General features: G+C 57.9%; 74 protein-coding genes, 2 tRNA genes, 1 other RNA gene and 1 pseudogene (1 of these 78 cut by a window edge). 4 read left to right on the top strand and 74 right to left on the bottom strand.

The genetic code is table 11. The annotated features are described in order from the left end of the window. Positions 1-135: 135 nt before the first annotated feature. From NTX17_07510 to purN, 5 genes are all read right to left on the bottom strand, one after another. Positions 136-3,105, bottom strand: a complete 2,970-nt coding sequence (locus NTX17_07510; GenBank protein ID MCX5801214.1) for a M6 family metalloprotease domain-containing protein — start codon at positions 3,103-3,105, stop codon at positions 136-138. Between the two features lie 8 nt (positions 3,106-3,113). After that, complete coding sequence (gene guaA, locus NTX17_07505; protein ID MCX5801213.1) at positions 3,114-4,661, bottom strand: glutamine-hydrolyzing GMP synthase; 1,548 nt, start codon at positions 4,659-4,661, stop codon at positions 3,114-3,116. Positions 4,662-4,738: 77 nt separating this feature from the next. Then, positions 4,739-6,472, bottom strand: a complete 1,734-nt coding sequence (gene purH / locus NTX17_07500) for a bifunctional phosphoribosylaminoimidazolecarboxamide formyltransferase/IMP cyclohydrolase (protein MCX5801212.1) — start codon at positions 6,470-6,472, stop codon at positions 4,739-4,741. A gap of 32 nt (positions 6,473-6,504) precedes the next feature. After that, positions 6,505-7,398 (bottom strand): phosphoribosylaminoimidazolesuccinocarboxamide synthase, encoded by an 894-nt coding sequence (locus NTX17_07495; GenBank protein MCX5801211.1) that lies wholly within the window; start codon positions 7,396-7,398, stop codon positions 6,505-6,507. A 1-nt stretch (position 7,399) separates the two neighbouring features. Continuing rightward, positions 7,400-8,065, bottom strand: a complete 666-nt coding sequence (gene purN / locus NTX17_07490; protein ID MCX5801210.1) for a phosphoribosylglycinamide formyltransferase — start codon at positions 8,063-8,065, stop codon at positions 7,400-7,402. Positions 8,066-8,354: 289 nt separating this feature from the next. Here purN and fbp point away from each other — a divergent pair, with 289 nt between their 5' ends. Then, positions 8,355-9,461: a fructose-1,6-bisphosphate aldolase/phosphatase gene (gene fbp / locus NTX17_07485; protein ID MCX5801209.1), complete on the top strand. Its 1,107-nt coding sequence runs from the start codon at positions 8,355-8,357 to the stop codon at positions 9,459-9,461. Positions 9,462-9,728: 267 nt separating this feature from the next. Here the strand turns inward: fbp and NTX17_07480 are convergent. Next, positions 9,729-12,026 (bottom strand): annotated as a pseudogene (locus NTX17_07480) (ComEC/Rec2 family competence protein). A gap of 165 nt (positions 12,027-12,191) precedes the next feature. Continuing rightward, positions 12,192-14,087 carry a PEGA domain-containing protein gene (locus NTX17_07475; GenBank protein ID MCX5801208.1) on the bottom strand — a complete coding sequence of 632 codons (1,896 nt, stop codon included), beginning with the start codon at positions 14,085-14,087 and terminating at the stop codon, positions 12,192-12,194. A 540-nt stretch (positions 14,088-14,627) separates the two neighbouring features. On the opposite strand from NTX17_07475, the gene NTX17_07470 reads away from it, so the two are divergent. Continuing rightward, on the top strand, positions 14,628-16,199 hold the full coding sequence (locus tag NTX17_07470; protein ID MCX5801207.1) for a LysM peptidoglycan-binding domain-containing protein: 1,572 nt from the start codon (positions 14,628-14,630) through the stop codon (positions 16,197-16,199). Positions 16,200-16,310: 111 nt separating this feature from the next. On the opposite strand, the gene NTX17_07465 is transcribed toward NTX17_07470, so the two are convergent. The 55 genes from NTX17_07465 to rnpB form a co-directional block, all read right to left on the bottom strand. Next, entirely contained in the window at positions 16,311-17,354 is a 1,044-nt protein-coding gene (locus tag NTX17_07465) for a PorV/PorQ family protein (GenBank protein MCX5801206.1), read from the bottom strand. Between the two features lie 50 nt (positions 17,355-17,404). After that, entirely contained in the window at positions 17,405-17,812 is a 408-nt protein-coding gene (locus tag NTX17_07460; protein MCX5801205.1) for a PilZ domain-containing protein, read from the bottom strand. A 36-nt stretch (positions 17,813-17,848) separates the two neighbouring features. Continuing rightward, positions 17,849-19,771: a VacB/RNase II family 3'-5' exoribonuclease gene (locus tag NTX17_07455; GenBank protein ID MCX5801204.1), complete on the bottom strand. Its 1,923-nt coding sequence runs from the start codon at positions 19,769-19,771 to the stop codon at positions 17,849-17,851. 305 nt (positions 19,772-20,076) lie between these two features. Next, positions 20,077-20,355 carry an HU family DNA-binding protein gene (locus tag NTX17_07450; GenBank protein MCX5801203.1) on the bottom strand — a complete coding sequence of 93 codons (279 nt, stop codon included), beginning with the start codon at positions 20,353-20,355 and terminating at the stop codon, positions 20,077-20,079. 28 nt (positions 20,356-20,383) lie between these two features. After that, entirely contained in the window at positions 20,384-20,608 is a 225-nt protein-coding gene (locus NTX17_07445) for a zinc ribbon domain-containing protein (protein ID MCX5801202.1), read from the bottom strand. Between the two features lie 44 nt (positions 20,609-20,652). After that, complete coding sequence (locus tag NTX17_07440) at positions 20,653-20,925, bottom strand: EutN/CcmL family microcompartment protein (protein MCX5801201.1); 273 nt, start codon at positions 20,923-20,925, stop codon at positions 20,653-20,655. A 19-nt stretch (positions 20,926-20,944) separates the two neighbouring features. Further along, positions 20,945-21,595, bottom strand: a complete 651-nt coding sequence (locus tag NTX17_07435; GenBank protein MCX5801200.1) for a BMC domain-containing protein — start codon at positions 21,593-21,595, stop codon at positions 20,945-20,947. Positions 21,596-21,626: 31 nt separating this feature from the next. Beyond that, complete coding sequence (locus NTX17_07430; GenBank protein MCX5801199.1) at positions 21,627-22,946, bottom strand: SLBB domain-containing protein; 1,320 nt, start codon at positions 22,944-22,946, stop codon at positions 21,627-21,629. 54 nt (positions 22,947-23,000) lie between these two features. After that, positions 23,001-24,479, bottom strand: coding sequence for an aldehyde dehydrogenase EutE (locus tag NTX17_07425; GenBank protein ID MCX5801198.1), 1,479 nt, complete (start codon positions 24,477-24,479; stop codon positions 23,001-23,003). 140 nt (positions 24,480-24,619) lie between these two features. After that, the gene (locus NTX17_07420; protein ID MCX5801197.1) at positions 24,620-24,925 is read right to left on the bottom strand and encodes a EutN/CcmL family microcompartment protein; all 306 of its coding nucleotides are present in this window, start codon (positions 24,923-24,925) and stop codon (positions 24,620-24,622) included. A 23-nt stretch (positions 24,926-24,948) separates the two neighbouring features. Then, on the bottom strand, positions 24,949-25,242 hold the full coding sequence (gene eutM, locus NTX17_07415; GenBank protein ID MCX5801196.1) for an ethanolamine utilization microcompartment protein EutM: 294 nt from the start codon (positions 25,240-25,242) through the stop codon (positions 24,949-24,951). Between the two features lie 31 nt (positions 25,243-25,273). Beyond that, a complete protein-coding gene (locus NTX17_07410; GenBank protein MCX5801195.1) occupies positions 25,274-25,546 on the bottom strand; it encodes a BMC domain-containing protein in 273 nt (90 codons plus the stop codon). A gap of 85 nt (positions 25,547-25,631) precedes the next feature. Further along, a complete protein-coding gene (pduL, locus tag NTX17_07405; protein MCX5801194.1) occupies positions 25,632-26,369 on the bottom strand; it encodes a phosphate propanoyltransferase in 738 nt (245 codons plus the stop codon). A gap of 674 nt (positions 26,370-27,043) precedes the next feature. Then, positions 27,044-28,018, bottom strand: a complete 975-nt coding sequence (locus NTX17_07400) for a PDZ domain-containing protein (protein ID MCX5801193.1) — start codon at positions 28,016-28,018, stop codon at positions 27,044-27,046. Positions 28,019-28,192: 174 nt separating this feature from the next. After that, a complete protein-coding gene (locus NTX17_07395; protein MCX5801192.1) occupies positions 28,193-29,467 on the bottom strand; it encodes a right-handed parallel beta-helix repeat-containing protein in 1,275 nt (424 codons plus the stop codon). A gap of 167 nt (positions 29,468-29,634) precedes the next feature. Next, on the bottom strand, positions 29,635-30,648 hold the full coding sequence (locus NTX17_07390) for a hypothetical protein (GenBank protein MCX5801191.1): 1,014 nt from the start codon (positions 30,646-30,648) through the stop codon (positions 29,635-29,637). Continuing rightward, positions 30,645-31,226, bottom strand: coding sequence for a GNAT family N-acetyltransferase (locus tag NTX17_07385; protein MCX5801190.1), 582 nt, complete (start codon positions 31,224-31,226; stop codon positions 30,645-30,647). The genes NTX17_07390 and NTX17_07385 overlap by 4 nt, the downstream gene beginning before the upstream one ends. 31 nt (positions 31,227-31,257) lie before the next feature. After that, the gene (locus NTX17_07380) at positions 31,258-32,949 is read right to left on the bottom strand and encodes an AMP-binding protein (protein MCX5801189.1); all 1,692 of its coding nucleotides are present in this window, start codon (positions 32,947-32,949) and stop codon (positions 31,258-31,260) included. Positions 32,950-32,981: 32 nt separating this feature from the next. Beyond that, positions 32,982-33,527, bottom strand: coding sequence for an HDIG domain-containing protein (locus NTX17_07375; protein MCX5801188.1), 546 nt, complete (start codon positions 33,525-33,527; stop codon positions 32,982-32,984). 86 nt (positions 33,528-33,613) lie between these two features. Beyond that, positions 33,614-33,970 carry a hypothetical protein gene (locus NTX17_07370; protein ID MCX5801187.1) on the bottom strand — a complete coding sequence of 119 codons (357 nt, stop codon included), beginning with the start codon at positions 33,968-33,970 and terminating at the stop codon, positions 33,614-33,616. After that, positions 33,963-34,514 (bottom strand): PTS sugar transporter subunit IIA, encoded by a 552-nt coding sequence (locus NTX17_07365; protein MCX5801186.1) that lies wholly within the window; start codon positions 34,512-34,514, stop codon positions 33,963-33,965. Before NTX17_07365 ends, NTX17_07370 begins: the two co-directional genes overlap by 8 nt. Positions 34,515-34,635: 121 nt before the next feature. Then, positions 34,636-37,080 (bottom strand): hypothetical protein, encoded by a 2,445-nt coding sequence (locus tag NTX17_07360; protein ID MCX5801185.1) that lies wholly within the window; start codon positions 37,078-37,080, stop codon positions 34,636-34,638. A 205-nt stretch (positions 37,081-37,285) separates the two neighbouring features. Beyond that, positions 37,286-37,756: a hypothetical protein gene (locus tag NTX17_07355; protein ID MCX5801184.1), complete on the bottom strand. Its 471-nt coding sequence runs from the start codon at positions 37,754-37,756 to the stop codon at positions 37,286-37,288. A gap of 330 nt (positions 37,757-38,086) precedes the next feature. Continuing rightward, a complete protein-coding gene (rpiB, locus tag NTX17_07350; protein MCX5801183.1) occupies positions 38,087-39,847 on the bottom strand; it encodes a ribose 5-phosphate isomerase B in 1,761 nt (586 codons plus the stop codon). Then, the gene (locus NTX17_07345; protein MCX5801182.1) at positions 39,844-40,332 is read right to left on the bottom strand and encodes a low molecular weight protein arginine phosphatase; all 489 of its coding nucleotides are present in this window, start codon (positions 40,330-40,332) and stop codon (positions 39,844-39,846) included. The genes rpiB and NTX17_07345 overlap by 4 nt, the downstream gene beginning before the upstream one ends. A gap of 25 nt (positions 40,333-40,357) precedes the next feature. Beyond that, entirely contained in the window at positions 40,358-40,987 is a 630-nt protein-coding gene (locus tag NTX17_07340) for an L-threonylcarbamoyladenylate synthase (GenBank protein MCX5801181.1), read from the bottom strand. Continuing rightward, the gene (gene purE, locus NTX17_07335) at positions 40,984-41,460 is read right to left on the bottom strand and encodes a 5-(carboxyamino)imidazole ribonucleotide mutase (GenBank protein ID MCX5801180.1); all 477 of its coding nucleotides are present in this window, start codon (positions 41,458-41,460) and stop codon (positions 40,984-40,986) included. The genes NTX17_07340 and purE overlap by 4 nt, the downstream gene beginning before the upstream one ends. 2 nt (positions 41,461-41,462) lie before the next feature. Then, positions 41,463-42,743, bottom strand: a complete 1,281-nt coding sequence (gene purD, locus NTX17_07330) for a phosphoribosylamine--glycine ligase (protein MCX5801179.1) — start codon at positions 42,741-42,743, stop codon at positions 41,463-41,465. A 55-nt stretch (positions 42,744-42,798) separates the two neighbouring features. Then, positions 42,799-44,103, bottom strand: coding sequence for a nickel-dependent lactate racemase (larA, locus tag NTX17_07325; GenBank protein MCX5801178.1), 1,305 nt, complete (start codon positions 44,101-44,103; stop codon positions 42,799-42,801). Next, positions 44,100-46,256: a UvrD-helicase domain-containing protein gene (locus tag NTX17_07320; protein MCX5801177.1), complete on the bottom strand. Its 2,157-nt coding sequence runs from the start codon at positions 46,254-46,256 to the stop codon at positions 44,100-44,102. Before NTX17_07320 ends, larA begins: the two co-directional genes overlap by 4 nt. A 3-nt stretch (positions 46,257-46,259) precedes the next feature. Next, positions 46,260-49,418, bottom strand: coding sequence for a hypothetical protein (locus NTX17_07315; GenBank protein ID MCX5801176.1), 3,159 nt, complete (start codon positions 49,416-49,418; stop codon positions 46,260-46,262). Between the two features lie 57 nt (positions 49,419-49,475). Continuing rightward, the gene (locus NTX17_07310) at positions 49,476-53,402 is read right to left on the bottom strand and encodes a translocation/assembly module TamB domain-containing protein (GenBank protein ID MCX5801175.1); all 3,927 of its coding nucleotides are present in this window, start codon (positions 53,400-53,402) and stop codon (positions 49,476-49,478) included. 41 nt (positions 53,403-53,443) lie between these two features. After that, on the bottom strand, positions 53,444-55,348 hold the full coding sequence (bamA, locus tag NTX17_07305; protein MCX5801174.1) for an outer membrane protein assembly factor BamA: 1,905 nt from the start codon (positions 55,346-55,348) through the stop codon (positions 53,444-53,446). After that, positions 55,311-56,717, bottom strand: a complete 1,407-nt coding sequence (rseP, locus tag NTX17_07300) for an RIP metalloprotease RseP (protein MCX5801173.1) — start codon at positions 56,715-56,717, stop codon at positions 55,311-55,313. Before rseP ends, bamA begins: the two co-directional genes overlap by 38 nt. A 129-nt stretch (positions 56,718-56,846) precedes the next feature. Further along, positions 56,847-57,932 carry a glycosyltransferase family 4 protein gene (locus NTX17_07295; GenBank protein MCX5801172.1) on the bottom strand — a complete coding sequence of 362 codons (1,086 nt, stop codon included), beginning with the start codon at positions 57,930-57,932 and terminating at the stop codon, positions 56,847-56,849. Next, positions 57,932-58,687: a glycosyltransferase family 2 protein gene (locus NTX17_07290; GenBank protein ID MCX5801171.1), complete on the bottom strand. Its 756-nt coding sequence runs from the start codon at positions 58,685-58,687 to the stop codon at positions 57,932-57,934. The genes NTX17_07295 and NTX17_07290 overlap by 1 nt, the downstream gene beginning before the upstream one ends. After that, a complete protein-coding gene (locus NTX17_07285) occupies positions 58,684-59,835 on the bottom strand; it encodes a glycosyltransferase family 9 protein (GenBank protein MCX5801170.1) in 1,152 nt (383 codons plus the stop codon). The genes NTX17_07290 and NTX17_07285 overlap by 4 nt, the downstream gene beginning before the upstream one ends. Beyond that, entirely contained in the window at positions 59,832-60,851 is a 1,020-nt protein-coding gene (locus tag NTX17_07280) for a glycosyltransferase family 9 protein (protein ID MCX5801169.1), read from the bottom strand. Before NTX17_07280 ends, NTX17_07285 begins: the two co-directional genes overlap by 4 nt. Beyond that, positions 60,848-61,339, bottom strand: a complete 492-nt coding sequence (locus tag NTX17_07275) for an adenylyltransferase/cytidyltransferase family protein (protein ID MCX5801168.1) — start codon at positions 61,337-61,339, stop codon at positions 60,848-60,850. The genes NTX17_07280 and NTX17_07275 overlap by 4 nt, the downstream gene beginning before the upstream one ends. Beyond that, positions 61,336-62,370: a PfkB family carbohydrate kinase gene (locus NTX17_07270; protein MCX5801167.1), complete on the bottom strand. Its 1,035-nt coding sequence runs from the start codon at positions 62,368-62,370 to the stop codon at positions 61,336-61,338. Before NTX17_07270 ends, NTX17_07275 begins: the two co-directional genes overlap by 4 nt. Positions 62,371-62,424: 54 nt before the next feature. Further along, positions 62,425-63,588 (bottom strand): 1-deoxy-D-xylulose-5-phosphate reductoisomerase, encoded by a 1,164-nt coding sequence (gene dxr, locus NTX17_07265; GenBank protein ID MCX5801166.1) that lies wholly within the window; start codon positions 63,586-63,588, stop codon positions 62,425-62,427. Positions 63,589-63,609: 21 nt separating this feature from the next. Further along, on the bottom strand, positions 63,610-64,473 hold the full coding sequence (locus tag NTX17_07260; GenBank protein MCX5801165.1) for a phosphatidate cytidylyltransferase: 864 nt from the start codon (positions 64,471-64,473) through the stop codon (positions 63,610-63,612). Then, positions 64,470-65,219, bottom strand: a complete 750-nt coding sequence (locus NTX17_07255) for an isoprenyl transferase (protein MCX5801164.1) — start codon at positions 65,217-65,219, stop codon at positions 64,470-64,472. Before NTX17_07255 ends, NTX17_07260 begins: the two co-directional genes overlap by 4 nt. 12 nt (positions 65,220-65,231) lie before the next feature. Continuing rightward, complete coding sequence (gene frr / locus NTX17_07250) at positions 65,232-65,789, bottom strand: ribosome recycling factor (protein MCX5801163.1); 558 nt, start codon at positions 65,787-65,789, stop codon at positions 65,232-65,234. A gap of 1 nt (position 65,790) precedes the next feature. Further along, complete coding sequence (pyrH, locus tag NTX17_07245; protein ID MCX5801162.1) at positions 65,791-66,510, bottom strand: UMP kinase; 720 nt, start codon at positions 66,508-66,510, stop codon at positions 65,791-65,793. A 12-nt stretch (positions 66,511-66,522) separates the two neighbouring features. Next, on the bottom strand, positions 66,523-67,122 hold the full coding sequence (tsf, locus tag NTX17_07240) for a translation elongation factor Ts (protein ID MCX5801161.1): 600 nt from the start codon (positions 67,120-67,122) through the stop codon (positions 66,523-66,525). Then, entirely contained in the window at positions 67,112-68,014 is a 903-nt protein-coding gene (gene rpsB, locus NTX17_07235; GenBank protein ID MCX5801160.1) for a 30S ribosomal protein S2, read from the bottom strand. Before rpsB ends, tsf begins: the two co-directional genes overlap by 11 nt. Positions 68,015-68,113: 99 nt before the next feature. Continuing rightward, a complete protein-coding gene (rpsI, locus tag NTX17_07230; protein MCX5801159.1) occupies positions 68,114-68,506 on the bottom strand; it encodes a 30S ribosomal protein S9 in 393 nt (130 codons plus the stop codon). Positions 68,507-68,523: 17 nt separating this feature from the next. Continuing rightward, on the bottom strand, positions 68,524-68,964 hold the full coding sequence (gene rplM / locus NTX17_07225) for a 50S ribosomal protein L13 (GenBank protein ID MCX5801158.1): 441 nt from the start codon (positions 68,962-68,964) through the stop codon (positions 68,524-68,526). Between the two features lie 115 nt (positions 68,965-69,079). Further along, positions 69,080-70,138: an S-methyl-5-thioribose-1-phosphate isomerase gene (gene mtnA, locus NTX17_07220; GenBank protein MCX5801157.1), complete on the bottom strand. Its 1,059-nt coding sequence runs from the start codon at positions 70,136-70,138 to the stop codon at positions 69,080-69,082. 15 nt (positions 70,139-70,153) lie between these two features. After that, complete coding sequence (locus NTX17_07215) at positions 70,154-70,750, bottom strand: Maf family protein (protein MCX5801156.1); 597 nt, start codon at positions 70,748-70,750, stop codon at positions 70,154-70,156. Beyond that, complete coding sequence (gene dtd / locus NTX17_07210; protein MCX5801155.1) at positions 70,750-71,199, bottom strand: D-aminoacyl-tRNA deacylase; 450 nt, start codon at positions 71,197-71,199, stop codon at positions 70,750-70,752. The genes NTX17_07215 and dtd overlap by 1 nt, the downstream gene beginning before the upstream one ends. After that, the gene (locus tag NTX17_07205; GenBank protein ID MCX5801154.1) at positions 71,196-73,478 is read right to left on the bottom strand and encodes a bifunctional (p)ppGpp synthetase/guanosine-3',5'-bis(diphosphate) 3'-pyrophosphohydrolase; all 2,283 of its coding nucleotides are present in this window, start codon (positions 73,476-73,478) and stop codon (positions 71,196-71,198) included. Before NTX17_07205 ends, dtd begins: the two co-directional genes overlap by 4 nt. Next, on the bottom strand, positions 73,478-75,139 hold the full coding sequence (gene recJ / locus NTX17_07200) for a single-stranded-DNA-specific exonuclease RecJ (protein MCX5801153.1): 1,662 nt from the start codon (positions 75,137-75,139) through the stop codon (positions 73,478-73,480). The genes NTX17_07205 and recJ overlap by 1 nt, the downstream gene beginning before the upstream one ends. Before the next feature lie 299 nt (positions 75,140-75,438). Next, positions 75,439-75,866, bottom strand: an RNA gene (gene rnpB / locus NTX17_07195) — RNase P RNA component class A. Between the two features lie 326 nt (positions 75,867-76,192). Here rnpB and NTX17_07190 point away from each other — a divergent pair. Next, positions 76,193-76,537: a type II toxin-antitoxin system RelE/ParE family toxin gene (locus NTX17_07190; protein MCX5801152.1), complete on the top strand. Its 345-nt coding sequence runs from the start codon at positions 76,193-76,195 to the stop codon at positions 76,535-76,537. Positions 76,538-76,543: 6 nt separating this feature from the next. Then, the gene (locus NTX17_07185; protein ID MCX5801151.1) at positions 76,544-76,837 is read left to right on the top strand and encodes a helix-turn-helix transcriptional regulator; all 294 of its coding nucleotides are present in this window, start codon (positions 76,544-76,546) and stop codon (positions 76,835-76,837) included. A gap of 121 nt (positions 76,838-76,958) precedes the next feature. Here NTX17_07185 and NTX17_07180 read toward each other — a convergent pair whose 3' ends face one another. From NTX17_07180 to NTX17_07125, 12 genes are all read right to left on the bottom strand, one after another. Then, on the bottom strand, positions 76,959-77,786 hold the full coding sequence (locus NTX17_07180) for an arylamine N-acetyltransferase (protein ID MCX5801150.1): 828 nt from the start codon (positions 77,784-77,786) through the stop codon (positions 76,959-76,961). Positions 77,787-77,863: 77 nt separating this feature from the next. Beyond that, entirely contained in the window at positions 77,864-78,337 is a 474-nt protein-coding gene (locus NTX17_07175) for a hypothetical protein (GenBank protein ID MCX5801149.1), read from the bottom strand. Between the two features lie 932 nt (positions 78,338-79,269). Beyond that, on the bottom strand, positions 79,270-79,794 hold the full coding sequence (locus tag NTX17_07170; protein MCX5801148.1) for a ribonuclease HI family protein: 525 nt from the start codon (positions 79,792-79,794) through the stop codon (positions 79,270-79,272). Positions 79,795-79,852: 58 nt separating this feature from the next. Then, positions 79,853-80,569 (bottom strand): C4-type zinc ribbon domain-containing protein, encoded by a 717-nt coding sequence (locus tag NTX17_07165; GenBank protein ID MCX5801147.1) that lies wholly within the window; start codon positions 80,567-80,569, stop codon positions 79,853-79,855. 217 nt (positions 80,570-80,786) lie between these two features. After that, positions 80,787-80,862, bottom strand: a tRNA-Val gene (locus tag NTX17_07160). A 7-nt stretch (positions 80,863-80,869) separates the two neighbouring features. Then, a tRNA-Ile gene (locus NTX17_07155) sits at positions 80,870-80,943 on the bottom strand. Positions 80,944-80,997: 54 nt separating this feature from the next. Then, complete coding sequence (gene rpoD, locus NTX17_07150) at positions 80,998-82,749, bottom strand: RNA polymerase sigma factor RpoD (GenBank protein MCX5801146.1); 1,752 nt, start codon at positions 82,747-82,749, stop codon at positions 80,998-81,000. Further along, on the bottom strand, positions 82,746-84,548 hold the full coding sequence (dnaG, locus tag NTX17_07145; GenBank protein ID MCX5801145.1) for a DNA primase: 1,803 nt from the start codon (positions 84,546-84,548) through the stop codon (positions 82,746-82,748). The genes rpoD and dnaG overlap by 4 nt, the downstream gene beginning before the upstream one ends. 67 nt (positions 84,549-84,615) lie before the next feature. Beyond that, the gene (locus NTX17_07140) at positions 84,616-86,967 is read right to left on the bottom strand and encodes an endonuclease MutS2 (protein MCX5801144.1); all 2,352 of its coding nucleotides are present in this window, start codon (positions 86,965-86,967) and stop codon (positions 84,616-84,618) included. Positions 86,968-87,207: 240 nt separating this feature from the next. Continuing rightward, positions 87,208-87,399: a 30S ribosomal protein S21 gene (rpsU, locus tag NTX17_07135; protein ID MCX5801143.1), complete on the bottom strand. Its 192-nt coding sequence runs from the start codon at positions 87,397-87,399 to the stop codon at positions 87,208-87,210. A gap of 214 nt (positions 87,400-87,613) precedes the next feature. Continuing rightward, positions 87,614-88,393, bottom strand: coding sequence for a 16S rRNA (uracil(1498)-N(3))-methyltransferase (locus tag NTX17_07130; protein ID MCX5801142.1), 780 nt, complete (start codon positions 88,391-88,393; stop codon positions 87,614-87,616). Between the two features lie 21 nt (positions 88,394-88,414). Next, positions 88,415-90,800 carry the 3' portion of a tetratricopeptide repeat protein gene (locus NTX17_07125; GenBank protein ID MCX5801141.1) on the bottom strand. 1,160 nt of this gene lie beyond the right edge of the window, so 2,386 of the gene's 3,546 nt are visible here — the last part of the coding sequence; the start codon falls outside the window, past its right edge; it ends in the stop codon at positions 88,415-88,417.

Genomic DNA, 90,800 nt, shown 5'->3' with positions numbered 1-90,800 from the left:
GCGTGCTCAGACAGAGGCAGCTCCGGACGAACTGAAGAAGATGTGGTAACCAACACACGAATACTAGCCTGATGATCGTCGGTAAATCGCTCTCCTCTCACACAAAAAACATACTTGACTCCAGCCAGATCCATACTACCGAAGCAACACTATCTTCCTTGAGAGACGCGTGTCCCCGGCCTCGAGAGAGATTACGTAGATTCCGCCTGCCACAGCGATTCCGTTGGAATCTTTGCCGTCCCAGGAAGCGGAGTGATTGCCCGACAGCGCGCGACCATCAAAAAGCACGGCAATCATCCTTCCCGCGACGTCAAATACGGCGACTCTCACCTTCTTGGCGACCGGCGCCTCTGTGCCTCCAGGAATGTCAAAAGCGACGTCCAGCGTTCCCTGGTTTGGTACGTACGGGTTGGGCGAGCAAGGGGCGAGGGCCACAGAGTGGGTGGCGTAGGGTACGTAGACGCGAGGTCCTGAAATCCAGTTGACCGCCCCGGAAGCGGTGACATCGGCGATAAGGTAGGAATAGTATTCGCCCGAGACGACGCTCGTGTCGACAAAAGAGTGCAAACCAATCGCCCTCGAAGGATCTTGATAAACCAGAGTGTAAAGGTTGCCGTTGACCCGCATTTGGCGTCGAGCGCCACGTGGGTCGCCAAAAGAGACCTCACTAGACGGACTCTCCAGCTCCGATTCCCCGCCCGCCCTGAAGAGCGACATCCCCTGACCGTTGTAGATGCTCAGTCGGGGATCCACCCGCCAACTGATCTCGGCTCGCCCTGGCGAAGTTGTGACGTTCACGAAGGAGATGGTGTATGGTTCGTCTCCCGTGGTGACGCGGACGTCATCGACGTACCAGCCCTCTCCCGAGACTGCCCCGTCGGTTATGATCCTGAATCTCACCCACAGAGCGCCGCTGTACCGCCCGAGGTCGAACTCGACGTTCTCCCACTGCTTACTTCTGCCGGAGAAGCACCCTCGCCCCGCCCCTTCCGTGTTCGCGATCCAGTCGATCGTACGCGAGTATCCCCCCACCGGCTCTACGGGTTCCCAGGTAACGTTGTCAATTGAGACCTCGACCACACACCCGTCCCAGGCCAATCGAGAGTTTTCATTCTCGACGTCCAACCATTGATAGAAAGTGAGACGACTGCCGGTCCCCGATATGAGAAAGGGCGTCCTGAGGAAAGAATCCTGATAGTTCGCGTAAGTCAAACTATCCTCGGCGCCGCAGTGCCAACTAGACGTTCCAGAGAACGCGCGGCGCGTCGACAAATGCCACTCATCAATGTCCAGGACGCCGTCGTGCGTCCAATCCCCCTGGCCCGATTCGAAGTCGTCCGCGATACCGAGGCTGTCGCCCACTCCCACAACCACACTCTTCCTCCGGTCGAAGAACGCGCCGTCGTTCATGTCAATCACAAAATAGACACGAAACGGATCCTTGGTCAGCGACGTGTCCACTCGGAAGAGAAAACCCTCGTCCGGTAGGCGAGTCTCGTCCGCCGCCAGGAAATCGTACTTCACCGTGTCAGACAAGAGGTGAACGTAGGTGTTCGCGCACGAGGCCACGGCCGTGAGCTTGCCCGAAGCCAGGCCTATGTTCGTCACTTCAAGATAAAGCGTCGCAGTCTCGCCCGCGTCAGGATTACCGTCGCCGTCTCCCGTGCCGGTGTCGTCCGTCAAAACTCGCGTGATGACGGGCTCCGGCCCGGTCTCGACCGTTCCGTCAAAGCTCACGTTCAGTCCGTTGAGAGAGATGTTGGTGACGCGCACCTCGACATCTTCTCCGTCGTTACTCAGGCTGTTAGGAGTGGTAAGCGCTCCGAAAGTCCTGTTGTTGCTCCAGCCGGGAAACGGGTCGCCTGCGTCGGCGCCGTACTGCTTGCCGGCCAGTCTCTTCTCCAGATCGAAGTCGCCGTCGGCCTGGTCGAGTGCCACCATGTATCTCAGCTCGTTGTCGTTGTCCTTGACAGTTTCATCCACGTGATAGATCAGGAGTCCGTTCCCCGGAAGTGGAAAATCGAATCCCGTCTTCTCTCTGTTCTCCAGCAGGAAGTATTCCTTGCCCTCGGTTCCGTTCTTCCACAGCTTGTACACGGCCGGAGACGCTTCGACCGGTGGGAGCGTCACGTCCTCCACGTTGTGGTCCAACACCACCGGTTCTACAAAGCCCAGTCTCACTTTCGACCAGGCGTCGAGGTGCGAGGGACTGTTCCCGTCGTCAAGCCAGGCTCCGGCACCCATGAGCGACCACAGGTCCAGCCCGTAGGAGGTGTAGTCCCTGTCGTACAGATCGGGAAGACCGAGGACGTGGCCGAGCTCGTGGCAGAAGGTGCCGACCGGTGAGCTCTCGGCCTCCATCGAATACACGTAGGCGCTCACGCCGCCTACGGAGAAAGGCACGGCCAGCATCCACTGATGGGAGACGATATCGTCCGGACTTCCCGTGTCTTCGTACCCCGGGCCCGAGTGAACGACGTAGAGGGCATCGATGTAGCCGTCGTCGTCACCGGAAGATGGAATGCCGTCGGGTCCGTCGTTGTCGTAGAGGGAGAAATCCACGTCGGCGCTCGCCAATATGAGAGCGTCCTCCACGAGGCCCCTTGCGTTCCTCGGAAAACAGGACGAGCAGAGTCCGTAGCTCGCGTTCCCATAGTAAGCCCGTGTGTTGGGAAGCGTGTACCAGCCGTAGACGTCACCCGCCACGTCCAGTTTTCCGTACGAATTCTCCAGGAAGAAAGCGCGCTGACTTCTCGTTGCGCCCAGTCCCTCACCGAACAAGAGGTGCTCGTAGTGTGACACGCCGTGCGCAGCCTTCTCGGCGGGGGCGTCGGAGAATTCGACCAAAATTACCAGGGCCTTGATCTGGACTTGCCCCTCCCGCCCTGCGCCGTGGGGTCTCAACAGATTTTGACTGATTTTCTCGAAGGGAACGTCGACTCCGAGTGTCTTCAGTTGCTTTCCCGATGGAAACGCGACCCCGTCTCGCTTCAACTTCTCGAGAACGTCGGGCCTGAGCGGCACCGCGTGCGACGAGGCCGGCCACGTGAGAACGACGGACGTGAGAAGCAAGATGAAAATGTTCTTCGCTGTCTTCGCTCCCATTCCTGTCTCTACTCCCATTCTATTGTAGCGGGTGGCTTCGAGCTAATGTCGTACACCACTCTGTTGACACCTTTCACTTCGTTGACGATTCTACTCGAGACCTTCTTCAACACGGAAGGCGGAATGCGAGCCCAATCCGCGGTCATTCCGTCTCTGCTGGTCACCGCTCGCAGAGCAATAATGTTGTGATACGTTCGTTTGTCACCCATGACACCGACGGATTTCGCGGTAAGTAACACGGCAAACGCCTGCCATATTTCGTCGTAAAGGCCGGCTGACCTCAGCTCCTCCGCGAATATTCTGTCGGCCTCTCGCAACCTCTTGAGTCTTTCAGAGCTGACGCTCCCCAGTATCCTTACGGCGAGACCGGGTCCTGGAAAAGGGTGGCGACCGAGAACACTGCGCGGTACGCCGAGTATCCTTCCCACTTCCCTCACTTCGTCTTTGAAAAGCTCACGCAGAGGTTCGACGACCTCGAGTTTCATGAAAGCCGGGAGCCCTCCCACGTTGTGGTGCGTCTTGATGGATGACGAAGGACCCTTCCTGGAAACGCTCTCTATCACGTCGGGGTAGAGCGTGCCCTGGACAAGAAACCTGGCGTTACCAAGCTTCAAGCTTTCCTCTTCGAACACTCTCACGAATTCCTCGCCGATCAGCTTTCTCTTCTTTTCGGGATCAAGAACTCCCTTGAGCCTTCTCAGGAAGCGCTCCCGTGCGTCAATCCTTGCTACCCTCAAGCCGAACTTTTTCTCCAGAATTCTTGTCGCTTCTTCGGCTTCGTCCGCCCTACCCAATCCGTGGTCGACAAAGACACAGGTGAGCCTCGAGCCCATTGCGCGTTCCGCAAGGACGCACGCCACCGAGGAATCCACTCCTCCACTCAAGGCAGCGATCGCCCGTCCGTTCCCCACCTTGCCTCTTATCTTCCGGCGCGCCTCCGAAACGAACTCCTCGAGCGACCACGTCCCCCGGCACCCGCAGATGTCACGCAGAAAATTGTCGAAGATTCTCTTTCCGAACTCAGTGTGAACCACCTCGGGATGAAATTGCAACAGGTGGATTCCCCTCTTCCGGTCATACGCGGCTCCACGCTTTGCGTTTGAAGACCCGCCCGACAGAACGAAGTCCGCGGGCAACGAGACGACCTCATCTCGATGGCTCATCCATACCGCGAACCTGTCAGGCACTCCTCGCAACAGGGGGTCGCTCCCCACCTTCCGAAAGGCCGTCCTCCCGTACTCCCCCCGCCGCCCCAGCCCGACCTCGCCTCCGAGAACGTGACTTGTCGCCTGCATACCGTAGCAGATGCCGAGAATTGGGATTCCGAGTTTGAAGATTCCCGCCGCCGGCAAGGGCGCTCCTTGCCGGTAGACGCTCCCGGGACCACCGGAGAAGATGAGCCCCACGGGAGCCCTCTTTCTGATTTCCGGCGGCGCTATGTCGAAGCTCACAATCTCAGAGAATACCCTGCCTTCGCGGACCCGTCTCGCTATGAGCTGGGTGTACTGAGAACCGAAGTCCAGGATCAGTATGGTTTCTCTTGTTCTCTTTCCCACGTCTCTCTCACTGTCACTTCGAAGTGCCGCGCGTAACGCCGAACCTTCGCCCGAGTAGGCCCCGGTAGTGACTCCCCTCAATGCTTGAAACAACGCCGGCCGGTGAAGTACATGGCGACGCCGTGTTCATCGGCGGCCGCGATGCACTCCTCGTCTCGTATCGAGCCTCCGGGTTCAACTATCGCGCGAATGCCCGCCCTTGCGGCGACATCGATTGAATCTCGGAAAGGAAAGAATCCGTCTGACGCAAGCCAGGCACCCTTCACGTCGTGTCCTGCACGTGCGGCCTTCATCAACGCGACCTCCACCGCATCCACCCTGCTTGTCTGACCCGCCCCTATTCCGAGCGTCCTCTCGCCGTTCCCTATAACTATTGCGTTGGACACGACGTGTCTCGCCACTTTCCACAGAAAGAGCAGCCCCTCACGGTCCGCGTCATTCAGTGCCCTCTTGGACACCAACCTCCAATCTGCGGAACTCTCTGCCTGGGAGTCCTCTTTCTGAAGAAGCACGCCGCCCGCGGCGGAGCGCATGAGCACCCGGGACGATCCGCCATCGGCCAGAGTGCTTGACGAAAACTCCAGGAGCCGAAGATTCTTCTTTCTCGAGAAGGCTTCGACTGCGCCCGGTTCAAATGACGGCGCCGCGACGAGCTCCAGGAATAGCCTGGACATCTCTATCGCAAGCGCGTCTGTGAGAGGCCGGTTCACGGCAAGGACTCCGCCAAACGCCGAGAGCGGATCGCAGTCCCTCGCACGCCTATACGCGTTCAGGAGATCCGGACTCTGCGAAACCCCGCACGGGCTTCTGTGTTTAACGATGACGCAGGCTGGAGCTTCGAACTCCCTCACCGCGCAAGTGGCCGCATCGAGGTCGAGAAGATTGTTGAAAGAAAGCTCCTTTCCCTGGAGCTGGCGTCCCCAAAGGTTCTCGTCTGCCCCAAGGACCGCGCGAGTCTCCTCTCCGGCCCCTGAACCCACGTAGAAACCTGCCGCCTGGTGAGGATTTTCTCCGTAACGGAGCTCCTGGACTTTCCGTAGCCTCAGACAGATGTCCTCGGGAAAGGAGGGCGAAGTCCCCGTCATATCTGCTGGGCGAGCGGCAACGCGCTCAGAATGTTCGACTGCGGCCTCTGAGGGCCGAGCGAGTCGCCCCTCCTGCGGGGCAAGGCGCTTCGCCTGCCGGAGGAGATAGTTTTCGATCAATCGTTCGTAACGAGCAGTGGTTGCAAACGTTAATGCCGCCAATTGAAGTGACAGTTGAAGGCTCACGGAGCCGCCGTCCGTCGCCACGCCGGGCTCGTCTTTCAGCATCTCCTCCGTCACCCGGTCATAAGAAGCCGGCTCGGGCACAGGCACCACCCACCGGAAGTTCTTCGCGGCTGCTCTCAAGGCGGCGGGGCCGCCTATGTCTATCATCTTCGTGGCCTCAGAGAGGGACGTTTCGTCGGCCACCTCGTGGAAGGGATAGAAGTTTACGACGACCATGTCCACCGGCAATAGACCCTCTTTTTCTATCTGCCTTCTTTCCTCGCTGCTTGCGCGGGAGAACAGTATCGCTGCGTGGAGTCTCGGGCTCAAGCTCTTCACCTTGCCCGAAAGTACCTCAGCGAATCCCGTGAGCTCGTGGGCAGGTCTTACGGCGATCGACGCTTCCCGCAGGTAGCTCGCCGTTCCCTCCGTTGCGTAGAGCTCGATGCCCTTGCCCGCGAGAAGGGCTGCAAAGCGCACCAGCCCGTCCTTGTTGTGGACGCTGATGAACGCCCTTCGTACTCTTACTCTTTCACCGGTCAACACGTTTTTCGTTTCCACGAGCGAATCTCGCCAATTGAATGTCAATTCCTCTAGAGCGCACCCTTGCCGCAGATTCTCTCCAGGGCTTCAAAGTATCTCTCGTGAGTTTGCTTGACCACGTCCGGGGGCAAAGGGGGCGCCGGAGGTGCTCCGTCCCACCCCGTGGATCGAAGATAGTCTCGCACCGATTGCTTGTCGAAGCTCTCCTGCGGCCGTCCCGGTTCGTACGACTCCGATGACCAGAAACGTGAGGAGTCAGGAGAGAAAAGCTCGTCTATGAGTATCAGGTTCCCGTCAAGGAGACCGAACTCGAATTTCGAGTCCGCGAGTATCAGGCCCCTTTTCTCACAGTATTCCGAGGCAAACGCAAATAGCTTCTGGCTCACGTTTTTGAGCTCCCTCCCGCGCGCAACTCCCGTCTCTCCCTCAAGCACTGCGAAGCTGACGTTCTCATCGTGGCCGGACGCCGCCTTTCTGGCCGGTGTGAACAAGGGAATGTCGAATCTGCTTGCTTCCTTCAGGCCGGGTCGAAGAGGCTCCCCGCCGACCGTGCCCCTCTCTCTGTATTCCCGCCACGCCGAACCGGCGAGGTAGCCCCGGACAACACACTCGAATTCAATCGGGTCTGCCTTCCAGACCAGCATCGACCTTCCCGCCAGAACCGAGGCGTAAGACGAAAAATCTCCCGGGAATCGGTGTGGGTCGCAGGTTATGAAGTGAGTCCTCACGATGTGTGACACTCTCTCGAACCAGAACGCGGAAAGGTTGGTCAGGATTACGCCCTTTTGAGGAATGCCCGAAGGGAGAATGCAATCGTAGGCGGAAATCCTGTCCGTCGCCACGATGACCAGCCGCCCGTCCTGCGCGTCGTATACGTCCCGCACCTTTCCCTTCCGAATAGGCCTGAGATCGTCAAGAGAGATCTCCGTCAAGCTACCCACCATGCTAGTTCGCTCCTTCGGCGCGCCCGCACCCACAAGCTCCCCACCGAGGCGTATCGAGGATGCGGACTTTTCTCCCGTCGATCTTCAGTTTCCCTTCGCAGAAAAGTCTCACCGCCTCGCAATAAGTCTTGTGTTCTTCCTTCAGGATCCTTTCGGAGAGGGTCGCGACGCTGTCGTTTTCGCGGACGGGGACCACGGCCTGAAGAATGATCGGACCGCCGTCGACGCTCTCGTCAACGAAATGGACCGTGCAGCCGGTGAATCTCACCCCGCGTTCCAGGGCCTGCCTCTGCGCGTCCAGGCCGGGGAAAGCGGGGAGCAGCGCGGGATGGACGTTCATTGTCCTACCCGAGAATTGCGAGAGAAATCCTGCGTGCAGAATCCTCATGAAGCCCGCAAGCAGAACTAGGTCGACACAGTGCTCCTTCAGACAGCGGGCATACGCCGCTTCTGTGCCGGGATCGAGCTTTGTCTTGAACTTTCCGGGGGGAAGATAGACGGCGGGAATGGCGGCCCTACGTGCCCTATCGAGGGCGAGGGCATTCTCAACGTCGCTGACGACGACTCTCACCTCTGCGGGTATGCGGCCCTCCGCGCAAGCATCAATGATTGCCTGAAGATTGGTTCCCCTGCCGGATGCAAGCACGCCAAGACCTAGCTTCTTCAAGTCCTTCTCCTGCGCCTCCTGTGCCCTTGGAAGCACCGTTTTCCTTCGGTGTCTGCCGGAGCGTCTCTCGTGACGTATTTGCATGCCTCTGCATCAAACGTATACCATGCTCGGACTGCGCTGGCAAGTAGATTACTGGAGGCAAGCGCGGTCGCCAGCTTTCAGTTGACACGGTGGCGCGGATTTCTTACGATACTAAGTACGCTTTCTCACTGCACGGAGCCAACTCAGCAAACCCGCTGACCTGGGCGCCGTGTCGAGCACCCGACACGTGCCAAAAGGAGGACAAATGGCAGGGAAGAAAATAACGTTGAGTGTGATAAAGGCTGACGTCGGTGGATACGTGGGACATTCAAGCATGCATCCGGACCTTGTCGCCAAGGCCAACGAGATGCTCGAAGCCGCGACTGAAAAAGGGAGTCTCATAGACTTCCACGTGACTTCTTGCGGGGACGACCTGGAGCTCATAATGACGCACCAGAAGGGTGTGGAGTCTTCAGAGGTTCACAAGATCGCCTGGGACATTTTTCTCGCGTGCACGGAAGTTGCCAAGAAGCTTGCGCTCTATGGGGCCGGCCAGGACATACTGAAGGACGCTTTCAGCGGGAACGTGAAGGGAATGGGGCCGGGTGTGGCTGAGATGGAGTTCGTCGAGAGAAAGAGCGATCCGGTCATCGTTTTCATGGCGGACAAGACGTCTCCCGGCGCGTGGAACTTGCCCGTCTACAAAATGTTCGCGGATCCATTCAACACCGCGGGACTTATCATAGACCCCAGCATGCACGACGGTTTCAACTTCCTGGTCTTGGACGTGAAAGAATCCAGGGAAATAATGCTCTCTACGCCGAATGAACTCTACGACCTCCTTGCCCTCATCGGTTCGACCGGACGCTACATGATCAAGGCGGTGTATAGAAGAGCCGACGGCGAGATAGGCGCGTCTGCTTCCACACAGAAGTTGAGCCTGATTGCCGGAAAGTACGTCGGTAAGGACGACCCCGTTCTCATCGTGCGCTGCCAGAGCGGACTCCCCGCCGTCGGAGAAATGCTCGAAGCATTTGCATTTCCGCACATCGTCGAGGGATGGATGAGAGGTTCTCACAACGGTCCACTCATGCCCGTGAGCTTTGAGGACGCCACGCCGACGCGCTTCGACGGACCACCCAGAGTGATCGCCGCGGGCTTCCAGCTTTGCGATGGAACGCTGGTGGGACCCGTCGACATGTTCGACGATCCCGGCTTCGACCTCACGAGGCAAAAAGCCAACGAGATCGCCGAATACATGAGAAGGCACGGACCGTTCGAGCCCCATAGACTTCCCGCCGAGGTCATGGAGTATACGACGCTGCCGAGTCTGCAGGAGAAGTTGAAGAACAGGTTCAAGCCTGTGAAGTAGCCGAGGTCGTGACAATTCGCTCACGCCCGCTGCGCCGGAGAAGAGAGCGAAGAGGATTGCTCTTCGTTCTCCTCTCTGGCGTTTTGCTTTTTGGGCGAAGGGCAAACCCGATGCCGGCTGAGCCGTTCTCACGTCAAGCGAATCCCCGACGACCCGGAAGCTGACGCAGCCATCGGCGTCCGTTCGGAATATCTTCGCTCCGCCCTGTTCGTAGGCTTGCACAATCTCTTTCGCAGGATGTCCGAACCTGTTGTTGTGTCCCACGCTGAACACGGCGTAACGGGGTCGAATTCTCTCCAGAAAGCGAACGCCCAGGGTCCCCTTGCCGCCGTGGTGTGGAGCCTTCAACACGGTCAGCTTTCCGGGCTCGACCGAATCCACCACCCCGTCCATCGTCTGCGGTCCGGCATCGCCTGTAAGTACGAACTGCACCGTCTTGGCACGGAGGACGAGCACCATGGAAGAGTCGTTCAGCGATGCAAATGATGTGTCGGCCGAAGCCGAGCCCGAGGGATGGAGTACGACCAACTCGACTCCATGTGAACTCACGATTTTCTCATGCGCACGCGCGAACGTTACCTCCGTGCCTCGCCGCAGTGCCTCGAGACGTGTGAGACGCGACAGAGCAGTCGTGGTGTCGGCCCCGCCAACTATGAGTCTCCCCACCCTGCCCTCTTCGAGCAGTTTCATGACCCCGCCGACGTGATCGGAATGGAAATGTGTTACGACGACCACGTCGAACGCCTTCTTTCTCGCCTCCCTGAGGAACGGAACCAACACCCTCTTCGCCGAATCCCACTCTTCTTGGGACTCGCCACCGTCTATCAGAATGAGCCTTCCGTCCGGCAGCCGCACGGCGGTGGCGTCACCCTGCCCCACGTCCAGGAAGTGAACCTCCGTTGACCTGTCTCCGCGCTTCGCCCCCGGAATCCCGCCGCCTGCCAAGAGAATGCCGCACACAACCATGCCCAGGCCGCTCACGCCAAGTAACCACTTGTCGCCGCGTCCCGCCCGGATCTTGACGCCCTCTGAGCGTTGCCGGGGGCTGCGCCCAAAGTCCGTCTTTCGCAGAAAGACAAACAAGCAGACCACGAACATGACGGCCTCGACGCCCGTGGGTTTCACCAGTTCGATGGACGCTCCCGGGACGGAGGACGCGAACCTAGCGATCAGATTGCAGAGCCGCAGGAGAAACCACGTCAGTGAGAAAGAGGCCGAGGCCAGAGGTGGCGCTATTGCCAGGAATCCCAGTGAGCAGAACGAGCTCACCAGTGCGCCCGACGCAACCGGAATGGCAAGCAGATTCGCCGGTATGGAGACGGCCGAGACCGAACCAAACTGACACGCGAGTATGGGTAGAACACCCAGTTGAGCGACGATCGTCGTCAGAATCGTGGAAAACACATATTTCGAAACCCATTCGGGGGCAGAGAGCCGCCGTCTGACGGCTTTGCTCAACGTTGCGCCGGCCATCATCGACCCGGTCGCCGCGTAGGACAACTGAAAGCCGACGTCCCTCATGTATCCGGGATTGACGAGGAGCAGAATCGCGCAACTGGCGCACAGAGGGCTGACGAGCCCGGCGCCCCTGCCGAGCAGACGTGAGCCTGCGACGCAAGTCACCATGACGGAGCACCTCAACGTTGGTGGCGAGCATCCGGAAATGCCGCAGTAGAACCACACGATCAGGACCGAGCCGACGAGCGAGGTCTTGACGGGTGCCCTGACTCCCCTGAGAAAGAGAAAGGCAATCATGCCGACAAGTCCGGTGTGCAGGCCCGAAACGGAAATGAGATGAATGATTCCCGACCGCCTGAAAGCGTCCTTCATTTCATCCGTAAGCTCTCCTCTCTCTCCCAACACAAGAGCCAGCAGGAAGGCTCTTTCTTCTCCGCCCACGTTGCGATTGATGGCCTTCTCTATCCATCTGTGCAGCGGCGCCATGTAGGTCGCAACAAAACCCCTGGGAGGATCGGCTCTTGTAACCACGGGTTTCAGGAAGGCCGGAACCGTCAGGACGGCCGCGGTCTTGCTCAGAGATAGGTAAGTCGCTTCGCTGAACCCGCCCGGGTTTCGCGCCCCAAGTGGACTTCGCAGGAGACCCGCGACGGCCATAGTGTCGCCGGCAGACACCGTGAAGGCCGTCCTCCCCGTGAGTCTGACCAGCACTCTCGTTCCCCTCGGCAAGGGTGCGCACAGCGAGTCAGGATGGAGGGTCGAAAGAGTCACGCTTGTTCCCGATTCAGAGGGCTGCGCAAAGCCGCTCACAGTCCCTCTGACGCAGGCAACTCTCTCCGTAATAATGTGAGACTCCCCGGCGTACCCCTCCATTCTCAAGGACGCAAGCAGCGCTACTCCAGACATGAAGAACAAGATGAGAACGGCGTCCTTGAGATCCACCAGGCCGCCGATTGCTCGCCGAGGTCCGGAACAAGCGGCCAATACGACGAGGCACGTTCCGGCCAGGGCCGAAATGGCCAGCCAGCAGTCCGGAGAGACCCCGGTACAAACAGCGGTACCTATGACAACGATGAGCGCGACTCTGGCGCTTCCGCAGTTCCACACTTTTCGTCACCGGGCGCCAGAGCGGGCAACGTCCGTGCCAACGGAGCATTCCGGAATCTTGCCGCAGTGCGGAGGCAACGCGCACAGGCAAACGGGAGATATCTTGACGGGTTCATGGTGCGGAGTGAGTGGGCGCAGAATGTAGACGTCGTTGATAGTTTGCGACTAGCGGGTAGTCAACGTGGCCACGTCGGAAAAGTACTCGAGGCCCTCCGCTGTTGTGACCTTCGCGAAATACCTGATCTGATCGCCCCCCGAGGCAAATCCCAGGGGCACGGCAGCGGCGTAGACCGAGCGCGAACCCGACAGGAGCGTCATTGGTTCCCAACCGGCGCGGCTTGAGTCCAGCTTCTCCAAGTAGAGCTCCACTCTTGAGATGTCTGTTCCGGTGTTGCCTGCCAGCGAGGCACACAGCACCACTTGGCCACCGGACGGCATGCGGGTCTGCAGACATTCCACCAGAATCGGCTGGACGCCTGCGAACTCCGCCTTGATGAAGTGCTTTCCACCGGGTCTGACCTGAATAACGGTCACCGACGGAGCGTCGCCTTTTGTTCCTGCCACCCTTATGCTATGGAACCCGGGTTTCACGTTTATCTTGAGGGGGGTGGCACCAGCTTGCCTTCCGTCAATGAAAACGGCGCGGCCGTTCGACTCCGCATAACCTTCCTCGGAGACTTGTGCCGCGGTAACCCGGACGACTCCTGTCGCGGGTAACTTGCCCGGGCTGACCTGGACTTCGGCAGTGCCGCCCTGGGCAACAAGCACCTCTTCTTCCCAGGAGCTGAAACCCTTACCCTCGACCTTAACGATATGGAGACCCGCAGGCACGCTTTCTAGCAAGCAAGGAGTGAATCCCCTAGGTTCGCCGTCAAGAAGCACCGACAAGCCTTCCTGTGGTTTTGAGTTCACGGCGATCTGTCCCACGAACGCAACTTCCACGTTCGCCGTGTCACCCGTTCTAACGTTGACGCTTCCGCTCCACTCTCCGAGATCACCCAATCTCATTGTTAGTCGATGCAGACCCGGAGAAACATTAGCACTGGAGACGGGGGTACGAGATGAGATCACGCTGTCGTCAAGCATCACCTCTGCGCCCGGCGGAATCGAACTTACGCTCAATGTGCCACCGCGGGTCGCCCCCGCAAGCCCCTGATGACCGGCAGTGCGGCCTCCCCTCAGGATCCCCCCGGCCCATCTCCCGCCTTCGTTAGTCCCAAGCATGTAAATGGCAACCCCCAGGGCCACCGCAAGCACTATGAAAGGAGCCCTCTTCCACGCCACGGAGGTGAGGGTCTTCACCGTCCCCGCTGGCGTCGCGGCTTCTTCCGCGTCGGAGATCGGTGTCGCGACTTCATCCGCACCCGGCGTCTCCTCAGCCACAGTCTCGTCCGAGACCCTTCCACTTTCCAACGTTGCGAAGGCACCTCCCTCCGCGCCGAAAAGTAACCCGGCAGCCGAGCCGGCATCTACCGCCACCACCTTCAAGGCTTGACCGACGTTGTTATCCCAGCCAGCCGAGAGGTCCACTCGTCTCGAGGTGAGGAGATACCCTACGCCGGGAGCAAGACGTCGTCTGACCATCTCGACGCTCACTTTGAGAGAAACCCCCAGATAGCAGCCTTCTCCTCCGTTGGCATCCGACGGGATGACCTTATCCACCCCCGATGCCGCGGTTCTGTAAGCAGCACAGGTTCCGATGGCCGCAATCTCAATCGTGTGTCCCTCCACGTGCGCGGCCACGAGTGACACTTGAGCCAGGCCCTCGGGCCGTCGCGTTCCTTCCTTGAAGAGGTCGGCGTGGCTCGACTGGAGAAAAGCCACGAGGCCCCCTCCATGTCCTGAACCATCTGCCTGCGCAAAAGCGCTCCGGAACCTCTCCCCGAGGAAACTCTTGAGCCATACCAGTGCGTCTCTGCCCGGCTCACCGGCGACGCAGACCAGGCACGCGCTTGGACCTGAGTCCTCCAGCAGCCCGAAGCTCCTCGCATCATCGGAAGAGTAAAAGGAACACTTGAGCCTTTCGCTCTCGTCTCGCTCGTCCACGCTTTTCTTGCTCATCCTCTGAGCTGCTCCCCCCAGTGCGGTCTCACTAATGCCAGTAGCCTAGATCTTCTGCCGACAAGCAGTTCCCTCGACCGTGTACAGGGGTGCAACATACTACAGCCCCGTGGGGATGTCAATCTGTATCCGGAGAGCCGCATCTACATCCCAGAGCGACTGATACGCGTGTAGGGGCCAGGGGTCTGAGACGATTAGGGCTTAAGAACCTCCAGCTTCTTGCCGATTATCTATGTATACGGGTGAGCGGCACCCAACACTGCCCCGGGTGGAGCGACAGGAGTGCCTCGAAGAAAACTCTTGCGCTCTGGGGGGCATTTCTATATCATGCCCTCAGTACCAGCGAGCCTGTCAGATTAGGAGGTCTTTCCCCTGAAAACGAACACCCGGATGCGCATAGCCATATTCACTCTTGCAGCAGCTTTGCTTCTACCATCTGTGGGGCTTGCTGTGTCTCCCCCCCAACATATGGGCCAGGCTCGGCAGACGACCCGCGCCATCGAGAGGGCTAATTCCTTCTACGATGCAGGGTTACGGTCCTTGGCCACGGGCGAATATGAAAAGGCTTCGGACGATTTTAGCCGCGCCTCGCTGGCTGCAAAGGAACTTCTGGAGAAGGGTGGACTCAGCGAGCAAGAGGTTGCAGAGATGCGCACGCTGTCCGCGAAGGCAGAACACCTGGCCTCGCAGGCGGCCGAAAGGATCAGCCTTCTCTCCTACGCCACGCCGAGAGCTACGGTTCAGACGCCGGACCTTTCCTCCTACATGGGTTATGATTCCACGCACTCTCCCGCGGGCCCAACGGCCGGCGATGCCAGGTTGCCTGGCGTCATGCCCGAAATGAACCAGAAAGTGAAGAAATGGATAGAGTTTTATGCGCGGGACGGCGGCAGACTGTTCGTAAGATGGCTAAAGACTTCGGCGCAGTACATGAACCTCGTGCAGAGCATACTCGAGCGTGAAGGCGTACCCGGTGACCTGGCCTATCTCGTCATGATAGAGAGCGGCTTCAACCTGCAGGCCCGCAGTTGGGCACATGCGGTGGGACCATGGCAATTCATCCTCGGCACGGCTCGTCTCTTTGACCTCCAAGTTGATCCCTGGGTCGACGAAAGATACGACCCGGAGACTTCGACCGTAGCCGCGGCGCGCTACCTCAAGCACCTCTATTCCCTGTTCGGTTCCTGGCCCCTTGCAATCGCCGCATACAATGGCGGAGAAGGCCTCGTGGGCAGGGCGTTACAGAGACAGAACACGCGGGATTTCTGGTCACTCAGACTCCCTCGCCAAACGGAGGAGTACGTCCCGCAGTTCATGGCCGCCCTTCACATAGCAAAGGAGCCCGAGAAGTATTGTGTCGGCCTCGAGGTCCCCGTCGCGATGCCGTTTGAGGAAGTCGTCGTTTACGGGCCCCTCGACCTCCAGAAAATCTCCCAGGTCTGCAATATCTCGCCCGACTCAGTCAAGCTCCTCAACCCTTCTTTCAAGCGCTCGAAGACTCCCGCGAGAAAAGGTGGAATGAAGGTAAGAGTGCCTGCCGGAACATCCGAGGAGTATCTTTCCGCTTTATCGGCGCAAGGCATACGGGGCGAGTGCTTCGGTCCCGGGGATCAAGAGGTTTATCGGCCCACGAGGGCGGCGGCAACTCAGCGTCAGGATGGATCCCCTGACGTCGTCCGAGCTTCCGAGTCGTCAGCCTATTCCTCCCCTGCTCCAGAAGAGGAATTATATCTCACATATCGAGTCCGGAAAGGTGACAGTCTCTACAGGATTTCCAGGAATTTCGGCGTGAGCATCGGACAGATCCAGGAGTTCAATGAAGTGGCCCGCGGCAACGTCATAAGACCCGGCCAGAAGCTTCTCATCCCCAGAGACGGCGTCAGGCTGGCTGAGCACCCGTCAGACAAGCACGTTAGGAAATCCGCAAAGCTTATGCACGTCGTGCGGCGTGGCGAAACGTTGTACGAGATTTCAAGAAGCTACGGCGTCTCAGTCAGTGACATCGCAGAATGGAATGACCTGACGTCACGCAGGCCCATCCGAGCCGGGCAAAGGCTCGTCATACTGCCCGACGAGAACCCCAAGACGACCGATCGGACCGACACACAGTAATCCTCGATCTTGAATCCACCAGCCCGTTTTGATGTGCCCTCGAGTTAGTCTCGCGGAGCGAACGCACGTTTCGAACGTTCTCCACAGACACTGCGGTGGGATCCGGCCGTCCTAGAAACGAAACGACGCCGAGACCCGGTGGGAATTGTCGAGATCCTTGTGGCTCAGGAAGGCGTAGTCGAAACCAAATCTGGAGAATCTGGCACCCGTTCCCGCTGTAAATCTCCCCGCGTCGAGCCCCACACGGATCGCAACCGCACGTTTGAGCCAGTACTCAACACCTGCACTGACATCGGCCGTGAATGGCCCGGCCCAAAACTGGCTCGCCAGTCTCCTTTTCTCAAATCCAATCTCCATGTCCAGGGCGGCAGTGCCGATGCCGTCAAGAGGGCCGATCTTTCTCGTGTATTGTCCGCCCATTCTCACTGTCGGCGCTACAAACTCGTGATGCCCCGTGTCCCAGACAAGCTGAGTAGTAGTAGCATCGGAAACGACGAGACCGAAGGACGTCGACTTGTTCAAGGTATAAATGGCGCCGATGTCCACCCCGGCTCCGAGGCTGCTGTTGTCTATGATCTCCTGCCTGACCAGCTTGAACGTGCCACCGACGGAGATCTTTTCCGTGAGCTCCGAGGCGTACGAAAGGAGCAGCGCCATGTCGGCGTTGCTCTTCCAGATCATCTTTCCCTCGTCCAGTACTATCCTCTCTCCCGGATCCCACGTACCGTTCCCTTCGCCGTAATCTCCCGTCCCCGGGGTCTGGTCGATGCCGTAATCCTCCCATTCCAGATTCTTAGTGTAGGGAATGTCGTCCACGGCGAGCCGGATGATGGCGGCTCCGATAGAGGCCTTCCTCGCGGCGTCCCCGGAAATCGGAAACGCAACGGCCACGAAATCGTAGTTTATGAGACTTCCGAATTGCTCCGCGTGCATTGCCTCAATCTCAGTCTTACGCACCGACGCGATCCCCGCCGGATTCCAGTAAATGGCGCTCGCGTCATCGGCCAGCGCGACGAATGCGCCACCCATGCCCAAGGCCCTCGCACCGGCCCCCACCTTGAGAAACTCCGCCGCGTACTTGTCGGCAAGAGCACAAGCGCTGATGGAAGCGAGCAGCAGGGCAACACAAAACGCCACAACAAACACTCGCGTCACGGATTTCCTCCTGTGTCCAAGAAACACACTTCCCTCGCGGTGCGCCGCGTTCACCCTTGCCCCTGCAAACCACGCAGAAGATGCCAGATGATGTAGTCCCTCACTACCTCCCTCTGCTCGTCCGAAATGGTAGTGAAGGCGCAGGCGATTCTATATTTTATTACCTTTCTCCCCGTCTTGACAGGGATATTTCTGACCACGACCGCTTCCGCCTTGATTTGCTGGGCCTTAGAGTGCTTCTCACCGAAGGCGGGCAGCAACAGCGTGAGTGACACTCTCGTAAGAGGCGGCAGATACTTCTCTACCTCACAATACACCCCACCTTCGCTTAAGTTCGCACTCTCTGCGGGAATAATATCTCCGCCGACCTCTTGTTCCCTCTCCTCCAACTGGAGGGGTACTCTGGCCTCAACGCGATGGCTTTTCCGTCTCTCGATGAACGACTTGTTCCTTTCCACGCTTTCATCTCCTTCGATTGGAATCGGCAGTCAGTTCTATTCCCTGACCGGCAGTAGGTCCATCATGCGAGCCAGCGGTTCGACTCTCACAATCTGAACCCTGAGAGACTGCCCGAGCGAGTATCTTGTCCCTCTCCTCTTGCCTACCAAGGCAAAATGCTCCTGGTCGAAATAGTAAGAGTCATCTCGCAACAAGTCTTTAGGTACCATACCCTCAACCCAGTGTCCACAAATCTCCACGAAGAAACCTGAATTTATCACACCCACTATGGTTCCCTCAAGCACATCTCCGAGGAAGCGCTCCATGAATCTGAGCGCCTTCACCCTCACGGCAGTCCTCTCTGCTTCGTCTGCTCTCACTTCCCTCTCCGAACAGAGTTCCGCGGCGACCGAGAGTTTCGCCTCGATTTCTCGCCCGACCCGCTTCGCCCTTCTAATCAGGCAGGCTCTGACTATTCTGTGATCCACGAGATCTGCGTATCTGCGAATAGGCGACGTGAAGTGGCAATAGCTCTCGGTCCCGAGACCGTAGTGCCCGACGTCGGAGACGTCATAGCGAGCCTTCTCCATAGAACGTACGAAGAATGAATCCAGAAGCCTCTTCCTCGATCCATCGAGCCCCGCCTCGAACGGGTCTTTCAGCCTCCTGAAATCGCCCCTGGGCCGTACGGTCACTTTCGGTGAGATTACGTGCGCCGCCCGAAAGAACTCCTCCATTTTCTCTTTCTTCGCCCTGGGATGAACCCGAAAAATGAAGGGCACGCCCAAGGCCTTGATGCTTGAACCAACGACGGTGTTTGCCAGCACCATCAGCTCCTCGATAAGAGAATGTGCGGGGCTGTGTTCGGCAAGATAAAGCCCCTGAGGCACACCTTGCTCCGAAAGCTGAACCTTCATCTCGGGTATCTCGAGGTCGACGGCATTCCCCTCGCGCCGCCTCTCCTTCAGCGCCTGCGCCAGAGAATGCAGAAGGCTCAGGTCCCGCTGAAGTTCTCGGGGACATTCGAGCTTTCCTTCCAGGATTGCCTGAACCTCGTCGTACGTAAATCTCCTCACGCTCGTGACGTTGGTCTCAAGAATTCTCGATCGAACTAGGCTGCCGTCTCTCGTGAGCTCCATCATGATGCTCATGCAGCGTTTGGGCTTTTCCGGTTCAAGGCTGCAGAGCTCGTTAGAGATCCTGCCGGGAAGCATCGGAAAAACGACGTCCGGAAGATAGACGCTGTTGCCTCGATCCATGGCCTCGATGTCCAGTACCCCTCCGTTCTCTACGACGGAGGAGACGTCCGCTATGTGAACGCCGACTTCCAGACTCCCGGAAGGAAGCTCCTTCACCGATACGGCGTCATCGAAATCCTTCGCCTCCGCGGGGTCGATCGTGAAGACCCTGTGATCCGAGAGCTCCGCCCGGTTTCCCGTGCCCTCGTCCGCGAGACGTTCCGCCTCCTCCTGCGCTCTCGCTCCGAATGCAGTAGGAATACCGAATTCCCTCGCAACAATCATGCTGTCGAGCCTCGCGTCCTTCGAGTCGCCCAGGACCTCCGTGATCCTGCACCTATTGACGTCCCCTCTGTCACGCGGCTCAAGCGTGGCCACCACACGATCGCCCTCCGCACAAACTTCTTTCTTGCTTTTCGCGATTCCGAGAGGACTCGGGAACTTGGGGTCGTCGGGTATGAACACGCGCCCTCCTCCAGTCTCCCTTACTCTGCCCGTCAATTCTCTCGGGAGGCGGCGGGTGATTCTGACTATTCTCCCTTCCAATAGGCCCGAGCTCCGATTCCTCCTCACCTCGACTTCCACTTCGTCACCGTCGAGGGCCCCCGACAGATGACGCGAAGGCACATACACGTCGCCGTCCGCTCCCTCGGTTGTCACAAAACCGAAGCGCGCCGAGCTTCTCCGCAGCCGTCCCGTCACCCTCCACGCCCTGGGCGTGGGTCTCATCTTTCTTCGCAAGGCGTTGCTTCCTCCAGAGTGCGAGTTCGTCTCGGGACACCCGGCTCCTGCCCCGGCCGAAGCCCCGCGAGGCGGTCAATTCTCACACAAAGCAACGCCGGAGTGCGGCCCACGAGCGTAGAGCCCGAGCCCTCCGGCGTCCCTTCTCTAGACAAAATCAGTCACCAGTCTAACGTATTCTCTTCTTGTGACGGTCCCTGCGCAGTCTCTTCTTTCTCTTGTGTGTCGCGATCTTCTTTTTCTTTCTCTTCTTTCCACAACCCATTGATGCGCCTCCGTACTCGTTGCAGAGCGGTGAGGAACGGTCAGCCTTCCGATACGATCGATCTCAGCGCCGGAGCCGGCCTGAAAACAGGCATCAGCCTCGCGGGAACAATGATGTCCTGTCCGGTTCTGGGATTCTTTCCCATGCTGAGGGCCTTCTCAACGACAGAGAAGGTCCCGAAACCTCGAAGCTTCACCTCGGTTCCCTCGCTCAGCGCTCTGGAAATCGAGGAGAGAACCTCTTCCACCACGGTCGCCGTCTCATTGTGGCCTTGCCTTGTTCGCCTCGACACTTCTTTGACGATCTCAGCTTTTGTCATGCTGCCACCCCCGACTTCAATCGATTTCTCATCGGCAAGTCGAGCAGCTCCCGCCGCCACAACTACCGCACGATGACTTGGAATGGGAACCAGCTCCGGACTTCAACGAAGACCCCACGCCAAATAGCGAGAAGAGTCGCTCCGATTTGCGACTCCCGCACTTGGGACACCCGATCCCGGTGTCCTTGCCAATTGCGCAGAGCTTCTCGAATTTCTTGCCGCACGAACGGCACTTGAATTCATATATCGGCATCTGAAAAACACCCAGGGCGAAGCTATCACAGCCGCGGCCTCATGTCAAACCTGTTCGTCCGTTACCTCGTCCGGAATCACGACTATCGTAGCGTCGACGGGGTTGAACTTGTCAGCAAGTGCCGACGCAGCTTCTCTGCCCCTCACGAAAAAGACCAGTTGGCCCGGCGCGGCGCTCACGGTGTCCACCGCAACGACGGGCGGACCGGTCACGACCCCCTTCTCGTCCAGGGGTTGCACGACAAGTAGTCTGTATCCCTTGAGGGACGTTACCTTGGCGGTCGAAACCACCGTGCCTATCACTCGCGCCAGGTGCATTGCGCCATCGTCCTCGTCACTACAGTAGCTTTTCGAACAGAGCCTCATCCGGCCTGGCGATCACTATGCTTCTCACGAGAAGCCCCTTCCCCCTCGGATGCTTGCTCCCTGCTTCAACTGCGGCCTCGACCTCGCTCACATCACCGGTGAGGGTCACGAACGCCCGGCCTCCCAGGCCCTTCGCCAAACGAATGTCGATCATCTTCACTCTTGCTGCCTTCCCCGCTGCGTCGGCTGCAACAATCGTCGACGCCACAGAGAAGGTTTCTATGACTCCCAGCGCCTCGATCTTCTCAATCTCAGACGTTCCAGTGATCGCGGCGAAAATGCCGGGATGCGGGTTCGGAAGGAAAAGCGTGTCGACGACGCACTCTTCACCGACGGAGGTCCCCTTCGCAACGCTCGCGTCCACGCTCGCCACATCACCCTTTACTATCACCACGTATTTCCCCGAGCACACGGGCGTGGCCTCGACAAGTCTCACCGGGGCCGCTTTCAGCATTTCGTCAGCCACCAGGATGCCTATCGCCACGGTGTTCAACTCGACCAGACCGAGCGCCGGCTCGTCGAGAGGTCCGCCGTCAGTCCGTGGCCCGGTTCCTTCGGGATCTGCTCCACCCACCTCTAAGCCGCGTCTCTTCTTGTCGGGGGCCGGTTGCTTAACTTGCATCGTCCATCACCCGTTCATCCTTATCACGCTTTCATGCAGCAATACAAATAGATTCCTCAGTGATCTTCTCTATTTTTCCGTCTATGCTGGCGTGTGCCCTGGCTCCCGGCCCGGGGCCCAGAGGTTCCGCCACGACCGTCCCCGTCTTTACCGACTCCCCGACGCGTACCGTCGGCCTGAGTCGTCCCCACTTCTCGCCCAACGGAATCCTGACCTCCCCCACGTCAAGCAACCTCTCCTTCAAAGGAGCCCCGACTTCATATTTGCCGAGTCCAAGTCTTGCCACCAGACGCTCCAGCGGAACGTGTCTGCCGTGTCTCTCGGGCAGCGGCCGCACTGCTTCCCGCCCCACCCTCGGCCTCACGCCCCTCGCCGCAAGATCCTGCTTTATGCGTTGATAAACGGTGACGGGCGAAAGGTCCATGGGACAAACGAAGATGCCGCAGAGACCGCACTCAGAGCAAAGAGTTGCGCACACCAAATCATCCGGAGAGCCCTCTATCCAGAAGGCCACGGAGCGCATCGTCTTGTGCGGGAAGAGCTGATGCCCGAGCAAGTGCCTCGGACAAAGCAGCGTGCAATCGTAGCATTGCATGCACGAAGCCATGGCTCTGCGCACGGCCACAGAAACACTCACCCGCCTCTTTCTCACGAGAGGGTTATTTGGGGGAAGGACCACGACCGCGCTTGTGCTTTTCCTCACCGGCACGGCGGTATCCTCCACGATTTCCCCCATCATCGGGCCGCCGAGAATGAACACGCAGCCCTCTGCCGTTACCCCGCCGCACGCCTCCAAAACTCGAGAAACCGGCGTTCCTATCGGAACCAGGAGCGTGGAGGGATTCTTCACCTCACCGGCTACGCTCACGTATCTTTCCGTAAATGCTTTCCCGTCGGCGGCGAGTGCAACGCGCCACAACGTGGTCACGTTGCTCACAACGACCGACACCTGAGGAGGAATGCCTCCCTGGGGCACGACCCTGCCCGTCACTTCCTCGACGAGCAAATGCTCATCGCCCGCAGGATAGACGTCCTCCAGGAGATGGAGAGAAAAGCCTCCTTGTGTTCTGGCAATCCTCTCGATGATCTCAAGTTGCTCCTTTCTCTTGGCCTTCGCAGCAACGACGGCCTCCCGGGCGCCTGTCGCCTCCTGCATAAGTCTTAGACCTCTCATCACGAGTTCGGGCTCAGCGGTCATGACGGCAGTGTCAGATGCAACGAGAGGCTCACACTCGGCGTAGTTTGCGATGATCGTGTCCGCCCTCGCAGCCGCCTTCACGTGAGTCGGGAAGCCCGCTCCTCCCGCACCCACCACGCCTGCCTCTTCAATCGCCCGCACAAGTTCAGTCACCAAGAACCGTTTCTCCCTTTTCGAGTCGGGATTCCTCGAACACTCAACGAAAAGCTAGACAATCCTAAAATAGTCCACGAGCACGCACCGGCGCATTCTCGAGAAATGCCTCGCGGACGTCAGTCCTTCCCCAGTGGGACTCGCAATGGTGAAGCTCGTGTAGCCCTCTCCCCCAAGACCCAATCCTGCAAAGGAAGGCCCGTTCTTGACAAAAATGGACACGTCCATCAGTCGCGCCATGTAGCTCAGCCGCTCGATGTTCTTCGAGTGAATTGCGGCCGTGTGACCGAGATTCTGTTCCACTTTCTTCGCAAGCTCGATCGCCTCCTGGGCGTTTCTCGTCCTCACCAATGGAATTATGGGCATCAGCATCTCGGTCCACACAAACGGATGATCCCACGCGACTTCGATGAAGGCCAGCCGCGTCTCCTCCGGCACTCTCACCCCCACCTCGGTAAGAATCGTGGCCACCGATTTCCCCACAAAAGTCCTCTCGGTCACTGAAGGACGCGCCGGCCCGCGATTCTCTTTGATCAGAAGCCGAACGAGCTTTGAATCCAAACCGCTCTCGAGCTCTACCGCTCCGGCCCTCTCGAGGGCGCGTTTGAGCTCGGTAGAAACCGCGTCTACTGCGATTATTTCCTTCTCAGAGATACAAACTATGTTGTTGTCGAGAGAGGCGCCGTCAAAAATGTCCTTTCCCGCCTTCTCGATGTCCGCCGTTTCATCCACGACGACCGGCGGGTTGCCGGGGCCCCCGGCGATGACTTTTTTCCCGCAGTTCATGGCCGCCCTCACAACAGCCGGACCGCCGGTGACAACGAGCAAGTCAATTCCCTTGTGCTTCATCAAATCCTGGGCCAGCTCTATTGAGGGCTCCTCAAACGAAACAAGAAGATTGTCTATGCCCGAAACCGACGCGATTGCGTCGTTAAGAAGCTCGACCGTAGCGAGCGTGGTCTCTTTTGCAGAAGGATGCGGGCAGAATACCACCGAGTTACCGGCGGCCACCATGCCGATGGCATTGTTGATGACCGTTTCCGAGGGATTTGTGGAAGGAGTCACAGAGGCGATGACTCCGTACGGCGCCCACTCCGTTAACGTGAGTCCTCTGTCACCCGACCAACACGTCGGGTTCAAGTCCTCGACGCCGGGAGTCTTCTGCGCAACGAGGAGGTTCTTTTTTACCTTGTCCTCGACCCTGCCGAGGCCGGTCTCCTTGACGGCCATTCTGGAGAGAAGAAGTGCGTTGCGGACGGAGACCTCCCTCATGGCCTCGATCATCTTCTTGCGCAGCTCTAACGTGGATGAAACGAGGGCTTCCTGAGCTCGCAGAGCCGCCTGCGCCGCTGAATCCGCGTCCCTAAAAACAGAGGTTTGTCCTCCTGCTCTCGGGCGCGTCTCGCCCAAAGACTGACCTCGCAACACTTCTCGGCTCGACCTGGTTTCAGTCCTTTCTGCCGGCGCCTCAGTCTTGAGCTCTCGCAGCACTGCGTCTATCAGAGCAGAGATTCTCTTGTCGTCAGACACCATTCAACAGTCTCCAGGGTCTCCAGGTGCGATCCCGATCGACAGTGTTCTCCGCCGGCACTGAACTGCCATCGCTTCCCACCGCCCGTATCGGTTGGGACTCCTTGCCGCTCTCCGCGGCGCTCTCCAGTCGCGTGTGACGCCTAGCCTCGCCCAGCCACGCTCTTCTGGTAGATCTCTTTTCCCCCGATCTCGAGCGTGTCCACGATGCCCATTATCACGGCATCGACAGGCTTGTCCCGCGTAACGTCGGTAAGCCTTGCGGAACTTCCAGTCGCGTAGAGCACGACTTCCCCGACTCCTGCTCCGACCGCGTCTGCGGCAACCAAAAGGTTGCTCTTGAGCTTGAGCTCGGTGTCGAGCTCCCTGACAACAAGTAGCTTGATGCCAGTCAGCGCTTCTTCCTTGCGCGTGGAAACGACGGTTCCCACGATTTTTCCAAGAATCACGACTGCCTCCGCTGAGTTGTCTCTTACTTCTTTGACTCGGAGGCCTTCCCTATCGGGAGTGCGTCCTCTAGACTGGCATGAGGTCTCGGGATCACATGCACGGAGATCACTTCGCCGACCTTGCTCGCTGCGCTCCCGCCTGCCTCCGTAGCGGCACGTACCGCCGCCACGTCGCCCCGGACGACGGCCGTGACGTAGCCGCCGCCGATCTTCTCGTAACCCACGAGCCTCACCCTGGCGGCCTTCACCATCGCGTCGGAGGCCTCAACCATGGCGACAAAACCTCGTGTCTCAATGAGACCAAGAGCTTCTTCCATCTTTTCCCCTCCGTTTGGGAACGCCTGCCGACTACCTCAGCAACGGCTCCTCAAGTTGACTGTGAGGACTGGGAATAACGTGGGTCGACACCAATTCTCCCACTTTCTCCGCAGCAGCCGCACCTGCTTGCACAGCCGCCTTGACCGCTCCCACGTCTCCTCTTACAAGCGCCGTGACGTAGCCTCCACCCACCTTCTCGTATTTCACGAGTGTGACCTTGGCAGCCTTCACCATCGCGTCGGAAGCCTCAACCATCCCAACAAACCCTCTCGTCTCGATCATACCGAGCGCTTCGCCTTGCAAGTTAATCACCTCCTAGCAACTTCAACTTCGCAGGATCTCAATCGAGCGTGACTTCCGCAAGTCACGATTTTCGTTCTGCGTCTCTCTAGCCGTCCAGAATTTCGAGCAACGTGTCGCAACAGACGTCTGCCGCGTTGGCGTCGTCAGTGTCGAGGTGCATTTCCAACACAAACGACGAGTCCGTTCTCACAATCACGTTCTCGAACACGAGCCCCTTCTCGCCAGCGACGCGGACGCTAACGGTCTGGCCGTCTCTCAGATTGAGTACGGCGGCCTCGTTCTCGCTCGCGTGCATGTGCCTCGTGGGTCTTATTGCGCCCTCCTTCAAGCTCAAGGCACCTCTAGGCCCGACAAGGACTATGGGCGAACTCCCTGAGAGCTTTCCCGAATCCCTGACCGGCAACTCGAGACCGAGCGTTACGCCGTCGGTCCTGGCAAGCTCAACCTGCGTGTAGCTTCGAACCGGCCCCAGTATACGCACCCCTTCTATCGTGCGCATCCTCGTCCCGACCACCGTCAGAGTTTCCTTGGCAGCGTATTGGCCGTGCTGACTCAGGTCCCGCAGTTTCGAAAGCTCGTAGCCCGTTCCGTAGACCGCCTCCAGCGCCTCCTTGGTGAGATGCACGTGCCTCGCTGAGACTGCCACGGGAACAAGACGAGCCGGCACGCCGGAGAGCCTGGCCCTGACCCTAGCGAGAACGGCCTGCGCGACGTCCCTGAGCTCCTTTTCCTCAAGCCCCGGGGACTCGGCAAGCCTTGTCGTCGCGCGAGGGATGTTATCACAATAACCACATTCGTGACAGGAGGGGCGCCGGCGCTCCAATCTGACCTCTCTGGGTTGCGGTAACACCTCACTCTGGAAGGCCTCTTCTCTCGAGCGGCCTCTGTGCATCTCTTTAGGCGTCTGAAAGTTAGCAGATGGAGGCGAACCATGTCAACGTCTTTTAGCGCAGTGCGGCGACTGCGGGCACGAGGCAAGAGGCTGCTATCGCGGAGAAGCACGGGGAACTTCGCGTGCGAAAGACCCCTTCCCTGCGACGACGGAGGAAATCGCAGGGCGAGTTTCTCGCTGAGGCAGAAGTCGGAAGGATTATTGAAGAACGGAGTCTTACGTCACGTTCAGCTCCCCGGCCTCTAAGATCACATGCAACGATCAACGCGCACACGGGGACTATAACAACTTCCGTGCCAGATTCCACGTACCGTAGCGCAACGAGTCCGTCCGCTTGACGTGCAAGGGCTTACGGTCGAGACCTTCGTTCACCTGGCCTGCCTTCGATCTATCCTTCGCGGTAACGAAGTGAACACGGCAGGCGACGCAATCTCTTACTCGGTGCAGTTGCGGCGGTTAGAGGTGGCACCTCCGTTCACGGACGTGTGAACGGAGGTGCCGGAAAGCAGCGGCCCCATCCCAGTTCGTATCCGGCAGTGCGCTTGAGCTACGGTTACAGTCTATGGATGGGGCCGTTCTCTTTGGACTCCAATCCCCGGAGGAGGCTAATCCCTCTGGGTCTTCAAGTCCTCGTTCAGCTCGTCAAGTTTCTTCCGCAATTCCTCCATCTGGCGTGAAAGATCGTCCAGGCGACGACGAAGCTCAACGTTCCCCTTGAACTTCTCCACCCTTGGCGTGATGTATCGTTCTGGAATGGAACTCCCCTTCTTTCGAACTCCCCGAACCCAGGCCATGAACGACCCTTCCTCAAGGGTTGCGCCGAGCTTCGTCTCTCTACCCTTTCTCAACACCACAAGCTCAACCTTGTCGCCCACTTCTCGCTTGCCGAGGATGCGTAGAAGTCCTTCTCTACTCTCCACGCGCTTTCCGTCTGCGCTGATTATGATGTCGCCCGCCTTGATGCCGGCGTCTTCAGCGGCTGTTCCCTCCAACACCTCCGTCACCAGGACGCCTTTCGCGGCGCCAAAATACCCACCCAGATCCGGGTTGAGGTCCACCACGTTCACCCCCAGCCGTCCCCTGTTAAGCTCGAACTTTAGATGTTCCACCGACGGCAGGGACTCCAGATGCTCACTGCCCAGGGTCACCTTCACGGTTTTCTTTCGACCGTCTCTAAGCAGGACGACCGTGACCGTTTCCCCAGGCTTCCTCTTGCTCACCATGGCCACCAGCTTGGGCGTCCCATCAACCACCTTAGCGTCGAGACTCATTATCACGTCACCCTTGCCGATCCCCGCTTTCTCCGCAGGACCCCCCTCGCTCACTCCCGCGACGAGAACGCCCTCGGTCTCTTCGTCAAGCTCCAAAACCTCGCGAAGCTCCGGCGTTAGGTCCTGGATCTCAACTCCCAGCCAACCCTTCGGGGTTGAATCAACTTTCTCCACCGACTTCGCTACACAGGGTGTCGCAAAAGAACACCGGGTGACCGGCCGAGCCATCACGCTCGACCCCGCTGCGATTACCAGCGCCACGACGGCAACCAGAACCAGCACAGTCAGCGCCCTGGAGTGCAGAACCATTTGCAAACCTCCTTCTCGATCTTCTCGCGCGCACTCGGAATCCCGGACCGATGCGTTCCGAGACACCCTGATGTCCGGCGCTTTGCGCCGGACATTGTCTCCGAAACCTTCAACACCCGAGTCAGCCACAAAGTTCCGTTTTCGACGATAGGAGGCCCGGCTTGAGGCCGGGTCTCATCTGGCTCGCTTCACGGCACCACAACCCTGGCCCTTGGCCCCAATGTTGCCGCAATCCTTGCTCAGAGCGGGCGAGCCCTCGCGAACAGAGAAATCATCCTTCTCCGGTGCGCAGAACAGCGGGTCCTCGCGCACCTCCGCCGTCTCTGACACGACACCCGAATAGTCACCAGTCGCGTTATCCCACATGATGTTGCAGGACAGGACCGGCGTCGCTCCCGACAGGCAATAGACGGCGTAGCCCGGGGAATTGTGAGCGATGATGTTGTTCGCAACGTTCATGTACGTCGTCAAGAAGTAGATACCCGCGCACAGAGAATCTGGCGCCGAGTTGCGCACTATGGTGTTGCCGCGGACGTCGGGACCGATCGTGTCCACAAAAGCGAGCGCGGCGCCCCTCGAGCCTACGTTGTCACAGAAAACGTTGTCCTTGATGAGCCCTCCGGCTTGGCGCGCACACACTCCACCACCCTGTTCCGCCTTGTTGGCCTTGAAGACGTTCCCCTCCAGAAGAGGCGCGGCCCTGTTCAAGAACGCACCTCCGCCAGTCTCGGCTCGATTTCCGACTATGGTATTCCCCCTCACCTTGGCCTCGGAAGACTTCGCAAAGTACAGGCCGCCGGCTAGCTTCGCCCTGTTGTTCTCCACGAGGTTCGAGTCTATGGTCGGTGAAATGAACATGGTGTAGATGGCGCCGCCATACTCGGCCGCGTTCCCTACGAACTTGTTGTTCTTGATCACTGAATTGGACCACAGCGCACAGAGGGCACCTCCATACTTGGCGGAATCCGCAGTGAAAACGTTCCCTATGACCCTCGGAAAAGAGCTACTGAGAAACAGTCCACCGCCGTGCAGACCCACACCGTTTTTGAAAGTAAACCCCTGAATCGTGGCAGTGCTATCCACCTGATCGCAAGTGAGCGCTACTCCCCGCCGTCCGGCATCGATTATGGTCTTCGAGGCACCCGCCACACCGATCAGAGAAGCCGCCTTCCTGAGAAGCAAATTCTCTTTGTAGACACCTGGGCCCACCAGCAAGGTGTCCCCGACTTCGGCCAGATCGATGGCCTTCTGGATCGTCTTGTATTCTGACGGGACACGGCGTAGGCGCGCGCAGGCAGAATCCAGCGGAAGAAAGATACCGGCAGCAACCACGGTGACAACAAAGAGGCTCACGAGAAACGGCGTCCCGCCGCGGGCCAGGCACCGAACAAATGACGCTGCGGCCTGACTGACGCGAAGGAAAACGAGGGATTCGGTGACCTTCTTCACCTTGGACTCCTTTCAAACGGACCTAAGATCAAGACCCGGATTCTATGCGTTCTCTCGGGCCAGGTGCGCGTTCCAATGAGTATAGATTCTCGCGTGGGCATACGTCAACGAGGACTACAAACCACGGCCCACGAAGTTCCAGGCGGGGCGGCACGCGGCGGCTCCACTCATTCGCTCTTGAGAATGCCAAACCTGTTCTGTTGGAGATCGAGAACGACGGTGAAGTCGTGATAAAACAGAGCATTCCCGAGCAGGCCGTCCGTCTTGAAAGGCCAGTTCGAGAAATCTATGGATCCTGTCGAATCGAAGTAAGCCATGGGATGTTCCACCTGCAGCTCACCGAATCTCAGCATTCCTTTCGCCGGAGCGCCTATGAGCACGACTTCCTGTCCCCACGAGGACACCCTGACTCGCACATTGCTGCTCTCAGTTCCCTTTCGACCAGTCAGCTTCTGCCACATCTGCTTTGAGGTTGTGATCGGGAAGAGGCTTGCGCCCGTATCGAAGAAGAAATCCTTGGAAGCTACTTCACCAATCTGCACAGGAACGAAGAGCTTGTTGTTCCGTCTCTCCAAATCCACGAAACTCGCGCGAGAAAGCAACCTTCTTAGCGCGCCGTCCGTCGAATCGGCCAAGTAGAATCTAGCCTTCACAAAGTCGAGAAGGAGCACTTTCTCAACCAGAAAATCCTGGCCGATCGTCCCGATGACAGGGCGCGTCTCTTTCTCGCTCAGCGAATCACCGAAATCCTCTCGCATGAAGAAGCGGAGCGAATCGAATGGACAACTCCCCAGAGTGCCGCTCAGTCCGACGAAGCCCTCCTGACCTTCAACGGGTCGCACCGGGCACTCTAGTTGCATGAGCGGTATTCCATATGCGACGCTGACGTCGCTTCCGGTGTCCAACTGCATCCAGAAGGTCTTCGGGTTGCCTTTCAACCTTACTGGAACCAGGACCGCACCCCGCTCGAATGTTCTCCCTCCGATCGTGGCGTCACGCCATTCAAAGTCTGACCATTCTATGTCTCCTGAAGAATCGCTCGTCGCGAACCCAACGGACTGTGAAGAGGCTGCGGGTACAGAGTTCACACCTTGCGAACGGGCTATGGACCCGGGATCAATCCCTGCCGAACAGCCCAGGGTCACGACTGCAAGGAGAATGCTCAATGATGTGCCTCTCACATAGTCCTCCGATTACTCGACGACATGTAGTATCGCATCACTACTTTGCACTTGGACGGACGGGCGCATTCGACAAACCCGGCTCGTAAGAACACGGACGGCGTCCCCATGTAACTGGACACGGGTGCCAAACAACGTCCCCTCGGCTCCGTCGGATAGGCCTCGACTATCTTCCCGCCCTTCGTCCTGGCGTATCCCACGGCAGCTCGAACAAGATCTTGGGCCAGTCCCTTGCCTCTGTAGCCCTTGGCGATGTAGAAACACACGATCGACCAGACCGGCAGTTCGTCCAGTGGCTTGAGCACGGGGGACCTATTCAAAGACGGAAAGTCCCCTCGGGGACCCACCGAGCACCATCCGACGGGCTCCCCGCCGGCGTAGGCCAGAATGCCCGGAACCTGCCCGGAGTCCACGATCTTCTTCATGGCCTTCCGATTCCCTTCGCCCGGCCTCGCCGCGAACTCCCCGCGCGTCTCCCTCCAGTACATGCACCAGCAGCCGCAGTAGGCTCCGCGAGCACCAAAGAGCTTCTCGAAATCAGGCCATCGTTTCTTTGTCAGCGGGTGAAAGCTGGTCATAGAACGCAACTCCCTCTTGGCGAAACGACAGTCAAGGTTCTGGGGCACTCGCGCTCTCCAAAACCGCCTGCCTTCTTATCTTCTTGGTAGAGGTCTTGGGGAATTCCTCGTTACGAATGGTGAAGTTCTTGACCCTCTTGTAGTCGGAAAGGCGAACGCAGAGTCTCCTTATTTCAGAACGAACGAGCTCTTTGATTTGCTCCTCGTCCAGGCGTATGTCGTTTTCCTCTGCGTAGATCCGGAGTTGCTCAAAGTCGGGATAGATGAGTGCGTGTACCTCTTCCCTTCCGGAAATCGGATTCTTTGCCCCGACGACCATCACCTCTGACACAAATGGGCTACCTGCCAGCAATGTCTCAACTTCTTCTGGGAATATCTTCTTGCCTGCCCGAGTGACTATTACGTTCTTTGACCGACCACAAATGCGGAGGTAGCCGTCTTCGTCCAGTTTGCCGAGATCGCCGGTACGGAGCCAACCTCTCGATAACACTCTTGCAGTTGCCTCGGGCGACTCGAGATATCCTTTCATTACGTTATCGCCTTTGACCATGATTTCGCCGATACCCTGTGCATCTGGCTTGTCGATCCTTACCTCAACACCCGGTATAGGTCGTCCTACTGAGCCCGGTCTCAACTTGTCCAGTTCATTGACGCTGACCACAGGGGAAGCCTCTGTTAGTCCATAGCCCTCCAGAATCGGGACGCCCAAAACTCCAAAGAACTTCTGCACCTCTGCGGGCAAAGGTGCGGCGCCAGAAACGGCGATTCTCACGCAGTCTAGACCTGCCCTCTTCCGCAGCGACCTGAGAAGGAATGATCCTGCGTCCAATCCAAGTTTCTCTTTCGCGGACGTACTGAACCTCAGCAGGAGCTTCGCAACTAGTCTCCTGTGCGCCGGGGACTGCGCAATCGCACGTTCTATCCCCGCTCCTATCTTTTCATACATGAGAGGAACTGAGATGAAAACGGTGGCCCTGCAAGCACAGAGATCAGCCAAGATCTCCTTCGAACGCAAGCTTCTCGCATATGTAATCGAGGCCCCACGGCTGAGTGGTGCGAGAAAACCTGCGGTGCTCTCAAGAGTATGATGAAGAGGAAGGACTGACAGAAGTCTATCAGTTTCCCTGAGAGGGATAGACTCGAGAACCGCTGCCACGTCGAAACAGATGTTGCGATGCGAAAGAACAACTCCTTTCGCGGTTCCGGTGGTTCCAGACGTAAAAATGAGAACCGCTTCCTCGTCCTCCGGTCCACGTCGTTCAGAGGGACCGCCTTCCTTCAAGGCATTCTCTCCACCTGCCAGCCAGTCAGCGAATGATTCTGCCTTGTCAAAGCATACGATCACGGGCTTGATTTCTTCCGAATCCTCCAACTGCCCCAGATCCTTTACGAACTTCCCCGAGCTCAATACCATCCTGGCTTGCGAGCGCCGCACCAGGTAACGGATATCCTCCGGCTTGGAGAGAGAATCGAGAGGAACCACCGTGCAGCCGGCCCGAAGAGTTCCCAGGTAGCTGATAACCCACTCTGGTCTGTTCTCAGAAATGATGCAGACTCTCTGGCGAGGCTCTATGCCCTGGCGGATGACCGCGGCGGCAAAGAAATCAACAAACCTGTCAACTTCCTCGTAAGTCAGGGTGGAGAAACGGCTATCGGAGCGGATGCGCACGCAAGGCCTGTGTGCGTGTCTTCGCGCGGATTCCCTCAGAATGTCAGCGATCAACCCGTCTTCCCCCTCCCAGCAAATGCTCGGATCTAGAGCCCCAGCTCCGTGTCAATCCCCGTCATCGCTTCCAGCCCGATCGCGACGAATTCCTCAAGCTCCAGACCTATTGAACTACAGGTTTTCATCTGCTCGCGGTTGGCACCACGCGCGAACCCCTTCTCCTTGAACCTATTGAGCACGAACGTCGCGTCAACGCCCCTCAACTTCTTTGTGGGATGCATGAGCGTTGCCGCCACGATCAGTCCCGTGAGCGGATCCGCAGCCACAATCGCCCTGTCCATGTTCGAGACTGGCTCGCAATGGCTTGCGTGGCACTTGATAGAATAGAGAATCTCCGCCGGCAGATCCTTAGACGCGAGCATCTCGGCAGTCAGATGCCCGTGCCTCGCCGGATCCTTCGCGGTGAAATCGTAGTCCAAGTCATGAAGCAGGCCGGCCAGCCTCCAGGTTTCCTCGTTCTCGCCCAGACGTTTCGCGAGTACTCCCATGACCGCTTCGACTGCAAACATGTGCTTGATGAGATTCGCGTTTGTGACGTTTGTCTTCACCAGTTCGAGAGCTTCTTGGCGCGTCATCATGCCGAGGTTCCCTCCCGTGTCTGGAGATTTCGCTTGCGGAACCATGAGCTCGAGGGTAGACCTCGAGCCCCAGGCCGGTTGTCTCACAGCCAGTACAGAATCCTGCCGCAGTTCTCGCACACCGTGATTTCGGGGTCTTCGAGGTTCTTGTGAGCGATGGAAGTCGGAAGCGTCACGAAGCAGCCGAGACAGATTCTCTCTTGCACCGGCACCACCGCCCTGCCATATCGCCTTGCGACCCGCTCATAAACGCCTAGCCACCTGGGGCCTATCTGCTCTGCGAGTTTTGTCCTGGCTGTTTGAAGCGTCTCGACGTTCTTGAGCTCAAAACCCATGTCTTCCTCTTCGCCCTTGCTTGCGGGGTCGTGCGACTCACGAATCATCAAGTCCAGATCTTGGAGCGTGACCAACAGTCTCAGGGTCTTCCTCGTACTAACCATCGGCTAGAAACACCTTCCTCAGCTCCTCGAAGCTCGCGACCTTCATGAGCTTCTGACGTATGCGAGATTCTTTCACCTTCTCCACAATTCGGCCGAGAACCGGCAGGTAGATGTTGGAACGATCATGCGGCGGAGCGACGATCACGAAGAATAGGTGAATGGGTTTACTGTCGAGGGCGTCGAAGTCTATGCCGTCGGCCGAACGCGCGAAGAGTATGCTCAATTCCGGCGCGGCGAGCGTTCTGCCGTGAGGGATCGCTATGCCCTTGCCTATGCCCGTGCTACCAAGGATCTCCCTGCGACGAAGCATCTCGAGCACGAGCGACCTGTCCTTGACTCGCCCGTTCTCGTAAAGGCAATCCACCATCTCCTCGAGGGCCTGCAGCCTATCGGCGGCGCGGAGATTGGGAATGAAAAGAGCTGACTCAAAACAAGCAGCGAGCTTGGTCTCTTTTGTCATACTTGAAGTCAACATTCCGAACACGGTCGCAGCAGAACTTAAGATGGCGGTTGTTATTACGTGCAGAATCTCAAGTTCGCCCATCTACAACCACATTCGTTCCGCAGTATATCCAAAGCTTCGTCGAACGTCAATATGTATTTTCCCGCCCTCCTCGCCTGGGATCACTCCGCGGCAGAGCCCTCTCTCCGTGCCCTCGCACGTGCTATTTCTTCCCCTTCTTGAGCAAGTCTTCGAGGAGTTTGGCCCCTTTCCTGGCCGTCTCCACCTTCAGACTGTCGGTCTTGTTCTCGAGTTCGGTTTTCACTTCCTGCTTGAGTGCTTCGCCCTTTTTTGTCTGCGCCTCGATCTGGCCACGCACTTTCCCAGTCAGCAGGTCCTGGCCGCGCTGCTGCATTCGGGTGCTGTCCCACTTGAACGCCGGCTTCTTCACGGTTCCGCCCACAATCAGGTCGACCACGACTCGACCCTCGTCGTCCTTCAATAGTTGCTCCAGCCCTCTGAGGGAGCCTGTGCGCTTCGAGTATTCTTGCGAGAGGGTGACGTTCACCTTGTAGTCAAGCGACCCATCGAACCCAGTGGAACCGGCAAAATTCCACGTCGAGTTCTTTTCCTCCAGACTGCACTGCGGCAGAATCACTCTTCCCTCCTGGACGAAAAAGGAGGTCGAGAAATCCTTGATGGCATATTGATCGGTCTTCTCAAGACCCACCCACGACGCGATCGCGGACACGAGAGGCGACGCAATCGCCCTGGCTTGGGTCGTGGCTACCTGGCCCTTCGCAGCCACACTCTTGAGCGGAGATGCATCCTCGGGAAGCGTGCCCTCAACGGAGATCTCGAAGGAGCTGAGACCGCTCATGAACTCCTTGACGGGCGTGAGCGAGTTGAGGAGCTCTCTCATTTGGAGGTTGTCCGCGACAAAGGAGGCTTTGTAACCTCGCGCACCTTCCCTGGGCACGACGAGTCGGCTCTTGCCGCTGCATCTGCCTCCCAGCGTATTCATCGTCATGTCCGTGACCACGACGCTGTCTCCGCCAAAGACGACCTTCGCGTTCAAATCCTTCGCATCGAAGTTTCCGAATTTGAGCTTGTCCACTTTCAGTTTCGCTGTGCCGTTCGCCGGAATTCCTTGCTTGAGGACGGCACTCTTCGTCGCTTCACTCTTGGAGACCTTCTGTTGCTTCGCAACAGGCAGGAGAAGCTCACCGAGGTCGAGCATCGGAGAGCTCACGTCAAGTTCAACGGAGCGCTCTTTCCAGTCGCGTACGCGGCCCGTCGCGTTGAACGTGGAGCTCCCCACGCGGGCCGTGGCTCCGGTTATCTCCACGCTTCGACCGGCCACGGTAACTTCTGCCCTGTCCAACAGCACACGCGGAGACGGCCGAGGAAGCTCCACGACGACAGAGCTGATCGTCGCGTGCCCTTCAGCCTGGAGCGAGAGCGGGTTCGCCTTGAGTTCTTTGATGAGACCCCCGCCCTTGATGCGGAAGGACGCGGTTCCTGACGTGACTCTCGGCCCATTGCCCGCAGGGAGAACACCGGCAAGCTCATCGAGCCTGAGATTCCCGTTGGACTCGAAGTTGACGCTGCGCGGCTCCTGGGTCTTCAACACAGCCTTGCAGCTCACGTTCGAGTGCCCGACTGAGACTTCGAATCTGTCGACATCCACTTCGGGCGAAGGCATCTTTCCCCGAATTCTGGCGACGGCCTCAATCTGTCCGTCGATCTTCACGGCCTTGGCCTTCTCCGGAAGCACCTTCGAAGCAAGGGCAAGCAACCTCCCTGCACCGATCTTCTCAATCTTGACCGTCACGTCCAGGTTGGGCTTCTCGCCTGCCAGACTCACCCTGCCGGCGGCCTCAATCGGAAACTCCGCGACTCTCACCGAGACTCTCTCCAGCTCCAGCAGTTTGTCCCTGAGTCCAACACGAGCTTTCCACGACGTCTTGACGTTCAACGGAGGTATGTCGATGGGCAACTTTTGGGCCAAGCGCACCGAGACTTCCTTCACGGATGATTTCCCTTCGAACGACAAGCTCTCTGTGCTCTTGTCTGCACCGATGCTTGAGCTTGCGTCAAGATCCCTGAACTCTACGACGCTCCCGCTACGCACGTCTCGCAGCTCGATATCCGCGCCGCTGACGACCGCCCTCGAGAGCGAAAATGACATGGGGATCGCGGTCTGGGCGGCAGGCTTGCCCGGCGGGCGACGGAGAATCGGCTCACCCCCCAGTTGCAGAGTTATCCGGGGTTTCTCCACGTAGAGCTCGTTCACGACAATCTCTCTCCTGAGCAGAGGTAGTATCGAAACCACTATTCCGAGTTGAGGGATTGTGGCGAGTCGAGAGATCTGAGATCCCTGCTGCCCTGCACCTGCGGCTACTTCAAGCCCAGAGACCTTGACCCCGATTCGCCAGTGCACGAGCGAGATCTCTGCGTCCTCTACCGAGATCGACAGACCGGTCGTTTCCTCGAGTCTCGCGATCGCGATTTCTCGCAGTTTTTCCGAGGGAAAGATAGAGCGCATGATAAGGAAGGCGACGAGGACAAGCGCCAGAACGCAGACTGCGGGAATGAGTACTCCCCACAGAAGGCGCGTCCTCCGCTTCGACAAGTGATTCTTCGGATTGAGCGAGTGAGCTTTCAAGGCGGCCACCTCCTCAACAATATCCGCGACGCTCCACGCTGCAGCGGAAGGGATATTTCTCGAGCGTCGACAGTGGCCAACGTAGAATGCATGCGGGAGAAAGTCAAGGGGAAGCCACCCTCCTATAAGAAGAGGCCCTGCTGAACCCGGTGGAGGCACCAGCAGGGCCGGCGGCGGTCCCGCGAAATCTCTAAGGCTGTCCCGCTCATTCTCTCATTTGTTTCTCTCCCTCACCCGCACCGGCAAGAACGCCGAGCAGCTCGCAAGGCAGAGTCGACTCCAGCTCAGCCAGAATGGCTTCTTCTTCGATTCCCGCTACAGTCTCCACCGCGCCCGTACCGATCACGAATGCCTTCTCTTCCATCCAGTTGCGCAAAACCTCTCGTGCATCGCGTGGAGCGAACGGCGGTTCGGGAGATTCAATCTCCCCTAGCTTGCTCAATCGAAGCACTACCTCCTCTACTATCTTCTGCTTCTCGATAGGGCTTCGCTGTATCTGGTACTTCACCATCAGCTGGTGGACCCTGAGCCTTGCGAGCTTCTCTACGCTTTCCTCTTTTCTGTATCTCTCGGCAGCCTCCTCCAGGAGCTTCATCGCCTTCCCGTGGTAGCCCAGACAGGCCTGACTGAGCCCCTTGACGTAGACATGATCCCCACTTCTAATCTTCTCTATCAACCCTCGCCATAAACGCAACATCGCTTTCCTATTCCTCGTTGGGTGTAAAGTCACTCCGTTGTCTTTCCAGGCCCCTAAGAGAATCGGCCACAGTACACCACAGAGCAACTTCCGTACCACGATCGGCAAAAGAAATGAGGTATAATGCACTATAAGACAAGAGGTTAGCGGAGGCTCACGATTGGCCTTGGGTTTCGATTACTGCCGTCCTTGCAAACTAGAAGCCCACGCGCCCAATTTGCAATACGCCGGCGCAAGTCTCAACTTCGGGGTAAGACTCGGAGAGAAACGAGCAGAGGGGCTGGAAAAGAGGCCCAAAGGAGGAAAATCCTAACGATAGACCTTGAAACGGCCGCAGAGCTGTTTCACACCGGCTCTGACGCCGGCAATTTCGGCGCCGCTTGACCCCTTCTTGAGCCCGACGTCTATCAGGCCGGCAACCTCGGCCATGTCCGCTTCCTTCATCCCCCTGGATGTCAAGGACAGCGTGCCCATTCGGAGACCTCCGAACGCGTCAGTCTCCTCAAACGGAACCGCGCATTTGTTCACGAGTATACCCGCCTTCTCGAGCTCCTTCCAAGCGACGGAGCCGTCAATGCCCGACGCGGTTGTGTCCACGACGAAGAGGTGATTGTCGGTACCGTCGGACACGATTCTGTAACTCAGCTTCTTCATCTCCTCCGCAAGGGCCCTGGAGTTGCGCACCACCTGCAGTTGAAATTCTCTGAATTCTTTTTGGAGCGCAAGCCCAAAACAAATCGCTTTGGCCAGTATCACGTGCATCAGCGGACCACCCTGCATTATCGGAAACACCGCCCTGTCGATGGCCTCGGCCAGTTCTCTCCTGCAGAGTATGAGACCACCCCTGGGTCCCCGGAGCGTCTTGTGGGTCGTGCTCGTGACGACGTCCGCGAAAGGAATGGGGCTCGGGTGAATCCCCGCCGCCACGAGGCCGGCGAGATGAGCCATGTCCACCATCAGCATGGCGTCGCATGAGTCTGCAATGGCGCGAAACCTGGCGAAGTCTATCAATCTCGAGTAAGCGCTCCCGCCGGCGATTATGAGGCGCGGCTTCTCTTTCTTAGCCAGTTCTTCAACCTGTTCATAATCAATAAGTTCCGTGGTCTTCTTCACGCCATACCTGAAGGACCTGTAGAGCGCACCCGAAAAGCTGGACTTCCCTCCGTGCGTGGAGTGTCCTCCGTGATCGCTTCTCATACTGACGATCTTGTCCCCCGGCTTCAGGATTGCGAAGTAGGTCGCCATGTTTGATTGCGTCCCCGAGTACGGTTGCACGTTCACGTGGTCGGCTCCAAAGAGGAGTTTGGCTCTCTCGATGGCCAGCGTCTCCGCCTCGTCCATCACCTCGCAGCCCGGATACAGCCGGTCGCCCGGGTATCCTTCGGCGTATTTCAACGCAAAGATGCTGCCCATCGCCTCGAGGATGGCAGGATCGACAACGCTCTCAGAGGCGACCAGGTCCAAGGTTTCGCTGTGCCTCTTGGTTTCTCGCTGTAGGAGTCCGTAGACTTCCGCGTCAACGTGCTTGACCGTCTGTCCGTGATAGGACCAGAAGACCGGCCTGGGTCCGCCGTCCGGCGAAGACGGCCCGTCGATCTTCTCCTCGAAACGCGAGATCTTCTCCACGCGCCTGGCGTGACGTCCGCCTTCGAAAGGTGTGTCGAGCCAAATCCTCACGAGTTCCGCAGCCTCGCCAGGCTGCGTAAAACCTGCACCCAGAACAAGCACGTTGGAATCGTTGTGAAGTCGCGAAAGCTTTGCGGACTCGGCGTCCCTGCACAGAGCGGCCCTGACTCCCCTGACCTTGTTTGCGGCGATGGACATGCCTATCCCCGAATGACAAACGAGTATTCCCCTTTGAAATCGCCCGTCCGCTACGGCCGCTGCAACGCGCAACCCGTAGTCAGGATAGTCCACCGACTCCAAAGAGAACGTGCCGAAATCTTCCACGTCGCGACCCTCATTCCTGAGGGTCTTCACCAGATGGTTCTTCAGTTCGAAACCCGCATGGTCAGAGCCCAGAGCAATCTTCGTCGACGTTCGGCCCCCGACTTCCTTCTCACTCGTCACTGCGAACCCTCCTTGGACTTGACAAGCTCGAGCAGAAACTTCATGCCCTTCTCGAGACTCGTCTGTATCTGACTGAAGCACCGCTCATACACTTCCTCCGAACCCCCGCAGGGGTCGGCTATCTCCTTCGCATCCGCGCTCGGGTCTTTATGCAGCTCCGTGAGAAGCAATGTGTGCTCGGCCCGCGAGGGACAGATCTCTCGCACCTCGTCGAAGTGCATCTTCTGCATGACAAGAATGAGGTCGGCGGCCTCCACGATCTCTCGCGTCAGCCTTCTCGAAAAGTGACCCGAGACGTCGATTCCTCTCCTCTTACTGACCTCTATCGCGTTCCTTGACGCCGGACCCCCGTTCTGCGCGTCGACCCCTGCCGACTCTATCCTGACACTCTTCGCCAACGTTCTCGGGATAAGCCGTTCAAGTAGACCGGCGGCCATGGGACTTCGACAAGTGTTTCCCGTGCACACCAGAAGTATCGTGAACAATGTGCCTCGTCTCCTCTTCTAAGGTCTATTGATTCGCCTCGCCTTCCGAAAGCTGCCCATCGTCCACGTTCAACGTGCCCCGGCGCAGCACCGTTGGGCGCGCGAGTGTGACGTCGATGATCGTGGACGGCAGGGTCGTCGGAGCCCTCCCCGAATCTACCACAAAATCTACTTCTTCCAGAAACGCCTGGCAAGCTTCGCGTCCGGTGAGGCAGGCGTCCTCTCCTTGAAGATTCGCGCTGGATGACACGACCGGACTGCCGAGACCCTTCAAGAGTTGCCGGCACGGAAGGCAATTCGGATAGCGCACGGCAATCGTGCTGCGAGATCCCTTGAGCCAGGCTCCGACGTCTTTACCCGCCTCGAACACAATAGTGAGTGGTCCGGGCCAGTAACGGGCAATGAGTCGCTCGGCAGCCGCGGGTACTTCAGCCACAAGTAAGCGGAGCCAAGAAAGCTCTCCGATGAGGACCAAGAAAGGTCTCCTGCCCGCGCCCTTGATGCCAGCCAGTTTCCTTACGGCTTCCTCGTTGCCCGCAGCGCAGATGAGCCCATACACGGTGTCCGTCGCCATGCACACTATTCCGCCCCTCTTGAGACTCTCAACGAGGTCCAAGAGCTCACTTTCTGAGAATCCTTCGGTGGTCTTGATCACCCTACCCAAGCCGTTTTCCTCAGCTCTTTTCGATATCCGTCCAGCTTTGCAGTGAGCGAATCGTTTCTGATGGAGAGTATCTCTACGGCCAGAATGGCCGCGTTGACGGCACCTGCCTCGCCCACCGAAACCACGCCGACCGGCACGCCTCGAGGCATCTGGATTGTCGCAAAAAGAGAGTCCAGGGCTCCGAACGGCTCCGAATAAAGAGGTATCCCGATCACCGGGACGGTCGTGTACGAGGCGAGCACGCCGGCGAGATGGGCCGACATTCCAGCGCCGGCGATTATCACCTGCGTGCCGCTACGACGCGCGTTCTTTCCCAGCGATCTCACCTTCTCCGGATGCCTGTGCGCCGAGGCGACGACCAGGCGGCTTGTCACCCCGAACAGGTCCAGAGTTTTCACGGCCTCTTCCATGACCGGAACGTCCGACTTACTTCCTGCCACTATCAGAACGGAGTAACGCATCATGGTTACATCCTTTCCCCGCGAAGCGCCTTGGCTCCGATGTCCCCTCGATAGTGTATCCCCTCAAAATCTATCATTCGTACTGCCTCGTATGCCTTCGCCCTCGCCTCGGTCAAGGTCGGCGTCACTCCGACCACACCCAACACTCTGCCGCCGGCAGTGACCAAGCGATCTCCTCTCCTCTGAGTACCTGCCTGAAACACCAGGACGCCGTCGGTATCTCGCAGGCTGTCGAGGCCGACGATTTCCTTGCCTACCTCGTAGTCGCCGGGGTAGCCTCCAGAACACACCACGACGCACACACAGTGTGAGCCGGCTTCAAGCCTTTCTCTGCGACCGAGCCTTCCTTCAGATGCTTCCAAGAGCATTTGGGCGACCTCAAACTCGCCCGCGGGAAGAACGACCTGCGCCTCGGGATCCCCGAAGCGACAGTTGAACTCGAGAACCTTGGGTCCCCCGGACGTCAGCATGAGACCTGCGTACAGGACTCCCGCATAGACACTCCCCTCCTCCGCCAACCCTTCAACAACGCGACGCATGATTGTGGATTCAATGACGTCCAGCAAATCCTGCTCGATCCACGGCACCGGACAGAACGCCCCCATGCCCCCGGTGTTCGGCCCCCTATCGTTGTCAAAAACCTTCTTATGATCCTTCGAGCATGGAAGAAGAGCGACGTCCTCCCCGTCACAAATCGCCATCACTGAGACTTCCTCGCCTTCGAGAAATTCCTCTATGATGACTCTCTCCCCCGCCGTGCCGAATCTCCGCTCAACCATGATCTCCCGCAACGCCCTCTCGGCCTCACTCTCTCCGGTACAAATCATCACGCCCTTACCCCCGGCGAGGCCGTCTGCTTTCACGACCACGCGCCCATCGAGCCCACGAACGGACTCCCGCGCATCGGCGTAGGAGTCAAGAATCCGAAAACCCGCAGTGGGAATCTTGTGTCGCTCCATGAAGAGCTTGGCGAAAGCCTTGCTCCCTTCTAGGCGCGCGGCCCCGCGAGATGGTCCGAAAACGTTCACTCCGTTCCCCTTCAACCACTCTCCGACGCCTTTGACGAGAGGCTCCTCCGGACCAAAGACAACCAGGTCTATGGAACGTTCGTTGCATGCCGCGAGGAGGCCTGTCGCGTCATCCGGAGTAACCGGCAAACATGTCGCCAGCTCTGCGATGCCTGGATTTCCCGGACAGCACACAATGCTCTCCACTTCCCTGTCCCGTGAGAGTTTCCATGCAAGGGCGTGCTCTCTCCCTCCACTTCCGACGACCATCACTTTCATGGAGAACTCACCCTTCCGGAGCGCCCTCTCTCTTGCGCAGGTACTCGCAATTCCTCTAGCAAGAGGCCTTCAGCACGGGGAGCGTCTCTGAACCCTCAGGGAAGACAAACGTGCTCAACTCGCCACTCGTCTCACTCAAGATTTGCCTCAGAGCCTCTTCGGCGCTCCCGACGGGCACAAGGCCGGTCGAGGCGACGACGTCATTGTCCAGCGCGGAGACGAGGTATATTTTGAAGCGACTCAGCTTCTCCATCAGGGAAAGAGCCGTGTGGCCGTGAAGCACGTAGTTTGACACAAGTTTCCGCCTCACGTGGGCCAGGCTGTTTCCTTCGAACCAGCTCATGAAAGTCTCCGACCCGACTCCGTGCCGGCACTCCGCCAGCACGACCATCGAGCCGCCTTTCTTCAGAGCGGGGCTGACGTTCTCCATGGCCTTGTGGGCTTGGATGAGCGTCACGTCTCTGGGGTAACCACCGCAGCTTACGATCACGCAGTCGGCCCGTTCGTCCACCGACACCTCTGCACCCTTTCTGAACGAATCACAGCCCCTGAGATGCGCCTCGACAGGATCGCCGGCGAACACACTCACGATGCTCCCGGACGCGTCGGTGATCGTGTTGAGGAGGAACGAAGGAGGAATCATGGGGAGTGCTTCGAGCATGTCCTCGTGCACCGGATTCCCTTTCAGAGACCCGTTTCTGCAGAGTGGATGAAAACCCTCGCCCCCCGGTATTGTGAGGCGGTGGTTTGCGCAAATCGTCTCGAAGGACGCTACGCCGGGCAGGATGCTCTTTCTCCCGCCCCTGTACCCTGAAAAGTAGTGAAGACCGATCGAACCGGTCATGACGACAAGCTCGGCCTCGAAAACTCTCTTGTTAAGATAGACCTCCGTCCCGCGCTTCGTCTTGCCGGCGTAGGAGTGCGCGTCCCGGCGGTGACAATCGTGCTCACTGACACGGAATCTCCCGAGCACCTCGGCCGGCAGGAACTCTCCCAGCGCTCCGTCTCCCGCAGGCCCGTGCATCCCATTTGAAACGAGAATCTCTATCCCGGTTTCGCCAAGCCCGCACTGCATCAGGAAGTCCGTGAGAAGCGGCAGGTAGACCTTGACACCCGTGACCCTCGTCCTATCCGAGACGACCACGAGCACTCGTTCGACGCCGCTACAAAGACTCTCGAGCGAAGGACCCACTGAATTCGCGCCGGCCTTTCCACCATCGAGAACGGAGAGCAGTTCGCCGACGGGGTCACCGAGTGCGCCTGCGTGCCTGGGTGAAAGAATCCGGATCCTGGTGCGTTCGGGAGGCCGAAACTCCACCCTGTCTGTTCCGAAGGAAAGACTTATCGTTCCGTCCTTCATTCACCGCCCTCCAACTGCATGTATCTCGCCACGATCTTCTTCACCACGTTTCCACCGAAACGCACGGTCACCTTGGCGTTCTCACCGTGCCCGTCCTGACCGATGACCACACCTCTGCCAAACTCCTCATGAAAAACCTGCCGTCCCACGAGCGTGCTGTCCCGCCGCACCTCCCAGAGTTCCTTCGCGGCCACGAGGCTTTCCGGAATCTCGTGCACGAACCTCGAGAGAGCCGTCTCTCCCCGGCTGTCGAACCGCCTCCGCCTGGCTGCGGCAGTCAGGAACGCGCGCCGCTTCGCCCTCGTGAGTGCGACGTAAAAGAGCCTTCTTTCCTCCTCGATTTCCTCCCTGCTGTCCATCGAGGCCGAGTGAGGAAAGAGCCCTTCCTCTAATCCGGTGATAAAGACGCATCCGAACTCGAGACCCTTAGCATTGTGCGCGGTCATCAACGTGACCTTCTCTTCCTCCGGTCGCCAGGTGTCGATCTGTGAGACCAACGCGACGTCGTTCAGGAAACCGCCAAGCAGCGACCCTTCACGATCCTCCTGCGGCACGCCCTCACGCACCTCGCCACTCCCAGAAACGGACTCGCCGGCCGGGTTCTCCTCCGCAAACAGCTTCGCCGACGCGATCAGCTCTTCGACGTTCTCGAGTCTGTCCTCCACGTTCGTGCTCGCGCTCTGAAGATACTGCCTGTAACCTACTCTTTCGATGAGATTCCGGATCAACGTATCCATACTCTCGTTCTTGCGCGTCGCGAATTCGTCCATCACGGAAACAAACCCCTCGACCCCCTTGATCGCGGCCGGCGGCATGCCCTCGATTTCGCGGGCGATTCTGAGCGCATCGGACAGAGACATCCCGCGCCTCGAGGCAGCGTCGGTGAGCCTCGCAATCGCTCCCTGGCCTATTCGCCTCGGGGGAACGTTCAGGATCCGCCTCAAACTCACCTCGTCCCGCGGATTCACACACAATTTCAGGTAGGCCAGAATGTCCTTTATCTCCTTCCTCTCGTAGAAGGAGGTCGCTCCCACAAGCTGATAGCTTATCCCGGCGTGTCTCAGAGCGATTTCGAGCGTGCGCGATTGCGCGTTGGTCCTGTAAAGGACGGCCATCTCCGAGAGCGACGTTCCGTTCGTCATCCGCTCTGCCGATATCTCGTGGGCCACCGCCTCGGCCTCTTCCTCCTCGTTCTGGAAAAGAAGAAGCGAGATCTTTTCGCCGTATTCGTTGTCCGTTCTGAGTGTCTTGCCCTTACGCCCGACGTTACACTTGATGACGTTGTTGGCGGCCTCCAGAATGAGCCCGGTCGATCTGTAGTTCTGCTCCATCCTGATCACTCTTGCCTCTGGGAAGTTGTCCTCAAACTCCAGGATGTTTCGTATGTTCGCCCCTCTCCAGCCATAGATGGACTGGTCGTCGTCCCCGACCACGCACAGATTGTGGTTCTCGCGACGAAGCTCCGCAACGATCCTGTACTGGGCGAGATTCGTGTCCTGATATTCGTCAACGAGCACGTGCTTGAATCTCCGAGCGTAACCATCTCTCACCGAAGGAAACTCCGAGAAGAGCCTCACCGTGTTCACCAGGAGATCGTCGAAATCCATGGCGTTGTTGTCCACGAGGGCCTTCTGGTAGGCCTCGTAGATGCGCGCAATGATCTTGTCATAATGAGACATGCTGAGTCTCGACATCTCATCGGGACCGACGAGTTCCGACTTGAGCGAGCTTATCTTCTGGAGCACCCTGCCGGGAGGAAACTCGCGGTCTGACACTTCGAGCTCTTCGATGACCTCCTTGACGAGACTTCTCTGATCATCCTCGTCGTAGATTGAGAAATTCGCCCCGTATCCCAGTTTTGTCCCCTGCTCGCGCAAGACGCGGGCGCAGACGGAGTGAAACGTGCCTATCCACATCCCTACGACGCGCAAGCTCAACAGCGCCTCGATGCGCCGTCTCATCTCCGCGGCGGCCTTCCTCGTGAAAGTAATTGCAAGTATCTCGTCAGGCCGCACACCGCGCTGCTTGACCAGGTGGGCGATGCGATACGCGATGACGCGCGTCTTCCCGCTGCCTGCGCCTGCCAGAACAAGCAAGGGACCGCATTCGTAGGAGACGGCCTCTCGCTGTTCGGGGTTCAGCTCGGCCTCCATCTATCAGAAATCCCCGCCGATGGAGACGTGCGTTCGGTAGCCGGCGACCTCGTTCAAGTCACTTCGCCATGCAAAGTCCAATTTGAGTATGATGAAAGAGAGGTTGGTTCTTATGCCGGTGCCCAGGCAGGCACCCCCGTACGTTGGATCCATGTGGAATCCGTGGATCCGCGTGAACGGCTTGAAGCTTTCGTCGTCGCTCCACGCGGCTCCGACGTCGAAGAACAACACACCTTCGATGTTCCTCAGCCCGATCGGAAGGGGCCACACGAATCCGACTCTGTCAATGAACGGGAATCTAAACTCGCTGTTCAGGAAAACGAGTCTGGTCCCCCTGAATTGAAAATCGTCGTAGCCGCGCAATGTATACGGCCCGCCCGCGAAGAAACGTTGCGCGTCGCCACCATCGCTCGCGGCTCCGACGAGCCGGAAGGCGAAGGAATACCCTGGAGCCACTCTAAAGTACTTCCGAAGGTCCACCCAGGCGGTGTGGAAATCCATGCTTTCGTCAGACAGCTTGAGCGCGTGCGAATATGAGACGGCCCATCTCGATCCGGCCACGGGCCCGAACGCGCCCCACTGAACCGTGTCGCCGACGAAGGTGATGCCGGGCGAAAGAACGTGCTTGGTCTTCGTCCCCGCGGCGTAGAACGCTCCAGTGTATTCGTCATATTCGTAGAATTCTCTCTCAACAGTGAGTTGTGTCAAATCCACTTCCACCCTGTTGAATTTTCCGAACGGATAGCTTCCAAGAAACATGAACCCGTAGTTTCTTTCGGAAAAATACTTCTCCTCCGAGAACTCCTCACCGAGGGTGGTCGTATTGGAATAGTAGTAATTCTTGTAGTGAAACCCGCCCACGCCCAGGTCCAACCGCCTCGGCAAATAGTAGTAGATTGCCAGGATGTCAGTTTCCTCCACGGACGAGAAGAAGTCGGAGGCGACGTAGATTCTGTGATTACCGAGAAAGTCGCTGAGTGAAATCTGAGTGCTGCCTCCGAGGCCGTAGGCAGAGCTGTACTGGAAGCCACCCGTCACCCAATCCGGCGAAAACTTAACCCTGTACGGTCGGGCTTTTGCCACGCCAACGCTCCCCGGAACCACGGTTCCGGAGGAATCAGCGTTCGAGACGAGGGTGTCCACTCGCGCCAGCAGCGCGTTCGGGGGCGTGGCTACGCTGAGGGCAGTGGGTAGAAGCGCAAGTGACGTTTCCGGCAGGGTCGCAGTCACAGAAACCCCAGATGTGTCACGTTGAGCAGCGACAACGGAGACCGTCGACGTGTCCACTCCAGCCCCCGCAAAAGAGGCGGCAGACGTGTCTGCCTGAGTCGCAGCGACGAAGGCCTTGGATGTATCGGAACCGGCCACGATGCGCCGCGCCTTCCCTTCCTTGACAAGCTCATCCATGACGGCCTTCAGCGACAGAGGCTCCTTGGCGACATAAATGTCCCATCCCGCGTCGGAGAACAGGGAGAACGCAAGCCTGTCACTCTTGGACCAGTTGGGAGAGAATACCCCTCCCAGAACGTCGGTAAGCTGTACCAGGGATGAATCCTTGAAATCAAAAGCAAAGAGATTGCTGACTCCGTCAGGGCTTGAGGTAAAGATTATCTCGGATCCGTCGGGCGACCAGGCCGGACTCCTGTCGTTCCCTCCGGTGTCTATCGCGCTCCTTATTTGTCGCGTGACCGGGTCAATTGTGTAAATGGCATAAGTACCGATCCCGCCCTTCTCCGCGGCCGCGCCGAGGGCAAAAGGAAGGCGTCTGTCCGAGGCAAAGGCTATCAGCTTTCCGTCGCGCGACCAGTTGGCCTCGACGTCGTCGTAGAGGTCCTCCGTCAATCTCTCCAATTCGCCGGTTCGAACGTCCAGCAAATAGAGGTCGGCCTTCCCCTCCATCAGTCCCGTGAGGGCGATTTTGTCCCCCTCGGGCGACCAGCTCGGGTAAGCCGCCTCGTTCAGTTTCAGTTTAAACCGTTTTGAAATCCGCCCGGAGTTGACGTCCAGGAGATAGAGCACGTCCCCCTCACCGCTCTTTGCTATGAACGCAATCTTCTTCTCGTCAGGAGACCAGGCGAGTGAATTCCTGAAGGAAGGAATTACCTCGAAACGCATCGATTTCTCGCCCCGCGCGAGCCTGCGGATGATCTTCCCGTCTATCGCCGAGGCAAGCACAATGTCCATGGCGCCCGCCCGGTCGGAGAGAAAAACGAGTCTGTCTCCTTTCGGCGACACCGCCGGGCTGTGGTTGAGGAAGGAACCGTCGGCGCTGTGGTCCGTTATTCTTCTTCCGAATGTCTCGGGATTGTCTCGAAGCGCCACCTCCGGCCAGTATTGCTTGCGCAGCGACTCCATCCACGCTTCGCTGAACTTGCGCTCGCTCATCCCGAGACTCCTCTGGAACGCATTCTCCAAGTCTCTATTTGTCCTAAGACCTCCGACGATCTCCCGCAACTTCTCCTTCCCGTAGCGCCTGGCAAGAAAGCTCATGGCGGACTGACCCTGTTTGTAGACAAGATATCCCCCGCTCAGCATGTCAAGATGCACGGCGTAGCCTGAGACTGCCGCGTCCCTCATCACCATGTCCGCTTCTTCGTCCCACCCCAACGATTCATATTCAGCAAGACCTTCCGAAAACCACAGCGGTATCTGGTAGAGATACTGGGCGCTCAGAATCGAATCGAAGATTCCCGTGTACATCATGTCAAACATGAAGGCGTGGGTGAGCTCGTGTACGACCACGTGCCTCAAGTCCTCGTACGAACCCGTGAACGGGATCACCACTCGGTTCTTGAAAAGCTCCGTGAAGCCTCCGACGCCCTCCTCTATGAGTTCCGTTACCACATTTGTCTGCTCGAAGTCGTAGTGGGACTCGTAAATGATTATCGGTACTTTTTTGTGAAGACGATGGCCCATGTCATTCGAGAGTTTGCTCACGGCCTGCTCGGCGAGGTCCAGAACGATGGTGGCCAACGTGTCTTCGCCCGTGTAGAAGTAGACATCGAAGTTCTTGGAGGACGCCACTCGCCATTGAAACTGCGTGTACTGGACCTTGTTCTTCCCAAAGGTTTGCGCGCTTGCCTCGCCGGCCAGACAGTGAGCCGCGAGAATCACGATGCCCAGAATCGCCCACGTCAACTTGTACACTTTGCCAAAACTCATGCCCCACCTCGTTGCGCGCGCTCACGTACGGGCACGCAGTTCCACCCCGGCAAGCTCCTAGTACTCGTACTTGAGCCTCAGGTCTAGATTGTACTCGTCTCTCTCCCTGCCTGCAAATCTATCTCGGCTGCTGACTCCACCTCTCAGAAACAGAAGACTGCTCAGCCTGTACTCGACGGAGACGTCTCTCCCAGACATCTTGGTGAGCCCTTGTGAGTAGCGCAGGTATATCTCCGGCGTGATGTACTTGCCAAGCCCCCATCGCAGTTCGCTCATCGCGCTCGTTCCCTCGAGGTCGCCCCCGAGCTCGATGGAGTCGACCCACTTGAGTTCCCGCGCCAGTCTTCTTTCAACCTGCCTGAGGAAGTAGTTGCCCACGGAACCTGTCACGCCCGGCATCAGCCCAGTATCGCCGGTCTGCCCCGACTCCGTTGTGGCGTACTTCCCCACGGTGAGAAGACGCAGAATGTCGGTCTGTGATAGATTGGAATCGTCCGAAGCCAGCACAATGGTGGGTTCGCTCAGCTTCCCCGTCAGGGTAAGGTAAACGATCCTTCCCGAGGCACTGGTCTCGGCCTTGATGTTCATTTCAGGATCTATTCGCCCCACGTCCTTGAATTCCAGCGTGCCCGAGGTGATCGTAAACTCATTATCGAAAACGTAGTACTTTCCCCTCAAGATTGTGAGAGACCCGAGGAGAATGAGCCCGGACATGTCCTTTCTTGCCGTTACCGATCCGGCGAGTTCTATCTCGGTGTTGATGTTCTTGAGCCACAGATTGTTGACGACTTCCACCCGGACGTCGCAGAGCCACCGCTGCTCTTCCTGCGGACCCTGGACGCTCTGGAACTCCCTCGCGATGATCCCCTGCTTCACGTCAATCTTTCCGGTGATCTTCGGATACGTGCCCCGGTCCCGCACTTCGACGGCCGAAATCACGAGGTCACAATCAAACTTGAGAGCGATATCCTCCGGGTCGCCGAACGTGACTTTCTTCCCCTTGATCGCGAAGCTATACCCGGCCCCTTCGGTCTTGCCCAAGGGTATGCGGCCGCTTCCCTCCAACCTGCCCTCTTCTCCCTGAGTCGCGGTGAAGCTTACGAGTTCGATCGCCCTCTCGTTCAAGGAAACCTGAGCATTGACATTCTCGAGTACTTCCTCTCTCCCAACCAGCCTGAGAGTCGCATTCGTGATCTCGAAGCCGCCTTTGAGCGTGGGATTCCTCAACGTGCCGCTGATACGAGCCTCGCCCTTGGTCAGCCCCGACGCGGACGCAATCTGCTTCACGAAAAGCGAAATAACCGACAAATCGCTCTCCGACAGCTTGACGCTCACGTCAACGGCGCCATCCGGAAAGCTCAGGTGACCCGTGCCCAGGTTCAACGCTACGGGGAAGAAGCCCTGGGCCTCTCCCTTCGCATTCCCTTCCATCACGCCGAGGCGGGAGATGTTACACACGCCGTCCGCCAGTGTCGCTCTCAGTTCCAAGCCCGCAACCTGGTATTTTCTAATGCGGAAGTCCTTGGCGTCTGAACTGATGGTCATCCGCGGATTCTCTAGAAACCCATCTATCCTGATCCGCGCGTCCACGATGCCGCTCAGCGATGCCAGGGCAGGATGCCACTGAGAGAATTCGGAAAGACTCAATCCCGCCGTCACCACGTCAAGGTTTGCCTGAACACCCCTCGGAACCGAGCGCCTCGACCTCAAGGAGTCGATGAATTCTCCAAAGTGGATGGGTAAGTGAAGCTCTCCCGACGCCGTGATCTTCCCCTGCGCCTTAACGACCTCCACCTGTTTCAGGTGAATCTCGTTGTTGCTCACCGACGCCGAAAGGGACAGTCTGTCAAAGGTTCTTTCCCCGAAGCTGGCGTCCGACCAGTCAACCCGACCGTCCAAAGAGGACCCACTGTCCGTCTGCTCGAACGTCACGTCTGCGTCCATCTTGCCGGCCGCGGGCACAAACTTGCCGGCGACGCCCCGCACGTCCAGCGAGACCACGGTCAGCCTCCCTGCGGCCCTCTTCTTTGCGGGCTCGGTTGAACCTGCAAGCTCGATGCGACTCTCTCCCGAAAAGAGCACGAGGTCCGCCACTTCCATGGTCCCCCGGTGCCACCCGAGATGCACGGTTCCTTCATTCCGCCAGACCGATTGCCCCAGACTCGCCACAAGATTCTCGACCCTGACTTGGACTCCGCTCTCGCAGCAATCCAAAGTCGCCTCCGCCGTGATGACGGTGTCACCTCGTACGGCCCGGGCGTTTCCGCTAACGACCACCACCGGCGAGCACCATCCTTCACCGTTGTCCTTAGCGACCTCCGCACGGCGGCTCCCGTCTCGAGGCTTCTCAATCAGAGTTTCCACCGTCAGCGAATCAAACCCCGAACCTCTCACTTCCCCCGGACTCAGAACCGCCTTCGCACTCAGAGAAAGAAGCGGCCAGAGCTCCCCTTCCACCCGGCCGTCCCTGAGAACGCCAGACACAGTCGATGGCGACGTGCGAAGGAGCTCGCCGCTCAGATCTGTCTCAATCGTCAACCGCTCCCCGGTGCCGTGCAGCTTTCCTGAAACCGTCAGTTCGCTCTCGACGTCGAACTTGCCCCTCAGTGGAGCAAACTCACCCAGTTTCTCCACTGAAGCTCTGAACGCAGCATCAATCGTGGCCTTCGGCCCCACCGTCCCGAACGCGGTAACGTTGTAGCCGGCCCCGCGGAAATCGATGCTCGAGAAAACGAGACTTCCTTCGCCGTCGAAGCTGCCCTCCCCCTTCCCCTCAAGAAATGACAGCCCGGCGTAGCTCCCGCCGTCGAGTGCCACTTGAATCTCTCCCTTTCTCTGGGGAGAAACGAGCGAATTTCCCGAGAATCTGAAGGCCCCGTTGAGGGAACCCTCCGGGATCCTGGCTTCCGTGAAGATCTCGGGCCAGGCCCTCGGGTCAAAGCTCACGAAATCTACAGCACATTCCTGCAGAGTCCCGGGGCCCGCGTTGAACGTGCCTTCTATCACACTTCCCTGAGACTCCATCCGGAATTGGTTTTCCCATTTGCCGTTTTTCGCCGTGGTAACTGATTGCAGCGTGTCTATGACATGCGTCCCGTACGTTCCGGATAGGAGAGAGGTAATCCTCGTCGGTCCCCCTCCTTTTCTCGAGAAAGTCGCGCTTCCCGACACTTTCCCTTCGCCGGGAAGAAACGCGAGTGTCTTCATGCCTTTCAACTCGACAATCGAAAGCGTGTCTACGAGAACCTTAATCTCGACGTCCATCGGGTGCCCGAGACCGATGAAGCCGTCCACGTTGTAGCTCGACCCTGCGGTGCGCACGTCCAGACTCTGCAACCACATCCTGCCTTCGCGGAAGAGCAGGTCTCCACTGCAGCTTTCCACCGTGTACTTCCAGGTTGAAGCGGCAAAGCTGACCTCCAGCCCCTTCAGGGCGATCCCGTCGGGGCCGCTCGTCAGCGAGCTCCTCATCGAAATGTCGTCAAAGAGCCCCTTCTCTCCGCGCCTACCTATCCTGAATTCCCCGCGCTCTATTACCAAGCTGCCGATTACGAATTTCGTCCCCTTTCCCTTCCCACCCTTTCCAAAGCGCGGCCACAGATACGTTCCACGCGCTCCCTTGGTGAGCGAACAAACGGGCTCTTCAATCTCCACCTGATTCAGTACGAATCTTCTCCGTGCGAGTTCCCACAGGCTGTAGCCCAATTTGATCTTGCGTGCCGTCAACACGCTTCTCCAATCCTTGCCGTCCCTGACGAAGAGACTCACGTCGTGCAGGGTCACAGAGCCCACAGCATTCCCGGAGATGCTCGAGATTTCGATTCTCGTAGAATCGTTCGCTATCAGGAATTCCTGCGCGAGCTTCGCAAGCCTTGTGTTAATCGCGGCGCGATCCGTCTGCCAGAGCAGCACAACAGCAACTGCCACAACCGCAACCGCGGATACAAGAACCACTCCCGCTATCTTGAGACCTCTCAGCCGCATTGCCCTAGCGAACTCCTCCGTCCTCTCACCTCGACCCGCGCTCAGAAAGCCTGGCCGAGGCTGATGTGAAACTGCCCCCTGTCGTCGCCGTCACGAGACGAAAGTCTCAACTTTCTACCGTAGTCTACTCTTATCGGACCCACCGGCGTCCTAACTCTAATGCCGCCGCCGAAAGAGTACCTGTAGTCCGAATCCTCCGTCGACGTCCGTCCGGGATCAAAATTAGTTAGCTTGATGTCGGAAGGATTCCTCCAGACGTTACCTCCGTCAAGAAAAAGAGCGCCGGAGAGCCTCCAGAACAGTGGGAATCGTACCTCCACATTGGTCAACAGGAGGACCCTTCCTCCCACCACGTCCCCGGCGGAATCCCTGGGTCCAAGTTCGTCATCCTCCACGTATCCTCTTATCGAAGTGGAACCGCCGGTTCTGAATCTCTCTTCGAAAGGAATCCTATCCAACGGACTGGCACCTTGCCTCGCCCCGAAAGGCTCGGCGAAGCCGGCCTTGACCCGCACTGCCAGTATCTTGCCTCTCACCGGTGAGTACCGGCTCGCGGCGGCAGAAACCCTGTGGAAATTGTAGTTGCCTCCCAGGACTCCACCCGACACCTTCCATGACGCCTCTTCCAACGAGCCCGTACCCGGGTCGAACACGTCGTCCCTGCTGTCCCTCACGCCTGACAGATAAAGGCTTCGTGTAACGTATTCCCTCCTGATTGCAGTCGGATCAGTGGTGTGAACCCATCTGTTGTCGTAGCTGAGGAAGGCCTTCGTGACAGAAGAAATGTTCCTCTTCACCGTGAAGGTGAAACCAGTGAACTCCTGACTGAAGGAAACCTCTCTCTTGTACTCTCTGTAAAGCACGGCCTGTCCCGCGGTCCTGGTGTGGAAAAGCCACGGTTCCACAATACCAACGTCAAACCGCGATGCATCCAGAACGGCCTCTCCCTGTTCGAATAGTCTCCTTCCAAAAGCAAAGCTGGCGGACGTGAAGAGCCTCTTTCCACTGCCGAAGAGATTCCTGTGTCCCCAGTCACTAAAAACCTTCAGCTGGTCGCTGGACCCGTAACCGATACCACCTCCGACCCACCCAAGCTTGCGTTCCTTGACAAGAATCAGCAGATCCGCCACCGGCGGCATGGTGTCCACGTTGACGGTCGATATCTGCACGTCGGAATATAGCTCGGAGTCGTAGATGTACTGCTGCGTCTTGATCAGTTCCGAGCGCCTCAAGACGTCGCCCCTCTTGAGCGTCACCTCTCTTCTGACAAGCCGCTCCGCCGTGGCCTTGTTCCCCTCAACCACAATGTTGCCCGTTCTTACCTGGATTCCTTCCCTCACGATGTAGAATACGCTGGCCAGGTTTCCCTCGAACACCGTGTTGTCAAGTACGGTCGCATATATGTAGCCGGCCTCCGCGTATCTTTCGAGGATCTTGAGCTTATCGGTCTCGAGGGCCGTCGGATCGAACGGCACTCCCTTCTTGAGACGCAGTCCCTTGGTAAGTTTCTGTTCGCGCAGAGCTGACGCTCCCTCGATTCGCACGCCCGCGACCATCGTCCTCGGCCCTTCGGATATCCACAGAAGAATCGAGACGGCCCTGCCCTTCTTGATTCTCTCGACGCTTTGCGAATCGACCTTCGTCTTGAGATAACCGTGTCTGCTGTACAATCCGATTATTGACTCGATGTCGGTCTGGAGAAAGTCCTTTCTGAACGCATTCTCTCTGAAGGGCCTCAGAATCGAGCGCTCCCTTGTTTTCATGACTTTCTTCAGTTTCGAATCAGAGAAGACTCGATTGCCTTCGAATTCTATCTCTGACACGTAGACGGGTTTGAAGACGTCGGCACAAAAGGAGGCGGCCGGCGCGAGGAGAAGCATGCAGAGAACTACCAGGGAGGTGAGATTTCTATTCAGACGAAACCGCCCCTGCTGTGTCACGTTCACCAGGGCTTCCACCTTTCTGCTCAATCGGCGTTCCCAAGGTTGCCCTTCCCCTTTGAACGATTCTGGCGAAGTCTACCCAAAAGGCAAACACAATGAGCGTGCCTACGATCGCGATTCCGATCCTTTGAAACGCGATTTGCTTTGACATGCTCAGGGCCTTTCCCCTGATTCCTTCTATTACACAGAAGACTACGTGACCCCCGTCCATGATTGGAATTGGAAGCAGGTTTACGACGACAAGAGCAATGCTGACAAACGCTATGAAGTAGAGAAGGTTTCCAAGTCCTCTACGCGCCTGGTCACCGGACATCTGTATTATCGTCACGGGACCGGCGATGCTCTTGCCCAACTGTCGTGGCCTCAGCACAAGCTTGAAAAGACCCGAGTAGGTCTGAGCCAACATCTCGGCAGTGCCTCGAGCGGCCAACGCGACGACTCGAACACCGCCTGCCCTGACAATCCCGTAAGTCGTGCCGGTCGGCGAGATTCCTATCAAGCCTATCGCACCCTGGCCCTCTATCTGCTGGCTCGCAGGCGTCACGGTCCGCCGGAATTGTCTTCCTGCTCGTTCCACGACAAGCGAGACCTCCCTGTCGGGCCTTTCGTGAATGAGGACGGCCAATTGTTCCCAGCTCGTCACCTCTGTCCCGTCCACGGACACTATGCGATCGCCCACCTTGAGACCGCGTTCGTACGCCGGAAGACCGATGCTCACCGAGCCGATGATCGGAGGGCTCGATGGAGGACTCAGTTCGCTGAGGAGTTTGCCCCTGTCCTGCGGTTTCACCGGGATTTTCACTCGCACGTTCTGTCCCGGTTTGACTTCTCTCTGCACAACTATGGTGACGGCGGAACCGTCGTTCGCCTTCTGTACCTTCCCCAGGAAGTCGCTCCAGGTACGTACCCGCACACCGTTCACCTCGACCACTCTGTCGCCGTCCGCAAACCCGTATTGAGTGGCCACGGAACTCGGTTCCACGCGACCGACAACGCTGTCAAAGTCCAGGAATCTGATGCCCACGAGGTACATGGCGCCGCACGCAAGAAAGGCAAAGAAAAGGTTCATGGCCGGACCGGAAGCGGCGATTATCACGCGCGCCCACCACGGCTTCGAGTAAAACTCCCACGGCGCCCCACTCCTCTCGGGAGCCTCCGGACTCTCACCCGCCATCTTCACAAATCCCCCCACCGGTAGGGCGGCGATGACATAGCGCGTCCCTCGCAGAGAGAATCCGACGAGTTCGGGTCCGAAACCCAGCGAAAACTTCAGAACTCGCACGCCCAGCGCCTTGGCGCTTGCGAAATGACCGAACTCATGCACAAACATGAGAACACCCAATACAAGTGCGCCGGCGAAAATCGTCAACATCTGCTTCCCCTTCTGGATAACATAAGAACGCCCGCCTCCCTCATCGGTTACTTTAATCCCATTGTCCCCGTCAGTCAAGCATCGGAACCACGAGCGGCCGCCGATCGCGGCGCCGGAAGAGCTGTCGATCTAGCCCGCGAGCTCGTGATAGAGCTTCTCGTGCGATTCGCCGGAACGCGCAAACGAGTGATCCTTTGCCACGACGCGGGCCCTGGCGCTCATCGCGCCGGAAAGCTCCGGTTCTCCGGCCAACCGGACGACGGCTTCCGCCATGGAATCCACGTCGTCGGGCTCCGCAAGAAACCCGGTGGCACCGTCCTCGACTATTTCGACGATTCCGCCGGTACGAGATGCAACAACAGGGACACCCGCAGCCATGGCCTCCAGAACAGACGTGCCCAACCCCTCGGATACCGACGGAAAAAGAAACACGTCCGCAATTCTCATCAGCCTGGGGACGTCTTCTCTGAATCCCAGGAATCTCACCTGCTCCTCCACCCCAAGTTCTCTCGCGCGCCTTTCGAGTCGACCGCGGAGACGACCTTCACCCACGACGATGAACTTGGCCCTCGCTACCTTCTCGGAGGCAACTGCCGCCACCTCCAGAACAGTCTCCTGTCTCTTCTCCGCGGAGAGACGCCCCACGTTCAGTACGACGAAGTCCTCTTCGGATAGGCCGAGTTTCGAGCGCGTCTCAAGACGCGACTCCTCTCCTTCACTCGTCTCGATCCTCACGCTGCTTGGAATCACGCTTATTCTCTCCGGAGAGACGCCTGCGTCCTCGAGCGTCTTGGCGACGGAGGACGAGATCGCCACAAAACGTGTCACGAACCGCGAGTACTTCATCCTGTTAAGAAAAGTTCTCCTTATGGGACTGGCGACCCTTCTCGTCACCACCAGCGCGTTGACGTCGTGAATGAAGCTCGCCCCCAACGCCACCGCGTGCGAGTGACCCGTGTGCGCATGGACGACGGCAGGTTCGAACGCTCGAAGGATCCCAGCCAAGCGGAACCACGACTTCACGTCCAGGTCACTCCTTATGCGCGTGGCTTCACCGAGAAGGCCCCGTTCTCTCCACTTGAGCTGAAGGGGGCTCTTCCTCTGACACACGAGCAGGACTTCGTGGCCTCTCTTATGAAGCTCCGTTCCGAGGTTCAGGACCTGGTATTGCCCGCCTCGCCATGAACGTCCGCTGTCGACGAAGAGAACCCGCATCAATGACGTCCCCGCGTGAGTTTCCAGAGTTTCGCATACTTCATGAAGACACTGACGGCCGCCAGCGAGCAGAGCATGAAACCCTGGATGCCGTCCAAGAACCCGAGTCGAAATACGTACATTCTCACGAATCTGGCGGGAGGTCTCAATAGAAGCTTCTCCACCACTCGACCTCGCCCACCCTTTGCGGCGTCCTGGGCTCCCCAGTCGCTGTACCTGTCGAGCTTCGTGAGATAGGCCGAAAAATCTCTGTAACTGTCGTGAAGCAGGTGCGCTCCGAGAAAACCCGCCCGGCCCCGGAGTGCGATCTCCGCGTGGACGTGTTTTTCCTCATAGCGGCCCTTCGTTCTGTCGAAGAATCTCAGGACTTTGTCTCGCTCCCATCCGCAATGCCTGATTTCCCTTCCCATGAAGCAGTTTCGCCTTCTTATCCAGTACCCGTCGCATCCCGGTCCGCCCTCCAGCAATCCCAGAATCTCGTCGCGCAGGCGCTCCGTCACTCTCTCGTCGGCGTCAACAATCAGCACCCACGTGTGCGACACCTGGGGCAAAACCCAATTCTTCTGAGACGCGGAATTCACGTACTCGTGGTCGAATATCCTCACGCCGTAGTTCTTACAAATCTGCGCCGTGGAATCCGTGCTGAAAGAATCAACCACGATCACCTCGTCGGCCCAAAGAACAGAATCCAAACAAGCGGCAATATTGTGCGCCTCATTGAAGGTCGGGATTATCACGCTCAGCTTCTCCCTCACAGCGGTTCCCCCCTCCCGGATTCCGTCGCAGAGCACTTCCCGGGCTCACGCCCCGAGTCCGTGAAATTTCCCACCTGAATCCCGCGCAGCCCCCGGTCCAAGACCTCCTTGACCGTCGAGAATACAGCGCCGACGCTCAGTTCTTTCATACATCGCATGTCGTCGCAAACGTTCTTGTCACAAAAAAGACAATCTACCGCGGCGTAAACAACCCCGTGCGCAGGCTCGTCCGGGTTCCACGTCCTGGGATTGGTGGGACCAAAGATCGTCACGGTCGGCGTCCCCAGACCGACTGCGATGTGTTTCAAACCCGAATCGTTGGAGACGAAGAGCGCGGAGTTTCGGATTATCGCGCTCACCTCGTCGACCCCGGTCTCACAGGCGATGACGGCTTCGGCCTTCATGGCCCGCGCCATCTTCTCTGCGAGCGCCTTCTCCCCCGGTCCCCACAGGATTACAACCTCGCGGCCCAGTTCACTCACTATTCTGTCTCCCAGTCCGGCGAATTTCTCCACCTCCCAGGTTTTGGCCGGCCACGTGCCCGCGGGGCACACGCAGACGAGCTTGTTCTTCTCGATGGAATGAAGGCGCAAGAACTCGTCCATCTTGCTCCGTGCGGCCTCACTCACTTCGAGATCGAGCCCCGTATCCACGCTCTCGATTCCGACGCATCTTAGCATATCGAGGTTCACCTGGGCGGCATACTTGACTACCTTCTTCCCCTCTCTGTATTCGTCCCTCGCTTTACGATGATTGTACGCGATCTTCCTCATCCTGACGTCGTAGCCCAGCCTTTGCGGAGCGCCTGAGAGGAGCGCAATGATTGCCGTCCTGGGATTACAGAGAAAGTCAACGATCAGATCGAACCTCTTCCGTCTTACAAGTGGGATCACGCCCGCCTGCGAACGCAGCGAGGACTTGTCAAGCACAATGATCTCGTCGACGTTCGGGTTTCCTCTCAGGATCGCCTCTCCGGCGCGGGTCACAAGAACAGAGAGCGTCGCGTCAGGAAACCCCCGCCTCAGGGCCCTCAGCGCCGGGGTTGTAAGAAGTACGTCTCCCATCGCCCCTGGCCGCAGCACCAGAATGGAGCGCGGGGGAGCAGTTGCGAGTCTGAGGGCAAGCTTGCAGGTTGACTCGACCTTCATGCTTCCGTATTCCTCGTCGAGACGAGATCCATCAGCCTGGAAAACACTCTTCTCGCGTCTATTCTCTTGAGACAGCTCACATGCTCACAGAAATGAAGATGACAGGGCCTGCAATCCGCTTGTTCGTACACACAGGCCGCCCTGCCTCCAACTCCGTACGGGAACCATACGTCCGGTTCGCTCGGCCCAAAAACTCCCACCGTGACCCGTCCGAGCGCGGCGGATACGTGAGTGGGCCCTCCATCGTTCCCGACGTAACCGGCCGTCACCGACATCACCTTCATCAGCTCTCTCAGCGTCAGGCCGGCAACGACACGCGCACCGGGCACACTACGCGCACAATCTTCGACGAGACTCTCCTCTCCCGGTCCGGCCAGAAAACCCACGTCGAGGGCCTCACCTCGCACCAGTCGAGCCACTTCCACGAACCGCTCCGACGGCCACCTCTTCGCCTGCCACTTGGCACCAGGTTGAATCAAGACGGTTCTCCGCGGCTCGCGCGCCCCCAGTGCCCTCATGATGCGCTCGCCTTCCCGGGATTCGTCCTTCGTCACGAACAACTCGGGGAGAGAGAAACGAACGTTCAGGCCGATCTTCCTGAGATGCTCGAGGTGATGCTCCACGGCGCTCCGAATCTCGGGAGCTACGCGCACGTTCACGTTGTAGGCCCAGCTCCGCGACAGATGGTAAGTACCGACTCTTCTCGCCGCCAAAGTGGAGGCAGTCAAGATCGCGCTTCGTGGATTCGCAAACAGGTCGATGGCAAGCGAATAGCGGGTTCTCATCAGGTTCCACATTAGGGAGAGCGCCTCTCGGGCGCCGTAAGAAGCCCGGTCGATGGTTATCGTGCGCGCGAGGAGGGGATGCTCCATGAGGAGTTCACCGTATGGGGCCTGAGTGAGATAGACTATCTCGGCTTTCGGGAAGCTCTCTCTGAGTGCCCGAATGCACGACGTGGTGAGCACAACGTCGCCGATGTACCTGAGTCTTGTGAGCAGAATTCTTTCAACGTTCATCTATCTCTTGAGAACTTTCCAAGTATGATCTTTACCAGATCTCTGGTGGCGTGCGACTTCTCGTCTCCGACGATCTCGACTCTTCCGCCCACTTCCAGCACCGTGGAGCGCTCCGGAACATTCTCCCTCGTGTAGTCCGTGCCCTTCGCATGAACGTCCGGCTTAAGACGCAGGATACAAGAGTCCAGCGTCGGCTCGTCGAAGACGAAGCAGTAATCCACGCACCCGAACGCGCCGATTATCTCTGCCCTCTCCTCCGCATTCACTACCGGCCGACCTTTCCCCTTCAATTTCCTGGCGCTTCTGTCACTGTTGATCCCGACGATGAGACAATCACCGAGTGCTCTTGCCGCCCCGAGATATCGGACGTGTCCCACGTGAATGAGATCGAAGCAGCCGTTCGCGAGCACGACTCGCTTGCCTCCGCGCCTCAGTGCAGCGACTGTCTTCTCGAGTTCCCCCAACGTCCTCAGCTTCGCAGACTTCACAGGGTCTTCAGACCTCCGATTCTCCCCCTCGACATGGCCTCAACGATCTCGGCGGTGCTCGCGGTCGCCGTGCCCCTCTTCATCACAACCACGGAACCGGCGTACGTGGCAACGCACGAAGCCTCCACAATGGTCGCCCCGCACGAGAGAGAGAGCGACACCGCCGCCGCAACAGTATCCCCGGCTCCCGTCACGTCTGCAATCTCGTCCGAGCCGAATATCGGTATGTGTACGGGAAGCTTACCCTTCTCAAAAACCGTCATCCCTGAGCTCCCCTGAGTGATCAGCAGGTTCCTCAAGTCCAGTCGGTCCACGAGCCTTTTCCCCGCGGAGGCCAGGGTGTCGCGGTCCTTGATCAGAATGCCCGCTGCCTGCCCCGCCTCTGCCTCGTTCGGAGTCGCCACGGTGGCGCCCTTGAACTTCGGCAGGTGGAACCGAGAATCGACGCACACGGGCTTCCGCTTGGCCCTTGCCGATCTCATCACCTCGCCGCGCACTCTCTCGGACACCACGCCGTACCCGTAGTCTGAAAAAAGAACGGCGTCAACCCGGGCCACCAGGTCCAGCGCTCTTTCCAGCACAAGATTCTCGACGCGCCGCTCCAGCCCTACCCTTCTTCCTCTGTCAATCCTTATCACCTGCTGCTTGGCGCAATGAAAGCCGCCCGCAAGAATCCGCGTCTTCTCCACGGTCTCGAAACCATCGCACGACGCCACCGATTCGGTCGCAATTCCCGACTCTCCCAAGAGAGTGAGTAACCGCGCCCCGGGCGCGTCCCTTCCCACCACGCCCACCGGTATAGCCGTGGCTCCAAGAGAACTCACGTTCGCGCAGGCGTTGCCCGCGCCTCCCGGCATGAGCAGGCTTCCGGTGTAGGTCAGGATGAGGACCGGAGCCTCTCGAGAGATGCGGTCGGTGCTCCCATACACGTACTCGTCCAGCATGAGGTCCCCGATCACGAGCACCTTCTTCTCGGGGAAACTCCCCGCGATTTTCTCCAGCCTTCTCCTCTTGGGTTCGTCGATTTTCATGATCACCTCGGCAATCTAGTCGCGGCAACGTGTGAGTCCAGGTAAAGGACACGGTCACGAAGAAGCCGCTATTCCCGTCACAATTTCCCGAGCCACAATTCGCGCCTCACCGTCTGCGCGGAGCACGCCCTCGACGGACGTGGCCGGCGTCCCCGCCAGACGCTCGAGCGAACCCTCGAGGACTCGGATAATGTCGGTGAATCGTATTCTTCTCTCAAGAAAGGCCGCCACGGCCACCTCATCTGCGGCGTTCAAGAACGCAGGGACCGTCCCGCCTGCCCTCGCCGCACTGTATGCCAATCGCAGGCACGGAAACCGTTCGAGATCCGGTTCCGCAAACGTCAGAGGGCCGACGCATGGAAGATCGCTCGATTCAAAGCGTGTGTCGACTGTTTCAGGATAGCTCATTGCGTAGAGGATGGGTATTCTCATGTCCGCTCTGCTGACTTGAGCCAGCGCAGTTCCGTCAGCAAACTCGACCATCGCGTGAATCGCGCACTGAGGGTGTATCAGAACCCCAAGGCTCGAGAGCTCCACCCCGAAAAACCATCTCGCCTCCATGAGCTCAAAGCCCTTGTTGAGCAACGTGGCGCTGTCGACGCAGATTCGCCGCCCCATGTTCCAGACGGGGTGCTGCATCACTTCCTCCGGCGTCACGTCCCTCAGCTCGTCCGGCTCCCGATTGAGAAAGGGGCCGCCGGAGGCGGTCAGAACGATTCGTCTTATCCCGGCACTCCGGCCCACAAGGCACTGGTGAATTCCGCAGTGCTCACTGTCTATGGGGAGGACCGTCGAGCCGCGCGCTCTCGCCAGGCTCATCACAAGCTCACCGGCCAGTACCATCGACTCCTTGTTCGCCAGAGCAACATCCTTGCCGGCCTCGATGGCCTCGACAGTCGGGACCAGCCCTATTGCTCCCACCAGGCCGTTCACGATCATCTGGGATCGCTTCCACCTGGCAAGTTCCCTCAGGCCCTCGGTGCCGCTCAGAACCCTGAGCCCGGATGCAGCGTGGCGTTTGGAGAACTCTTCCGCCGCCGCTTCCTGTGCAATGGAAACGACTTCGGGCCTGAATTCTTCGACTTGCTCTGCAAGTGCATCAACGTTGGAACCCGTTGCCAGACCAACGATCCTGAAGGCCGAGCTAAACTCCCTCGCCACGGCGAGGCAATTCCGGCCGATTGAACCTGTGCTACCGAGGACGACGATTTCTTTCACTCTAGTTCCAGCCTGGTTGGGTTAGAACACAGCAATAGCGAGGTAGTAGTAGACGGCGGGAGCCGCAAATAGAAGGCTGTCGAATCTGTCAAGCAATCCACCGTGTCCAGGAATCACACTCGAGGCGTCCTTCACACTGGCCTCTCTCTTTATCATGGATTCCACGAGGTCTCCCAATTGAGAAGCCACGCCGCAGATGAGCCCAAGAGCGACGACATCGACCGTGGTGAGAAACGGTGCGAACGTCACCTTGGCGACCCAAGCCACGAACGGGGACGCGATGAGCGCGCCCGCGGAGCCTTCGAGCGACTTGTTCGGACTTATCCTGGGCATGAGCTTCGTCTTTCCAAAAAACCTGCCGGCCAAGTAGGCCGCGGTGTCGGAACTCCATGCGAGAAAGAAAGGCAGCAGGACGTATCTCGCGCCCTCGCTGTACGGTTGGCCAATCCTCAACGGCAGCTCTCTCAGAAAAACGAGATGCGTCCCCAACCAGCCGACGTAAAACACGCCGAAGATCGTGACGGCCATGTGCGTGACGGAAAAGTTTCCTCCCTCGCGAAACAGCTCCAGGATTGCGATAAGTATCAGGACCGCGGTCAGCAGAAAGTTGGAGTAAAACGCGCTCCCGAAGTACACGTACCACGTGAGGGCGAGCGTCGTGCCGGCCCCTATGGCTCTGTACGGCTGATAACCCGCCTTTCTCATCATGCGATAGAATTCGAGTATGCCCAAGAGCAGCACCAGATCCACGAGGCCCAGGAAGAAGAACTTCCCGACGTGCGCCAGGTAGACGAGCAGCGGCACGAATATCACGCCCATGAGGAATCTCAGGCGGAAAGATCTGTTCTCTTTCGAGCGAGAAATCGCCTCCATTACTCGGCTCAATCTATCCTCCCGAAGCGCCGCTCACGCTTCTGATAGTCCCGCACGGCCTCGAAGAGGTGTTTCTTCCGGAAGTCGGGCCAGAGTGTATCGGTGACCCACATCTCGGAGTAAGCGAGTTGCCACAGCAGGAAGTTGCTCAGCCGCATCTCTCCGCTTGTTCTGATGAGCAGATCGGGGTCCGGAAGTCCCGACGTATAGAGGCGGCTCTCGATGAGCTTCTCGTCAATCAGTTCCGGCCTCGTCCCGGCGACCGATGCCTCCGAGAGAATTCTCTTCACGGCGTCCACTATTTCGGCCCGCCCCCCGTAACTCAGCGCAAGATTCAGCAGGAGGCCCTTTCCTTCTTTCAAACAATCGATACTTTCGTTCAAGACCCTCTGCACGCTCTTGGGCAGGTCCGACACGCGCCCGATCACTCCCAATCTCACGCCGTTCTTCTTGAGCTCTTCCCTTTCTTCCTTCAGAGTCTGATGCAAAAAACGCATCAAGGCAGAAACCTCTCTCTCAGGTCTACTCCAGTTTTCCACAGAAAAAGTGTACAGAGTGAGGACCCCTATGCCGAGTTCGACGCAGCCTTCCACGGCCTCCCTCACCCCTTTTCTCCCCGCTCGATGTCCCTGGATTCGCGGAAGGCCTCTCTTCCTCGCCCACCTCCCGTTTCCATCCATTATGATTGCGATGTGCCCCGGAAGATTTCCCGCGGCCTTTATCTCGCCGGCTCTCTTGTTACCATCGGTGACGGGCAATCTCTCCTCCCCTCAGACCTCCATGATTTCAGCTTCCTTCTTGGAGAGAAGCTCTTCCATCAGCTGAATGTACTTGTCCGTAAGCTTCTGTACGTCGTTCTGTGATTTTCGGGCCGTATCTTCGGAGATCTTTGCGTCCTTCTCCAGTTTCTTGATCTCTTCATTCCCCTCGCGCCTCAGATTCCTTACGCCGACGCGTCCCTCCTCCACCATCTTCTTCACAATCTTCACCAGGTCCTTTCTTCTTTCCTCGGTGAGAGGAGGTATCGGAATTCGTATCACAGTTCCGTCGTTGGCGGGATTTAGGCCCAGGTCGGCCTTGAGAATCGCCTTTTCGATCGCGGGGACCATCGTCCTTTCCCACGGGTGCACGATCAGCAGTCTCGGTTCGGGCGCGCTAACACCCGCGACCTGATTTAGAGGAACGTTAGAGCCGTAATAATCCACCTTGACCGAGTCGAGCAGAGCGGTCGTGGCCTTGCCGGTTCTCACGGAGGCAAGCTCCTGTCTCAAGTGCTCGACCGCCTTCTTCATTTTTTGTTCGATCCTGGCGATAGTCTCCTTTTCCATCCTAACCCTCTCCGACTAATGTTCCGACCTTTTCTCCCGCGACTGCCTTCTTGATGTTGTCCTTCTTGTTTACGTCGAACACGATTATGGGCAGTCTGTTTTCCATGCAAAGGGAAATAGCAGTGGAATCCATTACCTTGAGACCCTTGTTGATGACCTCAAGATAGCTCACCTCTTCCAAAAACGTTGCATCGGGATTCGTGACAGGGTCAGAAGTGAAGACACCTCTGACCCTGGTGGCCTTGAGGAGAACGTCCGCGTGAATCTCGATTCCTCGCAAAACGGCGGCCGTGTCAGTGGTGAAGTAAGGGTTGCCCGTCCCGCCGGCCATTATGACGACACGTCCCTTCTCCAGGTGCCTGATGGCCCTGCGACGGACGTACGGCTCGGCTATCTCTGCCATGTTGATTGCCGACAAAACGCGGGTGTGTAGACCGAGCTTCTCCAGGTGATCTTGCAGGGCGAGAGCGTTAATGACCGTGGCCAGCATTCCCATGTAGTCGGCGCTCACCCTGTCCATCCCCGCACGCTCGGCCTCCGAACCCCTGAAGATGTTGCCGCCACCGACTACCATCCCGACCTGGACGCCCGCGGCCGCAACATCATGAATCTCCGAACACAACGCGGCAACACGGGTGTGGGAAATACCGTAGTCTTTCTCGCCGGTGAGAACCTGCCCGCTCAATTTGAGCAGGATTCTTTCGTAACGGATCTGAGGCATCTATGCTGCCTGCTAAGAGCACTGGCCCAGACGGAAACGCGAGAATCTCCTGACGACGACGTTCTCTCCAAACTTCGCCGTCGCCTCCTTGACTATGTCCTCCACGCATCTCTTTGGATCCTTTATGAAGGGCTGCTCAAGAAGGCAATTGTCCTTGTAGAACTTGTCGAGCTTGCCCTGGACGATCTTCTCGATGATTTGTGGAGGTTTTCCCGAGCCTGCAACTTGGGCAGCCAGAATCTCCTTCTCTTTCTCCAGAAGATCACCTGGGACTTCCTGACGCGAAACAGCGACCGGATCGCTCGCCACGACCTGCATCGCAATGTCTCGAACGAGCGTCCTGAATTCAGCGGTTCTTGCCACGAAGTCGGTTTCGCAATTGACCTCCACCAGAGCACCCATCCGACTTCCTGGATGAATGTAGGCTTCAACAAGTCCCTCCGAAGCGACCCGTGAAGCCTTCTTTGCAGCAGCAGCGATTCCCATCTTTCTGAGATGCTCTATCGCCTTCTCGAGATCGCAGGCGCACTCCGTCAACGCCTTCTTGCAGTCCACAACGCCTGCGCCTGTTCGTTCCCTCAACTGTCGTATCAGCTCGGTGCTAATCTCCATCGCTGCCCTCCGGCTTTCCTGCCTGCCCTGTTCTCGGATCCTCCTTGCCGCGGCCTCTTACTTCGTGTGTTCTGGAATCACGTGGACCCGCCTTGCGTGCCGGATCAGGAACTACTTCCTCTACCACTACCTCCTCGGGTTGAGGCAGCCCGACTTCCTTACCCTCCGGAACCTCACCCTCCTGCGCGCCCAGGTCCTCGCCTTCGCTCGCCTCGGCGAGCCCTTCGATAACGGCATCGCTTGCCATTCTGCAGAAGAGTTTTATCGCCCTTATGGCGTCGTCGTTTCCGGGGATGGGATGACTTATAAGGTCGGGATCGCAGTTCGTGTCGACGATTCCGACGATCGGAATCTTGAGTTTACTGGCCTCGGCGACCGCGATCTTTTCTTTCTTCGTGTCTATGATGAACACCAGCTTGGGTAGAGTGTCCAGTTCCTTGATTCCCTTGAAGATTTTCTCGAGTTTTTGCCTTTGTTTCTCGAGCTGCGCGACTTCCTTCTTCGAGAGCTTCTGGTAGGTGCCGTCCAGGCTCATTTGGTCCAGCTCTTTCAACTTCCGAATGTTGGAGCGGATGGTTCGGAAGTTGGTGAGCATTCCTCCAAGCCAGCGTTCACAGACGTAGAACATTTTGCATCTGGCCGCCTCTTCGGCGACAGTGTCTCTGGCCTGCTTCTTTGTGCCGACAAGAAGGATCTTGCCGCCGCCTCTCGCCACTTCCCTGATCTTTTCTCTAGCGACGTCGATACACTTCAGAGTCTGCTGAAGATCGATGATGTAGATTCCACTTCTCTCGATGAAGATGTAGTCCTTCATCTTCGGGTTCCACCTGCGGGTCTGATGCCCAAAGTGAACCCCTGCCTCGAGCAGCTCTTTCATTCCAATCTGAGACATCAATTCCTCCTCGTATCGCAGTTTTGGTCCGCCGTCTCTAGAAGGCTCCTGTACTCTTGGAACCACTGCGTACTTCGCAGAGACGTGTGTGTTGACAGCCTACCTCTTGGAGAACTGGAATCTCTTTCTCGCTCCGGGCTGCCCGTATTTCTTGCGTTCCTTCATCTTCGGATTTCGCGTGAGAAGTCCTTCCCTGCGCAGAATCGTGACAAGCTCCGGGTGCGCCAGCTTTAGAGCCCTGGCAATCCCCAGGCTGACGGCGCCCGCCTGACCGCTCAGGCCCCCTCCGTTCACCGACGCAATGACGTCATACTTGGTGGCGGTCTCCGTCACGACCATTGGTTGCTGTGCGTGAGCCACGAGGGTCTTCCGCCTGAAGTACTCTTCAAAGCTCAGATTGTTTACGCTCCTTCGGCCCGTGCCAAGCAAGATTCTGACTCTGGCGACTGCCTCTTTTCGCCTGCCGGTTCCGTAATACCGCTCAACTGACATTCTCTACCTCCATCTCCTCACACGAATTCTTCAGACGTCCAGGGCTTCGGGTTCTGTGCCGCGTGGGGATGCTTCGGGCCTTTGTGAACATGAAGTTTCTTGAACATCTGCCTTCCCAATTTGCTGTGCGGAAGCATGCCCTTGACGGCGTGTCTTATGACCTCCTCAGGTTTCGTCTCGAGCAGTTCCTTGAGAGAGGTGAACTTGGCTCCGCCGGGGTAGCCGGAGTACCTGAAATAGGTCTTCGTGGAAACCTTGGAGCCCGTCACACGAATCTTCTCTGCGTTGACGACGACCACGTGGTCTCCGAGGTCCTGGTGCGGGCTGAACGCCGGCTTGCCTTTTCCCATCAGCCTGTAAGCGACTCGGCTGGCGAGCCTGCCCAGGATCATTCCCGCCGCGTCAACCACAAGCCATTCAGCGGGAAACTGTTCCTTCTTCGCGATACTAGTCTTCATGAAATCAACTCCTGATGAAATCAACTCCCATTAGGCTTTTTTGTCAAACTACGATAATAACCGTCAACTCTCGTCATGTCAACACAATACTAACCCAAAACGGACTACCCTGGCCCTACCCCCCCGCAATGCCCAGCTTTCCCTCAAAGGGCGGAGTTGTGACGTCTCTGTCCGTGACTATCGCCGCCACGTAATCGTGAGGAACAATATCGAAGGCAGGATTATAGACGCGTGCCTTGTCCGGCACGACCTTCTTTCCTGCCACGAGTCTTATCTCTTCCTCTCCCCTCTCTTCGACCGGAATGCTCGAACCGTCCGGCAGGGATTCATCTATGGTTGAATACGGACATGCCACGTAGAATGGTATCCCGTGCTCCTTCGCCACGATCGCCAGAGAATAGGAACCGATCTTGTTGGCCACGTCACCGTTTCGAGCGACTCTGTCCGCGCCCACCAGCACGCAGTCCACTTTGCCCTGCTTCATCAACCACGCCGCAGCGGAATCGCACACCACGGTAACGTCAATCTCCCGCGCCACCAACTCCCAGGCAGTGAGCCTTGCACCCTGGAGCAGGGGCCTGGTTTCATCAGCTATCACCCGTATTTTCTTTCCCTGACTCACGGCAACGTAGATCACCGCCAGGGCGGTCCCCATCCCCGCAGTTGCGAGCGCTCCCGCGTTACAGTGCGTGAGGACCGTCGAACCGTCTCTGAGAAGCCTCGCCCCGTTCTCGCCGATCCTCCGACACAGACGCTTGTCCTCTTCCATGATGGACAGCGCCTCCGAGAGAAGTGCCTCCTTCAACCCTCCGGTCCGCGAGCGCTTCGTCTTCCCGACTACCCCTCTCATTCGTTCGAGTGCCCAGGCTAGATTGACCGCCGTGGGCCTCGTAGAGCGCAGAAGCTCGATGGCATCGAGGGCGCGTTTCGCCGCGTCAGATTCCGTTGCGCTTGACCCACCACGGCCTCGCACGGAAAGCGCCACGCCCAGAGCAGCGACCACGCCGATCGCAGGAGCTCCTCTCACCTTCATGGTTCGAATCGCGTCTGCCGTCTCCTCCGCGGAAGAAAGCTCCAGATATCTGAGCCGCCCGGGCAGAATGGTCTGGTCGATTATCTTCACGGCGGTCCCGGTCCACTCGATCGTCCTGGGCTCGCTAAATGGTGACGTCACGTGTCAGGACTCCTTTCATCGGCCCAGCTTCTCGGAGAGCTCCCTCAGCATGTCGTAAAGCCTCGCCACCGGAAGCCCCATAACGTTAAAGAAACATCCGTTAATGTGCTTTATGAAGACTGCTCCGAAACCCTGGATCCCGTAGCTTCCGGCCTTGTCCATCGGCTCTCCCGTCGCCAGGTAATCGTCAATCTCCGCGTTCCCGATATTCTTCATCGTGACGCGACTCTTCTCGTATGCGGTCTCGCGAACGCCCGTCGGTACGTCAACCAGCGCAAGCCCCGTGTACACTACGTGGGTTCTCCCGCTCAGCGCGCGGAGCATTCTCCTCGCGTCGGCCACGCTCCGGGGCTTCCCCAGAATCCGTCCATCCAGAACAACCACGGTGTCGGCACCGAGGATGACGGCGTTCGGAAACCTCTGTGCAAGCGAGAGCGCCTTCGCAAGCGCCAGCTCGACGACGAACTTAGAGGGCCTCGCGTGCGGCGCAGAGTCTTCGTGGATTTCCGGGACGGCGAGCTCGAACTCAAGTCCGATCATCTTGACGAGCTCGCGCCTTCTGGGAGACCCCGAAGCCAGAACCATTCTCTTGCGCGGAGGCGAGATGAACATTACTCTTTCTTCTCTCTTTCAATTATAAGAGTGACGGGGCCGTCGTTCTCCATCCTCACCATCATTCTCTCGCCGAACACGCCCGTCTTCACTTCAACGCCGGTGCCACGCATGAAATCGCAAAACGCACCGAAAAGCTCCCGCGCCTTCTCCGGAACCGCCGCCCCCGTGAAGCTCGGCCGTCTGCCACGGGAACAATCGCCGTACAGCGTGAACTGTGACACCACCAGCGCAGAGCCGCCCACGTCGAGGAGGGACTTGTTCATCTTGCCGTCTTCGTCCTGGAAGACTCTGAGCTCCGCGCATTTCACCGCGGTCCATCGCGCCTCTTCCTCGGTATCGCCGTTCCCGACGGCGAGCAATATCAGAAGCCCCGGGCCCACGCGCGACACTTCTTCTCCCGCGACGCTCACCGACGCGGAGGTCACCCGTTGTACCACCGCCTTCATCTCTCGGCGTCCTTCTCGGGCTCCAGCTTCGGAAAGGCCTCAACCAGGAACTGCCCTCTTTCGACTCCCGTCACGTTCTTAACCTTGGAGATCGCCTTTATTACCCCCCCCAGGTGCCGGAGATTCTGTACCTCCACCACAAATCTGCCCCTGACTTCGCCGTTCACCAGCCCCATGTCCGTGCGCTTGATGTTTGTCCTCGTTTCAGAAATCGCCTTCGCAATGTCGAAGAGCAGGTTCTGCCTGTCGCTCCCCCTCACTATGAGGTTCACCATGAAGAGGTCTTCCTTACCTACGTCCCACTCGACGTCGATGCGTCGTCCCTTTTCCACGCGATCGTCATGCGTGTTGGGACAATCGATTCTGTGCACGGAGACTCCCCTGCCGCGCGTTATTATTCCGGTTATCCTGTCCCCGGGGATGGGCTCGCAGCAGTGGGCGAAGGAAACCATGAGATTCGAAATACCTTGGATCTTTACGTAGTGCCTGCGCCTCTCCGCGAACTCACGCAGCCTCTTGAAAGGAAAGACGCTTTCTATTCCGCCCCTGGAAGGCCGAGGCGATATCCTCAGCAGAACGCTCTCGACGCTCGTCTCGCCTCTGCCTATTGCAGCCGCGAGCTGCTCTTCGGACTTAAGACCCATCGCCACGGCAATCTCGGTCAGGTCGTCGGGAGCCGCTACCCGGTTTTTCTTGAGCTCCTTCTCGAGAATCTCCCTTCCGAGGGCGATGCTGTCCTCTTGACTCACCAGTCTCAGCCAGTGACGAACTTTGCCCCGGGCCTCGGAGCTCTTCAGGACCTTGAGCCAATCCTCGCTCGGTCTCGCCGACGAAGACGTGACAATCTCGACCGTGTCGCCACTCTCAAGCACGTGCTTCGTGGACACAAGCTTTCCGTTAACTTTCGCCCCGACGCAGTGATTACCGACTTCCGTGTGCACGGCGTAGGCGAAATCGAGTGCCGTAGAACCTCTCGGCAAGTGTTTCACGTCTCCCTTCGGCGTGAACACAAAGACCTCGGCGTGGTAAAGAGATTCCTTGACGAGACTCATGAATTCCGCCGGATCGCTCGTGTTCTCCTGCCATTCCGTCGCCTGCTTCAGAAGTTCGCGCACTTTCTGCAATTCGCCGCCGACGGCCACACCTTCCTTGTAAGAATAATGTGCCGCGATTCCAAGCTCCGCGGTCCTGTCCATCTCCCTGCTTCGTATCTGGAATTCGACCATCTCCCCCTTCGGACCGAACACCGTTGTGTGGAGCGACTGATACATGTTGCTCTTCGGGGTAGCGATATAGTCTTTGAACCTGTCGTGAACCGGAGCGTAGAGATCGTGGACGATACCCAGAACCCTGTAGCACTCCGCCTTGCTCGTGGCGATTATCCTTATCCCGATGAGGTCGTATATCTCCTCAAACTGACAGTCGCGCTCTTTCATCTTTCTGTAGATGCCCGCAAAGTGCTTGGGCCTTCCCACGACGTCCGCCTTGATTCCCGAAGCCGTGACTCGCTTGCTGACGGTCTCTATTACGTCCTCGACGTAGCGTTCCCTGTCCTCGCGCGCTTGGGCGACCTTGTCGGAAATCTCACGGTACGTGTCCGGGTCCAGGTACTTGAAGGCCAAATCCTCGAGCTCCCACTTGAGCTTCCAGATTCCCAACCTGTGAGCCAACGGCGCGAAAATATCGCGCGTCTCTTCTGCGGTCTGCATGATCCTCGTCGCATCGAGCGAGCCCAGCGTGCGCATGTTGTGCAGCCTGTCAGCGAGTTTGATCAGAACAACGCGGACGTCCTTCGCCATCGAGAGGAGCATCTTTCGGAAGTACTCGGCCTGTTGTATCTCTCTGCTCTTGAATCTGAAGCCGCTTATCTTGGTCACTCCGTCCACGAGGTACGCGACTTCCTTCCCGAAGTCTTCCTCGATCTGGGCGGCAGTCACATTTCCGTCTTCTATCACGTCGTGGAGAAGCGCCGAGCAAACGAGCGGAGTGTCCATCCTTCGCTCGAGGAGATCGATCAGGATGCCCGCAACCTCGGCGCAATGGGTGACAAACGGTTCCCCGGATTTCCTGAGTTGACCCTTGTGAGCAGTGTCTGAAAACGTGAAGGCTCTCTCGACTGCGTCCACCTTCACGCGGGGACACCTTGTGTTCAATTCCTTCACCAGGGAGCTGAGCAGATTCTCCGTGTCCCCCGCAGGCCTGTCGTCGCGTGGGACTTTGCTGTCGCCCGTACTCTTCTTGTCGTTTGTGATATTGTCGTTGCCTGAAGCCTTGTCCATCACGGACCCTTGAGATCCTTGAGTTTCAATTGGAGCCTGTTCCTTCCCTGCCAGGTACTGAGCCACGGTATGTGCGCGATGGAGACCTCTCCCGCAGAACAGGCTATCTCCCTCTCCAGATGTGCGAGGTTGAAACCGATACAGTCCGCGTAGAAGCTACCCTGCCTCACCGACATCTTGAGGTGGGAACCTCCGCCCACCAGAGATCTGTCCATCACCTGCACCCCGCTGGTCACGAACACCGGCTCCGGGTTGCCCACGCCGAAAGGCGCGAGTTCTCCGAGAAGCCCGGCCAGTCGCTCATTGAGCTCTGAAAGATGGAGTTCGTAATCCAGATACAGCTTCGGTGTCACATCAATACCCCTGAGACTCTCCTCCACGAGTGGAACGAACGTGTCTCTGAACTTCTCGAGATCGCTCTTGTTCAGTGTTATGCCGGCGGCGTGGCTGTGGCCTCCAAAGCCGGTGAGTATGCTCTTGCACTGCGAGAGCGCCCCGTACAAATCAAATCCCTGAACGCTTCTGCACGAACCCCTCGCGGTTTCGCCTTCCACCGAGATGAGGACGGTGGGCCTTCTGTAGCGCTCGGCGAGCCTGGATGCGACTATGCCCAGCACACCGGGGTGCCATCGCCTCGACCAAAGAACAATACTGGGAGGCACTTCATTCCCGTACGTCTTCTCGAGTTTCGCTATCGCTTGGCGAAGCGTCTCTTCGTCGACCTGTCGCCTCCGCGAGTTGTCGTCCTCGAGGCCCTCTGCAATCGCACGAGCCTCGTCCATGTCCTTGGAGAAGAGAAGTCGTATGCCAGATTCCGAATCTCCCATTCTGCCGGCGGCATTGATGCGGGGAGCCAGAATGAACGCCACGTGCTCGCTTCCGATCTTCCTTCCCGCAAGTCCGGACAACTCCTTCAGCGCTTCGATACCCGGCTTATTACTCGATTGCAGAGTCTCAAGACCAAGCTTGGTGAAGACCCTGTTTTCTTCCGTGAGAGGAACCACGTCTGCCACCGTTCCCAACGCCACGACGTCAAGATACTCGTTCACGTCCCGCGGCACTTCCCTTGGCGCGGCCATTAGAAGCGCCTGTGTAAACTTGTAGACGACTCCAACACCCGCCAGGTCAAGGAACGGGTAGTTAGAATCGGCGCGCTTGGGATCGATGACGGCACAGGCGTCCGGCATCTTTGCACCGGGCTCGTGATGGTCGACCACGATTACGTCGATGCCGAGAGAATTAGCAAGCGAAACCTCCGCCAGCGCGGCGATTCCGTTGTCCACCGTCACGATGAGCGTGGCGCCCAGCTTTTTCGCCGCAAGAACGCCCTTTTCCGAAAGCCCATATCCATCGCGAAGCCGGTGAGGGATGATGTACTCGACGTCGCCTCCAAGCTCTCTCAAGAAAGACGTGAGAAGGAAAACGGATGTAATCCCGTCCACGTCGTAATCGCCGAAGATTAGCATCTTCTCATTGTTGCGGATTGCGGTGAGAATCCTCTGAACGGCCTTCTCCATGTCGGGCAGAAGGAAGGGATCGTAAAGGAAAGAGATGCACGGATTGAGAAATTTCCGTGCTTTCTCAGGCGTGTCCACTTTCCTGGCCGCCAGGATCGCGGCAAATGCCCGTGGTATCGCGAGGCAGGACGCAAGTTCATTCACGCATTCTGCCGGTGGCTGAGATGGCCCGACCCAGTGGGGTCTCAGACCTGACAGCGCTCCGCTCCTTCTTCCTGAGTTGAACACATCACTCTCCCTGATTTCTCAAGTGTGTGGAGACGCAACAGGTGCTTCGCGCGTTTTCTTCCTGCTGCTCCTGTCTTGCTGCTCCTGCGTCAAACGCGTTGTTGCATCAAAGGCATTCTAGTATCAAAGACGGTCCTTGCATCACAGGCGTGCGTGCATCCGACGCGTTCTTCAGTCAAGGGCGTCGGCACCGCCGGATCGCTCTGAAACGTAGTATGCCGGAGGAAGCAATAAGCCGGGTTCTGTCGACCCACGCAAGCCGATTGAATCGGCTCCCGCGGGCCGCGATGACCATTTATCTGGGACGCGCGTTACCGCGCGCCTCAAGCAGCCTACCCGAGAGTCATAACGAGGCGGGCCACCTCTCCTCTTCTATTTGGCCTTGCTCCAGGTGGGGTTTACCTAGCTGCCCGTGTCACCACGGGCACTGGTGAGCTCTTACCTCACCGTTTCACCCTTGCTCGCGGCTAACGTCGCGGGCGGTTTCGTTTTCTGTGGCACTTTCCTTGGGATTTCTCCCACTGGGTATTACCCAGCACCCTGCCCTACGGAGTCCGGACTTTCCTCGGACCACCCTCTCTCCCGGCTGTGCCGCGCGGCAAGCCGGGAAACAGGACGGCCCGCGGCCATCTAGCTTCCACCGGCGTTGTCATTCTAGCACGAGGAGGGTCAGACGGCAAGGGGGGGACGGGGCAGGCTGGATGGGGGTTGCGAACGGCGGAGGTAACGCTCCCTATCTCTTGCTCCTATATGCAGTATGCATACGATTGTATGCAAGTTATACAAGGATATCTCTCGGGTGGAGAGCCTGAACGAGCCGAACACGTCGGCGCACCGCTCACCTCCGACGGATTCCCGAACAAGCCTCTGGCCGTATTGCCACGAGTAGTTCGTGACCCCGCTCTGGTTGTCAGGAAGGCAACTCTTGCGTGTATATACACATTGGTGTATACTACCCACATGGACGACATGCACGACAAACCCTTGGTCTGGCTCGGTTCGTCCCTCGAGGATCTCCGAGCATTTCCCCCCGATGCGCGCAGACTCGCCGGTTACCAACTGCGCCGGGTGCAGGCCGGACTGATCCCAAGCGATTACAGACCAGTCAAGGGCGTAGGGCCCGGAGTGTACGAAATACGTATTCACACACGACTCGAGCATCGAGTCTTCTACATCGCACGGATGGCCGAAGTCGTCTACGTGCTTCATGCCTTTGAAAAGCGAACTCGCCAGACGCGACAAACGGACATGAATCTGGCGAAGAGACGACTCGCTGAGGTGCTAAACCTTCACACACACCCAAAGGAGAGCTAGACGCACATGAAAACCCAGCGTTCATCTGGCAACGTGTACCGAGATCTCGGATTCTCTCCTGAAGAAGCCGAGAACCTCCGAGCGCGGTCCGACCTCATGATCGAGCTTACGAAACTTATCAAGGCTCGCCACCTGACGCAGGCTGCGGCGGCCAAATGGCTACGTGTGACACAGCCACGAATCAGCGATCTCATGCGCGGCAAGATCGACCGGTTCAGTACTGACAACTTGATCGAAATGCTCGGACATGCCGGCCTACGTGTCGGCTTCATTCTCAAGCCCCGAAGAAAAGTTGCGTGACGGAAGTGTCACTCACCCGAATGATTGCCAGTCAGCCGCGCCCATACCACTGGCGGCAAAGCCGCCGTCAACCTTCATGCCGTCCTTCGGCGCCCAGTAATCAATTGTGACTTACGCCGTCTCACTCCCATGCATCCCCTAATCGTCCGAGATCATTCACCACCTCTATTATGAACTCCAAAGGAATCGTGAAGTATTCATGGACGACTTGAACTAGTTCGTCCGGGCCGGCCAGAGTTTGGATTCTTGATACGGCCCCTCGAGATTCAACAACTGTCAGATTATCAATGACAACGGATCGGTTGGGGAAGAACCGGGCGAGCAAGAGCGCATTCATGAAGGTTGCGTCTTCTCGATATGAAGCGGCGATGACTTGTTCGAAATCACGAATCTGTTTGGGCACGGGTTTGACCAAGTAGCCGTGTTTTAGGTTTCCATCCCTGTACAACTCCAGGCGGGAACAGCCCCGTGCATCCTGAGGCTTGAGAACGTAGCGGTCCCGTCCAAGCACGATGACGTAATCTGTCGCCAGGTCGCGTGGAAGAGGTGTCAAGAATGGAGCAGCATAACCGACGTCGACCAGATATTCTCGCTTCTCCACAGTCGCAACGGTTACCAAATGAACATCAGGATTGGACATATCCGCACCACACAACGTGGTTTGATAACCCAGGTTCGTGAGTAGCTGATAGAGGTAGAAGTTGTTCGCATAGCACGTCCCGCCAAAATTGAATCGTTCGATGCCATCCAAAAACAGTCCGAGAGTTGCTAACGCACGCAGATCATGATGCTTTCTATAGTATAGCTTCGAAATGTTCTCAAAGGGGATTCGTAGCGCGTGCGCCCTGACGAGCTCGAACAAGGCATCAATATTCGGCTTTCGTCTTGGAACGCCTAGTATGCCGAGGTAACGCTCAAGGAGATCCGGTTGCATGGGTGGATAAGGCATCTCACTTCCAAATCGGGACCGCCGTCTGGCTCCCCAACGGCGCGGGTAACGGCGGGGCTTCTCAGTGCAAACGAACGCTAGTTATGCGCCGCCCCAGATTGAATCGGCTCAGCCCGCTCCGATGTCAACCCCTCTCTAGATGACGACCCAGCGTGGATTGCGATCGCGATTACGGCACCGCTGGCTGATGCGGCAATATCGAACGGGTCGAACCTTATCCCCCACACCGTTTGCTGGATCATTTCCCAAACGAGCAAGAGCATGAACACCAGAACGGCTACAGCCGTGAACCCACGTAGCGTCCGCCGCCCCAGCCACTCACCACGCCGAATGACCATCGGCAGAAACGGCAGCGCCAGCGCAGCCGCGGCGTTCGGCAGAACCCCCAGAACGAACCGAGGCACGCCAGATGAACCGAGGAAGTACGGCCGTACGACGTGAACAGCCAAGATGGCCAACATCGCACCCAGAACAATCGCGATGGCATTCCTTCTGTATCGGTCGAGCCCGTTGCTCATTTGCTGTCGTGTATGCATTCTTTGACAAACCACAATCGCCTCTTTCCGCATTGGCAAGTATGTTCCGTTTCTTGCTGCAACAACCACTCTTCTACCCCGCTTAGCCTAATGCGCTCGATATTGTCGCAGGCCAATGCGTGATGAGCAATTCCAGCCTTATAGAAATCGTTGAGTACCTTGCACGGAAAGCCCTCGCATTCGCCACAATGCAAGATTCCCTTACGCATGGCGCACTCTCTTGTCGGGCAATCATTGACCAGCACTTTTTCATCTCTGCATCCCTTACAGCCAACATCTGAATTCTCCTCATAAGATCTGCACCCGCCGCAATAGAGCCCGCAATATCCCAGCAACGTGTGTTGGTTCACGTGGTAACTCCTCTTACTCTCACTTTCAGTGGTTTTCCCCGACTGTTCAACGGACTATCAGCTTAGGTAATCACGATTGATACGCCACCCTACGTAGACTCCAATCACGCTGCCGACACCGCTAAGCAGGAAACCAGTCATGAATCCAATTCTGTTCCCTATCCACCACCCAATCCAACCGAGGATTGTCATGCCAACAAAGATACAGAGCTTGTTCATATCTTACCCGGGTTCAATGATGGCCAACGGCCAGGCTTCAGCGGCGTACGAATTAAATCGTGGCTATCAAAGATGTCCTGCCAGTTCTTCCGCCATCGTTCTCTGTCGAAGCGGCCCATGACAAACACCCACTCAACAGGATCATGAGCCTCAGTCGTAGGCGACCACGGTCAAACCATGTCGGGATGGATCACCGATAGGAAGAGGTCTGGATTCTTCGTATCCCAGCCTCTTGTTTCGAGATCCACCAGTGCTTGAATCTGTAGTTTCACTGTGTCTGTCATTCTGCATTCAGTCCTTGTCTACGATCGCGGCTGCCCGCCATGGCGCCCGCCATTAGGAAGGCGAAAACAGTGCATCTAGAAGCTTGGAAAGAAGCTAGCCCTCTTCCTTGCCTGCCCCAGATGCTCCCTCAACGACTTCAGCTCCCCTTACTCTGCCCTTCCCCGCCTTCTGCTTGCCTGTCTTCAGAAAGCTGTCCACCGCGTCGTTCGCCAGGGAGTCGGCATCCTTGTTGTTCTCTCTCTCGACGTGCACAAAATTGCAGCGCGAAAAACCGCGCGAGAGTCTCTGGGCCTCGGCGAACAGTTCCTTGAGCTTGACGTCCTTGACCTTGTATTCTCCGGTCATCTGCCGCACGACGAGCTCGCTGTCGGTCAGAATCGTGACCTCCCGAGGTCCGAGGTCAACGGCTTCCCTCAGGCCGTCGATTAGTGCGGTGTATTCGGCAACGTTGTTTGTCGCGGTCCCGATGTAACGCGCTTTCTTGACGAGGATTCGCCCTTCGCCGTCCTTAACGAGAAGGCCACATCCCGCATGCCCGGGATTCCCCCTCGCACATCCGTCTGTGCAAATCGATATCTTGTCCGGCCCGTCATGCCACAACTTTTCAGTAATCTTCATCAAATCCCCCGGCAACCCCCTTGAGACAAGGTGAGCGCCGCGCGTGCCTCACCCCGCGTCATTGCCCGCTCTCATTCGACCACACGAGCATCCGTCCGCACGTCTCGCAGCTTATCACTTCGAGACCCTTCCTGATCTCGTTTAGCGTCTGAGGTGGGAGACCCGTGAAGCATGCTCCGCAGCCCCTATTCTTCACGGCGGCGACTGCCGTCCTGCCCTTCCCGCCTATGACTCTGTCATAGCGCGACCGCACCGGCACACTCAATCTGTCCAGAAGAAACTCCCTCTGCTCCATGATTACATCGAGCTGGCGCTTGGCATCTTCAAGTTCCTGCTCGAGCCTGCCCTTTTCATCTGCCGCAAGCGCCTCTTCCTTCTTGATTTTGACCTCGAATTCCTTCAGTTCCTTGGCGGAGGTTTCCTCGAGTTCCATGAGTTCGATGATCTCGCCCTCGAGATGCGAACGCTTTTCCTTCTGCACAGCTATCTCGTGGAGCAGGGTCTGATACTCCTTGTTTGTCTTCACGTCGTACTGTTGAAACTCGAACTTGCGGATTTTCTCGGAGAAGTCCTCGATGCCCTTCTCCTTCGCCCGCCTCTTCACCTTGAATTCCTCCAGTTGCGCCCGTTTCTTGGCATACTCTTCCCTGATGAATTCAACCTTGTTGTTGAGCTCACCCAGTCGTTCCGGGACTGAGCTTATGACTTTCGTGAGGTGGACCACCCTTATGTCAACGTCTTTCAGCTCCGCCAACGCTGCGATTTCGTCCGTCATTTATTCGACCAGCTCCTTCCGTCAAAAGACACCAGCGGCCCGACGCGCCGCAGAAAACAAGTCGCCGGTTGCGATGCAGGCACAAAAAAAGAGAGGTGTGCGAGCGGGCGCACACCTCTCTTTGCCCGAAGCTCTCTCGCGAGAGCCAGGTTATTTTCCACGCTGCTACACATCCGGCTAGCCGCCATTTCTATTTGCACCCGCTTCTATTCAGGTATGGTGGGCGGAACAGGGCTTGAACCTGCGACCCCCGGCTTGTGACGCCGATGCTCTCCCAACTGAGCTATCCGCCCTTTCTTTTGGGCCCACCTGGACTCGAACCAGGGACCGACCGGTTATGAGCCGGTAGCTCTAACCAACTGAGCTATGGGCCCTGCTTGAGCTAACTTCGGAAGCTAGCACAGCAGTGCTTTGTCCGTCAAGATGTTCTACGAACCCATCTCCATGTAGCTCCTGAGTCTCCTACTCCTCGTAGGATGCCTCAGTTTTCGCAGAGCCTTCGCCTCTATCTGTCTGATTCTCTCCCTGGTCACGTTGAAAAAGGCCCCGACCTCCTCGAGAGTTCTGGGGCAACCGTCTTCGGTAAGCCCGAAACGGAGTCTTATCACCTTGGCCTCGCGCTTGCTCAGAGTCTCCAGGACTTCCCCCACCTCGTCCTTCAGCATCGAGTACGTGGCGGAACGCGCCGGCGAGACCACGCTCGTGTCCTCTATGATGTCACCCAGGCTACTGTCGTCGTCCTCGCCCATCGGCCTGTCGAGCGAGATCGGCTCCTGCGACGCCTTGAGGATGCTCTTCACCTTGTCCAGCGGGTATTCGAGCTTCTCGGCGATCTCTTCCGGGGAAGGCTCCCTGCCAAACTCCTGGACGAGTCTCCTCGAAGTCCTCATCACCTTGTTGATGGCCTCGATCATGTGAACGGGCACGCGAATCGTCCTCGCCTGGTCGGCGATCGCTCTCGTTATGGCCTGCCTTATCCACCACGTCGCGTACGTGCTGAACTTGTAGCCCTTCCTGTAATCGAACTTGTCGACGGCTCTCATCAGTCCGCTGTTGCCCTCTTGAATGAGGTCCAGGAATTCGAGACCTCGGTTCGTGTAGCGCTTCGCAATGCTGATGACGAGCCTGACGTTTGCCTCTATCATTTCTCTCTTGGCCCTGTCTCTCAGGAGTTCCCCTTCCCGTATCTGGTCCACGACGAAGAGGAGGGCCTCCTTCGATATCCTGGCCTCGAGCTCGACGCGCCTTACCTTGCGCTTGCTGTTCTTGATTCTCTTTACGGCAGCGAGAATCGTCTGGGGGGATTTCCTCACGTGTCGGGCCACGCGGGTCGCTTCTCTCTTGCCTCTCGCGATTTTCCTGGCGGAGGAATTGAGGTCCTCCGGCGCCATGCCCACTTCCGCGAGAGTCGTCGCTATCTCGCCCTCGGCTTCGCGGATTCTCTCCGCCAATCCCTTCAGCCTCAGCGCAAATCTCTCGACCAGTCTAGGATTGAACGTCAACTTGTTGAGTTCGTTCAGAATCTTTTCCTTGAGCTTGCCGATGCTGGCTTCAGTCGCCGCGCGCGTCTTGCTCTTGAGCTTCTTTGCAAGCTTGTTCTCCAGCTTCTCAAGATTGGCCTGGTAACGCACGACCTTGTTGACCGCGCCGAGGACTCTCTGTCTCTCTCTCTTCGCCGAAAAATCAGGGCTCCAGCTCCCCATGTCGACCTGGATGAAGTCCTCGACCTTCAGTTTCCCGCCGGCGAGCTTCTTGGCCATCGCAGCCAGTTCGTTGATGGACGTCGCCGTCTGAAACATGGCGTTGACGACCATTGCCTCGCCCTTTTCTATTCTCTTGGCAATCTCGACCTCGCCCTCGCGGTCAAGAAGCGGCACCCGGCCCATCTCTCTCAGGTACATCCTCACGGGGTCGTCGAAGCGCAGGGGCTGTGCCGCAAGGAGTCGGCTCTCCGCGCGCCGCTCCTCTTGCCTCTTGGCCTTCTTGAGTTTCTCCTTGGCCTCCTCCACGGTGTCGAAGACGTCGATCTTCATCCCCGCGAGAGATATGTAAACTTCGTCCATCTCGTCGGGAGAAGCGTCCTCCTCCAGTAAGGACTCGATCTGCTCGTGAGTCACAAAACCCTGCTTCACGGCCAAGGTCTTGATCTCATCGAAGCTCTGCGTCTTCCTCTTCTTCATTGACTGTTTTCCCTCCTCGGCTGAATCGAATTTTCCGAGGGCTTTTGACGCCCGCCGTCCAGAGCACTTCTTTCGGCAGCAAGGGCTTGGAGTTTGGCGAACAGGCTCTGTAGCTCCTTGCTCTCGTTAGCTTTTTCCTTTTTCCTGATTTCCTCCTCGAGAGACCTGATAGACTCCTTCAACCATCTTTGCTTGAGCTTGCGAAGGTAGTCGGTGAAGACTGCCATCGGCTCCTCGAATTCGAAACCTTCCTCCAAAAGAATGGACGACACAAAATTCCTGACATCCACATTCTCTATCGAGCCCAGAAGCTCTGCGGGTTTCGCTCTCTTACGGCCGCCTGCGTTCTTGAGAACGTCGAACGCCTGCCTGCACAAGGATGAGCTGAGGTACTGCTCATTGAGGGAGCTGCGTGCGGCCTTGAGAACGGCGTCGTCTTCGAGAATCAGTTTCATAAGCTCTCTCTCGACTCTGTCGACTTTTTCCACGCTGCCAATGCCCGCAACTCCGAATTCCGTCGGCTCGCCCTTGATTGTTCCCTTCTTCCTGAGCCTTTCAACCTCGTACGAAATCGTGTTCTCGTCGAATCTGAGAGCTTCGGCCGACTCTTGAACCTGCAGTCTTCGATAGATGGAATCGTCTATCAGCGTGAAGACTTCGATGAGCGAACGAAGCACCGCCTCACGATTCATTTTCTCGGGGCTCGTCTTGACGACGAATTCGACGACGCTGCAGGAACTCTCGACGGCCCTGCCGAAAGCTTCGGCGCCCTGCTCCCTGATGAAACTGTCGGGATCGCTGCCGCCGGGCAGACACACTATTCGAATCCTGAGCCCTGCCTGGACAAAGACCTGAAGAGTTCTTCTCGCGGCACGTATGCCCGCTTCGTCTCCGTCGTAAATCAGAATCGCGTCCTGGGTGTAGCGCCTGAGCAGCTTCGCCTGAGCGTCCGTGAACGCAGTACCGCAGCTTGCGACCACGTTCTTGAAACCGTTCGTGAAGAGCGACAGGAGATCGGTGTAGCCCTCCACGACTATGGCGGATTCCTTTGCCCGGATTTCCTGTTTGCTCTGGTAGAGTCCGTAGAGTATCGAACCCTTCTGAAACACGGGCGAATCCGACGAGTTCATGTACTTGGACTCAGATCCATCGAGTGCCCTCCCGCCGAATCCTATCGGTTTTCCGCCGGTGCCCAGGATGGGAAACATGAGTCTGTCCCTGAACCTGTCGTAAGCGCCGGACCCGCTCTCTCGCGCCACGAGTAGTCCTGCCTGGAGAAGAATTCCTTCAGAAAAATGCTTTCTCGCCGCGTTCAAGAGATTGTCCCAGCCGGGGGGCGCGTAGCCCAACGCGAATTCCTGAAGCTCCCCCTCGTTGAGAGCCCTGCTCTTCAGATATTCTCTTGCCTTCTTCCCCGGGGGCGCCGCCAGTTGCTGCTTGTAGAAGCTGACGGCGAATTCAGTCGCAGAGAGGAGACTTTGCGTAAGGCTGTCCGTTTCGCTCCGCTCTACCGGCAGCTCGATGCCTTTACGCTTCGCCAGCGAGCGAACGGCTTCCACGAAAGAGAGATTCTCGACCTGCATCACAAAGGTGAAGACGTTCCCTCCGGCGCCGCACCCAAAACAGTGAAAGACTTCCTTGCTCGGACTCACGACGAAGGAAGGAGTGCGTTCCGAGTGAAAGGGGCAGAGTCCCTTGAAATTCTGTCCCGATTTCCTCAGCGTGACGTGCTCGCCGACGATCTCGACGATGTCACACGCCTCTCTCACCTTTTCCAACGTCTCGTCGGAGAATCTCATCCCTCTCCTCGCCGCCTCAGTCAGTACCGGCTCGTAATGTGCCCCGCCGCTCTTCTCCCTCTATTTACTACGTCGAAAGCTCTACGACGGTTACGCCCACTCCTCCCTCGTTGATTCCGCCCAACCTGTGGCTCTTGACGAACGTGTAACCGGTCAAGGCCTGCTGCACTTTCTGCCTCAAGATCCCCTTCCCCTTCCCGTGTATGATCGTGACTTGCGAAAGGCCCCTCAGGAAGGCAGCGTCCAGAAACCTGTCCACGGATTCCAGCGCCTCGTCGACCAGAAGACCTCGCAAGTTGAGCGTGGAAGAAAAGCCGTCGGCACTGTCGGAGGTGATGACAGTCGCGCGCTCTTTCGGTTCGCCATCTTCCGGGGCCTTCGTAATGCGTGAGACGTGAGTGTCTATTCTGACGCCCTTTCTTTCCACCTTTACCCTTCCCTCGGCATCGGGACCGGCCACCACCGTCGCGGCGGAGCCGATGTCGTAGGCCCACACCTTCATACCGGGCTTCACGTTCAATGGTTCCATGGACGGCAATTGAGGTGTCGAAGACTCATCTTCCGTAAGTTTTGTTTCCACCTGTTCAACGGCCCGCTTAAGCCGCGCCACTTCGGCAGGTTTTTTCTGGATGACCTTTATCTCCTCCTTGACGCTCCGCACGAGAGACTTGGCCTCGGCCACGAGATCCTTCGCCTCTCTTGCGGCGTGGGCCCGCAGTTCCCGTTTCTCTCCTTCAAAGGCGGCCATCTTCTTTTCGTACTCCCCGGCAAGTTCGGACAGCCTGCGGCCCTCCTTCTCCAGAACCTCTTTGTCTCTCTCGACCTCCCTGCGAAGGGTCTCCAGTTCTGAGAGAAGCGCACTCATCTCTCTCTCCTCCTCGCTGAGCGAGGCCACGGCGCGCTCTATGACTTCCTTGCTAATCCCCATTCGGGCAGCCGTCTCGAGAGCCCTGCTCTGACCCGGGATGCCCACCTCCAGTCTATAAAGAGGTTCGTGTGTCCGAGGGTCGAACACCATCGAGGCATTGCGCATGCCTCGGTTCGAAGCCACGAAGTTCTTGAGAAGACCAAGATGAGTGGTGGTCACGGACATAGCATTCCTTCTCTCGAGCTCCTCCAGAACGGCCTTGGCCAGAGCCGCTCCCTCAAGCGGATCCGTCCCCGCTCCGAGCTCGTCTATCAGGACGAGCGAAGAGGAGTCGGCCTCGTTCACGGCTCCTGCGACGTTCCTCATGTGCGACGCAAAAGTGCTGAGCTGTTCCTCTATGGATTGCTCGTCGCCGATGTCGCAAAACACGCGGGTAAAAATCGGAATTTCCGTTCCCTGCCCGGCGGGGAGATGGAACCCGCATCTCATCATGAGTGAGAGCAGTCCGACCGTCTTCAAGGCAACCGTCTTGCCCCCCATGTTCGGACCGCTGATGAGAAGTATCCTGAAGCCGCCCCCCATCTCCAGATTCAGAGGTTCGACGTCATAGCCCTTTTCTTTTCCTTGAATCAAGAGAAGAGGATGACGGCCGCCTCGTATCCTGAGCGTCCCGTTCTCGGAGACGCGAGGGCAGGTCGCTCCCATTTCGTTCGAGAGCCTGGCTCGCGCAAACACGGCGTCCAGCCTGGCCAACGCACTCAGGGATTGCCTGAACTCTGCCGCACAACCCCGCACGGAAAGGGAGAGCTCGCGCAGAATCCGAAGCTTCTCCTCCTTCTCCTCGCCGCTCAGATTGCTCAGCGCGTTGTTAACGTCCACGGCCTGGAGCGGTTCGAAGTAGATGCCCGCGCCACTGCCGGACTGATCGTGCACGATCCCCTTGAGCTTCTTCCTTGCCTGGGACGGTATGAGCACCATGTATCTGTCGTTCCGGAGCGTGAGAAACGATTCCGGCGGCGACCCCAAAGACTCGAGGGAACGCTCGAGCACGCCTCGGGCCTTTTCCCTGTTTCTTTCTATTTCGCGTCTTATGTTCCTGAGGGCGGGACTGGCCGAGTCGAGCAACTCGCCGGAGGGATCGATGGAACTCTCTATTTTCCTCCTCAACTCCTCGTTCGCTTTCACGTTTTCGACGCAGGCCCACGAGAGTGGAGAAGTCAAGTTCCTGGGTTTAAAAAACCGAACGACGCTCGCCGCCACCGAAAGAAGCCGGGCGATGCCCAGCAATTCCGCGGGCTCCAGGATCGAACCTTCGACGTGGACTTTCTCGAGCTGCGGCCTCGCGTCGGGAAAATCCAACGACGGCACGTCACAAGAGGCGAGGATCTCCCGTAGCTCCGTCGTCCAATGTAGCTGTCTTTCGACGGCCTCAGGATCCAGGAGCGGCTGGCTGTGCGCAACGGCCTCCCGGCCGGGGACAGACTGAGCCTTCCTCTCGGCCAGAGCTATGATCTTGTGAAGTTCGAGAACTTCGAGAGAGTGTGTATCCACAGGAAAAATCAAGGGTCCTTGGCAAGGGAAAAGAGTCTCTCCCGGACAGGAGCCAAGCGAAAAAGATCAGTGCCATGCCCGGCATGGTAAAGAAATATCGCGCAATGCGGATAGACTCATCCGCGTTGCCTGGAATCAATTCTCGCGATACCCGTTTAGGGAAAATGGACGAGTCGTCAGCAAAGAACCTCTGATCAGGGTGGCCAGCTCAAATTCCGCGCTTCCCCTCTGAACTCCCGCCTAAGGTTCTTGACGCCTAGAGTTCTCTTTTCTTCTTGCAGCGTTTAGCTTTCTCTTGCGCCTTTCACTCGGCTTCTCAAAATGCTGGTGTTTCCTAAGGTCGGAAAGTACTCCGGCCTTCTCACATTTTTTCTTGAAGCGTCGCAAAGCACTCTCAAAGGATTCATTGTCCCTAAGCCGAATCCCCGGCATGCTTCTCATCCCCTCCTCTGACGCCGAATAATAAAAAAATAGCCGAACTGTGTGCGCAGCAAAAAAATAGGACTGCCACAGCCGTCATTCTTAATATATCACCCAACCTAAACCCTGTCAACCCCTACCGGTGAAGATTTTTTGAATGTCGCTCCCCGCGTATCGCACCCTTCGTCCCGGGCCGGACGGACGTAATCGTAGAACTGTCAGGCCGCTAACTCCTTATCTCGCAAGACGTAGGCGCAGCAGACCCGCGACGCTCCAGAAGGAAGTTGAGTCTGTCCAATACGACCACGGCCGCCGTCTCGGCTCTCAGCACCACTTCTCCCAGGGACACGGGTATGGCGTCATGCCTGATGAGGAACTCGATCTCCGCCGCCGTGAAGTCGCCTTCCGGCCCCACGCAGGCAACCACCCTTGCCCGAGACAGGTCGTTCTCATTGAGCAAGTGCATGCTCTTACCCGAAGGATGAGCCAGAAGGACAGTCGCGTCGGTTCCGATTACGCCGAAAAGCTCCTCGAGGGAGACGGGCTTGCGAACCTCGGGAAGAAAGACCCGCGCGCACTGCGTCATCGCGCCCACGGAGATCCGCTGCCACCTTGCGAGCCTGGAGTCAGACACACCCTTCGACGACAGCGAACGCTTGGTAAAAACAGGAAAAATGGTCCCAACGCCCACCTCGGTGCACTTCTCCACCAGAAGATCCATTCTTGCAGCGCGTATGATCCCAGCCGCAAGCCATATCTCCGGAGTTCTGGGTGAGAATTCCTGTTTCTCTATTATTCGGCCCCTTATCATTTCCGGCGAGCACTCGGTCAGTTCGACGCTGTACCTTCCGCCCCGACCGTCCAGCACGCAGACAGCGTCCCCGGGCCTGCGGCGAAGCACAACGGCGATATGCCTGGCCTCCGAACCCGTAATTGCAAGAGATCCTTCACCGAAGCTCTGGGGCGGCGCAAAGAAACACTCTTCGAGACATCTCGCCTTCTTCATTCGCCTTCCTTCGTATGCACCTCAACTCGGATGGCGTACTGCCTTCCGAATCTTCTCGGGAAGCGGCTTCCCTGTGCAATGTAGCCAGCTTTCCTCCAGTGCTTTGATTCCAAGTCTATTAGTCAGACGTGCAAGATACTCCGGGCCGGGCTTCGTCGATGGATGAGGAAACTCATCAAAGAGCGATACACAGCGAACTATCCAGTCCAAGGCTTCAGTGTCCCTGCCACGTCTCTGAGCTAGCATCCCGAGCTGCCCATACGACATCGCCATCCCAGGCCGGTTGCCCAGAGCCTCCTCAATCTCCAGTGACTTCCGATACCACTCCTCAGCAGCATCAAGATCACCTCGATACTGGGCCACTATCCCAAGCTGGTGATAATTGATCGCCATCCCGGGCCTGTTCCCAAGGGCCTTCTTGATCTCCAGTGACTTCCGATACCACTCCTCAGCAGCATCAAGATCACCTCGATGCTGGGCCACCATCCCAAGCTGGTGATAGCTGCTCGCCATCCCAGGACGGTGCCCAAGAGCCTTGTCTATTTCCAGTGACTTCCGATACCACTCCTCAGCAGCATCAAGATCACCTCGATGCTGGGCCACCATCCCAAGCTGGTGATAATTGATCGCCATCGTAGGTCGGTTTCCAAGAGCCTCACTAATCTCCAGTGACTTCCGATACCACTCCTCAGCAGCATCAAGGTCAACACGATCCTGGGCCACTATCCCAAGCTGGTGATAGGTTATTGCAAGGCGGAGTCGCGCCGACTCGCTGTCAGATCCTTCCAGCATCCGCTGAATGGAATCATAGGCACGCTCGGCAGCGTCCAGATCACCACCAAGCATGAGGCGGCTGGCCTGGCTGCCGACCACGAAGAGCCATAAAGCGCCCTCTGGTGTGTCAAGATCAGGGGGATTACCTTGAGCATCCTCAAGCACCAGCCGACACCTATCCACCCACTCCCTCGCTTCTTCAAAGAGACCACGCGCATCCCAGAACTCAGCCAGCGGTTGGAGAATATACTGAGCTTCTGAGAAGAGCTCTCGCTCAAGAGCCTCAAACGCAAAAGCGCAGAATGTGCGTCTCTCCAATGCAAGCACCATCATGGCTGTCTCCGCGCTGCCCCCCGCGATTTGCTCGTCTAACCATGCTCCCAGGATTGCATGCGCTTTGATACTTGCCAAATGTGCTCCATCGAACTCAGCGTCAAACGCCTCACCAGCTTCCTTCCGCCACAGCGCAACTAAGTAAGCAGGCAGAGCAGGGTGTATCCTGTACATCCCGCCGCCGATCTTACTCAGCAATCCTGCGCCAACACAGGCTTGGAGGGTCTCGTCCCACGTCTTCTTGGCTAACCGCCTGAATCGCTCAGGCACCCCTTCCTGCTTTGACAACACAGCCAACGCGTCAGCATCCACAACACCCTCAAAGAGAGCTAGAGCAGGCAAGTGACGACGATGCCCCTCGGCAAGCTGACGGAATGAATAACTAATGCAAGCTCCAAGCGATTCCAGCCTACCTTCGCCTGCGTCCAGCTCGTGCAGGAGATCCCCTTCCCCCCGGAGAGCGTCCACAAGAGTCTGGGCATCCTCCTCGTTCAAGCGTGAAAGGATCAGCCGCATACTAAGTGGATGCCCACCAAGCAGCTCAAGCAACGTCCCATAGGCTCGAGCCTTCCTGCGCTCCTGAGCCTTAGGATACGGTGCAAGAAGCTGGTCAGCGTACTCCGCAGCATCCTGCGGGCTGAGCCCACCTAGCTCAAGCCTGTGTATCTTCTCACCCAGCCATTCCTCCGAAGAACGACTGGTGATGAGAATTCCACTTCGACTGTCACGCACTACCTCCGCCAGGAACGTCTGCACCTCCGCCTGCTCTTTCTCATCCAATGGCGGTGTACCTCTGGTAAGATCGGGCATGCTGCGAGTCGTCTCAAAATTGTCCCAGATGATAAGCAATCGGTGCCCCAGCAAAACCTCAAGTATTGCTCCACGACGAGCCTCATGCTTGGGAAAGATCCTTACGAAATCGGGGCCAAAGAGTCTTAGGCCAAGAGATGTGATTACTCCCTCCAGATTGCACGAAGCCAAACCAGGTTCAAATGAATACCAGAAGACCAATCCAGGATCCTCTAAACCCCCGGAAGCCTGAAGCCAGCGAGCAAAAGCCTTAGCGAGTTCTGTCTTCCCCGTTCCGCCAACACCGTGTATGACAACGACTCGTTTGTTGCGCAGCGCCCGCTCCAACTCATAGAACTCTGCGTCCCGACCAACAAAGGTCTCAGCTGCAGCCAATGGATCCTCTGCCGAAGTTTCACCGGCTAGAGCAGAATGCTTGTCTCTTTGTTGTACTTGCTCCAAGGTCTTGGCAAGAGAGGCCTTCCCCTCGACAGCAGTCCGCTTCAGCTGC

This window comes from Candidatus Eisenbacteria bacterium, assembly GCA_026388185.1.
Classification (GTDB): domain Bacteria; phylum Eisenbacteria; class RBG-16-71-46; order JAFGJU01; family JAFGJU01; genus JAPLKG01.
This window is presented reverse-complemented; position numbering and strand designations above follow the sequence as displayed.

Coding starts and splice junctions, on each gene's coding strand:
- NTX17_07510 (MCX5801214.1), bottom strand. CDS start 3,105: ATGGGAGCGAAGACAGCGAAGAACATTTTCATCTTGCTTCTCACGTCC.
- NTX17_07495 (MCX5801211.1), bottom strand. CDS start 7,398: ATGGTGGGTAGCTTGACGGAGATCTCTCTTGACGATCTCAGGCCTATT.
- fbp (MCX5801209.1), top strand. CDS start 8,355: ATGGCAGGGAAGAAAATAACGTTGAGTGTGATAAAGGCTGACGTCGGT.
- NTX17_07475 (MCX5801208.1), bottom strand. CDS start 14,087: ATGAGCAAGAAAAGCGTGGACGAGCGAGACGAGAGCGAAAGGCTCAAG.
- NTX17_07450 (MCX5801203.1), bottom strand. CDS start 20,355: ATGACAAAAGCTGAGATCGTCAAAGAAGTGTCGAGGCGAACAAGGCAA.
- NTX17_07445 (MCX5801202.1), bottom strand. CDS start 20,608: ATGCCGATATATGAATTCAAGTGCCGTTCGTGCGGCAAGAAATTCGAG.
- NTX17_07440 (MCX5801201.1), bottom strand. CDS start 20,925: ATGCACCTGGCGCGAGTGATAGGCACGGTGGTTTCGACCGCCAAGGTA.
- NTX17_07435 (MCX5801200.1), bottom strand. CDS start 21,595: ATGCAAGTTAAGCAACCGGCCCCCGACAAGAAGAGACGCGGCTTAGAG.
- NTX17_07425 (MCX5801198.1), bottom strand. CDS start 24,479: ATGGTGTCTGACGACAAGAGAATCTCTGCTCTGATAGACGCAGTGCTG.
- eutM (MCX5801196.1), bottom strand. CDS start 25,242: ATGGAAGAAGCTCTTGGTCTCATTGAGACACGAGGTTTTGTCGCCATG.
- NTX17_07400 (MCX5801193.1), bottom strand. CDS start 28,018: ATGGTTCTGCACTCCAGGGCGCTGACTGTGCTGGTTCTGGTTGCCGTC.
- NTX17_07385 (MCX5801190.1), bottom strand. CDS start 31,226: ATGACCAGCTTTCACCCGCTGACAAAGAAACGATGGCCTGATTTCGAG.
- NTX17_07375 (MCX5801188.1), bottom strand. CDS start 33,527: ATGACGCGCCAAGAAGCTCTCGAACTGGTGAAGACAAACGTCACAAAC.
- NTX17_07370 (MCX5801187.1), bottom strand. CDS start 33,970: ATGGTTAGTACGAGGAAGACCCTGAGACTGTTGGTCACGCTCCAAGAT.
- NTX17_07365 (MCX5801186.1), bottom strand. CDS start 34,514: ATGGGCGAACTTGAGATTCTGCACGTAATAACAACCGCCATCTTAAGT.
- purE (MCX5801180.1), bottom strand. CDS start 41,460: ATGATGCGTTACTCCGTTCTGATAGTGGCAGGAAGTAAGTCGGACGTT.
- purD (MCX5801179.1), bottom strand. CDS start 42,743: ATGAAAGTGATGGTCGTCGGAAGTGGAGGGAGAGAGCACGCCCTTGCA.
- larA (MCX5801178.1), bottom strand. CDS start 44,103: ATGAAGGACGGAACGATAAGTCTTTCCTTCGGAACAGACAGGGTGGAG.
- NTX17_07320 (MCX5801177.1), bottom strand. CDS start 46,256: ATGGAGGCCGAGCTGAACCCCGAACAGCGAGAGGCCGTCTCCTACGAA.
- NTX17_07315 (MCX5801176.1), bottom strand. CDS start 49,418: ATGAGTTTTGGCAAAGTGTACAAGTTGACGTGGGCGATTCTGGGCATC.
- NTX17_07310 (MCX5801175.1), bottom strand. CDS start 53,402: ATGCGGCTGAGAGGTCTCAAGATAGCGGGAGTGGTTCTTGTATCCGCG.
- rseP (MCX5801173.1), bottom strand. CDS start 56,717: ATGTTGACGATTTTCGCCGGCGCACTTGTATTGGGTGTTCTCATGTTT.
- NTX17_07295 (MCX5801172.1), bottom strand. CDS start 57,932: ATGCGGGTTCTCTTCGTCGACAGCGGACGTTCATGGCGAGGCGGGCAA.
- NTX17_07285 (MCX5801170.1), bottom strand. CDS start 59,835: ATGAAGGTCGAGTCAACCTGCAAGCTTGCCCTCAGACTCGCAACTGCT.
- NTX17_07280 (MCX5801169.1), bottom strand. CDS start 60,851: ATGAACGTTGAAAGAATTCTGCTCACAAGACTCAGGTACATCGGCGAC.
- NTX17_07270 (MCX5801167.1), bottom strand. CDS start 62,370: ATGAAAATCGACGAACCCAAGAGGAGAAGGCTGGAGAAAATCGCGGGG.
- frr (MCX5801163.1), bottom strand. CDS start 65,789: ATGGAAAAGGAGACTATCGCCAGGATCGAACAAAAAATGAAGAAGGCG.
- pyrH (MCX5801162.1), bottom strand. CDS start 66,510: ATGCCTCAGATCCGTTACGAAAGAATCCTGCTCAAATTGAGCGGGCAG.
- tsf (MCX5801161.1), bottom strand. CDS start 67,122: ATGGAGATTAGCACCGAGCTGATACGACAGTTGAGGGAACGAACAGGC.
- rpsB (MCX5801160.1), bottom strand. CDS start 68,014: ATGTCTCAGATTGGAATGAAAGAGCTGCTCGAGGCAGGGGTTCACTTT.
- rpsI (MCX5801159.1), bottom strand. CDS start 68,506: ATGTCAGTTGAGCGGTATTACGGAACCGGCAGGCGAAAAGAGGCAGTC.
- rplM (MCX5801158.1), bottom strand. CDS start 68,964: ATGAAGACTAGTATCGCGAAGAAGGAACAGTTTCCCGCTGAATGGCTT.
- NTX17_07215 (MCX5801156.1), bottom strand. CDS start 70,750: ATGTTCATCTCGCCTCCGCGCAAGAGAATGGTTCTGGCTTCGGGGTCT.
- dtd (MCX5801155.1), bottom strand. CDS start 71,199: ATGAAGGCGGTGGTACAACGGGTGACCTCCGCGTCGGTGAGCGTCGCG.
- NTX17_07205 (MCX5801154.1), bottom strand. CDS start 73,478: ATGGACAAGGCTTCAGGCAACGACAATATCACAAACGACAAGAAGAGT.
- NTX17_07190 (MCX5801152.1), top strand. CDS start 76,193: ATGCACGACAAACCCTTGGTCTGGCTCGGTTCGTCCCTCGAGGATCTC.
- NTX17_07185 (MCX5801151.1), top strand. CDS start 76,544: ATGAAAACCCAGCGTTCATCTGGCAACGTGTACCGAGATCTCGGATTC.
- NTX17_07180 (MCX5801150.1), bottom strand. CDS start 77,786: ATGCCTTATCCACCCATGCAACCGGATCTCCTTGAGCGTTACCTCGGC.
- NTX17_07170 (MCX5801148.1), bottom strand. CDS start 79,794: ATGAAGATTACTGAAAAGTTGTGGCATGACGGGCCGGACAAGATATCG.
- NTX17_07165 (MCX5801147.1), bottom strand. CDS start 80,569: ATGACGGACGAAATCGCAGCGTTGGCGGAGCTGAAAGACGTTGACATA.
- rpoD (MCX5801146.1), bottom strand. CDS start 82,749: ATGAAGAAGAGGAAGACGCAGAGCTTCGATGAGATCAAGACCTTGGCC.
- dnaG (MCX5801145.1), bottom strand. CDS start 84,548: ATGAGATTCTCCGACGAGACGTTGGAAAAGGTGAGAGAGGCGTGTGAC.
- rpsU (MCX5801143.1), bottom strand. CDS start 87,399: ATGCCGGGGATTCGGCTTAGGGACAATGAATCCTTTGAGAGTGCTTTG.
- NTX17_07130 (MCX5801142.1), bottom strand. CDS start 88,393: ATGAAGAAGGCGAGATGTCTCGAAGAGTGTTTCTTTGCGCCGCCCCAG.